Annotated in this window: 111 protein-coding genes, 1 pseudogene and 1 riboswitch (2 of these 113 only partly in view); of the genes and pseudogenes, 51 read left to right on the forward strand and 61 right to left on the reverse strand. The window is 61.4% G+C overall.

Annotated elements, in window-relative coordinates; genetic code table 11:
* From fba to tkt, 6 genes are all read right to left on the reverse strand, one after another.
* On the reverse strand, positions 1-35 hold the start of the coding sequence (fba, locus tag HU731_RS13615) for a class II fructose-bisphosphate aldolase (RefSeq protein ID WP_003177554.1). It extends 1,030 nt beyond the left edge of the window; 35 of the gene's 1,065 nt are visible here — the first part of the coding sequence; its start codon is at positions 33-35; its stop codon lies beyond the left edge, outside the window.
* Between the two features lie 123 nt (positions 36-158).
* The gene (locus tag HU731_RS13620) at positions 159-491 is read right to left on the reverse strand and encodes an MliC family protein (RefSeq protein ID WP_186607309.1); all 333 of its coding nucleotides are present in this window, start codon (positions 489-491) and stop codon (positions 159-161) included.
* Positions 492-552: 61 nt separating this feature from the next.
* Positions 553-780, reverse strand: coding sequence for a hypothetical protein (locus tag HU731_RS13625; RefSeq protein WP_003194953.1), 228 nt, complete (start codon positions 778-780; stop codon positions 553-555).
* A gap of 31 nt (positions 781-811) precedes the next feature.
* A complete protein-coding gene (locus HU731_RS13630) occupies positions 812-1,975 on the reverse strand; it encodes a phosphoglycerate kinase (RefSeq protein ID WP_186607308.1) in 1,164 nt (387 codons plus the stop codon).
* Positions 1,976-1,992: 17 nt separating this feature from the next.
* A complete protein-coding gene (epd, locus tag HU731_RS13635; protein ID WP_003194958.1) occupies positions 1,993-3,048 on the reverse strand; it encodes an erythrose-4-phosphate dehydrogenase in 1,056 nt (351 codons plus the stop codon).
* Positions 3,049-3,217: 169 nt separating this feature from the next.
* The gene (gene tkt, locus HU731_RS13640) at positions 3,218-5,215 is read right to left on the reverse strand and encodes a transketolase (RefSeq protein ID WP_034133964.1); all 1,998 of its coding nucleotides are present in this window, start codon (positions 5,213-5,215) and stop codon (positions 3,218-3,220) included.
* 259 nt (positions 5,216-5,474) lie between these two features.
* Here tkt and HU731_RS13645 point away from each other — a divergent pair, with 259 nt between their 5' ends.
* From HU731_RS13645 to HU731_RS13665, 5 genes are all read left to right on the forward strand, one after another.
* On the forward strand, positions 5,475-6,470 hold the full coding sequence (locus tag HU731_RS13645; protein WP_003194962.1) for an ArsR/SmtB family transcription factor: 996 nt from the start codon (positions 5,475-5,477) through the stop codon (positions 6,468-6,470).
* 19 nt (positions 6,471-6,489) lie between these two features.
* A complete protein-coding gene (gene metK / locus HU731_RS13650) occupies positions 6,490-7,680 on the forward strand; it encodes a methionine adenosyltransferase (protein ID WP_003194964.1) in 1,191 nt (396 codons plus the stop codon).
* Between the two features lie 50 nt (positions 7,681-7,730).
* The gene (locus HU731_RS13655) at positions 7,731-7,898 is read left to right on the forward strand and encodes a hypothetical protein (RefSeq protein ID WP_186607329.1); all 168 of its coding nucleotides are present in this window, start codon (positions 7,731-7,733) and stop codon (positions 7,896-7,898) included.
* A 99-nt stretch (positions 7,899-7,997) separates the two neighbouring features.
* Complete coding sequence (ligB, locus tag HU731_RS13660; RefSeq protein WP_186607307.1) at positions 7,998-9,659, forward strand: NAD-dependent DNA ligase LigB; 1,662 nt, start codon at positions 7,998-8,000, stop codon at positions 9,657-9,659.
* Positions 9,660-9,698: 39 nt separating this feature from the next.
* Positions 9,699-10,094, forward strand: coding sequence for a DUF1090 domain-containing protein (locus tag HU731_RS13665; RefSeq protein WP_186607306.1), 396 nt, complete (start codon positions 9,699-9,701; stop codon positions 10,092-10,094).
* Between the two features lie 6 nt (positions 10,095-10,100).
* Here HU731_RS13665 and HU731_RS13670 read toward each other — a convergent pair whose 3' ends face one another.
* Positions 10,101-10,550, reverse strand: a complete 450-nt coding sequence (locus HU731_RS13670) for a c-type cytochrome (RefSeq protein ID WP_186607328.1) — start codon at positions 10,548-10,550, stop codon at positions 10,101-10,103.
* A gap of 129 nt (positions 10,551-10,679) precedes the next feature.
* Between HU731_RS13670 and mltA the strand changes: the two genes are divergently transcribed.
* Positions 10,680-11,873, forward strand: a complete 1,194-nt coding sequence (mltA, locus tag HU731_RS13675) for a murein transglycosylase A (RefSeq protein WP_186607305.1) — start codon at positions 10,680-10,682, stop codon at positions 11,871-11,873.
* A 125-nt stretch (positions 11,874-11,998) separates the two neighbouring features.
* Here mltA and HU731_RS13680 read toward each other — a convergent pair whose 3' ends face one another.
* Complete coding sequence (locus HU731_RS13680; protein WP_003194977.1) at positions 11,999-12,385, reverse strand: MAPEG family protein; 387 nt, start codon at positions 12,383-12,385, stop codon at positions 11,999-12,001.
* Positions 12,386-12,414: 29 nt separating this feature from the next.
* Positions 12,415-12,651: pseudogene (locus tag HU731_RS13685) on the reverse strand (EamA family transporter); the annotation flags it as partial.
* A 154-nt stretch (positions 12,652-12,805) separates the two neighbouring features.
* Here HU731_RS13685 and HU731_RS13690 point away from each other — a divergent pair.
* A complete protein-coding gene (locus HU731_RS13690; protein WP_186607304.1) occupies positions 12,806-14,041 on the forward strand; it encodes a cation:proton antiporter in 1,236 nt (411 codons plus the stop codon).
* Here HU731_RS13690 and HU731_RS13695 read toward each other — a convergent pair.
* Complete coding sequence (locus HU731_RS13695; protein WP_186607303.1) at positions 14,025-14,900, reverse strand: LysR family transcriptional regulator; 876 nt, start codon at positions 14,898-14,900, stop codon at positions 14,025-14,027. The genes HU731_RS13690 and HU731_RS13695 overlap by 17 nt on opposite strands.
* A gap of 92 nt (positions 14,901-14,992) precedes the next feature.
* On the opposite strand from HU731_RS13695, the gene HU731_RS13700 reads away from it, so the two are divergent.
* Together HU731_RS13700 and HU731_RS13705 are read left to right on the forward strand one after the other, a co-directional pair.
* A complete protein-coding gene (locus HU731_RS13700) occupies positions 14,993-15,406 on the forward strand; it encodes a VOC family protein (RefSeq protein ID WP_186607302.1) in 414 nt (137 codons plus the stop codon).
* 34 nt (positions 15,407-15,440) lie between these two features.
* On the forward strand, positions 15,441-16,730 hold the full coding sequence (locus HU731_RS13705; RefSeq protein ID WP_225931662.1) for a cation:dicarboxylate symporter family transporter: 1,290 nt from the start codon (positions 15,441-15,443) through the stop codon (positions 16,728-16,730).
* 19 nt (positions 16,731-16,749) lie between these two features.
* Here HU731_RS13705 and HU731_RS13710 read toward each other — a convergent pair whose 3' ends face one another.
* The 3 genes from HU731_RS13710 to HU731_RS13720 form a co-directional block, all read right to left on the reverse strand.
* A complete protein-coding gene (locus HU731_RS13710) occupies positions 16,750-17,640 on the reverse strand; it encodes a formate/nitrite transporter family protein (protein ID WP_186607301.1) in 891 nt (296 codons plus the stop codon).
* Positions 17,641-17,711: 71 nt separating this feature from the next.
* Entirely contained in the window at positions 17,712-19,631 is a 1,920-nt protein-coding gene (locus tag HU731_RS13715) for a patatin-like phospholipase family protein (RefSeq protein ID WP_186607300.1), read from the reverse strand.
* A 100-nt stretch (positions 19,632-19,731) separates the two neighbouring features.
* The gene (locus HU731_RS13720; protein ID WP_003194988.1) at positions 19,732-20,136 is read right to left on the reverse strand and encodes an acyl-CoA thioesterase; all 405 of its coding nucleotides are present in this window, start codon (positions 20,134-20,136) and stop codon (positions 19,732-19,734) included.
* A gap of 199 nt (positions 20,137-20,335) precedes the next feature.
* Positions 20,336-20,442, forward strand: a riboswitch (S-adenosyl-L-homocysteine riboswitch).
* Positions 20,443-20,463: 21 nt separating this feature from the next.
* Here HU731_RS13720 and ahcY point away from each other — a divergent pair.
* The 5 genes from ahcY (at position 20,464) to rhlE2 (ending at position 27,032) form a co-directional block, all read left to right on the forward strand.
* A complete protein-coding gene (gene ahcY, locus HU731_RS13725; protein ID WP_186607299.1) occupies positions 20,464-21,873 on the forward strand; it encodes an adenosylhomocysteinase in 1,410 nt (469 codons plus the stop codon).
* Between the two features lie 178 nt (positions 21,874-22,051).
* Positions 22,052-22,897 (forward strand): methylenetetrahydrofolate reductase [NAD(P)H], encoded by an 846-nt coding sequence (gene metF / locus HU731_RS13730; protein ID WP_003194992.1) that lies wholly within the window; start codon positions 22,052-22,054, stop codon positions 22,895-22,897.
* 79 nt (positions 22,898-22,976) lie between these two features.
* Complete coding sequence (locus tag HU731_RS13735) at positions 22,977-24,059, forward strand: hypothetical protein (RefSeq protein ID WP_186607298.1); 1,083 nt, start codon at positions 22,977-22,979, stop codon at positions 24,057-24,059.
* Positions 24,060-24,122: 63 nt separating this feature from the next.
* Positions 24,123-24,926, forward strand: a complete 804-nt coding sequence (locus tag HU731_RS13740; RefSeq protein WP_186607297.1) for a substrate-binding periplasmic protein — start codon at positions 24,123-24,125, stop codon at positions 24,924-24,926.
* Positions 24,927-25,148: 222 nt separating this feature from the next.
* Positions 25,149-27,032, forward strand: a complete 1,884-nt coding sequence (rhlE2, locus tag HU731_RS13745; protein ID WP_186607296.1) for an RNA helicase RhlE2 — start codon at positions 25,149-25,151, stop codon at positions 27,030-27,032.
* Between the two features lie 147 nt (positions 27,033-27,179).
* On the opposite strand, the gene HU731_RS13750 is transcribed toward rhlE2, so the two are convergent.
* On the reverse strand, positions 27,180-27,779 hold the full coding sequence (locus HU731_RS13750) for a YceI family protein (RefSeq protein WP_186607295.1): 600 nt from the start codon (positions 27,777-27,779) through the stop codon (positions 27,180-27,182).
* A gap of 32 nt (positions 27,780-27,811) precedes the next feature.
* Positions 27,812-28,363 carry a cytochrome b gene (locus HU731_RS13755; RefSeq protein ID WP_186607294.1) on the reverse strand — a complete coding sequence of 184 codons (552 nt, stop codon included), beginning with the start codon at positions 28,361-28,363 and terminating at the stop codon, positions 27,812-27,814.
* 272 nt (positions 28,364-28,635) lie between these two features.
* On the opposite strand from HU731_RS13755, the gene HU731_RS13760 reads away from it, so the two are divergent.
* Entirely contained in the window at positions 28,636-30,042 is a 1,407-nt protein-coding gene (locus HU731_RS13760) for an adenosylmethionine--8-amino-7-oxononanoate transaminase (protein ID WP_186607293.1), read from the forward strand.
* Positions 30,043-30,176: 134 nt separating this feature from the next.
* On the forward strand, positions 30,177-30,896 hold the full coding sequence (locus HU731_RS13765; RefSeq protein WP_186607292.1) for a 16S rRNA (uracil(1498)-N(3))-methyltransferase: 720 nt from the start codon (positions 30,177-30,179) through the stop codon (positions 30,894-30,896).
* Between the two features lie 74 nt (positions 30,897-30,970).
* On the opposite strand, the gene HU731_RS13770 is transcribed toward HU731_RS13765, so the two are convergent.
* Positions 30,971-31,888: a transporter substrate-binding domain-containing protein gene (locus tag HU731_RS13770; protein ID WP_186607291.1), complete on the reverse strand. Its 918-nt coding sequence runs from the start codon at positions 31,886-31,888 to the stop codon at positions 30,971-30,973.
* Positions 31,889-31,987: 99 nt separating this feature from the next.
* Positions 31,988-33,229, reverse strand: a complete 1,242-nt coding sequence (locus HU731_RS13775; protein WP_186607290.1) for a D-amino acid dehydrogenase — start codon at positions 33,227-33,229, stop codon at positions 31,988-31,990.
* A gap of 106 nt (positions 33,230-33,335) precedes the next feature.
* Here HU731_RS13775 and HU731_RS13780 point away from each other — a divergent pair, with 106 nt between their 5' ends.
* On the forward strand, positions 33,336-34,259 hold the full coding sequence (locus HU731_RS13780; protein ID WP_186607289.1) for a LysR family transcriptional regulator: 924 nt from the start codon (positions 33,336-33,338) through the stop codon (positions 34,257-34,259).
* On the opposite strand, the gene trhA is transcribed toward HU731_RS13780, so the two are convergent.
* A complete protein-coding gene (trhA, locus tag HU731_RS13785; RefSeq protein WP_186607288.1) occupies positions 34,240-34,857 on the reverse strand; it encodes a PAQR family membrane homeostasis protein TrhA in 618 nt (205 codons plus the stop codon). The genes HU731_RS13780 and trhA overlap by 20 nt on opposite strands.
* A 145-nt stretch (positions 34,858-35,002) precedes the next feature.
* On the opposite strand from trhA, the gene HU731_RS13790 reads away from it, so the two are divergent.
* A complete protein-coding gene (locus HU731_RS13790; protein WP_186607287.1) occupies positions 35,003-35,917 on the forward strand; it encodes a LysR family transcriptional regulator in 915 nt (304 codons plus the stop codon).
* A 209-nt stretch (positions 35,918-36,126) separates the two neighbouring features.
* Here HU731_RS13790 and madM read toward each other — a convergent pair whose 3' ends face one another.
* The 20 genes from madM to pilG all read right to left on the reverse strand — a co-directional run bounded on the left by madM (position 36,127) and on the right by pilG (position 57,030).
* Complete coding sequence (madM, locus tag HU731_RS13795; protein ID WP_032897715.1) at positions 36,127-36,891, reverse strand: malonate transporter subunit MadM; 765 nt, start codon at positions 36,889-36,891, stop codon at positions 36,127-36,129.
* 5 nt (positions 36,892-36,896) lie between these two features.
* Positions 36,897-37,289 (reverse strand): malonate transporter subunit MadL, encoded by a 393-nt coding sequence (madL, locus tag HU731_RS13800; RefSeq protein ID WP_032894763.1) that lies wholly within the window; start codon positions 37,287-37,289, stop codon positions 36,897-36,899.
* Positions 37,290-37,356: 67 nt separating this feature from the next.
* Positions 37,357-38,256, reverse strand: coding sequence for a malonate decarboxylase subunit epsilon (gene mdcH, locus HU731_RS13805; protein WP_186607286.1), 900 nt, complete (start codon positions 38,254-38,256; stop codon positions 37,357-37,359).
* Positions 38,253-38,849, reverse strand: coding sequence for a malonate decarboxylase holo-ACP synthase (locus tag HU731_RS13810; RefSeq protein ID WP_186607285.1), 597 nt, complete (start codon positions 38,847-38,849; stop codon positions 38,253-38,255). Before HU731_RS13810 ends, mdcH begins: the two co-directional genes overlap by 4 nt.
* Positions 38,843-39,613, reverse strand: a complete 771-nt coding sequence (gene mdcE / locus HU731_RS13815; protein ID WP_186607284.1) for a biotin-independent malonate decarboxylase subunit gamma — start codon at positions 39,611-39,613, stop codon at positions 38,843-38,845. The genes HU731_RS13810 and mdcE overlap by 7 nt, the downstream gene beginning before the upstream one ends.
* A complete protein-coding gene (locus HU731_RS13820) occupies positions 39,610-40,452 on the reverse strand; it encodes a biotin-independent malonate decarboxylase subunit beta (protein ID WP_186607283.1) in 843 nt (280 codons plus the stop codon). The genes mdcE and HU731_RS13820 overlap by 4 nt, the downstream gene beginning before the upstream one ends.
* Positions 40,445-40,744: a malonate decarboxylase subunit delta gene (locus HU731_RS13825; protein ID WP_014720312.1), complete on the reverse strand. Its 300-nt coding sequence runs from the start codon at positions 40,742-40,744 to the stop codon at positions 40,445-40,447. The genes HU731_RS13820 and HU731_RS13825 overlap by 8 nt, the downstream gene beginning before the upstream one ends.
* Positions 40,744-41,577: a triphosphoribosyl-dephospho-CoA synthase gene (locus tag HU731_RS13830; protein ID WP_186607282.1), complete on the reverse strand. Its 834-nt coding sequence runs from the start codon at positions 41,575-41,577 to the stop codon at positions 40,744-40,746. Before HU731_RS13830 ends, HU731_RS13825 begins: the two co-directional genes overlap by 1 nt.
* On the reverse strand, positions 41,578-43,248 hold the full coding sequence (gene mdcA / locus HU731_RS13835; protein ID WP_186607281.1) for a malonate decarboxylase subunit alpha: 1,671 nt from the start codon (positions 43,246-43,248) through the stop codon (positions 41,578-41,580).
* Positions 43,249-43,331: 83 nt separating this feature from the next.
* Positions 43,332-44,060 (reverse strand): hypothetical protein, encoded by a 729-nt coding sequence (locus tag HU731_RS13840; protein WP_186607280.1) that lies wholly within the window; start codon positions 44,058-44,060, stop codon positions 43,332-43,334.
* Between the two features lie 751 nt (positions 44,061-44,811).
* On the reverse strand, positions 44,812-45,051 hold the full coding sequence (locus HU731_RS13845; RefSeq protein ID WP_186607279.1) for a DUF6124 family protein: 240 nt from the start codon (positions 45,049-45,051) through the stop codon (positions 44,812-44,814).
* 331 nt (positions 45,052-45,382) lie between these two features.
* A complete protein-coding gene (locus HU731_RS13850) occupies positions 45,383-45,802 on the reverse strand; it encodes a hypothetical protein (RefSeq protein WP_186607278.1) in 420 nt (139 codons plus the stop codon).
* The gene (locus HU731_RS13855; protein WP_186607277.1) at positions 45,780-46,163 is read right to left on the reverse strand and encodes a polymorphic toxin type 44 domain-containing protein; all 384 of its coding nucleotides are present in this window, start codon (positions 46,161-46,163) and stop codon (positions 45,780-45,782) included. Before HU731_RS13855 ends, HU731_RS13850 begins: the two co-directional genes overlap by 23 nt.
* Positions 46,164-46,497: 334 nt before the next feature.
* Entirely contained in the window at positions 46,498-46,737 is a 240-nt protein-coding gene (locus tag HU731_RS13860; RefSeq protein WP_186607276.1) for a DUF6124 family protein, read from the reverse strand.
* Between the two features lie 449 nt (positions 46,738-47,186).
* Positions 47,187-47,642: a chemotaxis protein CheW gene (locus HU731_RS13865; protein WP_003195048.1), complete on the reverse strand. Its 456-nt coding sequence runs from the start codon at positions 47,640-47,642 to the stop codon at positions 47,187-47,189.
* Complete coding sequence (locus tag HU731_RS13870; protein ID WP_186607275.1) at positions 47,635-53,451, reverse strand: Hpt domain-containing protein; 5,817 nt, start codon at positions 53,449-53,451, stop codon at positions 47,635-47,637. The genes HU731_RS13865 and HU731_RS13870 overlap by 8 nt, the downstream gene beginning before the upstream one ends.
* Before the next feature lie 175 nt (positions 53,452-53,626).
* A complete protein-coding gene (locus HU731_RS13875; RefSeq protein ID WP_186607274.1) occupies positions 53,627-55,678 on the reverse strand; it encodes a methyl-accepting chemotaxis protein in 2,052 nt (683 codons plus the stop codon).
* Positions 55,675-56,199 (reverse strand): chemotaxis protein CheW, encoded by a 525-nt coding sequence (locus tag HU731_RS13880; protein WP_186607273.1) that lies wholly within the window; start codon positions 56,197-56,199, stop codon positions 55,675-55,677. The genes HU731_RS13875 and HU731_RS13880 overlap by 4 nt, the downstream gene beginning before the upstream one ends.
* 11 nt (positions 56,200-56,210) lie before the next feature.
* Positions 56,211-56,576, reverse strand: a complete 366-nt coding sequence (gene pilH / locus HU731_RS13885; RefSeq protein ID WP_014720320.1) for a twitching motility response regulator PilH — start codon at positions 56,574-56,576, stop codon at positions 56,211-56,213.
* Positions 56,577-56,622: 46 nt separating this feature from the next.
* Positions 56,623-57,030, reverse strand: a complete 408-nt coding sequence (gene pilG, locus HU731_RS13890; RefSeq protein WP_014720321.1) for a twitching motility response regulator PilG — start codon at positions 57,028-57,030, stop codon at positions 56,623-56,625.
* A gap of 238 nt (positions 57,031-57,268) precedes the next feature.
* On the opposite strand from pilG, the gene gshB reads away from it, so the two are divergent.
* From gshB to HU731_RS13925, 7 genes are all read left to right on the forward strand, one after another.
* Complete coding sequence (gene gshB, locus HU731_RS13895; protein ID WP_003195061.1) at positions 57,269-58,222, forward strand: glutathione synthase; 954 nt, start codon at positions 57,269-57,271, stop codon at positions 58,220-58,222.
* 77 nt (positions 58,223-58,299) lie between these two features.
* Entirely contained in the window at positions 58,300-59,205 is a 906-nt protein-coding gene (locus tag HU731_RS13900; RefSeq protein ID WP_047711988.1) for an energy transducer TonB, read from the forward strand.
* A 148-nt stretch (positions 59,206-59,353) separates the two neighbouring features.
* Complete coding sequence (locus tag HU731_RS13905) at positions 59,354-59,923, forward strand: YqgE/AlgH family protein (RefSeq protein WP_032894725.1); 570 nt, start codon at positions 59,354-59,356, stop codon at positions 59,921-59,923.
* Positions 59,923-60,360 carry a Holliday junction resolvase RuvX gene (ruvX, locus tag HU731_RS13910; protein WP_003195067.1) on the forward strand — a complete coding sequence of 146 codons (438 nt, stop codon included), beginning with the start codon at positions 59,923-59,925 and terminating at the stop codon, positions 60,358-60,360. The genes HU731_RS13905 and ruvX overlap by 1 nt, the downstream gene beginning before the upstream one ends.
* Before the next feature lie 148 nt (positions 60,361-60,508).
* Complete coding sequence (pyrR, locus tag HU731_RS13915; protein ID WP_116667662.1) at positions 60,509-61,015, forward strand: bifunctional pyr operon transcriptional regulator/uracil phosphoribosyltransferase PyrR; 507 nt, start codon at positions 60,509-60,511, stop codon at positions 61,013-61,015.
* 24 nt (positions 61,016-61,039) lie between these two features.
* On the forward strand, positions 61,040-62,044 hold the full coding sequence (locus HU731_RS13920; RefSeq protein ID WP_014720325.1) for an aspartate carbamoyltransferase catalytic subunit: 1,005 nt from the start codon (positions 61,040-61,042) through the stop codon (positions 62,042-62,044).
* Positions 62,041-63,312 carry a dihydroorotase gene (locus HU731_RS13925; RefSeq protein WP_034128939.1) on the forward strand — a complete coding sequence of 424 codons (1,272 nt, stop codon included), beginning with the start codon at positions 62,041-62,043 and terminating at the stop codon, positions 63,310-63,312. Before HU731_RS13920 ends, HU731_RS13925 begins: the two co-directional genes overlap by 4 nt.
* A gap of 119 nt (positions 63,313-63,431) precedes the next feature.
* Here the strand turns inward: HU731_RS13925 and HU731_RS13930 are convergent, their stop codons facing one another.
* Complete coding sequence (locus HU731_RS13930) at positions 63,432-63,860, reverse strand: NINE protein (protein WP_020301920.1); 429 nt, start codon at positions 63,858-63,860, stop codon at positions 63,432-63,434.
* A 249-nt stretch (positions 63,861-64,109) separates the two neighbouring features.
* Between HU731_RS13930 and HU731_RS13935 the strand changes: the two genes are divergently transcribed.
* Positions 64,110-64,748, forward strand: a complete 639-nt coding sequence (locus HU731_RS13935; RefSeq protein WP_032894719.1) for a C40 family peptidase — start codon at positions 64,110-64,112, stop codon at positions 64,746-64,748.
* Between the two features lie 148 nt (positions 64,749-64,896).
* On the opposite strand, the gene HU731_RS13940 is transcribed toward HU731_RS13935, so the two are convergent.
* Entirely contained in the window at positions 64,897-65,931 is a 1,035-nt protein-coding gene (locus tag HU731_RS13940) for a type IV pilus twitching motility protein PilT (RefSeq protein WP_186607272.1), read from the reverse strand.
* Positions 65,932-65,988: 57 nt separating this feature from the next.
* Here HU731_RS13940 and HU731_RS13945 point away from each other — a divergent pair, with 57 nt between their 5' ends.
* From HU731_RS13945 to HU731_RS13985, 9 genes are all read left to right on the forward strand, one after another.
* Positions 65,989-66,675: a YggS family pyridoxal phosphate-dependent enzyme gene (locus HU731_RS13945; RefSeq protein WP_186607271.1), complete on the forward strand. Its 687-nt coding sequence runs from the start codon at positions 65,989-65,991 to the stop codon at positions 66,673-66,675.
* A 33-nt stretch (positions 66,676-66,708) separates the two neighbouring features.
* Positions 66,709-67,527, forward strand: coding sequence for a pyrroline-5-carboxylate reductase (proC, locus tag HU731_RS13950; protein ID WP_069557449.1), 819 nt, complete (start codon positions 66,709-66,711; stop codon positions 67,525-67,527).
* Positions 67,528-67,552: 25 nt separating this feature from the next.
* Complete coding sequence (locus tag HU731_RS13955) at positions 67,553-68,140, forward strand: YggT family protein (RefSeq protein ID WP_003195087.1); 588 nt, start codon at positions 67,553-67,555, stop codon at positions 68,138-68,140.
* A gap of 196 nt (positions 68,141-68,336) precedes the next feature.
* Positions 68,337-69,476, forward strand: a complete 1,140-nt coding sequence (gene metX / locus HU731_RS13960) for a homoserine O-succinyltransferase MetX (protein ID WP_044269556.1) — start codon at positions 68,337-68,339, stop codon at positions 69,474-69,476.
* A gap of 7 nt (positions 69,477-69,483) precedes the next feature.
* Positions 69,484-70,104: a methionine biosynthesis protein MetW gene (gene metW, locus HU731_RS13965; protein WP_003195091.1), complete on the forward strand. Its 621-nt coding sequence runs from the start codon at positions 69,484-69,486 to the stop codon at positions 70,102-70,104.
* Positions 70,105-70,125: 21 nt separating this feature from the next.
* Positions 70,126-70,560: a DUF4426 domain-containing protein gene (locus HU731_RS13970; protein ID WP_032894709.1), complete on the forward strand. Its 435-nt coding sequence runs from the start codon at positions 70,126-70,128 to the stop codon at positions 70,558-70,560.
* Positions 70,557-71,153, forward strand: coding sequence for an RdgB/HAM1 family non-canonical purine NTP pyrophosphatase (rdgB, locus tag HU731_RS13975; RefSeq protein WP_138762066.1), 597 nt, complete (start codon positions 70,557-70,559; stop codon positions 71,151-71,153). The genes HU731_RS13970 and rdgB overlap by 4 nt, the downstream gene beginning before the upstream one ends.
* On the forward strand, positions 71,150-72,352 hold the full coding sequence (gene hemW, locus HU731_RS13980; RefSeq protein WP_225931667.1) for a radical SAM family heme chaperone HemW: 1,203 nt from the start codon (positions 71,150-71,152) through the stop codon (positions 72,350-72,352). The genes rdgB and hemW overlap by 4 nt, the downstream gene beginning before the upstream one ends.
* 19 nt (positions 72,353-72,371) lie before the next feature.
* Positions 72,372-72,695 (forward strand): DUF3392 domain-containing protein, encoded by a 324-nt coding sequence (locus HU731_RS13985; protein ID WP_003195099.1) that lies wholly within the window; start codon positions 72,372-72,374, stop codon positions 72,693-72,695.
* Positions 72,696-72,809: 114 nt separating this feature from the next.
* Here HU731_RS13985 and trmB read toward each other — a convergent pair whose 3' ends face one another.
* From trmB to HU731_RS14005, 4 genes are all read right to left on the reverse strand, one after another.
* Positions 72,810-73,532, reverse strand: coding sequence for a tRNA (guanosine(46)-N7)-methyltransferase TrmB (trmB, locus tag HU731_RS13990; RefSeq protein ID WP_186607270.1), 723 nt, complete (start codon positions 73,530-73,532; stop codon positions 72,810-72,812).
* 9 nt (positions 73,533-73,541) lie between these two features.
* Positions 73,542-74,336, reverse strand: a complete 795-nt coding sequence (locus HU731_RS13995) for a thiazole synthase (RefSeq protein ID WP_186607269.1) — start codon at positions 74,334-74,336, stop codon at positions 73,542-73,544.
* A gap of 54 nt (positions 74,337-74,390) precedes the next feature.
* The gene (gene thiS / locus HU731_RS14000) at positions 74,391-74,591 is read right to left on the reverse strand and encodes a sulfur carrier protein ThiS (RefSeq protein ID WP_032878918.1); all 201 of its coding nucleotides are present in this window, start codon (positions 74,589-74,591) and stop codon (positions 74,391-74,393) included.
* A gap of 79 nt (positions 74,592-74,670) precedes the next feature.
* A complete protein-coding gene (locus tag HU731_RS14005) occupies positions 74,671-75,045 on the reverse strand; it encodes a DUF423 domain-containing protein (RefSeq protein WP_186607268.1) in 375 nt (124 codons plus the stop codon).
* A 75-nt stretch (positions 75,046-75,120) separates the two neighbouring features.
* Here HU731_RS14005 and mtgA point away from each other — a divergent pair, with 75 nt between their 5' ends.
* Complete coding sequence (mtgA, locus tag HU731_RS14010) at positions 75,121-75,843, forward strand: monofunctional biosynthetic peptidoglycan transglycosylase (RefSeq protein ID WP_186607267.1); 723 nt, start codon at positions 75,121-75,123, stop codon at positions 75,841-75,843.
* Positions 75,844-76,031: 188 nt separating this feature from the next.
* On the opposite strand, the gene rpoH is transcribed toward mtgA, so the two are convergent.
* The 4 genes from rpoH to ftsY form a co-directional block, all read right to left on the reverse strand.
* Positions 76,032-76,886: an RNA polymerase sigma factor RpoH gene (rpoH, locus tag HU731_RS14015; protein WP_003176698.1), complete on the reverse strand. Its 855-nt coding sequence runs from the start codon at positions 76,884-76,886 to the stop codon at positions 76,032-76,034.
* Positions 76,887-77,016: 130 nt separating this feature from the next.
* Positions 77,017-78,039, reverse strand: a complete 1,023-nt coding sequence (ftsX, locus tag HU731_RS14020) for a permease-like cell division protein FtsX (protein ID WP_054897584.1) — start codon at positions 78,037-78,039, stop codon at positions 77,017-77,019.
* Positions 78,036-78,707 carry a cell division ATP-binding protein FtsE gene (gene ftsE, locus HU731_RS14025; RefSeq protein ID WP_003195112.1) on the reverse strand — a complete coding sequence of 224 codons (672 nt, stop codon included), beginning with the start codon at positions 78,705-78,707 and terminating at the stop codon, positions 78,036-78,038. The genes ftsX and ftsE overlap by 4 nt, the downstream gene beginning before the upstream one ends.
* Complete coding sequence (ftsY, locus tag HU731_RS14030; RefSeq protein ID WP_186607266.1) at positions 78,704-80,110, reverse strand: signal recognition particle-docking protein FtsY; 1,407 nt, start codon at positions 80,108-80,110, stop codon at positions 78,704-78,706. The genes ftsE and ftsY overlap by 4 nt, the downstream gene beginning before the upstream one ends.
* Before the next feature lie 232 nt (positions 80,111-80,342).
* Between ftsY and HU731_RS14035 the strand changes: the two genes are divergently transcribed.
* The 4 genes from HU731_RS14035 (at position 80,343) to HU731_RS14050 (ending at position 84,897) form a co-directional block, all read left to right on the forward strand.
* Positions 80,343-81,698: a M16 family metallopeptidase gene (locus HU731_RS14035; RefSeq protein WP_003195117.1), complete on the forward strand. Its 1,356-nt coding sequence runs from the start codon at positions 80,343-80,345 to the stop codon at positions 81,696-81,698.
* The gene (locus tag HU731_RS14040) at positions 81,691-83,181 is read left to right on the forward strand and encodes a M16 family metallopeptidase (protein WP_186607265.1); all 1,491 of its coding nucleotides are present in this window, start codon (positions 81,691-81,693) and stop codon (positions 83,179-83,181) included. Before HU731_RS14035 ends, HU731_RS14040 begins: the two co-directional genes overlap by 8 nt.
* Positions 83,181-83,786 (forward strand): 16S rRNA (guanine(966)-N(2))-methyltransferase RsmD, encoded by a 606-nt coding sequence (rsmD, locus tag HU731_RS14045; RefSeq protein ID WP_003195120.1) that lies wholly within the window; start codon positions 83,181-83,183, stop codon positions 83,784-83,786. Before HU731_RS14040 ends, rsmD begins: the two co-directional genes overlap by 1 nt.
* 112 nt (positions 83,787-83,898) lie before the next feature.
* Positions 83,899-84,897, forward strand: a complete 999-nt coding sequence (locus HU731_RS14050; RefSeq protein ID WP_186607264.1) for a hydrolase — start codon at positions 83,899-83,901, stop codon at positions 84,895-84,897.
* 116 nt (positions 84,898-85,013) lie between these two features.
* Here the strand turns inward: HU731_RS14050 and HU731_RS14055 are convergent, their stop codons facing one another.
* Both HU731_RS14055 and HU731_RS14060 read right to left on the reverse strand, forming a co-directional pair.
* A complete protein-coding gene (locus tag HU731_RS14055) occupies positions 85,014-85,868 on the reverse strand; it encodes a sulfurtransferase (RefSeq protein WP_186607263.1) in 855 nt (284 codons plus the stop codon).
* 33 nt (positions 85,869-85,901) lie between these two features.
* The gene (locus tag HU731_RS14060; RefSeq protein WP_032894689.1) at positions 85,902-86,573 is read right to left on the reverse strand and encodes a TetR/AcrR family transcriptional regulator; all 672 of its coding nucleotides are present in this window, start codon (positions 86,571-86,573) and stop codon (positions 85,902-85,904) included.
* Between the two features lie 145 nt (positions 86,574-86,718).
* Between HU731_RS14060 and HU731_RS14065 the strand changes: the two genes are divergently transcribed.
* The 5 genes from HU731_RS14065 to HU731_RS14085 all read left to right on the forward strand — a co-directional run bounded on the left by HU731_RS14065 (position 86,719) and on the right by HU731_RS14085 (position 91,307).
* Positions 86,719-88,146 carry a coniferyl aldehyde dehydrogenase gene (locus tag HU731_RS14065; RefSeq protein WP_186607262.1) on the forward strand — a complete coding sequence of 476 codons (1,428 nt, stop codon included), beginning with the start codon at positions 86,719-86,721 and terminating at the stop codon, positions 88,144-88,146.
* A 29-nt stretch (positions 88,147-88,175) separates the two neighbouring features.
* Positions 88,176-88,721: a twin-arginine translocation pathway signal protein gene (locus tag HU731_RS14070; protein WP_186607261.1), complete on the forward strand. Its 546-nt coding sequence runs from the start codon at positions 88,176-88,178 to the stop codon at positions 88,719-88,721.
* Between the two features lie 53 nt (positions 88,722-88,774).
* Entirely contained in the window at positions 88,775-90,370 is a 1,596-nt protein-coding gene (locus tag HU731_RS14075; RefSeq protein WP_186607260.1) for a GMC family oxidoreductase, read from the forward strand.
* A gap of 103 nt (positions 90,371-90,473) precedes the next feature.
* Complete coding sequence (gene coaD, locus HU731_RS14080; protein WP_003195136.1) at positions 90,474-90,953, forward strand: pantetheine-phosphate adenylyltransferase; 480 nt, start codon at positions 90,474-90,476, stop codon at positions 90,951-90,953.
* A 102-nt stretch (positions 90,954-91,055) separates the two neighbouring features.
* Positions 91,056-91,307, forward strand: a complete 252-nt coding sequence (locus HU731_RS14085; protein ID WP_003195146.1) for a YfhL family 4Fe-4S dicluster ferredoxin — start codon at positions 91,056-91,058, stop codon at positions 91,305-91,307.
* A gap of 123 nt (positions 91,308-91,430) precedes the next feature.
* On the opposite strand, the gene mutM is transcribed toward HU731_RS14085, so the two are convergent.
* Together mutM and HU731_RS14095 are read right to left on the reverse strand one after the other, a co-directional pair.
* A complete protein-coding gene (gene mutM / locus HU731_RS14090; RefSeq protein WP_186607259.1) occupies positions 91,431-92,243 on the reverse strand; it encodes a bifunctional DNA-formamidopyrimidine glycosylase/DNA-(apurinic or apyrimidinic site) lyase in 813 nt (270 codons plus the stop codon).
* Between the two features lie 21 nt (positions 92,244-92,264).
* Positions 92,265-93,077, reverse strand: a complete 813-nt coding sequence (locus HU731_RS14095) for an HDOD domain-containing protein (RefSeq protein ID WP_177342985.1) — start codon at positions 93,075-93,077, stop codon at positions 92,265-92,267.
* A gap of 277 nt (positions 93,078-93,354) precedes the next feature.
* Here HU731_RS14095 and HU731_RS14100 point away from each other — a divergent pair, with 277 nt between their 5' ends.
* Together HU731_RS14100 and HU731_RS14105 are read left to right on the forward strand one after the other, a co-directional pair.
* Complete coding sequence (locus HU731_RS14100) at positions 93,355-94,551, forward strand: class I SAM-dependent rRNA methyltransferase (protein WP_003195152.1); 1,197 nt, start codon at positions 93,355-93,357, stop codon at positions 94,549-94,551.
* A gap of 223 nt (positions 94,552-94,774) precedes the next feature.
* Complete coding sequence (locus tag HU731_RS14105) at positions 94,775-95,935, forward strand: MFS transporter (RefSeq protein WP_186607258.1); 1,161 nt, start codon at positions 94,775-94,777, stop codon at positions 95,933-95,935.
* 123 nt (positions 95,936-96,058) lie between these two features.
* Here HU731_RS14105 and HU731_RS14110 read toward each other — a convergent pair whose 3' ends face one another.
* A complete protein-coding gene (locus HU731_RS14110) occupies positions 96,059-96,517 on the reverse strand; it encodes an REP-associated tyrosine transposase (protein ID WP_186607257.1) in 459 nt (152 codons plus the stop codon).
* Between the two features lie 386 nt (positions 96,518-96,903).
* Here HU731_RS14110 and ilvD point away from each other — a divergent pair, with 386 nt between their 5' ends.
* Positions 96,904-98,745 (forward strand): dihydroxy-acid dehydratase, encoded by a 1,842-nt coding sequence (gene ilvD, locus HU731_RS14115; protein WP_003195159.1) that lies wholly within the window; start codon positions 96,904-96,906, stop codon positions 98,743-98,745.
* A gap of 132 nt (positions 98,746-98,877) precedes the next feature.
* On the opposite strand, the gene HU731_RS14120 is transcribed toward ilvD, so the two are convergent.
* Complete coding sequence (locus HU731_RS14120; RefSeq protein WP_225931455.1) at positions 98,878-99,939, reverse strand: phosphorylcholine phosphatase PcpP; 1,062 nt, start codon at positions 99,937-99,939, stop codon at positions 98,878-98,880.
* A gap of 242 nt (positions 99,940-100,181) precedes the next feature.
* Here HU731_RS14120 and HU731_RS14125 point away from each other — a divergent pair, with 242 nt between their 5' ends.
* Positions 100,182-101,573, forward strand: a complete 1,392-nt coding sequence (locus HU731_RS14125; protein ID WP_186607256.1) for an L-cystine transporter — start codon at positions 100,182-100,184, stop codon at positions 101,571-101,573.
* A 112-nt stretch (positions 101,574-101,685) separates the two neighbouring features.
* Here the strand turns inward: HU731_RS14125 and HU731_RS14130 are convergent, their stop codons facing one another.
* Entirely contained in the window at positions 101,686-102,198 is a 513-nt protein-coding gene (locus tag HU731_RS14130) for a dihydrofolate reductase (protein WP_186607255.1), read from the reverse strand.
* A gap of 69 nt (positions 102,199-102,267) precedes the next feature.
* Here HU731_RS14130 and HU731_RS14135 point away from each other — a divergent pair, with 69 nt between their 5' ends.
* Positions 102,268-103,647, forward strand: coding sequence for a DUF2868 domain-containing protein (locus HU731_RS14135; RefSeq protein ID WP_186607254.1), 1,380 nt, complete (start codon positions 102,268-102,270; stop codon positions 103,645-103,647).
* Positions 103,640-105,007, forward strand: coding sequence for a DUF3482 domain-containing protein (locus tag HU731_RS14140; RefSeq protein ID WP_186607253.1), 1,368 nt, complete (start codon positions 103,640-103,642; stop codon positions 105,005-105,007). The genes HU731_RS14135 and HU731_RS14140 overlap by 8 nt, the downstream gene beginning before the upstream one ends.
* On the opposite strand, the gene HU731_RS14145 is transcribed toward HU731_RS14140, so the two are convergent.
* The 6 genes from HU731_RS14145 to HU731_RS14170 form a co-directional block, all read right to left on the reverse strand.
* Complete coding sequence (locus tag HU731_RS14145) at positions 105,004-105,558, reverse strand: phosphonate degradation HD-domain oxygenase (protein WP_186607252.1); 555 nt, start codon at positions 105,556-105,558, stop codon at positions 105,004-105,006. The two genes, HU731_RS14140 and HU731_RS14145, sit on opposite strands and share 4 nt — an antisense overlap.
* Positions 105,555-106,682 carry a TIGR03364 family FAD-dependent oxidoreductase gene (locus HU731_RS14150; protein ID WP_186607251.1) on the reverse strand — a complete coding sequence of 376 codons (1,128 nt, stop codon included), beginning with the start codon at positions 106,680-106,682 and terminating at the stop codon, positions 105,555-105,557. The genes HU731_RS14145 and HU731_RS14150 overlap by 4 nt, the downstream gene beginning before the upstream one ends.
* Before the next feature lie 131 nt (positions 106,683-106,813).
* Positions 106,814-107,827 carry a putative 2-aminoethylphosphonate ABC transporter substrate-binding protein gene (locus tag HU731_RS14155; RefSeq protein WP_186607250.1) on the reverse strand — a complete coding sequence of 338 codons (1,014 nt, stop codon included), beginning with the start codon at positions 107,825-107,827 and terminating at the stop codon, positions 106,814-106,816.
* Between the two features lie 23 nt (positions 107,828-107,850).
* Positions 107,851-109,563, reverse strand: coding sequence for a putative 2-aminoethylphosphonate ABC transporter permease subunit (locus tag HU731_RS14160; RefSeq protein WP_014720359.1), 1,713 nt, complete (start codon positions 109,561-109,563; stop codon positions 107,851-107,853).
* A gap of 1 nt (position 109,564) precedes the next feature.
* The gene (locus HU731_RS14165) at positions 109,565-110,629 is read right to left on the reverse strand and encodes a putative 2-aminoethylphosphonate ABC transporter ATP-binding protein (RefSeq protein ID WP_003195180.1); all 1,065 of its coding nucleotides are present in this window, start codon (positions 110,627-110,629) and stop codon (positions 109,565-109,567) included.
* A 196-nt stretch (positions 110,630-110,825) separates the two neighbouring features.
* A protein-coding gene (locus HU731_RS14170; protein ID WP_186607249.1) for a LysR family transcriptional regulator crosses the window boundary here: on the reverse strand, positions 110,826-111,500 show its 3' portion. The gene runs 189 nt beyond the window's last position; the window shows 675 of its 864 coding nt (coding positions 190-864); its start codon lies beyond the right edge, outside the window — the gene reads right to left on this strand; the stop codon is at positions 110,826-110,828.

Here is a 111,500-nt window from a genome sequence, read left to right on the forward strand (position 1 = left end):
TGGTCCAGCATTTGACGCATGCTGATAAGTGCCATTGTGTTGTCTCTCCCGGTCGAGGGTCGTTAATCGTGCAAGCCTGCCGTAGCGGCGGCTGCTATTCAAGTTATTGCAGATCAAGGGGTTGAGCTTGAGCTGCTGAATCGTTATTGCTACTGGGTTCAGTTGGCTTTGCAGCCGCGCCCAATCAAATCATCGGTCGCCACCCAGTAAACCAGGCCTTCCTCACCCTTGGTGTGAAACGCCAACTGGCCGTCGCTGTACAGCACGCCGGAGGCGGCTACTTCTTGCTTGAGCCGGTAAACCTGGTCCGAACCGCCGAGGCGTACATCCACTTCGGAACGGGCCGGGTTGGCAAAGCGCCAGTTGACCTCGGCCTTGCTGTCGCAGGTCCAGGTGGTCCATTTGTCGGCAGGCGTGGCCTTGTCGAACAGGTTCATGCTGCTGCAGCCGGCCAACAGGGCCAGGGCTGCCAGGGCGAAAACGCCTTTCATTGCCAATCCTCGCAGGGCGGCCTATGGGCCGCCGTTGCTGTCGGTTAGTGGATCAGACCCGTCATGGGCAACCCTGTTCCTGACCGTTGGGCGCGGAGTCGTATTTCTCCAGCCGTTCGTTGCCGATGCGCTTGTTGATCACCGGCATGGTCTCGGCTTGCCAGTCAGCCTGGTAACAGCTTTTTCTCAACGGTGCCTTGGCATTATCCGCCTCGGGCGCCGCGCTGGGTGTGCTGCCGCAGCCGGCCAACAGGCCCGCTGCGATCACCAGTGCCAACGACTTGATCATGGGAACGCTCCTTTTCCTGATCACGCGAGCCTTAACCTTTGGCTCGGGTTTCCAGCACTTCCACGGCTGGCAACACCTTGCCCTCGACGAACTCGAGGAAAGCGCCACCACCGGTAGAAATGTAGGAGATCTGATCAGCCACACCATATTTATCGATAGCCGCCAAGGTATCGCCACCGCCCGCGATGGAGAACGCCGAGCTTTCAGCGATCGCTTTAGCCAGTACTTTGGTGCCGTTGCCGAATTGGTCGAACTCGAACACGCCCACCGGGCCATTCCACAGGATAGTCTGGGATGCCTTGAGCAGCTCGGCGAAGTTGGCCGCGGTTTGCGGGCCGATGTCCAAGATCATGTCGTCGTCGGCCACGTCAGCGATGAGCTTGACGGTAGCGGCGGCGCTTTCAGCGAATTCCTTGGCAACCACCACGTCCACCGGCAACGGCACGCTGACCTTGGCGGCGATGGCGCGGGCGGTGTCGAGCAGGTCTGGCTCGTACAGGGACTTGCCCACCGGGTGGCCGGCAGCGGCCAGGAAGGTGTTGGCAATGCCGCCGCCGACGATCAATTGGTTGCAGATCTGGCTCAGGCTGTTGAGTACGTCCAGCTTGGTGGAGACCTTGGAGCCAGCGACGATAGCGGCCATTGGTTGGGCCGGAGCGCCCAGGGCCTTGCCCAGCGCCTCCAGCTCGGCAGCCAACAACGGGCCAGCGGCTGCGACCTTGGCGAACTTGGCCACGCCGTGGGTCGAACCTTCGGCGCGGTGAGCGGTGCCGAACGCGTCCATCACAAACACGTCGCACAGGGCGGCGTATTGCTGGGCCAGTTCGTCGCTGTTCTTTTTCTCGCCCTTGTTGAAGCGCACGTTTTCGAACAGCACGATATCGCCGGCTTTCACGTCCACGCCGCCCAGGTAGTCTGCGACCAATGGCACGTCACGGCCCAGGGCCTTGCTCAGGTACTCGGCGACAGGCTTAAGGCTGTTTTCGGCAGAGAACTCACCTTCGGTCGGGCGACCCAGGTGGGAGCAGACCATCACGGCCGCGCCTTTTTCCAGGGCCAGCTTGATGGTCGGCAGCGAGGCCAGGATTCGCGCATCGCTGGTGACAACACCGTCCTTGACGGGGACGTTGAGGTCTTCGCGGATCAGTACGCGCTTACCTTGCAGATCGAGGTCGGTCATCTTCAACACGGTCATGGGTCGCAGTTCCTGAATTACTGTTGAGGTTGTTTAGAAGCGATGTGCAGATAGTGTTCGGCAACATCCAGCATGCGGTTGGCAAAACCCCATTCGTTGTCGAACCAGGCCAGGATGTTCACCAGCCTGGGGCCGGAAACGCGGGTCTGGCTGGCATCGACAATCGCCGAATGCGGGTCATGGTTGAAATCGCAACTGGCGTGGGGCAACTCGGTGTAGGCCAACAGGCCTTTGAGCGGGCCGCTGGTAGCGGCGTCGCGCAGGATCCGGTTGACCTCGGCCGCGTCAGTGTCGCTCACGGTTTGCATGGTGATATCCAGGCAAGACACGTTCACCGTCGGCACCCGTACGGCTTTGGCCTGGATTCGCCCGGCAAGTTCCGGCAGCAGTCGCTCGATGCCGCGCGCCAGGCCGGTGGACACCGGAATCACTGACTGGAACGCCGAACGGGTGCGGCGCAGGTCTTCGTGGTGATAAGCGTCGATGACCGGCTGGTCGTTCATCGCCGAGTGAATCGTAGTGATCGACACGTAGTCCAGGCCTATCGCCTGGTCCAGCAGGCGCAGCAACGGCACGCTGCAGTTGGTGGTACACGACGCGTTGGACACCAACAGCTCATCGCCGGTCAGACAATCCTGGTTGATGCCGTAGACGATGGTGGCGTCGACATCCGCCTCGCTGGCCATCGGCTGGGAAAACAGCACACGCGGTGCGCCGGCGTCGAGAAAACGCTGGCCATCGGCACGGGTGTGATAGACACCGGAACATTCCAGCACCAGGTCGACGCCCAGTGCTTTCCAGTCGATGCCTTCGGGGGTGGCACTGCGCAACACTTGTACGCAGTTGCCATTGATATGCAGACAATCGCCTTCAACCCGCACTTCGCCAGGGAAGCGGCCGTGGGTGGAGTCAAAGCGTGTCAGGTATTCGATGCTGGCCATGTCGGCCAAATCATTGATCGCGACAATTTCAAACCCGGCCGCCGCCCCTCGCTCGAACAGAGCACGCAAGACGCAACGACCAATGCGGCCGTAGCCGTTGAGTGCAACTTTGTAGGGACGCGGTTGAGGCATGGGGTTCTCGCATTGTGGGCGACACAAACCACTGTAGGAGCGAGCTTGCTCGCGAAGAACCTGAGAGCGCCGCGTTAAACCAGAAACGCTGCGTTATCGTTAACGATCTTCGCGAGCAAGCTCGCTCCTACAGTAGATGCGGTGACCAGTGGGCCACCGCGTTAGCGCTTTAGTCTTCCAGCAACTCTTCAGCCTGACCCAGGATGTTTTCCAGGGTAAAACCGAACTCTTCGAACAAGGCTGGCGCCGGCGCCGACTCACCATAGGTGGTCATGCCAATCACGCGGCCTTCCAGGCCCACGTACTTGTACCAGTAGTCGGCGTGAGCCGCTTCGATGGCGATACGCGCGCTGACCTGCAACGGCAATACCGATTGCTTGTAGCCGGCGTCCTGGGCTTCGAACACGCTGGTGCAGGGCATGGACACAACACGTACGTTGCGGCCTTGCGCGGTCAGCTTGTCGTACGCCTGAACGGTCAGGCCTACTTCGGAACCGGTGGAGATCAGGATCAGCTCCGGCTCGCCGATGCAGTCCTTGAGCACATAACCGCCACGGCTGATGTCGGCGATCTGCGCGTCGGTACGCACCTGGTGTTGCAGGTTCTGACGCGAGAAGATCAGCGCCGAAGGGCCGTCCTTGCGCTCGATAGCGTGCTTCCAGGCCACGGCGGATTCCACCGCATCGGCAGGGCGCCAGCAATCGAGGTTCGGCGTGGTGCGCAGGCTGGTCAGTTGCTCGACCGGCTGGTGCGTCGGGCCGTCTTCGCCCAGGCCGATGGAGTCGTGGGTGTAGACATGGATCACGCGCTTCTTCATCAGCGCCGCCATACGTACGGCGTTACGTGCGTATTCCATGAACATCAGGAAGGTTGCGCCGTAAGGCACCAGGCCGCCGTGCAGGGATACGCCGTTCATGATGGCGCTCATGCCGAACTCGCGCACGCCGTAGTACATGTAGTTGCCGCTGGCGTCTTCGGCCGAGACACCTTTGCAACCTTTCCACAGGGTCAGGTTGGAACCGGCCAGGTCAGCTGAACCGCCGAGGAACTCAGGCAGCAACGGGCCAAAGGCGTTCAGGGTGTTCTGGCTAGCTTTACGGCTGGCGATGGTCTCGCCCTTGGCCGCGACTTCAGCGATGTAGGCCGAGGCCTTTTCCGAGAAGTCGGCAGGCAGGTCACCGGCCAGGCGGCGTACCAGTTCGTTGGCCAATTCCGGGAATTCGGCGGAGTAGGCCGAGAAACGCTGGTCCCACTCGGCTTCGGCGGCCAGGCCTTTTTCCTTGGCATCCCATTCGGCGTAGATGTCGGCCGGGATTTCGAACGGGCCGTGGTTCCACTTCAGCGCTTCGCGGGTCAGGGCGATTTCCGCGTCACCCAGTGGGGCGCCGTGGCAGTCTTCTTTACCTTGCTTGTTCGGCGAGCCAAAACCGATGGTGGTCTTGCAGCAGATCAGGGTTGGCTGCGCGCTCTTGCGAGCGGTGTCGATGGCGGTCTTGATCTCTTCCGGATCGTGACCGTCGACGTTGCGGATCACCTGCCAGTTGTAGGCTTCGAAACGCTTAGGCGTGTCGTCGGTAAACCAGCCTTCGACTTCGCCGTCGATGGAGATGCCGTTGTCATCGTAGAAGGCAATCAGCTTGCCCAGGCCCAAGGTACCGGCCAGGGAAGCGACTTCGTGGGAAATGCCTTCCATCATGCAGCCATCACCCAAAAATACGTAGGTGTGGTGGTCAACGATGTCGTGGCCAGGGCGGTTGAACTGCGCGCCCAAGACTTTTTCCGCCAGGGCGAAACCAACGGCATTGGCCAGGCCTTGGCCCAGGGGACCGGTGGTGGTCTCAACGCCTGGGGTGTAGCCGAACTCCGGGTGGCCCGGGGTGCGGCTGTGCAGCTGACGGAAGCTCTTGAGGTCGTCAATGGTGACGTCGTAGCCGGTCAGGTGCAGCAGCGAATAAATCAGCATCGAGCCGTGGCCGTTGGACAGCACGAAGCGGTCACGGTCGGCGAACGATGGGTTGCTTGGGTTGTGTTTCAGGTAGTCACGCCAAAGTACCTCGGCGATATCCGCCATGCCCATCGGGGCACCGGGATGGCCGCTGTTGGCTTTTTGCACGGCATCCATGCTGAGGGCACGAATGGCGTTGGCACGCTCACGACGGCTGGGCATCGCTGATCTCCTGGAGTTTGCTGAAAAGAAACGGAAAAAAGGACCGGCATTTTCCCTCAGCCACCGCCTGCGGGCAATGACAGATAGTCACTTGAGGGCGTTTTTCCTGTGCTTTGGGCACCAATCCCTTGCAGAAACCTTTAACCGGTTCGTTTAAAGGTTATAGCGACGGCTTATAACCGCCACTTATCGTTCAATATCAAAACTTTTTGATATTGGCCTTGCGGGGATCTACACCCGTCACTAGACTGCTGGCCTTATGAACCTACCCGTGCCCTCCCTGCGTCCTGACGACGGCGATGAACTGGCTGCCTTGTGCAAGGCCGCTGGCGATCCGTTGCGCTTGAACGTATTGCGCGCACTGGCCAACGATTCTTTCGGGGTACTGGAGTTGGCGCAGATCTTCGCCATCGGCCAGTCCGGCATGAGCCACCATTTGAAGGTGCTGGCCCAGGCCGACCTGGTGGCCACCCGTCGCGAAGGCAATGCAATTTTCTACCGACGCGCCCTGCCCCACACCGAACTGCTTGGCGGCAAATTGCACGCTGCCCTGCTCGACGAAGTGGATAACTTGTGCCTGCCCGGTGATGTGCAGTCGCGCATCGGCCAGGTACACGGGCAACGCGCCGCCGCCAGCCAGGACTTTTTCTCACGGGTGGCCGACAAGTTTCGCGCCCAACAGGACCTGATCGCCGGCTTGGCCCAGTACCGAGAAAGCGTACTGGCACTGTTGGACAAGCTGAGCTTCAGTGAAGAAGCAACGGCCCTGGAAGTCGGCCCTGGCGACGGCGGTTTCCTGCCCGAACTGGCGCGCCGCTTCGAGCAGGTCACGGCGCTGGACAACAGCCCGGCGATGCTTGAACTGGCCCGCCAACTCTGTGAGCGCGAAGCCCTGGGCAATGTGCGCCTGCAGTTGGCCGACGCCCTGAGTGACACCGGCCTGCGGGCCGATTGCGTGGTGCTGAACATGGTCTTGCACCATTTCGCCGCACCGGCAGAAGCCCTCAAGCAAATGGCCGGGTTGCTGCACCCCGGCGGTAGCCTGCTGGTTACGGATTTATGCAGCCACAACCAGAATTGGGCCAAGGAGGCCTGCGGTGATCTCTGGCTGGGTTTTGAACAGGACGATCTGGCCCGTTGGGCCACCGCTGCGGGACTCGTTCCCGGGGAAAGCCTCTATGTAGGTTTACGTAATGGTTTCCAGATTCAGGTCCGCCATTTTCAGCGACCGGCTGGCGACACTCACCATCGGTAAATATCAGGAAAACATCGAGATGAGCGAATACTCCCTTTTCACCTCCGAGTCCGTGTCTGAAGGGCATCCGGACAAAATCGCCGACCAGATTTCTGACGCGGTGCTGGACGCTATCATCGCTGAAGACAAGTTCGCCCGTGTGGCGTGCGAGACGCTGGTGAAAACGGGCGTGGCGATCATCGCCGGCGAAGTCACCACCACTGCCTGGGTTGACCTGGAGCAGATCGTGCGTGACGTGATCACCGACATTGGCTACAACAGCTCCGACGTGGGCTTTGACGGCGCGACCTGCGGTGTGATGAACATCATCGGCAAGCAATCCCCGGACATCAACCAGGGTGTTGACCGAGCCAAGCCAGAAGACCAGGGCGCGGGCGATCAGGGCCTGATGTTCGGCTACGCCAGCAACGAAACCGACGTGCTGATGCCCGCACCGATCACCTTCTCGCACCAACTGGTACAACGCCAGGCCGAGGCGCGCAAATCCGGCGTACTGCCATGGCTGCGCCCGGACGCCAAGTCCCAGGTGACCTGCCGCTACGAAGGCGGCAAAGTGGTGGGCATCGACGCCGTCGTACTGTCGACCCAGCACAACCCGGATGTGTCCTACGCCGACCTGCGTGAAGGCGTGATGGAGCTGATCGTCAAGCACGTGCTGCCTGCCGAGCTGCTGACCAAGGACACCCAGTTCCACATCAACCCGACCGGCCAGTTCATCATCGGTGGCCCGGTGGGTGACTGTGGCCTGACCGGCCGCAAGATCATCGTCGACAGCTACGGCGGCATGGCCCGTCACGGCGGTGGCGCGTTCTCCGGCAAGGACCCTTCCAAGGTTGACCGCTCTGCCGCTTACGCTGGTCGTTATGTGGCCAAGAACATCGTGGCTGCCGGCCTGGCCGAGCGCTGCGAAATCCAGGTTTCCTACGCCATTGGCGTGGCCCAGCCTACGTCGATCTCGCTGAATACCTTCGGCACCGGCAAGATCAGCGATGACAAGATCGTCAAGCTGGTGCGTGAGATCTTCGACCTGCGCCCTTACGCGATCACCACCATGCTCGACCTGCTGCACCCGATGTACCAGGAAACCGCAGCCTACGGCCACTTCGGTCGTACCCCTGCACAGAAGACTGTAGGCGATGACACCTTCAGCACCTTCACCTGGGAAAAAACCGACCGCGCCAACGACCTGCGTACCGCCGCCGGCCTGTAATCGTTCGCGGTAAAGACAGCCCCGCCAGCTCTGCCCGGCGGGGCTTTTTATTGCCTGCCAGACTGCGTGCGGTTTTGGAGGCCTCGCTGGGGCAGGTCAACAAAGCTTGCAACAAACTCGCCGGCAGCCAGGCAAAAGTCGACGCCAAGCAGCAAAAGCAGCAGGCCAAGGCTGAAAACAACGACGCGTTGAAGGCCTGGGGCGGCCTGTTCAAGTAAACAGAAATACCCGGTAAAAAGCCCCGCTCGGTCGGGGCTTTTTTGTGGGCGCGTGGATCACTTAGGCTGGGCATCCTTTTTCGAGCAAGGATGCTCCTGATGCAAGTCTTACTGGCTGTTCTCATAAGCGCCCTGCCAGCCTGGGCCTGGGCCGAAACCTGCCCCGATGACGTTCACTCACAGCTGGAAACCCTGTCCAGGCAAATCCAGCAGTGGGACGACAGCTACCATCGGCAGGGCCAATCCATGATCAGCGATGAGCTCTACGACCAGGCCCGCAAACGCCTGGCGCATTGGCACGAATGCGCCCGCCAGCAAACACCCAAGGTTGATAACCCGCTGGTCAGTGCGCGCGGCACCTTACGTCACCCGGTCGCACACACCGGCCTGCAAAAGCTGCCGAGCGAGCCGGCCGTCAGTGACTGGCTCAGCACTCGACAGGAGGTATGGGTCCAACCCAAGGTCGATGGCGTCGCGGTAACCCTAGTGTATCGCCAGGGCCGCTTGCACCAGCTCATATCTCGAGGCGACGGTCTGCTGGGTCACGACTGGTCAGCCTCCGCCGCCAAGATCCCCGGCATTGTTCAACAGTTGCCCGACGCCGTTGATGTGGTGCTGCAAGGCGAACTCTATTGGCGCCTCAACCACCATGTGCAATCGCTCAAGGGCGGGCTCAATGCGCGCAGCAGAGTGGCCGGCCTGATGAACCGTCGCCAATTGAGCGATGCCGAGGCGGCAGGGATAGGCCTGTTTGTCTGGGCATGGCCCGACGGCCCGGCGGACTTCACCGAACGCCTGGCCACCCTGGCGCACTGGGGGTTCACCGACACCCAACATTACAGCCAGCCCGTGGGCGCCATCAACGAAGCCGCACATTGGCGTACCCATTGGTACAACGCGCCACTGCCCTTCGCCAGCGATGGCGTGGTGCTGCACCAGGCTGCGCGAGCGCCCGCCGAGCGCTGGCAAGCCAGTGCGCCTTACTGGGCGGTTGCCTGGAAGTACCCAGCCATCAAGGCCCTGGCCCTGGTGCGCAAGGTGCAGTTCAGGGTGGGCCGCACCGGGCGCATTACCCCAATCCTCGAACTGGAGCCTGTGCGGCTGGATGATCGACAGATCAGCCGAGTCAGCGCCAGCTCCCTGAAACGCTGGCAAGCCCTGGATATACGCCCCGGCGATCATGTGTCGATCAGCCTCGCGGGCCAGGTGATACCGCGACTGGACGAAGTCATCCTGCGTAACGAGACCCGCGTGGACGTGCAGGTGCCCGACCCTCAAGACTTCCACGCCTTGAGCTGCTGGCAATTGGACCCCGGCTGCGAAGACCAACTGCTCGCCCGCCTCACCTGGCTGAGCGGCAAACACGGCCTGGCCTTGCCCCATATGGGCCGCGAAACCTGGAACGTATTGATCCAGGCCGGTCTAATCGCAGGCTTTCTCGATTGGTTGACCCTGGATGCGGCCGAGCTTGCTACCATTGAGGGCTTAGGCGAGCGTACCCGTGCGCGGGTGCTCGACAGTATTCAAAGCGCCCGGCAGCGCCCTTTTTCACAATGGCTAAAAGCCTTGGGCGTACCGCCTGCAGCGCGCAACAACCTGGAAGGCGACTGGCAGACGCTGGTCGCCAAAGACAGCCAAGCCTGGCTGGCCTCAGACGGCATCGGCCCGGGACGCGCGGCGCAACTCAGCGCCTTTTTTCGCGACCCGCAGGTACAAGCCTTGGCTGAAACATTACGCGCAGCCGGGATAGATGGGTTTTGAACACCACCCGGCCACCTGATTGCGAACCTGGAGCTTTATATGAAATTTCTCGCCCCCTTTGCCTTGCTGACCGTCGCAAGCTTCATGGCCACGCCGCTGTTGGCCGCCGAAGACGTGCAACCCCTCACCGGCTGCGCCGCCAAGCGCCAGGCCATCAGCAGCCAGATCGAACAGGCCAAGGCCCACGGCAACAGCGCCCAACAGGCCGGCCTGGAAAAAGCCCTGGCCGAAGTCACCGCTCACTGCACCGATAGCAGCTTGAAGAAAGAACGTGAAAACAAAGTGCTCGACGCCAAGCATGAAGTCAGCCGTCGTCAGGCCGACCTCGACAAAGCCATGAAGAAAGGTGACCCAGACAAGATCAACAAGCGTAAGGAGAAGCTGGCCGAGTCGCGCAAAGAGCTGCAGGACGCCGTGGAAGAACTCGACCAGTAAAACCGATCAATGGTCGCGGAACTGTTTATGGCAAGCGCTGCAGGCATCTTCAACTTTTTGCACCGCAGGTTGAAGGTTGCTGGCTTTATAAGGCTGCACCTGGCTGGCAATCACCAATTCACCGGTGGCCGCCTCGAGGTCACGGGCCAGTTGCTGGAACTGCGCCTGCTTTTGCCACACCTCATCTTTGGCACTGGTGTGGTCTTCTTCGCGCACGCTCGGGAAATGTTTCCACGGCTCATGGGACAACGCATCCAGCTTGACCGCACCCTCGGCGAACTTGGCGCCATCGAATGGGATACGCCCGCGCAGCATGCCGCCCAGGTCTTCACCGGTCTTGAGCATCTGCTTGAAGATCGCCTTGCGCTGGCCCAGGGGAGAATTGGGGTCAACACCGCCACAGGCAGACACCGCCAGGCAGGCCAGCAATACAACAGTCAATTTTTTTAACATCATCATGGCTTCAAGGTCACGGGAAACGGCGGCCAGTATCCTCGCACCGCCCGCAAAGACCAATAGCCCTATTAATAATAAGGGTTGCCCGGATGCAGTGAAGCACGGGCAATCGTTTCAGGAACTACCTACATGAATGTCACCTTCAAACCCTGGGGCCGGCGCCTGGCGTGGGCCCTGCCGATGATCGCGCTACTGGCCGGCTGCGATGCCGGCAAAGACACCGGCAAAGAAGTTGCCCAGGAACCCACCAAACCTCACGCCATTGCCACCTATGTGAGCGCACCGTGGGAAGCCCTGCCGAGCGTTTCCGACAGTGACTTGCTCGCCGGGTTTGAATCCTGGCGCAGCGCCTGCCAGCGCCTCAAGGCCGACCTGATCTGGGGCGCGACCTGTGCGGCCGCGGCCAGCGTACCGGGCGATGCCGTGGCGGTTCGTGGCTTTCTCAAGGAACACCTGGATGTCTTTGGCCTGCGTTCGGCCAACAACACGCCAAACGGCTTGATCACAGGTTATTACGAGCCGGTCTACCCCGGCAGCCTGACCAAGACCGCCACCGCCCACGTGCCGGTATACGGCGTGCCGGACGACCTGATCATCGTCAACCTCGAGAGCATCTACCCGGAGCTCAAGGGCAAGCGCCTGCGCGGGCGCCTGGAAGGTCGTGTGCTCAAGCCGTATGACGATGCCAGCACCCTCAACAGCCAAGGCTCCACCGCCAAGCCGATCGCCTGGCTGACCGACCCGATGGACCTGCAATTCCTGCAGATCCAGGGCTCGGGGCGTATTCAACTGGCCGGCGGGCGCCAACTGCGTGTGGGTTACGGCGACCAGAACGGCTACCCGTACCGCCCTATCGGCCGCTGGCTGGTGGAACAAGGCGAGCTGAAAAAAGAAGAGGTGACCATGGGCGCCATCAGCGCCTGGGCCAAGGCCCACCCGCAGCGCATCCCGGAACTGTTGGCGAGCAACCCCAGCTACGTATTCTTCAGCGCCCGCCCCGACAGTAACGAAGGCCCCCGTGGTTCGCTGAACGTGCCATTGACCGCCGGCTACAGCGTGGCGGTGGATCGCAAGGTGATTCCGCTGGGCAGCCTGTTGTGGTTGTCGACCACCAAACCAGACGGCACGCCACTGGCACGCCCAGTCGCAGCCCAGGATACCGGCGGCGCAATCACCGGCGAAGTGCGCGCAGATTTGTTCTGGGGCACAGGCAATGCCGCAGGCGAGTTGGCGGGGAATATGAAACAGCAAGGGCAGATCTGGATGCTGTGGCCAAAGGGCGCGGCGTTGCCCCAGGTGCCGGATGCGCCTGCCGGCACCTGACCACCGTTTATAACCAAATGTAGGAGCGAGCTCGCTCGCAAAAAACTCACAGACACCGCGTCCATTCAGGAAGCACGCGTTATCGTTGACGTTCTTCGCGAGCAAGCTCGCTCCTACAGCATCCCTTACATCGAGACGAAGAAGAAACTCGCAATCAGCGCCATACCCACTGCCCACACCAGCGAACGCAAGATCGCCCAGTCCGCCAGGTAGCAGATGATGTACAGCAGGCGGCTGGTGATAAACAGCACTGCCAGCACGTTGATCGTCACCAGGTCGGCGTTGCCGGCCAGGTGCGCAACGATCACTGCGGCGGCAAACGCCGGTGTCACTTCGAAACTGTTGAGTTGCGCGCTATGAGCACGCTTGGCGACGCCTTCCAGGCTATCGAGGAAGGCACGCGGGTCGTGGTTATCCCGAGGCCCGAACTTGCCTGTACTGAACTTGGCCACACCGGTGCAAATGTACGGCAGAAAGATTGCGATCAACACACACCATAAAGCGACTGTCATCACCGATTCCTTTTAGTTTTATCCGACGGTTAGAGCTTCATCACCAACATGCCAATCAACACCAACCCACAGGCTATGAGCCGTGGACGGCCAAAAGGTTCTTTCAAGTAACGCATGCCGAACAGCACCACCAGGATCACACTGACTTCCCGCAGCGCAGCAGCTTCGGCAATCGAGCCCAACTGCATGGCCCAAAGTACCAAAGCGTAGCTCAACAATACGCACAGCCCCACGCTCAAGCCCAACCGCCACTGGGTGCGCCAGAACAGGCTGAAGGCTGCACACTTGCGCACCAGGGCCAGGGCTGTCGCTACCACCCGAACCTGCTTAATTGATACGTCATGTAACAGCACCTGTTTATACTAAAGCCCGATTCGACGCACCCCGTGCGCCTATATTTCCCTGCTCCAAGGACCCCGGATGCTTGAACTTGTCGCCGCCTTCATCTGCCTCACCACCCTGCTCACTTATGTGAACTTCCGCTTTATCGGCCTGCCGCCCACCATCGGCGTGATGGTCACTGCACTGCTGTTCTCGCTGATCCTGCAAGGCCTGAGCGTGCTCGGCTACCCAGGCTTAGAGGAGCGCGTCCAACAGCTGATCGGCCAGACCGACTTCGGCGATTTGCTGATGAACTGGATGCTGTCGTTCCTGCTGTTCGCCGGCGCCTTGCACGTCAACTTGAACGACTTGCGCAGCTACCGCTGGCCCATCGGCCTGCTGGCAACCTTTGGCGTGTTGATCGCCACCGTGGTGATCGGCAGCCTGGCGTACTACATCTTCGCCCTGTTTGGCTGGCACGTGAGCTTCCTTTACTGCCTGCTGTTCGGCGCGCTGATTTCCCCTACCGACCCCATTGCGGTGCTCGGCGTGCTGCGGACCGCCAATGCCTCCAAACCGCTGAAGACCACCATCGTCGGCGAGTCGCTGTTCAATGACGGCACCGCCGTGGTGGTGTTTACCGTGCTGCTGGGCATCGCACAGTTGGGTGAGACGCCCACCGTGGGCGCCACGGCCATGCTGTTTGCCCACGAAGCCATTGGCGGCGTGCTGTTTGGCGGGCTGATCGGCTACCTCGTGTACCTGATGATCAAGAGCATCGAACAGTACCAGATCGAAGTCATGCTGACCCTCGCCCTGGTGATTGGCGGCTCGGCCATGGCTTCGGAACTGCATGTATCTGCACCGATTGCGATGGTGGTTGCGGGGCTGATCATCGGCAACCTGGGCCGCAAGCTGGCGATGAACGACATGACGCGTCGCTACCTGGACGGTTTCTGGGAACTGCTCGATGACATGCTCAACGCCTTGCTGTTTGCGCTGATCGGCATGGAGTTGCTGTTATTGCCTTTCAACTGGCTGCACGTGTTCGCGGCCAGCCTGCTGGCGGTGGCGATCCTGCTCTCACGCCTGCTGACCGTGGCCCCGGCGATCCTGTTGCTGCGCCGTTGGCGCACGGTGCCACGCGGCACTATTCGCATCCTCACCTGGGGCGGCCTGCGCGGCGGCGTCTCGGTGGCACTGGCCTTGGCCCTGCCCTTGGGCCCGGAGCGTGACTTGTTACTGAGCATCACCTACATCGTGGTGCTGTCTTCGATCCTGTTGCAGGGGTTGACGATTGGTCGCGTTGTCAGCCGCGTTACTGGGCCTCAGTAACTGCGCCGCGCAACACTTCAAGCAGATGCCGCATCGCCAACGGGCGACGCGGTGTCGAGCCGCACATGACCACCAACTCGCGCGCATAGCACTTCGGGTCGCCAGCCGGTAACACGCGGATGCCGTTGCTGGGCATCCCCGCCCACTGCGGCACCAGCGATACCCCCATCCCTTGGGCGACCAGCATCAGGATAGTTTCCAGCGCATCCAGCTCACATAACACCTCGGGGTCGAAGGACTGTTCATCCAGAAAACGCTGGGCGATCTGCCCACCCCAGGAGCGAGCGTCATAGCGGATGAAGGGGCGCTCGCATAACAAGGCAGCCAGTGGTTGCGCCCCCCGCTCGGCGGGCGCAATCAGAATCAAGGGTTCGGCACGCAGCAAGGCCATCGACAGGGCTTTGGGCGGTTGAAAGGGCGGCCGCACCAGTATCGCCGCATCCAATTGCTGGTTGAGTAACTTCTCGTAAAGGCTTCTGGAATCGCCGGGTGTGATCTTCAGCCTCAGCTTGGGTGCCGACACCGTCAGCCGCTCGATCACTCCGGGCAAGACGCCGGTCAGCGCCGTGGAGATGGCCCCGATTTTAATCTCCCCCGATAACTCGTCCTGGCTCAGGTGTTCCTGCAGCTGGCGCGCCTGTTCAATGACGGCCTGGATTCTGGGCAAGAGCAGCAAGCATTGATCCGAAGGCCACGCGGCATGTGCCGTGCGCATGAGCAGCGTACAACCCAGCGTGCGCTCAAGCGCCTTGACCCGCTGGCTGATCGCCGCCGCGCTGCGGTTTTCTCGGCGTGCGGCAGCGGCTATGGACCCGGTTTCAATGACCGCGACCAGGCTCCTCAGGAATCGAACATCCATAAGTTTTCCTTTCGCTCAGACCAAGGCAAACCCGTTTTACCCTGGCGGCACCGCCTGTTTACCCTGAAAGCTCCTCACTTGGAGAGCCAGCCATGAACAGACCCTTTCACGCTGCATACCATGTTTATGACTTAGACGAGGCGCGCATTTTTTATCGAGATGTTTTGGGTTGCACGCAGGGCCGGTGCAGCGAGACCTGGATCGACTTCGACTTTTTCGGCAATCAACTCTCACTGCATCTGGGTACGCCCTTCCCAACCACACGCACCGGCCTGGTCGGTGAGCACCATGTACTGATGCCGCACTTGGGCGTGGTGTTGCCACTTGATGAGTGGCTAACGCTTGCCGAGCGCCTCACCCGCCTGGGCACGCGCTTTGAGATCCCACCTGTGACGCGCTTTGCCGGCGAACCGGGCGAGCAGCGCACGATGTTTTTCCTCGACCCCAGCGGTAACCCGATCGAAGTCAAAGGGTTCAAGGACTTCGAAGGTTTGTTCGCCCAGTAAATCCCTGACAACCACAACAATAAGGGCCACCCCCATGACCGTCAGAAAACCCACCAGCCTCATCACCCGCATTATGATCGGCCTGGTTGCCGGGATAATCGTCGGCATCCTGCTCAACCAATTTCCCGAGCAAAAAGCCTGGTTCATCGACAACCTGCTGCAACCGGCGGGCGACCTGTTCATCAAGCTGATGAAGATGATCGTCGTGCCGCTCGTCTTCGCCTGCATGACCGTCGGCATCGCCGGCATGGGCAACCCGGCTGCCCTGGGTCGCGTCGGCCTGAAGACCTTCGTGTACTTCTTCACCATCACCAGCATTGCCATCGTCTTCGGCCTGCTGGTTGGCAATGTGGTGCAGCCAGGTTCGGGCGCCGAATTCGGCAGCACGCTGCAGGCACCGGCCACGGGGCTGGCCTCCAGTGGCACCCCACAGAACCTGGGCCAGGTACTGCTGGCCATCGTGCCGGACAACATCGTCCTGGCCATGTCACAGGGCAAACTGCTGTCGGTGCTGTTTTTCGCGATCCTGTTCGGGTGTGCCTTGTCGTTGCTGCCCGAGGAGCGCAAAGCGCCGTTGATCAGCGTGATGCAAGGCGTTTCCGACACCATGTTCAAGGTCACCCACCTGGTCATGCATTACTCGCCGATAGGTATTTTCGGGCTGATCGCGGTCACCGTCGCCAGCTTTGGCCTCAGCGCGTTGCTGCCGCTGGCCAAGCTGATCGGCACGACCTATGTCGCGGTGCTCTTGTTTGCCCTGTGTGTATTGGGGGCAGTGGCACGCTTGGCCGGCGTCGGTTTTTTTCACCTGCTGCGGGAAATACGCAGTGAATTGCTACTGGCCTTCAGCAGCGCCGCCTCGGCGACGGTGATGCCTCAACTGATCGAGAAGATGGAGCGCTATGGCGCGCCACGGCCCATTACCAGCATGGTGATCCCGCTGGGGTACTCGTTCAATCTGGATGGCGCATCGCTGTTTGCTGCGCTGGGCACGCTGTTCATCGCCCAGGCGTATGGCATCGACTTGAGCCTGGCGGATCAAGGCATGCTGGTCTTGATCATGGTGCTGACCTCAAAGGGCGCGGCAGGCGTGCCAGGCTTCATGTTCATCATCCTGACCGCGACCTTGACCGCCGCAGGGCTGCCAGTGGAAGGCGTGGCGATCATCGCAGGCATCTACCGGCTGATGGATATGCCCGTCACCGCACTGAACGTTCTGGGCAACGCATTGGCACCCTTGGTGATCGCACGCTGGGAGGGCCAGCTCAAGGCACCCGACAGCACGCCGGCCTCCGAGCCTCCCAGCGTGCCATTCAAGGCCTGACGCTTCAGCCAGGGCGAGGTCAGGCTTTGTCCTTATCCTGACGGGGCTTGGCCCGCGTATGAGATTGAGTAACAGCAGGCACGGAAGCCTCGCTGCGAACCTGCGCATGGCTGATCAACGCAAAGATGAAACTACCGCCGATGATATTGCCGGCCAGGGTCGGCCCGGCGAAGACCAGCCAGAAATCCTTCCACGGCAACTCGCCGGCAAACACCAGGTAGGACACTTCGGCTGAACCGACGACGATATGGGTGAAGTCCCCCAGTGCCATGAAGTAGGTGATCAGGATGATGATCCACAGCTTGGCACTTTCCATCGACGGAATCATCCAGACCATGGTGGCGATCATCCAACCGGAGACGATGCCCTTGGCGAACATCTGCGCGGGGTCGTTCTCCATGACCTTGCGCCCGATCTCGAGGAAGGCCAGGTCGGTCTTGGTATCGAAGATCGGCAGGTGCAGCATCACGTAGGCCACCAGCAAGGTGCCACACAGGTTGCCCACCAGCACCACCGTCCACAGCCGCAACAAGCGCGCGGCATTGGCCAGGGTCGGTTTGCTCATCACCGGCAGCACGGCGGTCAGGGTGTTTTCGGTAAACAATTGCTGACGGGCAAGAATCACCGCGAGAAAACCTGCGCAATAGCCAAAGCTGGCGATCACCTTGAATTCGTCACCGTCCGGCAGGCGCGAATTCAGCAGGCCCATGCCCATCAGCGACAGGCCCATAGTCAGGCCGGCAGCCAGTGCCGACCACCACAACGCGGCCACATTGCGCTCCAGCTCCTGGTCGCCTTGGGTGCGGATAATTTCGTGTAATACAGCCGCGCGAGGCGGCTGGTTGTCATCAACGTCCTGCTGCTCTTCCTGCGACAGGTTGGGGGTCTTGCCGTCTGCTTGAGTGGCCATGATGTACCAGAGTCCAAGGGGTGCCTGTAGCTACGACACGCCGCGACGATGGCTGTTCAGTGGCACCGCAACTAAACCGGAATACGCCAGGCCTTGGCCTGCTCCACGGTGGTAGAGCTGAAGGGTTTACTCCAGGGTTTATTGCGCGCCCGGTAGTGTGTGACGATGCCATCAAGCACACGATTGAACTCCGCCGGCGTCGTCGCCTCGCCCAGATCACGCACCGCGCGCTGCAATAACTCGACGTTGGCAGCCGGTTGTCCAGGGCGGTATAGCGAGGGATAAATCACTTCGCGAATAAAATTCTCTGCCTTCACCCCAATATCGCGTTTGTGCATTTCAGTGACAGCGCTGCTCAACACCTTGGACAGGCCAGAGCCATTGCCCGTCCCGCGTTTGGCGCCCACCTGCAGCAGTTGCTGAAAATTACGCTGGCCTGGCGCATTCAGGCGCTTGCCCAGCCATTCGATATCCTCGGGTCTACGGGCGAGGGCGTCCAGATTGCGCAGCGCCGAGGCTATCTTTGGCGTAATCACCAGCGACGTGTCGGTTTGATTGGCTTCGGCAATCGCGCTGTCCAACGCCTTTAACGCCTGTTGTGCGTCTTTGCGAAAACGCAACGCCTCGGCGCCGGCCGGGTCCTTTTGCAATTCGTCCTGCACGCTGGCGAGCATTTGATCATCCATCGCCATCACGGCATCGTTCAACGAGGGGAATTCATGGTGCTCACGCTCCAGCTCACGTTTTTGCAGGTGCCCTGACACAGTCTGGCGAGCCTGGGCCTGCAAATGCTGTTTCTGCTCGGGGGTCATGGTGAAATTGACGGTGCCACCGAGCAGGCCGCGATAGTCACCTTTATCGGAGTTCAACGGCAACGTTACCGTTTGCTCCGAATACGTTTTGAGCCGGTCATCCTGATAGCTTTCAGCGGCGGTGTGTGGCGTGCCGGTGAACGTGTCGGTCAGATAGCTGAAAAAACCACCGCTTTGGGGGGGCGTTGACGGTTTGTCAGACTCGAACTTGACGATCAGGGCTTCGTCCTTGCCCAGAGGGCTTTCAGGGAACGAACGCTCGATGACACCCGGCGCTGGGGTATTGAGCAGCAACCCGCCGTCCTGAAACGCAGTGACCTCTGACGCAGCCTGAAACCCGTGCCCCTGTTCGGTGGGGCTCTTGAACAGGCCAGGCAGGGCACCCGAAATAAGCGCGGCGCGGGCGATATCCATATCTGGGGTGAGGCTGGCATTGAATACCACCAACTGCGGGCGGCCATCGAACATGCCCGTGCCGGTGATGTTCAGTTGCTTGATCGCCGGAATATGCCGGCTCAAGATCTCCAGGTCGCGAAAAGTGGGGCCACCGCCAGCGCTAAGCCGTTCGGCAATTGCGGTGACTTCCGGGGGCCGGTTGGCTGCGGGCATACCCGCGATATGGGCAAGAAGCGATTGACGCGATTCGTTGCGAATCAAGTCTTCCAGCGGCTGCCCATCGGTTTGCAGGCGCGGCAGCAACGTCAGCAGCAGTTGAGAGATATTACCCGCCGGCCCTGGCACTTTCCCGACGAATTTGCCGATCTGGGAACTGGCCTCCTGCAACCACGCCGTGACCGGGTCTTTGCTATTGAGCAGGCTGGGCAGGTCAAGGTTATTCGACAGTTGCGTAAAGGCCTTGGCATCCATGCCGCTGGCGAGCAGCGCGGCGGAAATGGCGCCGGCAGAAGCGCCGGAAACCACTTTGACGCCTTTGAGTTTGTCGGCCTCTTCAAGCGCCTGCACCATCCCTGGAAAGGCAATGCCCTTGGCGCCACCGCCACTGAGTACCAAGTGAGCGGGCGGCGGCGGTGACAGCACCACCTCCACACGTCCATCGCTGTGACGATAAATACTCAGGTTGCGCTCGCCCACACCTTTGACCAGAGGCGTCTTTACGTCCTGGCCGGTGGTCTGAGGCTGAGGGGGCTGATTCTGTACAACAGAACTGGAGACTTTCATACACGAGGCTCTCTCTACAGGGTGTAGGCCTGAGTGATGAGAGAGCCTCGGATAGATCCATGTGGAATGATTTGGTAACGCAAATCACGCCATGCAGTTGTTACTCGGGAAGACTGTCGTCCTTGAACTGGTCCTTCACGTACTTGATTTCGGTACGGCCGTGGGGTGCCGGCAAACCGTCTTCGCCCAGGTTGACGAAGACCATTTTTTCTACGGTCAGGATGCTTTTGCGCGTGATCTTGTTACGCACTTCACAGGTCAGGGTGATGGAGGTGCGGCCGAACTCGGTGGCGGTGATGCCCAGTTCAATGATGTCGCCCTGGCGCGAGGCGCTGACAAAGTTGATTTCCGAGATGTACTTGGTGACCACGCGCTGGTTGCCGAGCTGGACAATCGCGTAGATGGCCGCTTCTTCGTCGATCCAGCGCAGCAAGCTGCCGCCGAACAGGGTGCCGTTGGGGTTGAGGTCTTCGGGTTTTACCCATTTGCGGGTGTGGAAGTTCATGATCACTCCAAAGCGTCTTGCCAAATGATGGGCAGCATCATGGCAGAGCCAGGGCCCAAGCTCTATGAGCCATTAGCTATCAGGCCCATGAGCGATCTTCATGCCGCCGGATAGAAAGGCTTGGGAAGTGCCGCTTACACGGCTATAATCGCCTCCGTTTCAAAACGGTCATCTTCGGTTGATACCGTTCTCCCGCCACCTGTCCGAGGGGCGCTGCAGCAGGTTCAACCTGTCAGGCTCGGATGGGGCGTTGTCCGGCCTGGTTGCCCTGGCCTGATACTAAACGCACAACGGCGCCCATTCGCACACTACGAATGGAGGCTCTCTATGAGCGCTGTAATGACGCCTGCTGATTTCAATGACTACAAAGTCGCCGATATGTCCCTGGCTGCCTGGGGCCGTCGCGAAACCTTTATCGCCGAATCCGAAATGCCAGCCCTGATGGGCCTGCGTCGCAAGTACGCCGCTGAGCAGCCGCTCAAGGGCGCCAAGATTCTCGGCTGCATCCACATGACCATCCAGACTGCCGTGCTGATCGAAACCCTGGTTGCCCTGGGTGCCGAAGTGCGTTGGTCGTCCTGCAACATCTTCTCGACTCAAGACCAGGCCGCTGCCGCTATCGCTGCTGCCGGTATCCCGGTATTCGCCTGGAAAGGCGAGACCGAAGAAGAGTACGAGTGGTGCCTGGAGCAAACCATCCTCAAAGATGGCGCGCCTTGGGATGCCAACATGATTCTTGACGACGGCGGCGACCTCACCGAGCTGCTGCACAAGAAGTACCCGCAGATCCTCGACCGCGTCCACGGCGTGACCGAAGAGACCACCACCGGCGTACACCGCCTGCTGGACATGCTGGCCAAGGGCGAGCTGAAAATCCCGGCCATCAACGTCAACGACTCGGTGACCAAGAGCAAGAACGACAACAAGTACGGCTGCCGTCACAGCCTGAACGATGCGATCAAGCGCGGCACCGACCACCTGCTGTCGGGCAAGCAAGCCCTGGTGATTGGCTACGGTGACGTGGGCAAGGGTTCGTCCCAGTCCCTGCGTCAGGAAGGCATGATCGTCAAGGTCTCCGAAGTTGACCCGATCTGCGCCATGCAAGCCTGCATGGACGGTTTCGAAGTGGTTTCGCCGTTCATCAACGGCCAGAACGACGGCACCGAAGCCTGCATCGACGCAGCCCTGCTGGGCAAGATCGACCTGATCGTCACCACCACCGGTAACGTGAATGTGTGCGATGCGAACATGCTCAAGGCCCTGAAGAAGCGCGCCGTTGTCTGCAACATCGGTCACTTCGACAACGAGATCGACACCGCTTTCATGCGCAAGAACTGGGCATGGGAAGAAGTGAAGCCGCAGGTACACAAGGTTCACCGTACCGGCGCTGGTGATTTCGACCCACAGAACGATGACTACCTGATCCTGCTGGCCGAAGGCCGCCTGGTGAACCTGGGCAACGCCACTGGCCACCCAAGCCGCATCATGGATGGCTCGTTCGCCAACCAGGTGCTGGCGCAGATCTTCCTGTTCGAACAAAAGTACGCCGACCTGTCGCCAGCCCAGAAAGCCGAGCGCCTGACCGTCGAAGTACTGCCCAAGAAACTCGACGAAGAAGTGGCCCTGGAAATGGTCCGCGGCTTCGGCGGCGTGGTGACTCAACTGACCAAGACCCAGGCCGACTACATCGGCGTGACGGTTGAAGGTCCGTTCAAGCCGCACGCTTACCGCTACTGATCGATCTTGCTGGCGCCGGCTCTTCTGTGGGAGCCGGGCTTGCCCGCGATGCAGGCGCCTCGGTGTTCCAGTAACACCGAGCTGATGCTATCGCAGGCAAGCCAGCTCCCACAGAAAGCCAGGCGCCCGCATCGATTGCGTATGCCTTCCAGGCTTTCGAGTTTCCAAGGGTATGACCATGTCCCAAGACCGTCGCTACAGCTTCGAGTTCTTCCCGACCAAGACCGATGCTGGGCATGAAAAACTGATGACCACTGCCAAGCAGTTGGCCAGCTTCAGCCCTGATTTCTTCTCCTGCACCTACGGCGCTGGCGGTTCGACCCGTGACCGCACGATCAACACCGTGTTGCAGCTGGAAAGTGAAGTCAAAGTTCCCGCCGCTCCGCACTTGTCGTGCGTGGGCGACAGCAAGGCCGACCTGCGTAGCCTGCTGACCCAATACAAAGCCGCCGGCATCAAGCGCATCGTTGCGCTGCGTGGCGACCTGCCATCGGGTATGGGCATGGCCAGCGGTGAGCTGCGCTACGCCAACGACCTGGTGAGCTTCATCCGCGAAGAAAGTGGCGATCACTTCCACATCGAAGTGGCCGCTTACCCGGAGATGCACCCCCAGGCGCGTAATTTCGAAGACGATTTGCAGAATTTCGTGCGCAAGGCCAATGCCGGCGCCGACAGCGCAATCACCCAGTATTTCTTCAACGCCGACAGCTACTTCTACTTCGTCGAGCGTGTACGGGCGATGGGCGTGAATATCCCCATCGTGCCGGGCATCATGCCCATCACCAATTACAGCAAGCTGGCGCGCTTCTCTGACGCCTGCGGCGCCGAGATCCCACGCTGGGTGCGCAAGCAACTGGAAGCCTATGGCGATGACGTCAAAAGCATCCAGGCGTTCGGCGAGCAGGTCATCACCGAGATGTGTGAGCAATTGTTGCAAGGTGGTGCGCCAGGGTTGCATTTCTATACCCTGAACCAGGCTGAACCCAGCCTTGCCATCTGGAACAACCTCAAGCTGCCACGTTAACGCTTGCAAGGTTGTGCCAAGGCCCTCGTTCTGACGAGGGCCTTTGTCGTTTTACGTTACCCACGGAACCCCGCAGTCCATGAATACAATGCCCCCGACGTCTCGCCCGCAACTGGTCTACCTGGTCTTCGGCGCCGACACCTACCATCAGGAAGCAGTATTCAGCATCGCCAGCGCACTGGCGTTCCTGCAGGACACCCCGGACGCGAACATCGACATCCAGGTATTTAGCGACAACCCCGAGCCCTATCGCCTGCTGCCGGTGCGCGTGCGCCCATTGGACGAAGCCACCCGCAAGCGCTGGAGCGAGCCTCACGGCTATCACTTTCGCACCAAGCACGTGGTGCTGCGCCAGGTACTGCAAGAATCCCCGGTGGCGCTGCTGATCGACACCGACACCTTCTTCCATCATTCGCCCACGGCCCTGTTCGAACGCGTACAGCCCGGCACCTTGTTGTGCAACGCCTTCTACACCAAGTACGGCGACAACCACGAAAGCATCCTGTACACCGCCCTGCGCCAGCGCCTGCTGGATATGGGCGTGGCCGACGATGACATGATGACCCTCAACTCCGGCGTCATGGGCCTGACCCAACAGGATGCGCACATCCTCGACCGCTCCATCGAGTTGATGGATGAACTGTTTCCCCATGCCCAGGGCGCCTACACCCTGGAAGAGTTCTGCCTGTCCATCGCCGCCTACCGCACCGTGAAGGTGCGCGAGTGCCCGGACCTGATCCACCATTACTGGAGCCGCAAACAGCTGTTCCGAGCCAAGGTCAAGGCGTGGATCGCCAAGCACGCCAGCGCGCCCACCAGCGCACAAGCCCTGGCCGATACGCGTCAGGTCTCCTCGCACCTGCCGCGCCCGCCGCGTTTTCAGCGCTTGATGTACAAGCTGATCACCCTGCTGCTGCCCAAGCACCAGCAACAGTTCATCCGCGAAATCCTCTACGGCTGCTACGAACACGAAAACGAGTTCGACCAGGCGTGCGGCCCGGTCTGGTGGGACAAGGCCCGACAAAACCAGGAAGAACGCCAGAAGCGCCCGATTGATGCCCACCAGTTGGAACACTGGTTCGCCAACCCCGTGGTGCGTTTGATTCTGGGTGAGCGCCGCGCAGCGATCCAGGAACACCTGCTGAACGCTCCCGCGAAGTAACGCTGCCCGCCAATGCGCGTGCCAGAGCTTCTCTTTATTCGGGGAGCGTCGTAACCTCAGGGTATGCCCGTCCTCTTCAAGCTGTTCACCGCTGTGTTGTTTTCTTGCCTGAGCCTGGCCGCTCATGGCGAGAAACTGCGCATTGTCACCGAGCCTTGGGCGCCCTATGTCTACGAAGACAACGGCACCATGGCCGGCCTGGATTATGAAACCACCCTGATCGTGTTCCAGCGCCTGGGGGTGGAGGTGCAATGGCAGTTCCTGCCCTGGAAGCGCTGCCTGGCGATGCTTGAGCAGGGCCACGCCGACGGCGCGCTGGATATTTTCCACAGCCAGGAGCGCGACGCGTTGCTGCTCTATCCCAGCGAGCCGTTGTCGGAAGTCGAATTTGTCTTGTTCTATGCCAACGAACGCCCCCACCCCGCCGCCGCCCTCGACGACCTGCGCGGCCTGACCGTTGGCGTTTCCCCTGGTTACCTGTATGGCGACGCGTTCAGTGAGTCCAACACCTTCCAGCGCGAGCCCGCGCCCAGCCATGAAGCCAATTTTGGCAAACTCATGCTGGGGCGCATCGATATGGTGGTGACTGACCGGCGCGTGGGGCACCACGTGATCAAGGCGCTGGGCCTGGAAGGTAAAGTCAGCCAGGCGTCGGTGGTGGTCAGCCGCCAGCAGCAATTTCTTGCGGTACGCCGTGGCGCAGGCATGGACCTGCTGGTGCAACGCTTTGCCGCCGAGCTCAAGCGCTTCAAGCAAGAGCCGGCCTATGCCACCTTGAGCGCCAAATATGGCCGGATGCACGAGCAAACGGCCCCCATACCCGCCCCCGAACACGCCGTTGAGCAGCAGGAAAGCAGCGCGCAGTGATTGCTCTGTTATACTGCGGCCTTTCCGCCAGGCTTACGCCCGGCCGCTCGGGTCTTGAAAACGGCACCCAACCCAGCTACTGCGCAGCTTTGCGGCCCGCGCGAGCCGGTGGAGTGCCCGCCAGACGCAGCAGGACCGGACGGGGTTGCGCTCCCCTAAGCGCCATTCACGCCCGGCAAGATTATCCCTTTGGGCCAAGCCCTAACTAAAACAGGATTACTCATGTCCTTTGCTTCCCTCGGTCTCTCCGAGGCTTTAGTCCGCGCCATCGAGGCAGCGGGCTATACCGAGCCTACTCCGGTGCAACAGCGGGCCATTCCCGCCGTGTTGCAAGGTCGCGACCTGATGGTCGCGGCTCAGACAGGTACTGGTAAAACCGGCGGTTTCGCCCTCCCGATCCTGGAGCGGTTGTTTCCCAACGGTCACCCGGACAAATCCCAACGTCACGGCCCGCGCCAACCGCGCGTACTGGTCCTGACCCCAACCCGCGAACTCGCAGCCCAAGTGCACGACAGCTTCAAGCTGTATGCCCGCGACTTGAAGTTCGTCAGTGCCTGCATCTTCGGCGGCGTCGGCATGAACCCACAGGTTCAGGCCATGTCCCGTGGTGTCGACGTGCTGGTAGCCTGCCCAGGTCGTTTGCTCGACCTGTGCGGCCAAGGCAGCGTCGATTTGTCCCACGTGGAAATCCTCGTATTGGACGAAGCCGACCGCATGCTCGACATGGGCTTTGTCCATGACGTGAAAAAGGTCCTCGCCCGCCTGCCGGCCAAACGTCAGAACCTGCTGTTTTCGGCAACGTTCTCCCAGGACATCACTGCCCTGGCTGGCAAGCTGCTGCACAACCCCGAGCGCATCGAAGTCACGCCACCGAACACCACGGTCGAGCGTATCGAGCAACGTGTGTTCCGCCTGGCGGCCAGCCACAAGCGCTCGCTGCTGGCGCACCTGATCACCCACGGTGCCTGGGAACAGGTGCTGGTGTTCACCCGCACCAAGCACGGCGCCAACCGCCTGGCCGAGTACCTGGACAAGCACGGTCTCACCGCCGTTGCCATCCACGGCAACAAGAGCCAGAACGCACGCACCAAAGCCCTGGCCGACTTCAAGGCCGGTACCGTGCGCATCCTGGTGGCCACCGATATCGCCGCACGCGGCCTGGATATCGACCAGTTGCCACACGTGGTCAACTTCGAGCTGCCAAACGTCGATGAAGACTATGTGCACCGTATCGGCCGTACAGGCCGTGCCGGTCGTTCGGGCGAGGCCATTTCGCTGGTCGCGCCGGACGAAGAAAAACTGCTAAAAAGCATCGAGCGCATGACCAAGCAGAAAATCGCCGACGGCGACCTGATGGGCTTCGATGCCAGCGCCGTGGAGGCCGAGAAGCCTGAAGCGCGCGAGCGTCCGGATGTGCGTAACCCGCGCAACCCTCGCGGTCCGAAGGGCGATGGCCCGAACGGCGGCGGTGGTGGCGGTGGCCGTCGCGACAAGGGCAAGGACAAAGGCAAGGAAAAATCCGCGACCAGCAGCCGTGGCGAACGCCCGGCCCGTGAGCAGAAGCCCCGTGAAGGCACCCCGGCCCGCGAACAGCGCCAGCCGAGCCAGCCGCCACGCGCTGCGTCCGACCGCGCGCCCGACGAGTTCCTTGACGACGATATCGATAATTTCGGTAACCGCGTCGACTACGTGCCCCAGGCCAAACCGGCCCAGGGCCGTGGTCGTCGTCCAGGGGCTCCGGCCCAGGGCGCAGGCGCTCCACGTAGCGGCCAGCCACAGGGCGGTCGCCAGAACGCACCGCGCAACAGCAGCGGCGGCACCACCGGTACCCCGCCTGCCAAGCGCAGCGGCCCGCGTAATGGCGCACCGCGTGACGGCCACGCCCGCCGCGAAGACTCGCGCAGCAACAACCGCCGACCAGCCCGTGACGATCAACCTCGCTCGTCCGAGCCTGCGGTACAAAACCCGCGTGGTGGCCCGGCGCCGAAGATCATCCACAAGGAGTCGAAAGCGGATCGCTTCCCGACACCTGAGCAGTTGGACCAACTGCCAGGCCGCCCTCGTGGTGAGAAACCAGCGCTGCTGACTCGCAACCGCGAGGCATAAAAAAAACCCGTATCGCGAGATACGGGTTTTTTTTGGCCTGTAGGAGCGAGCTTGCTCGCGAAGGTCGTCAACGATAACGCGTGCATCCTGGTTTAACGCGGTGTCCTTGCGGCCTTCGCGAGCAAGCTCGCTCCTACATACGAAGCATTACTTCGCTTTCACACCTTCAAAGGTGATGTACAGCTCAACAGCGTCGGACTGTGGGCCTACGTCCATGCCAGCCGGGAAGAATTCTTTGCGGCTGATCGAGGTAGTGCCTTCAAAGCCGGCACGGTAGCCGCCCCATGGGTCCTTGCCTTCGCCCAGGAACGTGGCCTTGACCACGACAGGCTTGGTCACGCCGTGGAAGGTCAGGTCGCCAGTTACATCGGCAGTCTGCTTGCCATCAGCGTTCTTGCCGGTTGGCTTGACGCTGGTGGAAACGAACTTGGCATCAGGGAATTTGCCCGCATCCAGGAAGTCCTTGCTGGTGACGTGCTTGTCGCGCTCGGCGTGGTTGGAGAACACGCTGGCGGTGCGAACATTCACTTCCACCTTGGCGTCTTCGGGCTTGGCGGCGTCAAAGCTGAACTTGCCGTCCAGGTCCTTGAAGGTACCGGTGATGAAGCTGTAGCCCAGGTGGCTGATCTTGAAATCGACGAAGGCGTGCTGGCCTTCCTTGTCGATCACGTAGTCAGCGGCCATCGCCGAACCTGCGGACAGCAGGGCAGAACCGATTGCCAGCGCAGCGAGTGTTTTTTTCAACATGCTTTCTATTCCTTGTGAGTCGAGGTTGAACATCAGGCTTTGCGTCCCAGCATTCGCGTAAGGGTCGCATCACGATCGATAAAATGGTGTTTCAGTGCCGCCACGCCGTGCAAGCCGGCGAAGACCACCAACACCCAGGCCAGGTACAGGTGCACCCAACCTGCGGTATCTGCCTGGTCCGGTAGACCGGAAACCACGGCAGGAATTTCAAACAGGCCAAACACCGGGATACCGACACCGTCTGCGGTGGAAATCAGGTAACCGGCAATCATCACGGCAAACAGCCCAACATAAAGGAACGCGTGCCCAAATGCGGCACCGATCCGTGTCATGCGGCTATAGCTGGCCAGCGGTGGCGGCGGCGGGCTGAGCAGGCGCCAGACGATCCGCAACAACATGATGGCGAACAGCGTGATGCCAATGCTCTTGTGCAAGTCGGGCGCATCTTTGCGCCAGGCGCTGTAGTAGTCGAGGCCGACCATCCACAAGCCCAAGGCAAACAAACCGAACACCACCAGGGCAACGCCCCAGTGCAGAACCATGCTGACCCAACCATAGCGGGCCGGCGAATTGCGTAGCTGCATGTACTTAATCCCGTAAGAACTGTGCCCAAGACTAGCGCTTTACCTATCGAATTAAAGCGGAAAATTTTGCTTTGAAATATCGAGAAATACGATAAAGAGGCTATGCATCATAAATTAACAAGGGATTAAGACTATTCCCAAGAAACGTGACAGTCCGTCCTGCATTTACCGCCAATTTCCCCACAATGGCTTGTGAGCCACGCCACCATTGCATAGGCTTGCGCGATTGTTTCGCCTGCGCCCGCCGCAGGACCGCTTCGAGGAGATCACCGATGGGCTTGAACAACCAGTGGATGCAACGCGACCTCGCGGTGCTGTGGCATCCCTGCACCCAGATGAAAGACCACCAGCAATTGCCGCTGGTGCCCATCAAGCGCGGGGAAGGCGTATGGCTGGAAGACTTCGAAGGCAAGCGTTACCTCGACGCCGTCAGTTCCTGGTGGGTCAACGTATTCGGCCATGCCAACCCGCGTATCAATCAGCGCATCAAGGACCAGGTCGACCAGCTGGAACACGTGATCCTCGCCGGCTTCAGCCATCAACCGGTGATCGAGCTGTCCGAGCGCCTGGTCGCGATGACGCCCGAAGGGCTGACCCGCTGCTTCTACGCCGACAACGGTTCGTCCTGCATCGAAGTGGCGCTGAAGATGAGCTTTCACTACTGGCTCAACCGCGGCCAGCCGAACAAAAAGCGCTTCGTCACCCTCACCAACAGCTACCACGGCGAAACCATCGCCGCGATGTCAGTGGGCGACGTACCGCTGTTTACCGAGACCTACAAGGCGCTGCTGCTCGACACGATCAAAGTGCCGAGCCCGGACTGCTACCTGCGCCCCGAAGGCATGAGCTGGGAAGAACACTCGCGCACTATGTTCCAGGCCATGGAACAGACCCTGGCCGAGCACCACGACACCGTCGCTGCCGTGATCGTCGAGCCGCTGATTCAGGGCGCCGGTGGCATGCGCATGTACCATCCGGTGTACCTCAAGCTGCTGCGCGAAGCCTGCGACCGCTATGGCGTGCACTTGATCCACGATGAAATCGCCGTAGGCTTTGGCCGCACCGGCAGCATGTTCGCCTGTGAGCAGGCCGGCATCCGCCCGGACTTCCTGTGCCTGTCCAAGGCCCTCACTGGCGGTTACTTGCCGCTGGCCGCAGTGGTCACCACCGAAGAGGTCTATAGCGCGTTCTACGATGACTACCCCACACTGCGTGCCTTCCTGCACTCCCACAGTTACACCGGCAACCCGCTGGCCTGTGCGGCGGCGTTGGCGACGCTGGATATCTTTGAAGAAGACAACGTCATCGAGAACAACAAGGCCCTGGCCCAGCGCATGGCCACCGCCACCGCGCATTTGGTGGACCACCCTCACGTATCCGAAGTGCGCCAGACCGGCATGGTGCTGGCCATCGAGATGGTGCAGGACAAAGCCACCAAGGCTGCCTACCCGTGGCAAGAGCGCCGTGGCCTCAAGGTCTTCGAGCATGCGTTGGAACGTGGTGCGCTGTTGCGGCCGTTGGGCAGCGTGGTGTATTTCCTGCCGCCGTACGTGATTACGCCAGAGCAGATCGACTTTCTGGCCGAGGTGGCCAGCGAAGGCATCGATATCGCCACCAACAGCAAGGTCAGTGTGGCCGTGCCGAAAGATTTTCACCCAGGCTTCCGTGATCCGGGTTGATTGCCGAAATCCTTGTAGGAGCGAGCTTGCTCGCGAAGGCATTCCAGGCGCACCGCTGCGTCGAATGTACGTTTTTCGCGAGCAAGAACTAGGCGTCCCCCTCGCTCCTACATAACCCTCTGCAGAGAACAGACATGAGACTGTCCCGCTTTTTCACCGACACCCCGCTGAGTCTCGGTGACCACGAACTGCCCGAAGCCCAGGCGCATTACATCAGCCGTGTGTTGCGCATGACTGAAGGCGATGCCGTGCAATTGTTCGACGGCTCTGGCCAGGAGTTTCGTGGCACCTTGCTGGAAGTCGGTAAAAAACGCGTCACCGTGCAACTCACGGAAAGCGTTGCCGGCCAGGCCGAGTCGCCCCTGCACATTCACCTCGGCCAGGGCCTGTCCCGGGGCGAGCGCATGGATTGGGCGATCCAGAAAGCCACTGAACTGGGCGTCAACGCGATCACACCGATCTTCAGCGACCGCTGCGAAGTGCGCCTCAAGGACGAACGCGCCGACAAGCGCTTGCTGCACTGGCGCCAGGTGGCAATCAGCGCGTGCGAGCAGTGTGGGCGTTCGACGGTGCCGGTGATTCACCCACCGCTCTTGCTGGCAGACTGGCTCAAGCAAACCGAGGCGGATTTGAAGCTGGTGCTGCACCCGGTGGCAGAACCGATGATCAGCCACGCCAAGCCTTCCAGCCTCGCGTTTTTGATCGGCCCCGAAGGTGGGCTGACCGACAATGAAGTCCAAACGGCCCAGAGTGCAGGCTTCCACGCCGCCCGCCTCGGCCCGCGGGTGTTGCGTACCGAAACAGCGCCTGTCGTCGCACTATCCGTCGCCCAACAACTCTGGGGCGACTTCTAACCTCACTCGGTAACCCCAATCAACTGCGGGAGCTGGCTTGCCTGCTCCCACCGTTTTATCGGGTTGCCCCAGGCTTACTCCACTGGGTCACTCACCGGCTTGGCGATAATCGCCTTCAACTCGCTGGTCATCGGGAACTCCAGATTCAAGCCCTTGGGCGGAATCGGCTGCTCGAACCAGCGCTGGTAAATCCCGTTGATCTCCCCCGAGCGGTACAGCTCGCCCAGGGTTTCGTTGACCACCGCGAGAAACTGCGGGTCATCCTTGCGCACCATGCAACTGTAGATCTCCCGCGACTGCTCCTTGCCCACCACCACCCAACGATGCGGATCCCTGGCCTTGGCGCGCTCGCCGTAGAGCAACGCGTCATCCATATAGAACGCTACCGCCCGGCCGGTTTCGAGCATCTTGAACGCTTCGCCATGATCCCTGGCGCTGATCACGAACATATTGCTCTGATGCTCGGCGTTGTAGCGTTTGAGAAACCGCTCGTTGGTAGTGCCGGCGGTAGTCACTACGTGCTTGCCCTTGAGGTCGGAAAAGCCATTGATGCCACTGTCCTTGGCCGTCAATAACTGCCCCGTCACATAGATAAACCCATAGGAAAACGCAACCTGCTTCTGTCGCTCGGCAGTCACCCCGGTGGAGCCACACTCCAGGTCGACGGTGCCGTTCTGCACCAATGGAATACGAGTCTGGGACGTCACCAGGCGATACTTCACCCGCAACTTCGGCAGGCCGGTTTTTTCCCGAAGTCGCTCGATGATCCTGTGCGTGAGGTCCACCGAATAGCCCATTGGTCTGCCGCTCTGATCGCCGATATACGAGAACGGCACAGAGGCATCGCGATAGCCGACAGAAATTTGTTGGGTGGTGGTGATTTTTTTCAAGGTTGCGCTGAAGTCGTCCGCCAGCGCCAGATGCCCTCCCAGCGCCAGCGAAACGAAAGCACATGCCTTGAAAACGCGACGGGTAACCACTTTTTCTGGCATCAGGCGGTACCACTGGCCACGGGCCGGGCTGCCGTTCGAGCCGGTGTCACGCCTATCCAGACATCATTATTCATCGTTGTACACTCCGCTAATTAGCGATCAGGCCGCCCTGGGAAGAAATACATGGGCGTCGATCGAAGTGGGCCGTTCGGCAATCATTTCAGCCAACAACTGGCCACTGGCACACGCAAGCGTGAAACCGAGGGCGCCGTGCCCGAGGTTGAGCCACAGATTGCGATAAGAGCTGGCGCCAATCAGTGGCAGGCCCGTGGGCGTCGATGGCCGCATACCTGCCCATTCAACCGCAGCGTCGTAATTTCCGGCCATCGGAAATGTCTGGCGGGCCAAGCGTTTTACGACCGCCAGACGCTTAGGCTCTAGTGAGCTGTTGAAGCCCACCATATCGACCATCGCGGCGACACGCAGCTGCTCGCCGATTCGGGCATAAACAGTCCTGCGATCGTAGTCCGTCACACTGATCTTCGGCGCACAATGATGTTCGCCGATGGGCACACTGAGGCTGTAGCCCTTGAGGGGATAAAGCGGTAAACGCATCCCCGGCAACCCCAGGCTCGAACTGTTATGGCCTGCCGCCAGCACGAGGTTCTCTACGGGGAGGACTTCATCTTCAAGCTCCACCGCCACGACCGTACCAAATGCCTCATGAATACGTTGCACCTTGCGTCCGTACACAATGCGGCAACGACCCGACGCCTCCAATTCACCGCCCAGCAGTTGGCAGAACGCATGGCAATCGGCAACCTCTTCGGTGGGGTTGTAAATACCCCCGATAAAGGTGCCCTCCATCAGCGAAGGCTCAAGCTTGCGGCAGTCTTCGGCCGACAGCACCTGTTGCTGGAGGGGGTCTGTCAGTTTGCGCCGCGCCTCTGCGAAACTGTCTTCGGAGCGGAAGGTCAGTAGTTTTCCATTGCGTTTCCAGTTGAATCCCTCCAGATGGTCCTCTACCCGCCAACGGTTCAACACGTCCTGGCTCATCGACGCCAAGCGAAGCAAATGCGCGGAGTTGGTGCGGTTGACAGAGGTGCGGCATGCCCCAAGGAAGGACGCGAGCCAGCGCCATTGCGATAGGTCCAGCCGGGGTCTGAGTTTCAGGGGCGACTCCGAGCGTAGCAGCAGACTGAGTGCCTGCAGTGGCACGCCGGCATCGGCAAGGGGTGTGACATAGCGATAGGACAGTTGGCCACCGTTCGCGAAGCTGCTGGCATTACCCAACTTTTTTTGCGCTTCGACCAGGGTGACTTCCATGCCTGCCCGCACACATGCATAAGCACTCGCCAAGCCAATGACGCCGCCGCCGATGATACATACTCGCCTTGCCATATTGACACCTCACATGGATTGAAACGAATTCCAGAGTAGGTTCCAGTGACAAAAGTTGAACAATGAATAAAGGTAAGCGACCCATAAGTTGAGGTTATGAACCTTCATGCGCTTGCGACATATAGAAATCTTCCAGGCCATCCGGCAGACGGGCTCCGTCAGCGCCGCCGCGCAGTTGCTTCATGTCTCACAACCGGCGGTAACCAAAGTATTGCAACACGCCGAATTGCAATTGGGCTTTCCTTTGTTTCTGAGAATACGCGGCAAATTGCAGCCCACCCCGGAAGCCCTGGCCCTTGAGAGTGAAGTAGAGAAAGTGACCAAGAGCCTGCAGGGGGTGCAGCGCTTGGCCAAGAGCTTGCGCCATACGCCTGAGCAAAGTGTGCGCATTGGGGCGATCCCCGCGCTGGCGCAGTCACTGCTGCCTCCCTCCATTCTGGAGTGGAAGCGCAGCTACCCGGACATCGCCTGCGAGCTGTCCAGCGACCATAGCCGCGAGCTCGTGCAGCAGTTGCTGATGCGTGAAATCGACCTGGCGTTGACCCTCAATTTCTCCGGCCACCCGGGCCTGACCACCCAGGTTCTGGCGAACGGAGCGCTGGTGGCGTTGGCCTCAAAAGGCTACTGGCCTGAGTCTGAATCACACAAGGCACTGCCGTTGGCCGACCTGGCAAGCGCGTCGCTGATCGGCCTTTCCAGCGCCGATCCGTTGGCGGCAAAGCTCGACAACTACCTGGTAAACGTCAGCCCACCGCCACAAATAAGCATTTCCGTACAAACCTATTCCCTGGCCAGGGCGATGGTCGAATCGGGCGCGGGCATAACGGTCATCGACCCCTTCACCGCCCTCAGTGCCTCCACGGCGACAGTGTGTATTCGTACGCTCACGCCCCCCCTGCCGATTACCCTCTACGCCTTGACCCGCGCCCACGAACCGCCACCGCATATGTTGGCCGACCTGCTGCAGATTTTCGGCACCCGGGCGCGGGAGTTGCTGGACCTCCCGCAGGTCAGAGCACGTAATGCATGATCGCCACGAAATGCAGCAGGCTGCCGCCGATCACAAACAAATGCCAGATGCCATGGGAATGGCGCAAGCGATCTTCGAGGGCAAAAAAGATAATCCCTACGGTGTACAGCACCCCACCCGACGCCAACCAGATAAACCCGGCCGTGCCCAGCGCCGCCATCAGCGGCTTGACCGCTACCAGTACGATCCAGCCCATCACGGCGTAGATCACGATGGACAGAATCCGCGCCTCCGAGCGCGGCTTGATCTCCTGCAGGATGCCGATCACCGCCAGCCCCCACACAATCGCGAACAACGTCCAGCCCCACGGCCCGCGCAGGGTCACCAGGCAGAACGGCGTGTAGCTGCCGGCAATCAACAGATAGATGGAAAAGTGATCGACCTTCTGCATGATCGCTTTTTGCCGGCCCCGTACGCTGTGGTACACCGTTGATGCGCTGTACAGCACCATCAGGGTAAAGCCATAAATCGCCACGCTGACGATCTTCCAGGGGCTGCCGTCCAGGCTCGCCACCACCAACATCCACACGGCGCCAATACAGGCCGCGACTGCACCGAGCAAATGGCTCCAGGCGTTGAATCGTTCCCCGTGGTACATCTGTCACTGACCTCCCGTAACCCTCAAGAACAGGCGCACTAGCGTCCAGCCTTGCGCATCAGAGTGCAAGCGGCACGTGACGTTCCGGCGACGACAGCCGCGTTTACGGGCACAATCGAGTGCAATCGAACAAGAGCCCAAGGCCATGCTGATCGACGAAGAATTCACCCTCAAGAAACTGGAGATCTTCCTGGCGTTCATGCGCACCGGCAACCTGGCCCGCGCCGCCACCGAGCTGCAAACCAGCAATGTCAGCGTGCACCGCGCCATCCACTCCCTGGAAAATGCCCTGCGCTGCCCGCTGTTCAAACACGAGGGGCGCAACCTTACCCCGTTGGAAAGCGCCTACGTGCTCGAAGAGCGTGCGCAGAAACTGGTGGCGGATGTGGTCGACAGCGTGCGCCTGACCCGCGAAGCCGCCGGGTTCTCGGCCGAACGCTTCAAGCTCGGCTCGCTGTATTCACTGACGGTCAAAACCGTGCCGCAATTGATCATGGGCCTGAAAATCCGACGCAGCGAACTCAATATCGACCTGATCCTGGGCTCCAACTTCGACCTGCTCTACAAGCTCAAGAACATGGAAGTGGACGCGATACTCATCTCCCTCGACGAACACGCCCACGACCCCGACTGTGAGCAGATCGCGTTGTTCAGCGATGACATCTTCCTCGCTACTCCGGCCGATTCGCCTTTGGACCGTCATCAAGAAATCGACCTGGCCGACGTGCGCGATGCCACCTTCATCACCCTCACCCAGGGCTTCGCCACGCATCAGGACGGCAACCGGGTGTTCCATCAGGCAGGGTTCGAACCGAAGGTGGCGATGCAGGTGAACGATATCTTCACCTTGCTGAGCATGGTCAGTTCAGGGGTGGGTTATGCGCTGCTGCCAGGGCGGATCGCGGCGGTGTATGAGAACCGCGTGAAGCTGATACCGCTGCAGCCCAGGTATCGGTTGCAGCAGCAGATCGGTGTGGTGTTTTTGAAAGCCAAGGAGCGCGATCCGAACTTGCTGGCGTTGTTGGCGGAGTGTCGGATGTATGCCAATCGCCAGGTTTGAGGCCGCCATCGCAGGCAAGCCAGCTCCCCCACTTTGATTTGTGAATGCGGTCAGAATGTGGGAGGGGGCTTGCTCCCGAAAGCGGTGGATCAGTCACATTAATGTTTGCTGGGCTAACGTCTTCGCGAGCAAGCCCGCTCCCACATTGGATCTTCGTTGCTTTGAGCAGTGCGCTCGCTTAGCTGATCAGCATTAGGGCAAGCCCTCAGTCAGCCCACCAACCCACGCATCAGCAAAAACAACAACGACGGCCCCAGCAAGCACCCCAGCGCCGTATAGAACGCCGCCGTCAAACACCCATAAGGCACCAGCTTCGGATCAGTCGCCGCCAGGCCGCCGGCCACACCGCTGGAGGTGCCCATCAAGCCACCGAAGATCACCGCGCTGCGTGGGTTGTTCAGCCCGATCAGCGGTGCCACGAACGGCGTCATCACCATCACCAGAATGGCCTTGATCAACCCCGCGGCAATGGACAGCGCCATCACCTCGGAGCTGGCCCCAATCGCCGCGCCGGTCACCGGGCCGACGATATAGGTCACGGCCCCGGCGCCGATGGTGGTGAGGCTCACCGCATCGGTATACCCGAACGCCATCGCCACCCCTACCCCGGCAACGAACGACGAGCCCACACCGACAAATAGCGCCAACACACCCACGAAGCCCGCGCGTTTGAGCTCATCGACACTCACGCCAAACGCCGTGGCGACGATGGCAAAGTCCCGCAACATCGCACCACCGAGCAGGCCGATGCCCGACAACAGTGGAATGTCCACCACACCCTTGGAACCACCGGTAAACGCACCGCCCACATACGACAGCGCCAACCCCAGCAGAATGGCAATGGCCGAACCATGCAGGCGGCCCTTGGTGAAGGTATCGGAGATCCAATAAGACACCCACATGGTCAGGCCGATCACGGCAAAACCACTGATCAAGCCGTAGCCGGTGATCACTTTCATCATCGATTCGTACATGGCGATCACCCGGCTTCTTTGGTGGGAACAGGAGCAACCGGCTCGCGGTTACCGATACGCACCAGCACGGGCACCAGGGCAAAGCCGAGCACCACGGCGAGGGTTCCGGCCAGAATCGCCATCGGCCCACCGCTGATGGCGCCATACACGTTTTGCTGGGCCGCCATCGCCACCACAATCGGGATATACACCGCCGCCCAGAAACTCACGCCTTGCTCTGACTTGCCGGTAAACAGGCCGCGTTTGCTCAGGTAGCTGCCCAGGCCGATCAACAGCAGCATGGCGATACCCACCCCGCCGACGTTGGCCGGGATACCCAGCAGTTTGCCCAGCAGTTCACCCACAAACAGCCCTGCCAACGTGCAGAACGCCAAAAAAGCCACACCGTAGATAATCATGGTTGTTGTCCTCAAAGTGCTCGTTCGAAATTGTTGTTTTTGTGCTTCGAAAGCCTTGGGTACTGCGTTATCGGTGGCGGCGTTCCTCCTCTTGCAGCAGAGCCTGCAAGGTGTCCAGGCGGGCGCCTTCGCAGGCGATCACCGTGCCTTGTTCAAAAACACGGCGTGATAGACCGGTGAGCACCGCGCCCGGAGGCAGTTCGATTTGCAGGCGCACACCGCGCTCGTAGGCGCTTTGCACCGTGCCGCGCCAATCGACGACGCGGCACATATTGAAGGCCAGGTCGTCACGCAGTTGTTCGGGGGTGTGGATAGGCCGCGCGCGGGTGCTGCTCAGGTAAGTGATGCGCGGCGCCTTGAGTGGGACGAAGGCTTGGAACAGTGCCTGGGCGGGTTGCTCCAGCAACGGGCAATGCGACGGCACGCTGACGGCCAGGCGCTTGGCGACGCCGTTGCCTTTGATGCGCTCGGCCACCCGCTTCATCCCCTCGTTGCTGCCGGCGATGACGGTCTGGTTATCGGCATTGATATTGGCCAGGTACACCGGCGTCTGCGCGCTGTGGATATCCGCCAGCAACGCTTCGACGCTGGACAGATCAGGGCCGATCAGCGCGGTCATGCCATAGCCCTGTGGATAAGCCTGCTGCATCAGTTCGCCACGCAGGCTGACCAGTTTTATCGCCTCAGCAAAGCCCAGGGAGCCGGCGATCACCGCAGCCGGGTAGGCGCCGATGGACAGGCCCGCCACGTAATCCGGCGTGCACGCCAATTGCCGCGCATGGGCCACGCCGGCGATCAACAGGCACAGCTGCACAGCCCGCGTCGACTCAAGCGCCTGCGCCGAATCGAGCTGACGAACGTCTTCACCCAGGGCATCACTGGCCTCTTGCAGAATGTCGGCCGGCAACGCCTGGAGCATGCCGCTGCGTTGGGCGCCCTGCCCCGGGAACACCAGAAGGCTGCTCATGCCACGGCCTGCCAAGGGTCGAGCACAAGGTGCGCACCGCTGACGGTCTTGAGCAGTACACGGCGTGACGGGCCGGCCCATTCGCGCAAGGCGACGGCGCCGAACGGGGTTTGCAGTTGCAGGTCGACGGCGCAGGGCGCGGTGTCCAGGATCGCCAACAACGCTTGCGCCTCGCTACGCTCCAGGGGCTTGGGCGTGCACAGAATCAAATCCAGGTCACTGTTGGCATGCAGCGCTTCGATGCCACTGGCCAATTCAAACCCGGCGCTGCCGCTGATGCCCCAGTCTTGCTGCGCCAGCATCGGCCGCAGGTGATCGAGGGCCCGCAGCGCGGGTAAATCCCGTGGTGAGAGCACCTCTCGCAAAGCTTGCGGCGCCACCCGCCGTTGCACTGCCGCAATGGGCAACTGGGCGGCAAAACGCTGCTCACGCAAACGCCCACGCACCCCGACCGCCACGTGGCCCGGCTCGGCGATGGCGCGCCGCACCACCACCGGATGCCCGGCACGGATCGCCTCCCGCGCCCAGGCCGGGGCATCGGCAGGCAGGTGCGCCAGGGTCATGCCCCAGAGCAAGTCGTGGGCGTTCACCATTGCTCCCGCAACAGTTGGCGCACGTGGCTGGAGGCGGCCCGGTTGCTCGCGCCGAGGCGTGAACTCAAGTCGGTACTGCCGATATCCTTGACCGCCTGCATCAGGCAATCGCGAACCCGCGCCACGTCATCTGCCGTGGGTTGTTCAATCTGGGTGGCTGTCAGCGTCTCCCACAGCAAACCCAGGCTGGCATAGCTGTCGATGTCATAGGCCATCGGCGGCACGCTGGCGGCCAGGGCTTCCAGCTCTTCGACGCTGCGCAAGGTCACCCGGGCGGCCGAGGCTTTGCCCATGGCATGCACCATCACGCCAGGGTCGCGCAGGGCGATCAGGCGATTGGCCTGATAGCCGTGGGCGAGGAACGCGCCGGACATGGCCTTGCCCACCAGCAGGGCGATCACCGGGTGGCCGGCGAGCCGAGCGCGAGCGTAGCTGTCAGCAGCGGCGGCCAGGGCCTGATGAATGCCCAGGGCTTCTTCGCGACGACCATAGGCTTGGCTGGGTACGTCGACAATAGCGATGATGGGCCGCTTGTCACCCCGGGCGATGGCTTCGTCCACCGCCTTGGCCAAGCCCCAGCCTTCCAGCAGGCCGACTTCTCCAGTGCGGGCGCGGGGGAAGCGGTTGTGCGGGTCGGGAACCACGGCGATATAGCGCACCGCCTGTTCACCCAATACTCCGTCCGCCACTTTCAATGAGCCCGGCAACCCTTCGACGGGCGTTGCGTTGGCGCTCAGCGCGTTGAACCACTGCAAACCTCTCATGAGCGTTCTCCCTGATACAGAGCGCGAACAGTCGCCGGCTCGATTTGCGCGCTCGCGTCCAGTTCGGCCAGGCGCGCCAGGTAGAAATCAGCGCGCCGGCTGCGGGGTTGTGCGGGCACACCTTGCTGCAACAGTGCGCTGACGGTCTGCTGGATCTGCGCCACATCGTCCGCCACATAACGGTCGGCCAAGCCGCTGTTGAAGCGTTGCTCACCACCGGTAAGGCTCCAGATAAAAGGCCGGTCGCGGGAGTCGTATTCCTCCAGGCCCGCCTCCTGTTCGATCACTTGCGGGCCATTCAAACCCAGGCGTGCTTCGCGAGTGACAACCAGGTAACTGCACAACCCGGCCGCGATGGACATGCCCCCAAAGCAACCGACACTGCCGGCCACCACGCCGATCACCGGCTGATACTGGCGCAGGTCGACAATCGCCGCGTGAATGTCGGCAATGGCGGCCAAGCCGAGGTTGGCTTCCTGCAAACGTACGCCGCCCGTTTCCAGCAGCAGCACGGCGCAGGTGGGGATGCCGTTGCGGTTGTCTTCGGCGGCCAGCTCCAGGGCGCCCGCGATTTTCGCGCCGCCGACTTCGCCCAGGCTGCCGCCCTGAAAGTTGCCTTCGATCGCGGCAACCACCACAGGCTTGGCGCCGATGCTGCCCTTGGCGATCACCACACCGTCGTCGGCCTGGGGCACCACGCCTTGGCGGCTGAGCCACGGCGACATGACCCGCTGGAACGGGTCGATCAACTCGCGGAAGGTGCCCGCATCCAACAGCGCCTTGGCGCGCTGCCGGGCACCGAGTTCGACAAAGCTGTGTTTGGCGAGTAAGTCAGTCATGGCCGATCTCCTCGAAACCTTGCTCCAGACGCAAGCGCACTACGCCGGGCGTGGCACCGAAGTCGTGGATATCAATATTCAACGCAGGCGGCGTCTGCTCCTGAAAAATGCGTTCGAACAGATGCTGCCAGCGTTGCTGCGCGCCATTGACTGAAGTTTGCACCTGGATGGTCAAGGTGCCGGGCGTGCCCGGTTCCAGCAGCACTTCCAGGTCGCCCGAGCCGACGCAACCCACCAGCGCACGGCCTTTGGGGGGCTGCCCGGCGGGAAATTCAAAGGACAAGGTTTCCATCACAACGCTCCGTCGAGGCGGTCGATAAACAGGCAGGCGGCCAACAGGTCGGCGGCGCCACCGGGGGAGGCATTCAAGGCCAGCAGTTGCAGGTCCAGCTCATGCAATTGGCGGCGCCCCGCGAGGGTTGCGCTGCCACCGGCGTCGAGCACGGCCTGGGCGCCCTGTTGCATGGCGGCCAAGCCTTGGGTACCGGCGCGGTAGAGCACGCAGGTGTCTGCCAGGTCGGTCATGATCGCCAGCAAGGCATCCAGGCGAGCGTTCTGTTCACCGGCGTTTGCGCGGCGGCTCTTGTGCAGTTGCGGCAGGCCGCGTTGGGTCACCGAGGGGAAGCCAAGCTGCGCCTCTTCACGGGCACCGCGTGCGCCGTAGCGTTGGGCGACCTGGGCGCCATGGCTCATGGGCTGCGGTGCGTAGCGGTCGTTGAGCAGGGCCAGTTTGGCGGCGGTCAGGGTGACGGCACGGGGTTCCAAGGCCGCCGCAGCGGTGAGCAACCCCAGCGCCCAGATCGCACCGCGATGGGTGTTCACGCCCTGGGTGGTGGCGAGCATGGCCTGTTCGCCTTCACGGCCAATACGCCCGAGCGCTTCGCGCAACGGCAGGCCGACTTCGCCGATGTCGAGCGCAGCCTCGGCCATTTCCTTGAACATCGGCCACAGCGACAGCGCCGAAGCGTGCATCAGCCCCAGGTGCAAATCGCTGTGAGCGCCGTTGCCGCGCCGGTCTACCAACGCGGGTTTAGGCGACAAATCCGCTTCATCGATCAGCGCATCGACGGCCCTATCCGCGAGGCGATCGGCGAGGCTGAGTTCATGCAGTTTGAGCGCGCGCATTTACCAGCTCCTGAATTTGGCGGGCGGGTTGTACAGGCCGCCGGACCAGTCCACCAAGTCGGCCACGCTTTTGGCAGCCAACAACTCGCGGGTGGCGTCGGTGCGGCGAATACCCAAGTCTTCGGGCAAGGCAATCAAGCCTTCGCGACGCATGCGCGCAGTGTCTTTGGGGTTGTGGCGCAGGCCGATGGCGGTCACCCCGGCGACGGCGGCGATCATTGCCTGGCGCTCTTCCAGGGAGCGCGCCTTGTACAGGTAGGCAATGCCTTCTTCGGTGAGCAAGTGGGTGACGTCGTCGCCGTAGATCATGATCGGCGCCAGGGGCATGCCGCTTTTGCGCGCCACTTCCACCGCGTCCAGGGTGTCGACGAAGGTCGGTTTGCCGCCCTCCTGGAAGGTTTCGACCATCTGCACTACGAGTTTTTTGCCGCGTTCAAGCAAGGCCTCAGGCGCGTCGTCGTGGCGCATATCCAACCAGGCCGGCGTGCCATGGCGGCGGCCGCGTGGGTCGTGGCCCATGTTCGGCGCGCCACCAAAACCGGCGAGGCGGCCACGGGTCACGGTGCTGGAATGCCCGTCGCCATCGACTTGCAGGGTGGCGCCGATAAACAGGTCCACGGCGTATTGGCCGGCGAGTTGGCAGAACATGCGGTTGGAGCGCATCGAGCCATCGCGGCCAGTGAAGAACACATCCGGGCGTGCGGCGATGTAGTTTTCCATGCCCAGTTCGGTGCCGAAGCAATGCACACTTTGCACCCAGCCGCTTTCGATCGCCGGGATCAATGTGGGATGCGGGTTGAGGGTCCAGTTGCGGCAGATCTTGCCTTTCAGACCCAGGGATTCGCCGTAGGTGGGCAGGATCAATTCGATGGCGGCGGTGTTGAAGCCGATGCCATGGTTGAGCGATTGCACATTGTGTTTTTCGTAGATGCCACGGATCGCCATCATCGCCATCAGCACATGCACCGGCTTGATATGGCGTGGGTCGCGGGTGAACAGCGGTTCGATGTAGAACGGCTTGTCGGCCACCACCACGAAATCCACCCAGCTTGCGGGTATGTCGACACGGGGCAAATCGGTGACGTCATCCACCAACTGGTTGACCTGCACAATGACGATGCCATCGCTGAAGGCCGCAGGCTCGATCAACGCCGGGGTGTCTTCGGTGCTGGCGCCGGTGTAGATGTTGCCGGCGCGGTCGGCCATGAAACCGGCGGAGAGCACCACGTTGGGGATCAGGTCCACTACCAGCCGTGCGTAGAGTTCGATGTAGGTGTGGATCGCGCCGATTTCCAGCAGGCCGTCTTCCAGCAACTGGCTGATGCGCAGGGACTGGGTGCCGGCGAAAGAGAAATCCAGCTTGCGGGCGATGCCCTTTTCAAACAGGTCCAGGTGCTCGGAACGGCCCACGCTGGGCATGATCATGTGCAAATCGTGGAGCTTGGCCGGGTCGGCCTTGGCCAGGGAACGCGAGAGAAAGTCGGCCTGCTTCTGGTTGTTGCCCTCCAGCACCACGCGGTCGCCGGGGAGGATCAAGGCTTCAAGGGCCTCGACGATCGTGTCACTGGGCAACACCGCCCCGTCTGCGTATTTTTTGACCAGCCCGAGCCGCCGCTGCTTCTCGTCGCGCCGCCGCGTCCAGCGCGAGTCGGGGGTGATGGTTGTTGTCATGGTCGCTCCACGGGGTTTGCTGTCGTGGGCTGTACCTTAGGAGCGAATGTGGAGAGGCATCAATCAAGCTGGGTGCTGGATCGTTACGGCTGGAGTAACGGTGCAGCGCCACGCCTGCGGTAATACAGCGATGTGCTCACTATCGAGCAAGCCACCAGACTATTTAACGTCAGTATCCAACCCGGTGCCTTGGACCATACCGAGGCAAGCGTCCCTACATAGAGCACCAAGAGCACAACAAGTATGAGAAATAGACCCAGTCCGACCGACTCTCCCCATTTAGCGAATTTGTTACGGCACTCAAGCAGCACAATGCTCAAAAAGGTGAACAAGAAGGTGATAAGCATGATTCCGAGCGCATGATCAGTTGCCACTATGCGGCCAGAGAGCTTCGAAATAAGGAAAAGAAAAATCATGGACAGAGAGGACAGCCATAACCAAACAAAGGCGTAATCAAGAATGTTGAACAACGCCCGTTTGAACTTCAACGCCTCGACCGCGTTCGGCTTTGTCCCGAGTGCAACAGCCAGCAGACCAGACCCCAGCCCTCCAAGGGTCATGATGATGAAGTTGTTTAAAACGTTAATCGTGTCTTCGGGAACACCGATCAACTGGATAAGCAGTAGGATAATCACTGCACCTACAATGGAAATCATGGCCCCCCATAGCGCACCACGCCCCTCAGCCAATGACCTGACTGCGGACGCTGTTGCGGTCACTGTCAGGACCCATAAGATCAAAGCGCCGGTAACCATGTTGTAGAGAAATGAAAAACTGTTGCCTACTGCGCCAAGAAATTCCATCACGCCCACATCACTCCATCCCTAAAACTGAATCCTCCTTATCGGCCGTAGCACATAAAGCTTGATGTGGGAGCTGGCTTGCCTGCGATGGCGGACTGTCAGTCAACATCTCAGTAGCTGACCTACCGCCATCGCAGCATAGGTATCTACACAATTTTGGTGCGACGCTGAACCTGTGGCGAGGGAGCTTGCTCCCGTGACGGCCTGACAGCCGGCGCTGATCTATCTGACGCACCGCAATCCAACTGTGGGAGCGGGCTTGCTCGCGAAGGCGGCCTGACAGGCGACACAGTTGGACCGTGTACATATCCATTCCTGCGGTAACGGCGACTTAGGGTTCCGCTCTGACAGCGGGTCACTTTTGGAAAAGAGCCCCAAAAGTAACCAAAAGGGCTCTTGCCCCACCACTCGGCACCTCGCTTGGGCTCGGTGTGCCCGTAATCCGTCAGTGATTTGGGGGGCCGCCGCCACGCGCCATCCATGGCGCGGGGCGGCTAAACCGGCATCCCTGCCGGTTTACCCCCCAAATCCCTGTCGAATTCCGGCCAGCGTGGTTTAACGGGGCGCTTAAGATCAAGATCACAAGCAGATCAAGAGCAAGATCAAGAGCGGCTCGCTTCGCATCGTGGTTAGCGTTGAGCGCTAAAAAGTTGTGTAGATACCTTGGCCATCGCAGGCAAGCCAGCTCCCACATGGGTCGGTGGTGTTGGTTAGATAGCGGTCCCAAAGAGGGAATGATCAGTCCCTTTTTGGGACCGTTTCAAGTTGCTGGCGACGGGCTGACTTGCTCCAGCGCTCTATCAACCAGCAACTGCCCCAACTCTGCCATTTGCTGAATTCCCAGCATGATGGCGCGCTGGGAAGTGTCCAAGTCGAAGGCCAGGCTGCAGGTGAGCGCATTGAGCGAGGACAGGGTTTCGCTGGCGTTGACCAGTAGGGTTTCGGTGTCTTGGTGGGGGTTTACGGTGAAGAGCGGTGGATTGGGCGTAGGTTTGACCATGATTTACAGCTCCGATATGTGATGGAGGCTGCCCTCTCTCCGCTTGCACGCGAATGAAGGTGGCAGCTGTACGCAGGTGTGCAAGACCGGGCATATCGGACCCCGGCAGACTCCGAAGAATCTCCCACGCACAGCCGCCATAACGAGTACAGCAGGCATAAAAAACGCCCGTTGAATGGCTATGGGCGTTGGTGCGCCGACATGTAACCGGACTTGCACGTCCGTGTCACCGTTTTTTGCGATGACGGGACGAAGACTAGGCGCGATGATCAATCACAACAAGTTCATGCACAGCCCGACATCTTGCAGGAAAAATCTGAGCGCTAGCTCATCACAACACCATCATCACCCTGACCTTCCCCAGGCCCTCCAGCGCATAACTGTGGTACTCATACACTTCTCCCTGAATAACCAGATGCAGGGCACCACCCTCATTATTGACTTGAACATCCGGCTCTTTTGTTTTGAGAAAAGGAGGTGCAGACACTAATGCGCTGAGTATTTCCTGATCACTTCCTAAATCCTTATGCACGTAGTACCTGTAGGAAAACCCCACCGTCGCGCCACCTTGGCCATCTCGCGCACCATAGATCGACATACCGTTGCCCAGGGAGTGCTTCAACACCACTTCATCCAGGTCCGGTGTTCCGGGCGACAGGACCCAACTGCCGCCGATATAGAGTAGGCAGATCACAAGCAGGCAATTACGCAGCACAGGTATGAGGCGTTTAATGGCCTTGCGAAATGGCATATTCGATACCTCTTCTTATCCAATATTGGTCCCGTGGGTCGTCACCAAAAGGCTCACCGCCCCACCATGATCCAAAATCCGGACGAGTCGTTCTGGCGACGGTTTGAGCCACACCGGCGGCTCGCAGCAACACATTTTCGGGAATGCCCAGCACCGTGCCTGTGGCACCGTAATTGAAGTTACCAAAAGCTTCGTACTGACGCCCCTGCTTCTTGTAGTTCCAAGGGCCGGCCGCACGTACTTGGGAGTAAAACCAGGAATAGGCAAATGCCGAGCCGGGCTTGAGATGAATGCGTTTGGATTGGGATATCGCCATGTTTTCAAGAATTGAAACACCGGGCGGCATTAACGGTACGGCCATTTGCGAGTCCTTGCTGGCAGTGAGGAGTGCAGAAACTAGCCACTCCACTGCGGCCTGAAAACCCACCTATTCCAAATTCAGAACTCGCCTACAGCAACTCCATCCTATTCCGACATATCACCGATTATTTGCAAGCTCTGCGTGGATGGATTGAGACATGAAGATGAGCGCAGCTTAGCGTGGGAGCTGGCTTGCCTGCGATAGCGGTAGGTCAGCTACTGAGATGTTGACTGACAGGCCGCCATCGCAGGCAAGCCAGCTCCCACATGGGTCGGTGGTGTTGGTTAGATAGCGGTCCCAAAGAGGGAATGATCAGTCCCTTTTTGGGACCGTTTCAAGTTGCTGGCGACGGGCTGACTTGCTCCAGTGCTCTATCGATCAGCAACTGACCCAGCTCGGCCATTTGCTGAATCCCCAGCATGATGGCGCGCTGGGAAGTGTCCAGGTCGAAGGCCAGGTTGCAGGTGAGCGCATTGAGCGAGGACAGGGTTTCGCTGGCATTGACCAGCAGGGTTTCGGTGTTTTGGTGGGGGTTTACGGTGAAGAGGGGTGGATTGGGCGTAGGTTTGATCATGATGAAACTCCTAAACAGTTAGTAAGGAGCGCCACCGTTCGCTTGCACGCGAATGAGGGTGGCGACCGTGCGCAGGTGTGCAAGACCGGGCCTGTTTAGGACACCCAGCAGGTCCGAAGACCTCCTGCGCGCAGCCGCCATAAAGCAGCGAGCACAAAAAACGCCCGTTGTTTGGCTGGGCGTTTGTACGCCTAAACAGTTTCGTCGGACTTGCACGTCCGTGTCACCGTTTTTTGCGATGACGGGACGAAGACTAGGCGCCCTGACCGGTCACGACAAGTTCATGCACGGCCCAAAAACTTGCAGGAAAAATCCTAAGACCGCCCGCAGTCTTTAATGTGGGAGCTGGCTTGCCTGCGATGGCGGTGGGTCAGTGTTTAATGCAGTGACTGAAACACCGCTTTCGCAGGCAAGCCAGCTCCCACAGTAGATCTTCATAGGGCTCAGGATCAGGCCAGGCCGGACTCTACCAGCAGCGCTTCAAGCCCCATCAAGTCCGGAACCTTCGCCACCTGCTCGCCTACCTGCACCGCCGCCAATTCCAGCGGGCACAAGGGCACATCCACGTAGCTCAATTCGCTATCAAGCTTGTACGAACGCGGAATACCCTGGATCACCAGCGCGATGAACTTCAACGTCGGTCGCCCACCCAGTGCATTCAACACCACGATGCGTGAGCGTTCGCCCGTCATGCTGGCTTCGCCGCAGGCTGCTTCAAAGCTGATCAGCGGAATCTGCCGATCACGCCACGTAACCTGCCGCAAGTACCACGGCGGCGCGTCGCTGGCCGGTTCGCCGCGCTGGAAGTCGATCAGTTCGGCGACGGCGACGTTGGGCAGCACCAGGTGGCGGTCGGCCAGGGGCAATAGCAGGCCGGTGAGTTGGCTGGTGCGGTGCTCAAGCATGGGACTTGCTCCAGTAGGCGATGCTTTCCAGCAGTACCGACTCTTGATACGGCTTGCCGAGGTAGTCGTTGACGCCAATGGCCATGGCGCGGTCGCGGTGTTTTTGGCCGGTGCGTGAGGTGATCATGATGATCGGCAAGCGCATCAGGCGTGGGTCGTTGCGTATCTGGATGGCCACTTCGAAGCCGTCCATGCGCGGCATTTCGATGTCGAGCAGCATCAGGTCCGGGGTGTGTTCTTCCAGGATGGCGAGGGCATCGATCCCGTCCTTGGCGGTGAGCACGTTCATGCCGTTGCGCTCCAGCAGGCGGCTGGTGACTTTGCGCACGGTGACCGAGTCGTCCACCACCAGCACCAGCAGCGGGCGTTTTTTCAGCGGGTCGTTGAGGATCAGCGGCGCATCCACCGCCTGGGCCGGCAAGGCCGGTTGCCGGGCGCGGATGTGCGCCAACAGGTCGATGATCAGCACCACATGGCCGTCGCCCAGGATGGTCGCGCCGGTCACGCCCTGCACCCCGGAGAACTGTGGCCCCAGGCCCTTGACCACAATCTCGCGGGTACCGGCCATGGCATCCACATGCACCGCCACGCGGCGTTCATTGCAGTGCACCAGTAGCACCGGCACCGGCTGGTACTGGCCCAGCAGTTTCGGGCGGCTGGCGGTATGCAGCAGGTCGCCTAAGTAGAACAACTCGTAGCGCTGGCCGCCATATTCATAGTGCGGGGGGTCTTGCTGGTAATGCCCGGCCAATTCGTGGGGCAGCACGCGCACCAGGCCTTCGATGGTGTTGAGGGGGATCGCGTATTGGTCGTCCGCGCAGTGCACCATCAGCGCACGATTGACCGACACGGTAAACGGCAGGCGAATGCGAAAATGCACGCCCATGCCCGGCGTCGAGTCGATCACCATGGAGCCGCCGAGCTGGCGCACTTCTTCATGCACCACGTCCATGCCCACGCCGCGTCCGGAAATCTGGGTGATTTTTTCGGCGGTGGAAAAGCCCGGCTGCAGGATGAACTGCAACACGTCACGGTCGCTCATCTCTTGATGGGGCGCGAGCAAGCCGCGCTTGATTGCCTTGCGCCGCACCGCTTCAAGGGGCACACCCGCGCCGTCGTCGCGCATGTCGAAGACGATGTCGCCGCCTTCGTGGGCCAGGTCCAGGGTGATGCGGCCCTTCTCCGGCTTACCCGCCGCCAGCCGCACTTCGCGGGACTCCAGGCCGTGGTCGACGGCGTTGCGCAGCATATGCTCCAAGGGTGCCGCCATGCGCTCCAGCACATTGCGGTCCATCTCGCCTTCGGCATTGCCGACGATGAACTCCACGTCCTTGCCCAACTCGCCCGCCACTTGCCGCACGATGCGCTTGAGGCGTGGCAACATGCGCTCGAAAGGCACCATGCGCGTGCGCATCAGGCCTTCCTGCAATTCGGTGTTGATGCGTGCCTGTTGCTGCAGCAGGTTGTGGGCATCCTGGTTGCGGCGCTCAAGGGTGTCCTTGAGGTCGAGCAGGTCGGAGGCGGATTCGGACAGCGCACGGGCCAACTGTTGCAGCTGCGAGTGGCGGTCCATTTCCAGCGGGTCGAACTCTTCGTAGCCCAGGCGTTCGGCCTCGGCCTGCTGGCGGCTCAAGAGGCGGCCCTGGGTTTCGCTGTCGAGCCGGCGCAGTTGGTCGCGCATGCGCTCGATGGTGGTTTCCATCTCACTCAAGGCAATGCGCGCATCCTTGACTTGCTGCTCGATACGGCCACGGAAGATCGAGGTCTCGCCGGCCAGGTTGACCAGGTCATCGAGCAAGTCGGCTGAAATTTTCACCATGTCGGCAGCCGGATCGGCGACCGCTTCGGCCTTGCCAACCGGCAGCGCCACGGGTGTAACCGGCTCATCACTGGGGTGCACCAGGCTCTTGATGCGCTCGATCAGTTTATCCACCGAGCCCACCGGCAAGCCCTCGGCCACGGCGTCGATCATCTGCGCCAGGCGGTCATGGCAACCTTGCAGCAGTGCGAACAATTCAGGGGTCGGCGCGAGCAAACCGGCGGACAGCCCTTCGTAAAGAAATTCCAGCTCATGGGCCAAATCGCCAATGGGCCCGATCTCGACCATGCGTGCGCCACCCTTGAGGGTGTGCAGGTCCCGCAGCAGGGTTTCCACTTCTTGGCGATTGCCCGGCTCGGCCTGCCAGCGCACTAACGCGCTGCCTGAGCTGTCGAGGATATCGGCGGCTTCTTCGAGGAAGATATCCAGCAATTCCGGGTCGGCACCCGAGGCGGGCGCCACCGCAGCCGGCGCTGCCGGGCTGCTGGCCTGGCGCAACTCCCGTAGCCTTTCGACCAGCTCGGCGCCGTCACTCAAGGGTTGCTGCTGTTGCAGTTCGTCCAACTGTTGGGCCAAGCGTTCGTGGCTGGCCATCAGTGCCTGGGACAGCTCCACCGAATAGCTGTAGCGGCGGTCCACCAGCCCCTCATAAACGCATTCGAGCTCATGGGCCAAGTCGCCCACCGGGTCGATTTCGGCCATGCGTGCGCCGCCCTTGAGGGTGTGCAGGTCCCGCTGCAACGAGGACAAGGGCGCGGCGTTTTCGGGTTCCAGCAACCAGCGCTTGAGCGACTGGCCGGCGCTGTCGAGGATGTCTACGGCCTCTTCAAGAAAGATCTCGACAATTTCGTCGTCCATCGCCGTTGTGTGATCCAGCTGCGCAGTGGCCGCGCCCAACTCGGCGATACTCAGGGCGCGGCTGCCGTCGCTTTTGATCAGGCCCGTGGCGGACGGGTCCAGTGCTTCATCGAGCAACTCGCGCAACGCCTGCAGCCGTGCGGGCGCGGGGCTGATTTCCTGGCCGGCGGCCAACTGGTCGAGCATGTTGATCAGCGCGTCGTGGGCCTGTTCGGCCTCCTGGAAGAACCGGGCGCTGACCGCCAGGCTGCTTTCCTCTACCGCGCCATACAGGTCGAGCAAGGCTTCGCACAACGCGTCGATAGGGTGCAGGTCGGCAAGGTGCGCACCCTCGCCCAGGGTGGTCAGCTCGTCCAGCAACGCCGTGAGTTCCTGACGGTCGCCGGGATGTTGCTGCCAGCGACGCAGCAGGCTTTCGGCGTCGAGCAGGATGTCCATGCCCTGGGCCAGGAAATTGGTGATCAAATGCGGGTCACGCTTGACGCGCAGGCCGGTGGTGGGCGCGTCGAGCAAGGCGGCGAGTTGATGCTCCAGCAGGCGTTGGGTGCGGCTGATCAGGTCGGCCGCGCCGTTGATTGGCGCCAGGGGGTTGTGGTCCAGGCCACCCAGCCCGTGCTGGAACAGCGCTTGTGCTTCAAGCAGCAACGCCACTTCGTCCGTGTCCAGTGGCAAGCGGTGGGCCTTGTACTCACGGGTGAGGTGATCCAGCGGGCGCGCCAGTTCGGCGATGGGCAATACGCCGGCCATGTAGGCGCTGCCCTTGAGGGTGTGCAAGGCGCGTTGCAGTTCATCGCTGACCTGCAGCGGCACCTGCTCGGCGGCCTGTTGCAGGAAGTGCTCGAGGCTGTCCAGATGGCCTTGGGCTTCGTTGCGGAAGATCTCCAGCAGCAGCGGGTCATGGGGCTCGGTGGCCGACGTGGCGGTGCCACTGGCCAGGGCATGGGCACGGGCGGCCAGGGCATCGACCTCATCGCGCTGGCGTTGGTCGTCAGTGGCAAAATCGGCGATCAGCTCCGGCAGCAGGGCCACGGCCTCATCCAACACCTGCTGCACCTCAGGGCCGAGGACTACGCTGCGTTCCAGCACGCGATTAAGCAGGTTCTCCACGGCCCAGGCCAGCTCGGCCAACACCAGGGCGCGCACCATGCGGCCGCTGCCCTTGAGCGTATGGAAGGCCCGGCGCATTTCGCCCTGGGCGGTTTTGTCCGTGCTGTCGGGCAGGTAGCGATGCAGCACGTCGAGGACTTCATCGGTTTCTTCCAGGAAGACTTCGCGCAGCTCATCGTCAATCGGTTCTTCACCGGCCGGCGGCGGCAACAGGCTGCCGGGACGCTGCAAGGCCGGAGGGTTGAGACGTGAGGTTGGGCTCGCCAGCGCATCGAATTGGGACTGGCTGGGTGCGGCCTCGGACAGTGCCCCCTCGGGCGCGGCCAGGGCCTGGCGCCAGGGTTTTTCCGCCGGCAGGTAGCCCAGTGCATTCAAGCCCTGGGTGGCCAGTTCCAGCACTTTTTCGCCCGCCGCGTCAGGGTCTTGAAGCATGCGTTCGAGATAATACTCCAGGCTGCTGACCACCTCGGCGAAATGCCCCAGTTGCGCCGCCGAAGGCGCGGCGTCATTGACCATCAACTGCTCATCGACGTAGTCGGTGCAACCGCGCATCAAACTCGCCGCACGCGGCAGAGGAATCATCGCCAGGGCACCACGCACCTGGCTCAACAGCTCGGGCAAGGACTCCAGGCGCTGACGGTCCCAGTCGGCCTCGATGCAGTCGATCACCAGCTCCTTGGCTTGGCGTAGGCACTGGCACGACTCGCGAATCACCAGCTGATGGATCTGGGTCAGGTCGGTGGTGGGCAAACGGCTGTCTTCACGGCTTTGCGGTTCGACGGTGCCGATCATCCCGGCCAGCGTCGCTTCGACATAGAGCAACGCGCCGGCCACATCCATCAACACCGCGTCATTAGGTTCGCGCTGCCCCTGGACCAGGCTCAACACCACCGCGAGTTGGTCGATGATCACTTTGCGCGGCTGGCCGAAACCCAGCACCGCGAGGGTATCGGCGATCTGGCGCAGCGGCGCCAGCAAGGGGTCGAGGTCCTGGGTGTGCTGGCGGTCACTGCGCACGAACAGATCCAGGCGTTCCTTGACCCGCACCAGTTCCTCACACAACGCCCCAAGTACCGAGCCCATGGCATTGCGATCCGGCCCGGCCAGCCGTGCACGTTCAGCATCGACCACGGCGCTGTCGGGCAAGGCTTCGTCCAAGCCGTAGCGTTCCTTCAGGCTCTGCATGCGCGGCGTCGGCCGGGTGACTTTGGCGACGTAGAACAACAGGCTCTTGAGCAACTCGTCCGGCGCTGGCTGGTTGATGCCGTTGATGCCTTGAACCAGCAAGCGCTTGAGTTGTTTATCGCTGGCCTTGAGCAGGCTGCGCAGCGCCGGGCTGTTGGCGACCACGCCGGTGAGCATGCCTTCGACCAGCGCCGAGGTGACCTGCCACAACGGCAGCAGCGGCGCACCTTGGCACAACGCTTCAAGGCGTGCGAACACCCGCGCCATGTCTTCCAGGTTGCTGGGGCCGTGGTCTTCACGTAGCAACCCGGCAAGGGCTTGTTGCAGCAGGTGGCGCCATTGGCGCAACTGTTCATGCAGATCCGCCGTCGCCCGTTGGGTCAGGGCTTGCTCAGGCAACGGCTCGATCGACAGCAGTTGCGGGCTGAACAGGCTGGTTTCCGATAGCAGGCTTTCACCACGGGCGCTGCGCAAGTCGTTGAGCAGCGGCAGCACCACCAGCGGCAAGTCGCGGCGGGCACTGTGCACGCGGTCGAGGTACAGCGGCAATTGGCCGAAGGCTTGTTGCAGCAGGCGGATACTTTCATCGCGTTGGCCGACGTGCCCGGCCTGCAGCGCCAGCGCCAGTTCTTCGATCTCTTCGGCCAACAGTGCCGCGCCGTAGAACTCGACCATTTGCAGCGCGCCATGCACTTGGTGAATACCGGCCAGGCATTCGTTGAGGGCGTCGTCGTCATGGGTTTCAACGTACGCGTCCAGGGCCGACCGGGCCTGTTTCAGGGTTTCGGCAATATCGCCCTTGACCCATTCGAGGGCCACGTAGTCGTGCCGATCAACCATAACTGCTCCGCTTAGAATTCATGAGTTGCTGGTATCGCACAAACAATGGAGATCCAGTGTGGGAGCTGGCTTGCCTGCGATAGCGGTGGGTCAGCACTATATCTGTATCTGACAGACCGCTATCGCAGGCAAGCCAGCTCCCACAGTTGGACTGTGGTGTTGTTCAGGTCGCATTTCAATCGTCCACCTGCTTGGGCGGCGGCAAGGTGAAACCCGACACCGACCTGCGCAACTGGCTGGCCATCTTCGCCAGGTTACCAATGCTTTCGGCGGTGGCGGTGGAACCCGACGAAGTCTGCGTGGTGATCTGCTGGATCACGTTCATGGTCAGGGAAATCTGCCCCGCCGATGAGGTCTGTTGCTGCGCCGCGTTGTAAATACTCTGGATCAGCGCCGCCAGGGTTTTGGACACGCCTTCGATCTCTTCCAGCGCCACCCCGGCGTCCTGGGCCAGGCGCGCGCCGCGTACCACTTCGGTGGTGGTCTGCTCCATGGAGATCACCGCTTCGTTGGTGTCGGCCTGGATGGTGCGTACCAGGGTTTCGATCTGCCGGGTGGCCGCCGAGGAGCGTTCGGCCAGCCGTTGCACTTCATCGGCCACCACCGCAAAGCCGCGCCCGGCGTCACCGGCCATGCTCGCCTGGATCGCGGCGTTGAGGGCGAGGATGTTGGTCTGGTCGGCGATGTCGTCGATCAGGCTGATGATGTCGCCAATTTCCTGGGACGACTCGCCAAGGCGCTTGATGCGCTTGGCGGTGTCCTGGATCTGCTCACGAATGTTGTCCATGCCGTGGATGGTGTTGTGCACCACCTCGTTGCCTTTGTTGGCGATCTCCACCGAACGCTCGGCCACCGCCGAGGATTCGGCCGCGTTGGCCGATACCTGGTCGATGGACTGCGCCATCTGGTTGATGGCGGTAGACGCTTCGGCAATCTGCTGGGCCTGATGCTCCGACGCCTGGGCCAGGTGCATGGCGGTGGCCTGGGTGTCCTGCACCGCGCCCGCGACCTGCCCGGCGGTGAGGTTGATGGTGGCGACCAGGTCACGCAGTTGGTCCACCGAATAGTTGATGGAGTCTGCGATGGTGCCGGTAAAGTCTTCGGTGACCGAGGCGGTGACGGTGAGATCGCCGTCGGCCAGGTCTTCGATTTCATCCAGCAGGCGCATGATCGCGTTCTGGTTGCGCTCGTTCTTCTGCGCGGTTTCATGCAGTTGGCGGTTGGTCTCGTGCACCATGACCAGGCCGATCAGGATGATCGAGGCCAATGCCAGCAAGCCCAGCACGTAACCGCCGATGGTGTCTAAACTGCGCCCGCTGGCGAGGTTTTCAAAACCGGTGGCCAGGTGTGAGGCTTCATCAAGCAGGGTTTGCGACAGGTTGAAAATATTGCTCGCCGAGGCGCGCACCTGGAACAACTGCGGCGAAGTCTCGAGAATTTCATCCACGGAGCCGGAGACAAACTCGAACAGCTCGGCGATGTCCGCCAGCCGCGCCCGGGCGTCCGGGTCTTCGACCTGGGTGATACGCAGCCCCGGGTTGCCGTTGAGCATGCCATTGAGCACCACGCCAAAACGGTTGGCATCGCGGCCGAAGGCATCGGCGGCCTGCACCGCGGTTTCATCCCCCGCCAGCACGGTGTTGACCGCCCCCAGGATACGTTCGGCCAGCAGCGACTGGCGTTGGGCCAAGGCCACCTGGCTGGCCGGGGCGCCGCGTTGCAGCAGGCTATCCACGACTTTTTCCGACTCGATCTGCAGTTGCGGCACGGTTTCGGCCAGGGTCGCCGCCACTTGGTGCAACGACAATACGGTCTGCTCGCTGGCCAGGATGGCGTCGGTGTTTTTCAGCAGCGCTTCCCAGTCGGTCTGCACTGCCCGCATTTCGGCGCGTACCGCATTGGGCGCTGCCGGCAAACCGGTTTGCGGATCACCTTTTTTCAGGTAGCCCCAGCGCTGGGCAAAATCGTTGCGCGCATCGCCCAGCAGCTTGAACGCCGCCGCTTTCCCGGCGGCAGCCTCGGTGGCGTTCTTGGCAATGCGCTGGGACAGCACGCGCAGCTCACCGGCATGGCCAATGTACTGTTTATCGTAGGTGGACTGGGTGTTGAGGTACGCGAAGTTGGCGAACAGCAACATGATGAACACGATCAGGGCGATAAACAGCACGATGATCTGCGAACGGCTGCGCGAAGCGGCCTGGGGTTTGGGCGTGGTAGCGGTGCTCATGCGGCAACATCCATGAAGCCAGGGGCCTGGGCCAGGGCGAAGGGGCTGAAGACTTGCCACTGCGGGTCGCCGTCGAACTGGCCCTGAATAAACGGCGCGCTCGAGGCGGCGCTCGCCACCCAGGCGTCCAATGGGAAATGCTGCATGCCTACCACCTCATCTACCAGCAGCCCGACAAACAGGTCGTTGAACTCCACCACCAGCACCCGCCGTTGCTTGCGCGCCCTGGACAACTCAAGGCCCAGGAAACCGCTCAGGTCCATCACTGGCAGCAAGCGCCCGCGCAGGTTGGCCACGCCCTTGACCCAGGGCTTTACCCCCGGCATCAAGGTGCAACGCGGCTCATGCAACACCTCGGCGACTTCGCCCATGGGCGCCACGTAGGCATTTGGCCCTACGCGGAAGGCGATGCCGCTCCAGCGTTGCAGGCGCGTTTCCTGGGACGGCAGGTCCGCGGCCAGCAAGCGGCAGCGGCGGTCGATGTCCAGCAGCAGCTCGAAGGCGGTTTGCGACTCGGTCATGATCGCAAGCCTTAGCCGGCCAGCACCTTGTTCAGGGTGGCAATCAGGGTTTCTTCATCCACCGGTTTGGTCAGGTAGTCTTTGGCGCCCTGGCGTGCGCCCCAGATCTTGTCGGTTTCCTGGTCTTTGGTGGTGATGATGATGATCGGGATACCGTTGGTTTCCGGCTCCTTGGACAACTGGCGCGTGGCCTGGAAGCCATTGAGGCCGGGCATCACGATATCCATCAGTACCGCGTCGGGCTTTTCCTGGCGGGCCAGGGCCACGCCGTCCGCGCCGTTTTCGGCTTTGAGCACCTGGTGGCCATGCTTTTCCAGCATGCCGGTGAGTTTGTACATTTCAGTCGGCGAATCGTCGACGATCAGAACACGTGCCATGGTTTTCCCCGCTACATTGGTCGGCGCCGGCCCTCGTGAGGCGGCGTCAGTGTGCTTGTTCTACTGCGGCGAACCCAGGCACATAGGCCTTGATCGCCCCCAGCAGTTCTTCCTTGCTGAAAGGCTTGGTCAAAAACTGATCGACACCCACGATGCGCCCCTTGGCCTTGTCGAACAGGCCGTCCTTGGAGGACAGCATGATCACCGGGATCGATTTGAACGCCGGGTTGTTCTTCACCAGGGCGCAGGTCTGGTAGCCATCCAGGCGCGGCATCATGATGTCGACAAAGATAATGTGCGGGTGATGATCGACAATACGGGCCAGGGCGTCGAAACCGTCGATCGCCGTGATGACCTCGCACCCCATGTTCTTCAACAGCGTCTCGGCGGTGCGGCGGATCGTTTTCGAATCGTCGATCACCATCACCTTCAAGGCGTTGGAATGCTGTTCCATATCTGCTCTACCATCGCCACAGCGAATCGGTTTTCGGTGTGTACTGCCTGATGTTGCACAGGATGAACGCCGCAAGCCTTGGAATACAAGGGCTGCTGCGCCGTGCCAGCCTTTTTAGCACAGTCTCCTGGCGCAATCTATCGAGGCACCCGCCCAGTGGTTTTTCCTTGACCCACAACAGCCGCAGCGCCACTCTGACGCCACTTTTATGCGCCCTAATTTGCTAGAGGAAATCCCCATGAGCGTTCGCGTCGGCATTGTCATGGACCCTATCGCCAGCATTTCCTATAAAAAGGACAGTTCGCTGGCCATGCTCCTGGCCGCCCAGGCCCGCGGCTGGACCTTGTTCTATATGGAGCAGCGCGACCTTTACCAGGGTGACGGCGAGGCCCGCGCACGCATGCGCCCGCTGCAGGTGTTCGCCAACCCCGAGAAGTGGTTCGAGCTTTCGGATGAAATCGACAGCCCCCTGAGCGACCTCGACGTGATCCTGATGCGCAAGGACCCGCCGTTCGACATGGAGTTTGTGTACTCCACCTACCTGCTGGAGCAGGCAGAACGGGCTGGCGTGTTGATCGTCAACAAGCCGCAAAGCCTGCGCGACTGCAATGAAAAGTTGTTCGCCACCCTGTTCCCGCAGTGCACGCCACCGACCGTGGTCAGCCGCCGCGCCGATGTACTGCGTGAATTCGCCGCCAAGCATGGCGATGTGATCCTCAAGCCGCTGGACGGCATGGGCGGCACCTCGATCTTCCGTCACCGTGCCGGCGACCCGAACCTGTCGGTGATCCTCGAAACCCTGACCGCCTTGGGCACCCAGCAGATCATGGGCCAGGCCTACCTGCCGGCGATCAAGGACGGTGACAAGCGCATCCTGATGATCGACGGCGAGCCGGTGGATTATTGCCTGGCGCGCATCCCGGCAGCCGGCGAGACCCGTGGCAACCTGGCCGCCGGTGGTCGCGGTGAAGCGCGGCCGTTGTCGGACAAGGACCGCTGGATCGCCGCTCAAGTCGGCCCGACCCTGCGGGAAAAAGGCCTGCTGTTTGTCGGACTCGACGTAATTGGTGAGAACCTCACTGAAATCAACGTCACCAGCCCGACCTGTATTCGCGAGATCGACAATGCATTTGGCACGAACATCGGCGAAATGCTGATGGCCGCCATTGAGCGCAAGCTAAAAGCCAAGTGACATAGAACAGCCGGACACACACCAACATTGCGTTATCATGCGCCACCTGTGAAACGCGCGATGTTGGTTTTCTTGTCATGACACTCCCGTCCGATCTGCCCCCCGAATTCACCCATAGCGGCGTGCGCCCGGCTGATCGTCTCGGTTTTACCCTGTTTCTCGCTGCGCTGATTCACCTCGCCCTGCTCCTGGGCGTGGGGTTCACCCTGGTCGAACCCAAGCAGATCACCAAGACCCTGGAAATCACCCTCGCCACGTTCAAGAGCGAAAAGAAGCCCGAAAAGGCTGACTTTCTCGCCCAGGACAACCAGCAGGGCAGCGGCACCCTCGACAAGAAAGCCGTACCCAAGACCACCGAAGTGGCGCCCTTCCACGACAACCAGGTCAAGAAGGTCACCCCGCCGCCGGCGCCCAAGCCCGAGGTCAAGCAGGCCGCGCCCAAGGCCGCAGTGACCACCGTCGCGCCCAAGCCGCAAAAAGCCCCGACCCAGCGCGAAAAGGCCAAGACCGAGCCCAAGCCCGAACCGGTGAAACCTGCGCCGACGTTCGACAGTTCGACGTTGTCCGACGAAATTTCCAGCCTGGAAGCCGAACTGGCCCATGAACAACAGCTGTATGCCAAGCGCCCGCGCATCTACCGCCTGAACGCCGCCTCAACCATGCGCGACAAAGGCGCCTGGTATAAGGACGAGTGGCGCAAGAAGGTCGAACGCATTGGCAACCTCAACTACCCGGACGAGGCGCGGCGCCAGCAGATTTATGGCAATTTGCGCTTACTGGTGTCGATCAACCGTGACGGCTCGCTATATGAAGTGCAGGTGCTGGAGTCCTCCGGCCAACCGCTGCTGGACCAGGCCGCGCAACGCATCGTACGGCTGGCCGCGCCCTTTGCGCCGTTCAGCGGCGACTTGAACGACGTGGACCGCCTGGAAATCATCCGCACCTGGCGGTTCGCCAAGGGCGACCGGTTGTCCAGTAACTGATGCTGTCGCCTTGTAGGAGCGATCTTGCTCGCGAAAAACGCCAGGCCGACGCGCTCATTCAGAATGCACGCGTAATCGTTGACGATCTTCGCGAGCAAGCTCGCTCCTACACTTGTCAGTTCGCCCCTCCAACGCCACACTAGCGGACATGAAAAACGTCAGCCCGACTTACCTCAAGCACCAATTCCTGATCGCCATGCCCCATATGGCCGACCCGAACTTTGCGCAGACCTTGACCTACATCGTCGAGCACACGGCCAATGGTGCCATGGGGTTGGTGGTCAACCGCCCGCAGGAGCTGAACCTGGCCGATATCCTTGAGCAACTGCGCCCGGAAATCGACCCGCCGGCAAGCTGCCAGCACGTGCCGATCTACATCGGCGGGCCAGTGCAGACCGATCGCGGTTTTGTATTGCACCCCACCGGGCCGAAGTACCAGGCCACGGTAGACCTTGAAGGCGTGTCACTGTCCACGTCCCAGGACGTGCTGTTCGCCATCGCCGACGGCGTCGGCCCTGAGCAAAGTGTGATCACCCTGGGCTACGCCGGTTGGGAAGCCGGGCAGCTGGAGGCCGAACTGGCCAGCAATGCCTGGCTGACCTGCCCGTTCGACGCTGACATCCTGTTCAACACCGCCAGCGAACTGCGCCTGGAAGCGGCCGCGGCCAAGCTGCGGGTCAACCTCAGCCTGCTGACCAGCCAGGCGGGACACGCCTGATGGCTTTGCGTCTGATCCTCGGTTTTGACTACGGCACCAAACAGATCGGCGTCGCGGTTGGCCAGGTCATCACCGGCCAGGCCCGCGAGCTGTGCACCCTCAAGGCCCAGAACGGCGTGCCGGACTGGAACCAGGTCGAAGCGCTCATCAAAGAATGGAAGCCTGACGCGGTGGTGGTCGGCCTGCCCCTGAACATGGATGGCACCCCCAGTGACATGTGCCTGCGCGCCGAGAAGTTCGCGCGCCGCCTCAATGGCCGCTACAACCTGCCCTTCTATACCCACGACGAACGCCTCACCACCTTTGAAGCCAAGGGTGAGCGCCGTGACCGTGGCGGGCAAAAAGGCAGCTATCGCGACAACCCGGTGGACGCCATCGCCGCCGCCTTGCTGTTGCAGGGCTGGCTGGATGAAAACACCGCTTTATTTGAATCCTGACTGACGCGGCTTGCTGCTATGCCGTTTTTGTAGGAGCGAGCTTGCTCGCGAAGAACTCACAGGCACCGCGCACTTCCAGGTTTTCACGCGTTATCGTTGACGTTTTTCGCGAGCAAGCTCGCTCCTACACACTTAACAAGGAGCCACCATGAGCTTGCCGAACCCTGCCGAACTGATCAGCCAGATGGCGATACGCCTCAAGGCGCACCTGGAACACCGTGCCATCAGCGAACCGCGTTTTATCGGCATACGCACCGGTGGCGTGTGGGTGGCCCAGGCATTGCTGGAAGAGCTGGGTAGTGATTCGCCCCTGGGCACCCTGGACGTGTCTTTCTACCGCGACGATTTCAGCCAGAACGGCCTGCACCCACAAGTGCGCCCTTCGGCCCTGCCTTTCGAGATCGAAGGCCAGCACCTGGTACTGATCGACGACGTGCTGATGAGCGGCCGCACCATCCGCGCCGCCCTGAACGAGTTGTTCGACTATGGCCGCCCGGCCAGCGTGACCCTGGTGTGCCTGCTGGACCTGGATGCCGGCGAGCTGCCGATCAGCCCGGACGTGGTGGGCGCGACCCTGTCACTTGCACCCCAGCAGCGGGTAAAATTGTCCGGTCCCACGCCGCTCGAACTCGAACTGCAAGACCTTGCCCTTTAAACCGCCTTGTACAGAGTCCCCGCGATGACGCCTCTAGATGCCAAGCGCCCGCTGCAGCTCAATGCTCAGGGCCAGTTGCAACACTTCTTGTCCCTCGACGGTTTGCCCCGCGAACTGCTCACCGAAATTCTCGACACTGCCGACTCGTTCCTGGAAGTCGGTGGCCGGGCGGTGAAGAAAGTCCCGCTGCTGCGCGGTAAAACCATCTGCAACGTGTTCTTCGAGAACTCCACCCGCACCCGCACCACCTTTGAACTGGCGGCCCAGCGGCTGTCGGCCGATGTGATCACGCTGAACGTGTCCACCTCGTCGGCAAGCAAGGGCGAAACCCTGCTCGACACCCTGCGCAACCTGGAAGCCATGGCGGCCGACATGTTCGTGGTACGCCACGGCGACTCCGGCGCTGCGCATTTCATCGCCGAGCATGTGTGCCCGAACGTGGCAATCATCAATGGCGGCGACGGCCGCCACGCGCACCCGACCCAGGGCATGCTCGACATGCTCACCATTCGTCGGCACAAAGGCAGCTTTGAAAACCTCTCGGTGGCCATCGTCGGCGACATCCTGCATTCGCGGGTAGCACGTTCGAACATGCTGGCCCTCAAGGCCCTGGGTTGCCCGGATATTCGCGTGATCGCGCCCAAGACCTTGCTGCCCATCGGCATCGAACAGTATGGCGTGAAGGTCTACACCGACATGGCCGAGGGCCTCAAGGATGTGGACGTGGTGATCATGCTGCGCCTGCAACGCGAGCGCATGGCCGGTGGCTTGTTGCCCAGCGAAGGTGAGTTCTACCGCCTGTTCGGCCTGACCACCGCACGCCTGGCCAAGGCCAAGCCGGATGCCATCGTGATGCACCCGGGGCCGATCAACCGCGGCGTGGAAATCGAGTCGGCGGTGGCCGACGGTCCGCAGTCGGTGATTCTCAACCAAGTGACCTACGGCATCGCCGTGCGCATGGCCGTGCTGTCCATGGCCATGAGCGGGCAAACCGCGCAACGTCAATTCGAGCAGGAGCAGGCCCAGTGAAGCTCAGCATTCTCGGCGCCCGAGTCATCGACCCGGCCAGTGGCCTGGACCAAGTTACCGATCTACACCTGGACGCCGGCAAGATCGTCGCCATCGGCGCCGCGCCCGCAGGCTTCAACGCCGGCCAGAGCATCGACGCCAAGGGCCTGGTGGCCGCGCCTGGGCTGGTGGACTTGAATGTGGCCCTGCGCGAGCCGGGCTACAGCCGCAAAGGCAACATCGCCAGTGAAACCCAAGCCGCCGCAGCCGGTGGCGTGACCAGCCTGTGCTGCCCGCCCAATACCAAGCCGGTGCTGGACACGTCGGCCGTGACCGAGCTGATCCTGGACCGCGCCCGCGAAGCCGGCAATTGCAAAGTGTTTCCCATTGGCGCCTTGAGCAAGGGCCTGGATGGCGAACAACTCGCCGAACTGATCGCCCTGCGTGACGCCGGTTGCGTGGCCTTCGGCAATGGCCTGGAAAGCTTTCGCAGCACGCGCACCTTGTGCCGCGCCCTGGAATACGCGGCCACGTTCGACTTGACGGTGATCTTCCATTCCCAGGACCGCGACCTGGCCGAAGGTGGCCTGGCCCATGAAGGCGCAGTGGCCAGCTTCCTCGGCCTGCCGGGCATTCCGGAAACCGCAGAAACCGTGGCCCTCGCCCGTGACCTGTTGCTGGTGGAACAAAGCGGCGTGCGTGCGCATTTCAGCCAGTTGACCAGCGCCCGGGGCGTGGCCCTGATCGCCCAGGCCCAGGCCCGTGGCTTGCGGGTAACTGCGGACGTCGCCCTGTACCAACTGATCCTGACGGATGAGGCGCTGATCGACTTCTCCAGCCTGTACCACGTACAGCCCCCGCTGCGCACCAAGGCTGACCGTGATGGTTTGCGTGCGGCGGTGAAGTCGGGTGTGGTGTCGGCGATTTCCAGCCATCACCAACCTCACGAGCGAGACGCCAAGCTGGCACCGTTTGGCGCGACCGAGCCGGGCATCAGCAGTGTGGAGTTGTTGCTGCCATTGGCGATGACGCTGGTCGAAGACGGCTTGCTGGACCTGCCGACACTGCTGGCACGCCTGAGCGCCGGCCCGGCCGAGGCCCTGCGTTTGCCGGCAGGCCAGTTGGCGGTGGGCTCACCGGCGGACCTGGTGCTGTTCGACCTGGCAAGCTCGACGGTGGCCGGGGAGCGCTGGTTGTCCAAGGGCGAAAACTGCCCGTTCATCGGCCACAGCCTGCCGGCGACGGTGCGGTACACCTTGATGGATGGGCGGATCAGCTACCAGGCTTGATGCGGCCAAAACTGTAGGAGCGAGCTTGCTCGCGAAAAACGTATAGGCGACGAAGGCTATCTGTTAGCACTACGTCATCGTTGACGTTCTTCGCGAGCAAGCTCGCTCCTACAGGTTATTCAGCGGCCGCTATTGCGCTCGGCATTGCGGATCGAAATCTGCGTGTTCAACGTCCAGAAGTCATACAGCACCCCAATCAGGAACAAACCGCCGGTCAGCAGGTAGATCAGGCCGGTGATCCATTTGCCCTGATACATACGGTGCACACCGAACACCCCCAGGAACGCCAACAGAATCCAGGCCACGTTGTATTCGATGGGCCCAGCGGTAAACCGCAGGTCGGCTTCACGGTCCATGGCCGGGATCAGGAACAAGTCGATCAGCCAGCCAATACCCAGCAAGCCGAACGTGAAAAACCAGATCGTACCGGTCACCGGCTTGCCGTAATAAAAGCGATGAGCCCCGGTGAATCCGAAAATCCACAGCAGGTAACCAATTGCCTTACTGTGGGTATCGTGCTGCTGACCAACCTGTTGATAGGTGTTCATGAAGGACCTCTTTTGCTTCGATAGATAAATTTTTTCATTTTCTTTGTGACTTTTTTACGGGCGCCCGACGTACGGTAAATGGTATCTTCCTGCCCTCAAAGCCTTGTACCGCCTGCCTTGTGTAGGACAATTGCGGCGAATCGTCGCGTTTTTCCTGAATTTGACCCCAAGGTTCAGTCGACAAACGGCCTGAGAACAGCACAAAAAGCTGTTATAAAGTTGCGCGCAAACCCATAAGAGCCACGCCTAATGCGACCATTTTTCAAGACATGGCTAACCATTTGCCTATTAATGCCACTGGCCGCCCACGCCACCAATCGTGAGCAACGACTTCCGAACGTTAACGGTTTCACCCCTAAAGTCCATAGCACGCCCAGCACTGCCAAATCGGCAAAGCCGACCGTCAGCCGCCCGACTCAACTGAGCAAGGCCAACGGCAAAGCGCTTTCCACCCAACTGGCCGTGAACACCAAGCAAAGCAGCAACGTCTTGAGCCGTGCCGTCAACGTGCTCGGTACACCTTATCGTTGGGGCGGCAGCAGCCCAAGTAAAGGGTTCGACTGCAGCGGGCTGGTGAAATATGCATTTAACGATGTAAAAGCGGTGGACCTGCCACGCACCTCCAACGCCATGGCGGCCGGCCATGGGTTGAAGGTAGACCGCAAGGACCTGAAACCCGGCGACCTGTTGTTCTTCAAGCTCAAGAGCCGCCAGGTCAACCACGTTGCCATCTACCTGGGCAACGACCGCTTTATCCACGCACCGCGCCGTGGCAAGTCGGTAAGCATCGACACGCTGAAAAAGCCGTTCTGGAACAAGAACTACGTGATTGCCAAGCGGGTACTGCCTAAAGAGCAGAACAGCAACCTGCGGATCGTGCAGCGCTAAGCCAGGCGCCACTGAAGCTCCCCATTTGAAATGCAATCAAATGTGGGAGCTGGCTTGCCTGCGATGACGGGAGGTCAGTTGGCAGAGAGAGTGCCTGACAGTCCGCTGTCGCAGGCAAGCCAGCTCCCACATTGCGTGTCTGTGCGTTTTAGATATCTGCCGGCACCCTCGCCTTCTCCCGCGCCTCTTCCCGGCTAATCACTCCCGCGCCGACCAACGCCTTCAAACTCATATCCAGAGTCTTCATCCCCAACGCCCCACCGGTCTGAATAGCCGAAACCATCTGCGCCACCTTGTCTTCGCGAATCAAGTTACGAATCGCCGGGGTGCCCAGCATGATTTCATGGGCGGCCACGCGCCCACCGCCCACCTTCTTCACCAGCACCTGAGGGACCACCGCCTGCAACGACTCCGACAGCATCGAGCGGACCATGGCCTTTTCCCCGGCCGGGAAGACGTCTACCAGCCGGTCCACCGTCTTTACCGCCGACGAGGTGTGCAAGGTGCCAAACACCAGGTGCCCGGTCTCTGCCGCCGTCAGCGCCAGGCGGATGGTTTCCAGATCGCGCAATTCACCTACCAGGATCACATCCGGGTCTTCGCGCAGGGCTGAACGCAGGGCCACCGAAAAACTGTGGGTGTCGCGATGCACCTGGCGCTGGTTGACCAGGGCCATTTTCGGCCTGTGGATAAACTCGATGGGGTCTTCCAGCGTGAGGATATGCTGGCGCCGATGCCGGTTGAGGTCGTCGATCATCGCCGCCAGGGTCGTGGATTTGCCGGAGCCGGTAGGCCCGGTCACCAGCACCAGGCCGCGAGGAAGGCGGGCGATTCGCTGGAACACCTCGCCCAACCCCAACGCTTCCAGGCTCTGGACCTCAGTCGCAATAGCCCGGAACACCGCACCCACGCCGCGATCCTGGCGGAACACGTTCGCCCGGAAGCGGGCCACACCCGGCAACTCGAAGGCAAAATCCGTTTCAAGAGATGTTTCGAAATCCTTTTGTTGATGTTTATTCAGCAACGGGCTCAATAAGTCGACCACTTGGGTAGCGTTCAGCGCCGGCCCCTCCAGGGGCCAAACCTCGCCATCAATGCGCAGCATCGGTGCCAGGCCGGCTGACAGATGCAGGTCTGAGGCGCCTCGGCTTACGCTGGCCGTCAGCAATTGCGTGATATCCATAGGGCTTTCCATTTCCAGTAGAATGCCGCGGACTCCATATCCACGGGCGCATCTTGAATGTCGACGATAGCAGACAACATCGGCCAGGTTAGCCAGCGCATCCGCGCCGCAGCCGACGCCGTGCAACGTGACGCAAGCAGCATCCACCTGCTGGCCGTGAGCAAGACCAAACCCGCGCAGGCAGTGCGCGAAGCCTATGCCGCCGGGCTGCGCGACTTTGGTGAAAACTACCTGCAGGAAGCCCTGGGCAAACAGGCAGATTTAACCGACCTGCCCTTGAGTTGGCACTTCATCGGCCCCATTCAATCGAACAAGACTCGCGCCATCGCCGAGCACTTCGCTTGGGTGCATTCCGTGGACCGCCTGAAAATCGCACAACGCCTGTCCGAACAACGCCCGGCCGACCTGCCGCCGCTCAATATCTGCATCCAGGTCAATGTCAGTGGCGAAGCCAGCAAATCCGGCTGCACACCCGCCGACCTGCCGGCCCTGGCCACGGCGATCAGCGCCCTGCCGCGCTTGAAGCTGCGGGGCTTGATGGCGATTCCCGAGCCGACTGAAGACCGGGCCGAGCAGGATGCGGCGTTTGCCACGGTGCGTGACTTGCAAGCCAGCTTGAACCTGGCGCTGGACACACTTTCCATGGGCATGAGCCACGACCTTGAGTCGGCCATTGCCCAAGGCGCCACCTGGGTGCGGATCGGTACTGCCCTGTTTGGCGCCCGCGACTACGGCCAGCCGTGAAATGGCTGACATCCCTCGAAATAAGGACCTGTCATGAGCAACACGCGTATAGCCTTTATCGGCGCCGGTAACATGGCGGCCAGCCTGATCGGTGGCCTACGGGCCAAGGGCCTGGACGCCGAGCAGATCCGCGCCAGCGACCCCGGTGCCGAGACCCGCGAGCGCGTCAGCGCCGAACACGGCATAAAAACCTTTGCCGATAACGCCGAGGCCATCCACGGCGTCGATGTGATCGTGCTGGCGGTCAAGCCTCAGGCCATGAAGGCCGTGTGCGAGAGCCTGCGCCCGAGCCTGCAACCCCATCAACTGGTGGTGTCGATTGCCGCTGGCATCACCTGCGCCAGCATGACCAACTGGCTCGGCGCCCAGCCCATTGTGCGCTGCATGCCCAACACCCCGGCGCTGCTGCGCCAGGGCGTCAGCGGTTTGTATGCCACTGGCGAAGTGACCGAACAGCAACGTGACCAGGCCCAGGAACTGCTGTCTGCGGTGGGCATCGCTGTGTGGCTGGAGCAGGAACAGCAACTGGATGCGGTCACCGCCGTCTCCGGCAGCGGCCCGGCCTACTTCTTCCTGTTGATCGAGGCCATGACGGCCGCCGGCGTCAAGCTGGGCCTGCCCCACGACGTGGCCGAGCAACTGGCCGAACAAACCGCCCTTGGCGCTGCGAAGATGGCAGTCGGCAGCGAGGTGGATGCCGCCGAACTGCGCCGTCGCGTCACCTCGCCAGGTGGCACCACACAAGCGGCTATCGAGTCGTTCCAGGCCGGGGGCTTTGAAGCCCTGGTGGAAACAGCACTGGGTGCCGCCGCACATCGTTCAGCCGAGATGGCTGAGCAACTGGGCAAATAGTCGTCCCTTACCAAGGTAATCAAACATGCTCGGAATCAATGACGCTGCCATTTTCATCATCCAGACCCTGGGCAGCCTGTACCTGCTGATCGTGCTGATGCGCTTTATCCTGCAACTGGTGCGCGCGAACTTCTACAACCCGCTGTGCCAGTTCGTGGTGAAGGCCACCCAACCGCTGCTCAAGCCGCTGCGCCGGGTGATCCCGAGCCTGTTCGGCCTGGACATGTCGTCGCTGGTGCTGGCGCTGTTGCTGCAGATTTTGCTGTTCGTGGTGATCCTGATGCTCAATGGCTACCAGGCCTTCACCGTGCTGCTGTTGCCATGGGGCCTGATCGGGATTTTCTCGCTGTTCCTGAAGATCATTTTCTGGTCGATGATCATCAGCGTGATCCTGTCCTGGGTCGCACCGGGCAGCCGTAGCCCGGGTGCCGAGTTGGTGGCTCAAATCACCGAACCCGTGCTGGCACCCTTCCGTCGCCTGATCCCGAACCTGGGTGGCCTGGATATCTCGCCGATCTTCGCGTTTATCGTGATTCAGCTGCTGCAAAGCTGGGTGATTCCACGCCTGGCCTACTTTGCCTACATGCCAAAAGAGTTGTTTGGCCTGATCTGACCTGTAGGAGCGAGCTTGCTCGCGAAGAACGTGAACGATAACGCGAGAAACCTGAAACCCAACTGCGTTCTCAGGTTTTTCGCGAGCAAGCTCGCTCCTACACAAAGCAATGCGCTTACCCCCCCCCCCGACCTTTGCTTGCCGCTAGGGTCCCCGCTCTTTAGACTTACGCCTCATTTAAACGAGAGCAGGGTCGATGCCAGCTGCCTTCCCCCCCGATTCTGTTGGACTGGTCGTGCCACAAGTGGCGCATTTCAGCGAACCCCTGGCCCTGGCCTGCGGCCGTTCGTTGCCAGCCTACGACCTGATCTACGAAACCTATGGCCAACTGAACGCCACGGCGAGCAACGCCGTGCTGATCTGCCATGCCTTGTCCGGCCATCATCACGCCGCCGGTTTCCATAGCGTTGACGACCGCAAGCCCGGCTGGTGGGACAGTTGCATCGGCCCTGGCAAGCCCATCGACACCCATAAGTTCTTTGTGGTCAGCCTGAACAACCTCGGCGGCTGCAACGGCTCCACCGGCCCCAGCAGCCTCAACCCGGAAACCGGCAAACCATTCGGCGCCGACTTCCCGGTGCTGACCGTGGAAGACTGGGTGCACAGCCAGGCACGCCTGGCCGACCTGCTGGGCATCAGCCAGTGGGCCGCCGTGATTGGCGGCAGCCTGGGCGGCATGCAGGCCCTGCAATGGACCATCACTTACCCAGACCGCGTGCGTCATTGCCTGGCTATCGCCTCGGCGCCCAAGTTGTCGGCGCAGAACATCGCCTTCAACGAAGTGGCGCGCCAGGCGATCCTCACCGACCCCGAGTTCCACGGCGGTTCGTTCCAGGAAGCGGGCGTGATCCCCAAGCGTGGCTTGATGCTGGCGCGGATGGTCGGCCACATCACCTACCTGTCCGACGATTCCATGGGCGAGAAATTCGGCCGTGGCCTCAAGAGCGAGAAGCTCAACTACGACTTCCACAGCGTCGAGTTCCAGGTGGAAAGCTACCTGCGTTACCAGGGCGAGGAATTCTCGGGGCGCTTTGACGCCAACACCTACCTGCTGATGACCAAGGCTCTGGACTACTTCGACCCCGCCGCCAACCACGATGACGACCTGGCAAAAACCTTCGAGCACGCCACGGCCAAGTTCTGCGTGATGTCGTTCACCACCGACTGGCGCTTTTCGCCGGCACGCTCCCGTGAGCTGGTGGATGCCCTGATGGCCGCCAAGAAAGACGTCTGCTACCTGGAGATCGATGCACCGCAAGGCCACGACGCCTTCCTGATTCCGATCCCACGCTACCTGCAGGCGTTCAGTAACTACATGAACCGCATTACTTTGTGAGAACGCCATGAGAGCCGACCTGGAAATCATCCAAGACTGGATCCCCGCCGGCAGCCGCGTGCTCGACCTGGGCTGCGGCGACGGCGAACTGCTGAGCTGGCTGCGCGATCACAAGCAAGTCACCGGCTACGGCCTGGAAAACGACCCGGACAACATCGCCCAGTGCGTGGCCAAGGGCATCAACGTGATCGAGCAGGACCTGGACAAGGGGCTGGGCAACTTTGCCAGCAACAGCTTCGATATCGTGGTGATGACCCAAGCCCTGCAAGCGGTGCACTACCCGGACCGCATCCTCGACGAAATGCTGCGCGTGGGCCGCCAATGCATCATCACCTTCCCCAACTTTGGCCACTGGCGCTGCCGTTGGTACCTGGCCACCAAGGGGCGCATGCCGGTCTCCGACTTCCTGCCGTACACTTGGTACAACACGCCGAACATCCACTTCTGCACCTTCGAAGACTTCGAAGCCCTGTGTGGCGAGCGTGAAGCCAAGGTGATCAACCGCCTTGCCGTCGATCAACAGCACCGCCACGGCTGGGCGAGTAAGCTATGGCCCAACCTGTTGGGCGAAATTGGTATTTACCGGGTCAGCAGTCCTGGCCTGACCGACCACAAAGTTGCCGTCTAATCATCTTCAAGAGGGACGTTCATGAGTCGTTTGGCTATTTTTCTATTGACCGCATGCCTGGGCGCCAGCGCCATGGCCGCCGACACTATCGACGCTAATCGCAAAAAAGACTTCGGCGATATCACCGTTCATTACAACACCTTCACTTCAAGCTTCCTGCCACCCGAGACCGCCCAGAAAGTCGGCGTGGTGCGCAGCAAGGAGAAGGGGTTGATCAACGTCACCGTGATCAAGGGCGTAAGCCCAGTGGCCGCGCAAGTCACCGGTACCATCAAGGACCTGGGTGGCAAGAGCGAGATCCTGACGTTCAAGCAGATCGAAGAGAAAGGCGGCATCAGCTACCTCGCGCCTTACACCGTGACGCAACGGGAATACAAGACCTTCACCATCAATGTTGAAACCGGCGGCAAGGCCCACGGCTTCCAATTCAACCAAGAACTGTTCCCGGCCCAATGATGAACCTTACCCAACTCGTACTCGCCAGCCACAACGCCGGCAAACTCAAAGAACTGCAGGCCATGCTCGGCGAGTCTGTGCACCTGCGTTCGATTGGCGAGTTCAGCCAGGTCGAACCGGAAGAGACCGGCCTGTCGTTCGTCGAGAATGCCATCCTCAAGGCCCGCAATGCCGCACGTATCTCCGGCTTGCCGGCCCTGGCGGATGATTCGGGCCTGGCCGTGGATTTCCTCGGCGGCGCCCCTGGCATCTACTCGGCCCGTTACGCCGACGGCAAGGGCGACGCGGCCAACAACGCCAAGCTGCTCGACGCCCTCAAGGACGTGCCGCAGGCCGAGCGTGGTGCGCAGTTCGTCTGCGTGCTGGCCCTGGTGCGGCACGCCGATGACCCGTTGCCGATCCTGTGTGAAGGCCTGTGGCACGGGCGCATTCTGCAAGCCGCCAGCGGTGAGCATGGGTTTGGCTATGACCCGCTGTTCTGGGTGCCGGAGCGCAATGTGTCCAGCGCCGAACTGAGCCCGGCCGACAAGAACCAGATCAGCCACCGCGCCCGCGCCATGGCATTACTGCGCCAGCGCCTGGGTTTGAAATGACCCAGAACACCTCTGCGCAGCCGCTGATTCACGGTGGCGCGCAAACACCACGGGCGGCCCTGCCCCATCTGCCGCCCCTGGCGCTGTACATCCACATTCCGTGGTGCGTGCGCAAATGCCCGTATTGCGACTTCAACTCCCATACCGCGAGCAAAGTGCTGCCGGAAGAAGAGTATGTGGACGCCTTGCTGGCCGACCTGGACCAAGACCTGCACGCCGTGTATGGCAGGGAGCTGAGCTCGATCTTCTTTGGCGGCGGCACGCCCAGCCTGTTCAGCGCCGCCGCGCTGGGGCGCTTGCTCAAGGGCGTTGAAGCGCGCATCCCGTTTGCCGACGATATCGAGATCACTCTGGAAGCAAACCCCGGGACGTTCGAACAAGAGAAGTTCGTGGCGTACCGCAAGCTGGGGATCAATCGCCTGTCCATCGGCATCCAGAGCTTCCAGCAAGAGAAGCTTGAAGCCCTGGGCCGCATCCACAATGGCGATGAAGCCGTGCGCGCCGCAGGCATGGCGCGCCAGGCCGGGTTCGACAACTTCAACCTGGACTTGATGCACGGCTTGCCCAACCAGTCCCTGGACGACGCCCTAGGTGACCTGCGCCAGGCCATTGCACTCAAGCCCACGCACCTGTCCTGGTACCAACTGACCCTGGAACCCAACACCGTGTTCTGGAACCAGCCACCCGCGCTGCCGGAAGACGACACGCTGTGGGATATCCAGGAAGCCGGCCAGGCACTGCTCGCCGAACACGGTTACGCACAATATGAAGTCTCGGCCTACGCCCAACCGGGGCGGCCGGCGCGGCATAACCTCAATTACTGGAGCTTTGGCGACTTTATCGGCATCGGCGCCGGCGCCCACGGCAAGCTCAGCCACCCGGACGGGCGCATCGTGCGCACCTGGAAAACCCGTGCTCCGAAGGACTACCTCAACCCGGCCAAAAGCTTCCAGGCCGGCGCGAAAGAACTGACCAACGATGAACTGCCGTTCGAGTTCCTGATGAACGCGCTGCGCCTCACCGAAGGGGTTGATGCCAAGCTCTACGCCGAGCGCACCGGCCTTGATCTGGCGAGCCTCGATGAAGGCCGCCGCGAGGCAGAACAAAGTGGATTAATGCAGGTCGAACCGTCACGCCTGGCGGCCACCGACCGTGGGCAACTCTTTCTCAATGACCTGTTGCAGAAGTTTTTGAGCTGATAGCTCTTAAGGAAATCGAATGGATCTGGTACTCGACCTGCTCGCCACCGTATCCCGCTGGAGCCGTAGCAACCTGTCGGAAATCTCGTTGGCCCTTGTGGGCTGTTTGCTGGTGCTGTTTGGCGCCGACATCAAGGGCTGGGTCGAAGCGCGCCTGGGCAGCATCGCCGGCGCCTTGCGCGTGCCCTTGATGGCCCTGCTGTGCCTGATCGGCAGCGGCGCGGCGTTGATCTACGCCACGCCGTGGATTGTGCGGGGGTTGAGCCAGTTCAATAACTACAGCCTGGCACCGGTGTTGATCGTGGTGCTGGTGTTGATTGGCGTTGTTGCAGACCGCCGCTGACCCCAACCCCCTGTAGGAGCGAGCTTGCTCGCGAAGAATCCATAGGCGACGCAGGCTATCTGATAACGCTGCGTTACCGTTGACGTTTTTCGCGAGCAAGCTCGCTCCTACAGTTTATTGCTTCTCGAACTTCAAATCCCACACCCCATGCCCCAACCGCTCGCCACGGCGTTCGAACTTGGTGATCGGCCGCTCGGCCGGGCGTGGTACGCATTTGCCGTCTTCGGCCAGGTTGCGGTAGCCGGGGGCGACGTTCATCACTTCCAGCATGTATTGCGCATACGGTTCCCAGTCGGTGGCCATGTGCAGGATGCCGCCCACTTTCAGCTTGCTGCGCACCAGCTCCGCGAAGGAGGCCTGGACGATGCGGCGCTTGTGGTGACGGGCCTTGTGCCATGGGTCGGGGAAGAACAGCATCAGGCGGTCGAGGCTGTTGTCGGCGATGCAGCGGTTGAGCACTTCAATCGCGTCGCAGTCGTAGACCCGCAGGTTTTTCAGGCCTTGGGTCAGCACACCGTTAAGCAGTGCGCCAACGCCGGGGCGGTGGACTTCCACACCGATGAAATCCTGCTCGGGCGCGGCTGCGGCCATTTCCAGCAGGGAATGGCCCATGCCGAAACCGATTTCCAGGGAGCGCGGGGCCGAACGGCCAAACACTTGGTCGTAGTCCACCGGCGCATCGGCCAGGGGCAACACGAACAGCGGCGTACCTTGCTCCAGGCCCTTTTGTTGGCCTTCGGTCATGCGACCGGCGCGCATCACAAAACTCTTGATGCGGCGGTGCTTGGACTCGTCGCCCTCTTCCACGGTGTTCGGCGTTTCGTTTGATTCAGTCATCAATAGCTCTTACTTGATCAGACCATCCAGCGGCGAAGAGGCGCTGGCATAGAGTTTTTTCGGCATGCGCCCGGCGAGGTAGGCCAGGCGGCCCGCGACGATGGCGTGGTTCATGGCTTGGGCCATCATGATTGGTTGCTGGGCATGGGCAATGGCCGAGTTCATCAGTACGGCGTCGCAGCCCAGCTCCATGGCGATGGTCGCGTCGGAGGCTGTGCCCACGCCCGCATCCACCAGTACCGGGATCTTGGCTTCTTCGAGGATGATCTGCAGGTTGTACGGATTGCAGATACCCAGGCCGGAACCGATCAGACCGGCCAGCGGCATCACCGCGATGCAGCCGATTTCTGCCAGTTGGCGCGCGATGATCGGGTCATCACTGGTGTAGACCATCACGTCGAAGCCTTCCTTGACCAGGGTTTCGGCGGCCTTGAGGGTTTCGATCACATTGGGAAACAGGGTTTTCTGGTCGGCCAGCACTTCCAGCTTCACCAGGTTGTGGCCGTCGAGCAGCTCACGGGCCAGGCGGCAGGTGCGCACGGCTTCGATGGCGTCGAAGCAGCCAGCGGTGTTTGGCAGAAAGGTGTAGCGCTGCGGCGACAGCACTTCGAGCAGGTTCGGCTCGCCCTCGATCTGGCCGAGGTTGGTGCGGCGCACGGCAAAGGTGACGATCTCGGCACCCGAGGCTTCGATGGCCAGGCGGGTTTCTTCCATGTCGCGGTACTTGCCGGTGCCGACCAGCAGACGGGACTGGTAGGTACGACCGGCCAGGACGAAAGGCTTGTCGCTACGAACGATGCTCATGGGAAATCCTCTGGTTGGATGAGGTTCTGCAGAATGCGTTGCGGCCGTGGCGGGCTAGCCGCCGCCGATGGCGTGGACCACTTCGACCTGGTCGTTTTCTTTCAGCGAGGTCTCGGCGTGCTGGCTACGCGGGACGATATCCAGGTTGAGCTCCACTGCAACGCGACGCCCGGTCAGGTCCAGACGGGTCAGCAGGGCCGCAACGGTTTCACCGTCGGGCAGTTCAAAGGGTTCGCCGTTCAACTGAATGCGCATGCCACGGGCCGCCATCGTTTTTAGGGGCCCGCATTCTAGCGCGATTGGAACCTGAAGGTCAGCTCCAAGCGTCAAGCGGTCAAAACTGCAAGCGCCACGCCGCCAGGCCCAGGAAGAACCAGCCAAGCAGGAACGCCAGCCCGCCAAACGGCGTGATGATCCCCAGTTTACTGATGCCGGTCATCGTCAGCACATACAGGCTGCCCGAGAACAGCAGGATACCGACGGTAAACGAAATACCCGCCCAGGTGACCAACCGGCCCGGAATATGCGCCGCCAGCAAGGCCACGCCGAACAATGCCAGGGCATGCACCAACTGGTAGGTCACGCCGGTATGGAAGATCGCCAGGTAGTCGGCGCTCAGGCGGTTTTTCAGGCCGTGGGCGGCGAACGCGCCCAGCGCAACGCCGGTAAAGCCGAAAAAGGCAGCCAGCATCAGAAAGCTACGCAGCATGGGGGAACTCCAGTCAGACTCATCGGGCAGGGTCTGTATAATGGCCCGCTCAACGGGTTCGGCCAAGCCATCTCTATGCTGCGTGTCCTCTTCAAACGCTTTCTCAACGTCGTGAAATGGTTTGCCATCGGCAGTGTGTTGCTGGTACTGCTGTTTCGTGTGGTGCCGCCACCGTTCACTGCGCTGATGGTGGAGCGCAAGGTCGAGTCCTGGATAGATGGCGAACCCATTGACCTGCAACGCAGCTGGGTACCGTGGGATGAAATCTCCGATGACCTCAAAGTCGCGGTGATGGCCGGAGAAGACCAGCGCTTCCCGCAACATTGGGGTTTTGATTTCGGCGCGATCCAGGCGGCGATTCTGCACAACGAACGCGGCGGCTCCATTCGCGGTGCCAGCACCCTGAGCCAGCAGGTGTCGAAAAACCTGTTTCTGTGGGCCGGACGCAGCTATTTGCGTAAAGGCCTGGAGGCTTGGTTTACCGGCTTGATTGAGGTGTTGTGGCCCAAGCAGCGGATTCTTGAGGTGTACCTCAACAGCGTGGAATGGGATGAAGGTGTGTTTGGCGCAGAGGCGGCGGCGCGGCACCATTTTGGCGTGAGTGCCAAGGGCCTTTCGCGGCAGCAGGCCAGTTACCTGGCGGCGGTGTTGCCTAATCCACGGGTGTGGAGTGCCAGCCATCCGACGGCCTATGTGGCACGCAGAGCGGCGTGGATTCGTCAGCAGATGAGCCAGCTAGGTGGGGATGGTTACCTGGTGGAGCTGAACACTACCCGCAAAGCCCCCTGGTCCGACTGACACAATACCGGATCTGTGGGAGCTGGCTTGCCTGCGATGAGGGCAGGTCAGCCAACTTATCTGCAAACTGACACACCGCTATCGCAGGCAAGCCAGCTCCCACAGTGGACTGTGGTGGATTTGAAATTTACGAACACATACAAAAATGCCCCGATCTTTCGACCGGGGCATTTTTTGTTCACAGCGCTTTACGCAGCGATCGACAACTTCAGTTTGTTCATCGCGCTTTTCTCAAGCTGACGAATCCGCTCGGCCGACACGTTGTACTTCTGCGCCAGGTCGTGCAGCGTGGCTTTCTCCTCGGCCAGCCAGCGCTGGTAGAGGATGTCACGGCTGCGGTCGTCCAGCACTTCCAGCGCTTCGTGCAGGTTGTGGTTGGAGTTGTCGCTCCAGTCGGCGTCTTCCAGTTGACGCGCCGGGTCGTACCGGTGGTCTTCCAGGTAGTTGGCCGGCGATTGGAAGGCGCTGTCGTCATCCGCTTCGGCGGCTGGGTCGAAGGCCATGTCATGGCCGGTCAGGCGGCTTTCCATCTCGCGCACTTCACGCGGCTCCACGCCGAGGCTTTCGGCCACGCGGTGGACTTCTTCGTTGTTCAGCCACGCCAGGCGTTTTTTCTGGCTGCGCAGGTTGAAGAACAGCTTGCGCTGGGCCTTGGTGGTGGCCACTTTCACGATGCGCCAGTTGCGCAGGATGAACTCGTGGATTTCCGCCTTGATCCAGTGCACGGCAAACGACACCAGGCGCACGCCCATTTCAGGGTTGAAACGCTTCACAGCCTTCATCAGGCCGACGTTGCCTTCCTGAATCAGGTCGGCCTGGGCCAGACCGTAGCCGCTATAGCTACGGGCGATATGTACGACAAAACGCAGGTGGGCGAGCACCATCTGCCGAGCCGCCCCCAAATCCTGCTCATAGTAGAGACTCTCGGCCAGTTCACGCTCCTGCTCGGGCGTCAGCAATGGAATGCTGTTGACCGTGTGCACATAGGCTTCCAGGTTCGCACCCGGGACCAAGGCATAAGCAGGTTGCAAAGAAGTGGTCATACGAAAAAACCTCCGACTCACATAACTCGTGCAGTTCAGCACTGCGAAAATTGACCTGGGAACCGTAGGACAAGTTCCCTAAACCGCTGATACGGTCAATACAAACGAAACCAGATTAATCTGGCATTAACTACTTCGGCGCCAGCTCACGTAAATGCCGTGCCACCGCAATCCACGCACCGATATACCCCAACAACACCGCGCCAAGCAAGAGACTCAGACCATCGGCTACCGGCACACCGGCCAAGGCGAAATCACTGCCGTAGAGCCCGGCCAAGCCGACAACCGCGTCGTTCAACCAATCCAGGCCAAACGCCAGTACGCCCCAGGACAAGATCCCCGCACCCAGGCCATACAGCGCGCCCATGTACAGGAAAGGCCGGCGCACATAGCTGTCTGTGCCGCCCACCAGTTTAATCACTTCTATCTCGGTGCGACGGTTTTCAATATGAAGACGAATGGTATTACCTATCACCAAAAGTAATGCAGATACTAATAACACCGTCAGGCCGAACACAAAGCGGTCACCCAGCTTGAGAATCGCGGCCAGGCGCTCTACCCAGACTAGATCAAGTTGCGCCTGTTGCACCTTCGGCATCTCTGCGAGTTTTTGTCGCAGGGCTTCCAGCGCCGGCTTGTCGACCTCGTTCGGCGTTACCAGCACCACGCCCGGCAGCGGGTTCTGCGGCAGCTCCTTGAGCGCCTCGCCCAGGCCCGATTGCTGCTGGAACTCCTCAAGGGCCTGGTCGCGGCTGATGTACTCGGCCTCGGCCACCCCCGGGATGTTCTTGATGTCATCGCGCAGCGCTTCGCCTTCCTTGCTGCTGGTGTCCAGGTTCAGGTACAGCGAAATCTGCGCCGCCCGCTGCCAGGAACCGCCCAGGCGCTCCACATTATTAAGCAACAGCGACAAGCCCATCGGCAGGCTCAAGGCCACCGCCATGACCAGGCAGGTGAAAAAGCTGCCGATCGGTTGCTTGCCCAGGCGACGCAGGCTGTCCAGCAGGCTGGCGCGATGGCTTTCGATCCAGGCGTGCACCAGGGTGCCGAAGTCCGGGCCGTCGTCGTCGTCGTGTTTTTTCTTTTTCGGTTGCGGGTCGGCCGGCTTCGGAGCCACCCGTTCGGATACTTTAGGGCTGCGTGTAGCACTCATACGCCAGCCTCCCCATCGCCGATCAGGCGGCCGCGTTGCAGGGTCAGCATGCGATGGCGCATGCGCGCAATCAGGGCCAGGTCGTGGCTGGCGATCAAGACGCTGGTGCCCAGGCGGTTGATGTCTTCGAACACCCCCATGATCTCGGCCGCCAGGCGCGGGTCGAGGTTACCGGTGGGTTCGTCGGCCAGCAGCAAAGCCGGGCGATGGACGATGGCGCGGGCGATACCGACACGCTGTTGCTGGCCGGTGGACAGGTCGCCGGGGAAGAGGTCGGTCTTGTCCGACAAGGCCACGCGTTCCAGGGCCGAATCCACGCGTTTGACGATCTCGGCCTTGGACAGCCCGAGGATCTGCAACGGCAGGGCCACGTTGTTGAACACCGTGCGGTCGAACAGCAATTGGTGGTTCTGGAACACCACGCCGATCTGGCGGCGCAGGAATGGAATTTGCGCATTGCTGATAGTGGCCAGGTCCTGGCCCGCCAGCAGCAACTTGCCGGTGGTCGGGCGTTCCATGGCCAGCAGCAGGCGCAACAGCGTACTTTTGCCCGCGCCCGAATGGCCGGTGACAAACAAGAATTCGCCGCGACGCACTCGAAAGCTCAGCTCATGCAAGCCCACATGCCCGTTGGCATAGCGTTTACCGACCTGTTCGAATCGAATCATGAACGCTCCCGCTCGGCAAACAGTGCCTGTACAAAGGGTTCGGCTTCAAAGGTGCGCAGGTCGTCGATACCTTCACCGACGCCGATATAACGAATCGGCAACCCGAACTGTTTGGCCAGGGCGAAAATCACACCGCCCTTGGCCGTGCCGTCGAGCTTAGTCAATGCCAGGCCGGTCAGCTGCACCGTCTGGTTGAATTGCTTGGCCTGGCTGATGGCGTTCTGGCCGGTACCGGCGTCGAGCACCAGCAGGACTTCATGGGGCGCATCGGCGTCGAGCTTGCCGATCACGCGGCGCACTTTCTTCAGCTCTTCCATCAAGTTGTCTTTGGTATGCAGGCGGCCGGCTGTATCGGCGATCAGCACATCAATGTTGCGCGCCTTGGCGGCTTGCACGGCATCGAAGATCACCGACGCAGAGTCGGCACCCGTGTGCTGGGCGATCACCGGGATCTTGTTGCGCTCGCCCCACACCTGCAACTGCTCGACGGCTGCGGCACGGAAGGTGTCACCGGCGGCGAGCATGACTTTCTTGCCCTCACCCTGCAGCTTCTTGGCCAGTTTGCCGATGGTGGTGGTCTTGCCAGCGCCGTTTACGCCTACCACGAGGATGACGAACGGCTTTTTCGGCGTGATCACCAGCGGCGCTTCAACCGGTTTGAGCATGGCGGCCAGCTCGGCCTGCAGGGATTTGTACAGCGCATCGGCGTCGGTCAACTGCTTGCGCGCGACCTTCTGCGTCAGGCTCTGGATGATCACGGCGGTGGCTTCAACGCCCACGTCGGCGGTGAGCAGGCGGGTCTCGATGTCTTCCAGCAGTTCGTCATCAATGACTTTCTTGCCCAGGAACAGGCTGGCCATGCCTTCGCCAATACTGGCGCTGGTCTTGCTCAGGCCCTGCTTGAGGCGGGCAAAGAATCCGGTTTTGCTGGTTTCGGTGGTGGCAACGGCAGGCTCTGGCTCGACGACGGCAGGTGCGGCAACAACCGGTGCAGGCACTTCAACGACGGGCGGTATTTCAGCCACAACCTCTACCGGCACCGGCTCGACCACTGCAGGAATCGGCGGCACGACGTGCTCGGCCTGAACATCCTCAACCAACGCCACGGGCTCTTCGGCCACGGGCAGCTCCAACCAGGGCTTGTGCTCGGGCTCAGGTTCAGGCGCAGGTTCCGGCTCGGCCTCGACGACCGGCTGCAACACCGGCTCAGCCATCGGCAACACCACCGGAACTGGCGTCTCGGCAACCGGTTCGGCTTCTATTACGGGTTCAGGGGTCGGTTCAGCGTGAACCTGTGGCTGTTCGACGACGGTTTCCTGCGGCTTTTTGCGCAGCCATCCGAACAGGCCTTTCTTCTCGCCAGCCGCAGCTGGGGTCTTCTTGTCGTCGTTGGAACCAAACATGGAGACGGCTATCTCAAGGTAGCGACGCGCCACAGGGCGCGTCGGTAAATAAAATTCGATGCGTAACAGACTGTTTTTTAGCCAGCTCGTTCATGCGCAACATTTTGTAAGGCCTAAATAGGGCCTTAACAAGACAGCCACAGTGGCCGTCCCTAGGTCGGATCAGTATCCTAGCACCTCCTCGCCCGCCGACGCTAAGACCAAGCGGGCAGCCCAACAGGTTTAAAAACGAATGAATGCTCTAGCCCGCCGCGCCGCAGGCCTGCTGTTCAGCACAGTTTGTCTGCCTCTCTCAGCTTTGGCTGCCGATCCACAACCCACCCATGAATTCACCCTCGATAACGGCCTTAAAGTGGTCGTGCGCGAAGATCATCGCGCGCCAGTGGTGGTTTCCCAGGTCTGGTACAAGGTTGGCTCAAGCTACGAAACCCCGGGCCAGACCGGTTTGTCCCACGCCCTGGAACACATGATGTTCAAGGGCAGCGCCAAGGTTGGCCCCGGCGAAGCCTCGCTGATCCTGCGCGACCTGGGCGCCGAAGAAAACGCCTTCACCAGCGACGACTACACCGCGTACTACCAGGTATTGGCCCGTGACCGCCTGGGTGTGGCCTTTGAACTGGAAGCCGACCGCATGGCCAGCCTGCGCCTGCCGGCCGACGAGTTCAGCCGTGAAATCGAGGTAATCAAGGAAGAACGCCGCCTGCGCACCGACGATAACCCGATGTCCAAGGCGTTCGAGCGCTTCAAGGCCATGGCGTTCCCGGCCAGCGGCTACCACACGCCGACCATCGGCTGGATGGCCGACCTGGACCGCATGAAGGTCGAGGAACTGCGCCACTGGTACCAATCCTGGTACGTGCCGAACAACGCCACCCTGGTGGTGGTCGGCGACGTGACCCCGGACGAGGTGAAAAACCTCGCCCAACGTTACTTCGGCCCGATCCCCAAGCGTGACGTGCCGCCGGCAAAAATCCCGATGGAACTGGCCGAGCCCGGCGAGCGCCTGCTGACCCTGCACGTGCAGACCCAACTGCCGAGCGTGTTCCTGGGCTTCAACGTGCCCGGCCTGGCCACCGCTGAAGACAAACGTTCGGTGCAGGCCCTGCGTCTGATCTCGGCCCTGCTCGACGGCGGCTACAGTGCACGGATTTCCGAGCAGCTGGAACGCGGTGAGGAGCTGGTGTCCGCCGCTTCCACCAACTACGACGCCTACACCCGTGGCGACAGCCTGTTCACCCTCTCGGCCACGCCGAACCAGCAGAAGAAGAAAACCGTTGCCCAAGCCGAAGCCGGCCTGTGGCGCCTGCTCGATGAGTTGAAGGCCAAGCCGCCGACCGCCGAAGAACTGGAGCGCATCCGTGCCCAGGTGATTGCCGGCCTGGTGTACCAGCGCGATTCCATCACCAGCCAGGCTACGGCCATCGGCTCCCTGGAAACCGTTGGTCTGTCCTGGAAGCTCATGGACACGGAGCTTGCCGACCTGCAAAGCGTGACCCCGGAAGACATCCAGAAGGCCGCACGCACCTATTTCACCCGCGAACGTCTGAGCGTCGCCCATGTTTTGCCTGAGGAGACCGCTCATGAGTGATCGCAAAAACAGCCGCCTGATCCTGCCCGGCTTGATCGCCGTCACCCTGATGGCGGCCAGCGCCGTTTACTTCTTGCGCCCCAGCGAGTCGGTCGCCAGCCAGGCCCTGGACAAGGCCCAAACGGCCAGCACCCTGCAATCCCTGGCGGAACTGGATGGCAAGGCCCCGACCAACCGTAAGCTCGATGTACAAACCTGGACCACCGCCGAAGGCGCCAAGGTGCTGTTCGTCGAAGCCCATGAATTGCCAATGTTCGACATGCGCCTGCTGTTCGCCGCCGGCAGCAGCCAGGATGGCGACGTGCCAGGCCTGGCGCTGATGACCAACGCCATGCTCAACGAAGGCGTGCCGGGCAAGGACGTCAGCCAGATCGCCAGCGGGTTCGAAGGCCTGGGGGCCGATTTTGGCAACGGCGCCTACCGCGACATGGCGCTGGTGACCCTGCGCAGCCTGAGCGACAGCGCCAAGCGTGACGCAGCGCTGTCACTGTTCAACCAGGTGATCGGCCAGCCGACGTTCCCGGCAGACTCCCTGGCACGCATCAAGAACCAGATCCTGGCGGGTTTCGAGTACCAGAAGCAGAACCCCGGCAAACTGGCGAGCATCGAGCTGTTCAAGCGTCTGTACGGCGACCATCCTTACGCGCATCCGAGCGAAGGCACCCCAGAAAGCGTGCCGAAAATTACCCTGGCACAGTTGCAGGCGTTCCATGCCAAAGCCTATGCGGCGGGCAATGCGGTGATTGCGGTCGTCGGCGACCTGACCCGTGCAGAAGCCGAGGCCATGACGGCCAAAGTGTCGGCATCGCTGCCCAAAGGCCCGGCCATGGCCAAGATCGCTCAACCGACCGAGCCAAAAGCCGGCCTGAGCCGTATCGAGTTCCCGTCCAAGCAAACCCACCTGCTGTTTGCGCAATTGGGCATCGACCGCGCCGACCCGGACTACGCAGCCTTGTCCCTGGGTAACCAGATCCTTGGCGGCAGCGGCTTCGGCACCCGTTTGATGAGCGAAGTGCGAGAGAAACGCGGCCTGACCTACGGCGTGTACTCCGGCTTCTCACCGATGCAGGTGCGCGGCCCGTTCATGATCAACCTGCAGACCCGCGCCGAAATGAGCGGTGGCACCTTGCGCCTGGTGGAGGACGTGCTGGCTGACTACCTCAAGACCGGCCCGACGCAAAAGGAACTGGATGACGCCAAGCGCGAGCTGGCCGGCAGCTTCCCGCTGTCCACCGCCAGCAATGCCGATATCGTCGGGCAGTTGGGCGCCATGGGTTTCTACAACCTGCCGCTGAGCTATCTGGAAGATTTCATGAAACAATCCCAGGCCCTGACCGTCGATCAGGTCAAGGCTGCAATGAACAAACACTTGAGCGCCGACAAGATGGTCATCGTGACCGCCGGCCCGACGATTGCGCAAAAGCCACTACCGCCCCCCACTGATAAACCTGCCGAGCAGCCGCTCGGGGTTCCGGAGCATTAATGGCCAGTTCATCTCGCCCGAAAAAACCTGTCCACAATGTGCATAACGGTGTGGGCCAACTGCGCATCATTGGCGGTGAATGGGGCAGCCGCAAGCTGAGCTTCCCCGACGTCGTGGGCCTGCGCCCGACGCCCGATCGCGTGCGTGAAACCCTGTTCAACTGGCTCGCGCCGTACATCGGCGGGGCCAAGGTGCTGGACCCGTTCGCTGGCAGCGGCGCGTTGTTCCTTGAGGCGCTGTCCCGTGGCGCGGCCCAGGGCCAGGCGCTGGACGCCAGCAATGTGGCGGTGTCCAGCCTCAAGGAGCACCTGGGCACGCTGCGTTGCACCACCGGCCAGGTGCAGACGGCCGACGCGCTGCGCTACCTGGAAACCCAGGCAGCGACTGAATACGACGTAGTGTTCCTCGACCCGCCGTTCAACCAGAACCTGCTGCCGGCTGTCTGCACGCTGCTGGAAGAACGCCAGTGGCTGGCACCGGATGCCTGGATCTACACTGAGAGCGAGACCGCGCCCTCCACGCTCGGCCTGCCCAGTGGCTGGCGCCTGCACCGGGAGCAGAAATCCGGGCGGGTGTATTACGCGTTGTGGCATCGCGCCCTGTAGGAGCGAGCTTGCTCGCGAAGATCGAACAGGCGACACGGGCTGTCTGACAGCGCTGCGTTATCGTTAACGTTTTTCGCGAGCAAGCTCGCGCCTACACGGCAGCGGGTAATTCATGATTCCATCGACAGACCGCTTCAAACCAGCGTTCGGCCTCGGTAACCCCCACTTGCAGACACTGTGGGGGCCGCTGTGGCGGCCGACCACCCACATCGAACGCGAGCGCGAGCGCCTGTGGCTGGACGACGGCGACTTCCTAGATCTTGACTGGCACGGGCCGCATGACGTGCAAGCGCCCTTGGTGCTGGTGCTGCATGGGCTGACTGGCTCGTCCAATTCGCCTTACGTGGCGGGCCTGCAAAAAGTCCTGGCCGCCCAAGGCTGGGCCAGCGCTGCGCTGAACTGGCGTGGTTGCTCGGGCGAACCCAACCTGCTGGCTCGCAGTTATCACTCCGGCGCCAGCGAAGACCTGGCGGCGGCGATTGCTCATCTGCGCGCCAAGCGGCCGTTGGCGCCTCTGTACGCGGTGGGTTATTCCCTGGGCGGCAATGTGCTGCTCAAGCATTTGGGGGAAACCGGCCAGGCGTCGGGCTTGCAGGGCGCGGCGGCGGTGTCGGTGCCGTTTCGCCTGGATCAATGCGCCGATCGCATCGGCCTGGGGTTCTCGCGGGTGTATCAGAAGCACTTCATGCGCGAGATGCTCGCGTATATCCGCGTCAAGCAGCGCCAATTCCTGCAGGACGGTCGTGAGGATGGGCTCAAAACCCTGGAGGCCCTTGGCTCCCTGGAAAAGATGCGCACGTTCTGGGACTTCGACGGGAGGGTAACCGCGCCGCTGCACGGTTTCATCAGTGCCGAAGACTACTATCGCCGCGCCTCGAGCCGTTATTACCTGGGCGATATCCGTACACCCACGCTGATTATCCAGGCAGCCGACGACCCGTTTGTGTTTGCGCACAGCTTGCCTGACGCCAGTGAGCTGTCGGACTGCACCGAGTTCGAGTTGCTGGCCAAGGGTGGGCATGTGGGGTTTGTGGAGGGTTCGCTGAAGCGTCCTGGTTACTACCTGGAACGCCGGATCCCGCAGTGGCTTCAGACCCAGTACGGTCAATAGTGTGGGAGCTGGCTTGCCTGCGATAGCGGTGGGCCAGCCAATGTTGAGGTGGCTGACACTCCGCTATCGCAGGCAAGCCAGCTCCCACATTTTGAGCAAGTGTTCACACCGATCGTTTAGTCGCCCGTTGCTATTTCCCGAGCAGGATCAGTAATCCATTCACTCCACGACCCCGCATACAACTTGCCCAACGGGTACCCCGCCAGGCTCAACGCAAACAGGTTATGGCACGCCGTCACCCCAGACCCGCAATACGCCACCAATTCATGCGCCGGGCGCCCTTGCAACTGCGCGGCAAAGCGCTGCTTGAGCTGCTCGGCCGGCAGGAAGCGGCCGTCGCTGCCCAGGTTTTCACTGAACGCTGCGCACTGCGCGCCGGGGATATGCCCGGCAATCGGGTCGATGGGCTCCACTTCGCCACGAAAGCGCGGCTGGGCGCGGGCGTCGATCAAGGTCAGGCCCGGTTGGCCCAGGCGTTTTTGCAGGTGTTCGGCATCCAGCAACAGGCGATGATCCGGCGTACCGACGAAGGTACCTGGCTCAACCACAGGCGCGTCCAGGCTCAGGGGGAAACCAGCGGCATGCCAGGCCTTGAGGCCACCATCGAGAATAAACACGCCATCACGCTTGCCCAACCAGGCCAGCAACCACCAGGCACGGGCGGCGTAGGCACCGGGGCCGTCGTCATACAGCACTACATCGGTATCGGCGCTGATGCCCCAGGCCCGCAGTTGCCTGGCGAACGTGTCCGCTGCCGGCAAAGGATGACGACCGGTCACGCCTTTGGTCACCGGGCCGCTCAGGTGGCGCTCCAAGTCAGCGTATTGCGCGCCCTCGATATGCCCTTCGGCGTAACTGCACAAACCGTAGTCCGGGTCTTCCAGGGCAAAGCGGCAATCCAGGATCACCCACCCGCTCGACTGTTGGCGCTCGGCCAATTGCTGGGGGCTGATCAGTTGGGCAAGCGGCATGACTGACTCCTGTGAATACAAAGGGGAAAGGTCTTACTTCACTTCTTCCAGTGCCTGATTCAACGGCACGTAAAACTCTTTGAACAAGGCGTCCACCGCCTCTTTGGCCTGCGGCGTGACAAACCCCGCCTCCAGCACCAGCACCTGATAGACCCCACGCTTGATCGCCTCGGCGCTCAGGTGGGTGGATTTTTCATTGGTGGTGCACAAAAAGCGCACCCACGAAGTGAGGATAATCCAGGCATTGAGGGTCAGGGCTTCGGTTTGCACCGGGTCCATATTGAGAATGCCCGCGTCGACAAAGCCTTGGTAGATGGCGCCGCCCTGGATCAGGCAACGCTGGGAAAAACGCCGGTAACCGGTCGCCAATTCCGGGTCGCTCTCCAGCAGGTGTTCGAGGTCGCGGTGCAGGAAGCGATAACGCCACATGCCGGCCAATACGGCTTGCAGGTAAAAACGCTTGTCTTCCACCAGCATCCCCCGCCCTTGAGGTGGGCGCAGGAAACTGTCTACCAACGCTTCATATTCGCGGAACAGCACGGCGATGATCGCCTGCTTGTTAGGGAAGTGGTAGTACAGGTTGCCCGGGGAAATTTCCATGTGGGCGGCAATGTGGTTGGTACTGACACTGCGCTCGCCCTGCTGGTTAAAAAGCTCCAGGCTGGTTTGCACAATGCGCTCGCTGGTCTTTACTCGTGGTGCCATAGGGGATCAGCTTCTATACACGGGATGGGGCATCTTACGGCCTAACCCGGCCAGGATAAATCTGGATGTTACTGCAATGTTATTTGACAATTTAGAGCAATGACTCTAAAAATCCAGGCAGACCAATAACAATCGGTGCCGCGCCATGTCTGCCAACGTTGCCTACCTGCAAGATTCCCAGGCGCTGGATCAACTCCAGGACCTGTTCGACGCCCAACGCCGCGCCTATGCCGCCAACCCGATGCCGCCGGCCGGGCAGCGCCAGCAATGGCTCAAGGCCCTGCGGGATCTGCTGAGCGACGAACGCCAGGCACTGATCACGGCGATCAGCCAGGACTTCAGCCATCGCAGCGCCGACGAAACCCTGTTCGCCGAATTGATGCCCAGCCTGGATGGCATTCACTACGCCAGCAAACACCTCAAGGGCTGGATGAAACCGTCCCGCCGCGCTGTAGGCATTGCCTTCCAGCCTGCGTCAGCCAAAGTCATTTACCAGCCGCTGGGCGTCGTCGGCGTCATCGTGCCATGGAACTACCCACTGTACCTGGCAATCGGCCCGTTGGTGGGGGCGTTGGCGGCCGGTAACCGGGTGATGCTCAAGCTCAGCGAGTCCACGCCGGCCACCGGTGAACTGCTCAAGGCCTTGCTGGCCAAGATCTTCCCCGAGGACCTGGTGTGCGTGGTGTTGGGCGAAGCTGACGTGGGCATGGCCTTTTCCAAGTTGCGCTTCGATCACCTGCTGTTCACCGGCGCTACCAGCATAGGCAAGCACGTGATGCGTGCGGCAGCCGAAAACCTCACCCCAGTGACCCTGGAGCTGGGCGGCAAATCGCCAGCCATTGTCTCGGCCGATGTGCCACTCAAGGACGCCGCCGAACGCATCGCCTTCGGCAAAACCTTGAACGCCGGGCAAACCTGCGTGGCACCGGATTATGTGCTGGTACCGGAAGATCGCGTGGAGGCCTTTGTCGAGGCCTATTCCAAGGCCGTACGTGGGTTTTACCCGACGCTGGCCGACAACCCGGACTACACCGCCATCATCAACGAACGCCAACTGGCCCGGCTCAATGCCTACGCCAAGGACGCCACCGACAAAGGCGCCACCCTGATCCCGCTGTACGAGCACGGCCAGGCGCGGCGAATGGCCCACAGCCTGCTGTTGAATGTCAGCGACGACATGACCGTGATGCAGGACGAAATCTTCGGCCCACTCTTGCCCATCGTGCCGTATCGCGGCCTTGACCAAGCCTTTGCCTACATCAACCAACGCCCACGCCCACTGGCCTTGTATTACTTCGGCTACAACAAAGGCGAACAAGCGCGGGTGCTCCACGAAACCCATTCCGGCGGTGTGTGCCTGAACGACACCTTGCTGCACGTCGCCCAGGACGATATGCCGTTCGGTGGCATCGGCCCGTCGGGCATGGGCCATTACCACGGTCACGAAGGTTTCCTGACGTTCAGCAAGGCCAAGGGTGTGCTGGTCAAACAGCGCCTGAACGCGGCGAAGTTGATCTACCCGCCCTATGGCAAGTCGATCCAGAAGCTGATCCAGAAGCTGTTTATCCGCTGATAACCGCCACCTTCGGGACAATAAAAACAATGAACCCCAGCCTGACTGATTCACCCGCGCTGTCACGGCGCGGCGTCTTGAAAATCGGCCTGTGTGCCAGCGCCTTCCTCGCCACCGCCGGGCTGGGCGCCAGCCTCAGCGGTTGCTCCAGCAGTACGCCGGCCAGCGGCTTTGCGATGTTGCGCACCAGCGACTTGCCGTTCTTGCGGGCGGTGATCCCGGTGCTGCTGGAAGGCGCGGCCAGCGCCGAGCAAGTGCTTGCCGGCATTGAGGACACCCTGAAAAAGCTCGACTACAGCCTGCAGCACTTGTCGCCCGAGATGTTCAAGCTCACCCAGCAATTATTCGACGTGCTCGGCATGGGCATCACCCGCGGCCCGCTGACCGGAATATGGGGCAGTTGGGAAAATGCCAGCAGTGAGCAGATCCGCAATTTCCTGCACCGCTGGGAAAACAGCTACCTGAACCTTTTGCGCATGGGCCAGGGCTCGCTGCTCAAGCTGGTGGTCATGGCCTGGTACTTCCGGCCCGAGTCCTGGGCCCATTGCGGCTACCCCGGCCCGCCGAAGATCTAACCTGGGCAATCCTCCAAGATTGCATCTTCCTACAAGAATAAGAGTGCACACCTATGCCCGTACCCGATCTGTTCCGCGACGGCCTGGCCCGTGGCTGGAAAACCCACAATGGCGCCGCCCTGGATAACGACCTGACCCTGGAAGCGGATGTCGCCATCATCGGCAGCGGCGCCGGGGGCGGTACCACCGCTGAAATCCTCAGCGCCGCCGGCTACAAAGTGTTGCTGATCGAAGAAGGCCCGCTCAAGACCAGCAGCGACTTCAAGCTGCTGGAAGACGAAGCCTACGCCAGCCTTTACCAGGAAGGCATCGGGCGGATGAGCAAGGACGGCGCTATCACCATCCTGCAGGGCCGGGCCGTGGGCGGTACTACCTTGATCAACTGGACCTCCAGCTTTCGCACCCCCGATGCCACCCTCTCGCATTGGGCCAGCGAATATGCGGTCAAAGGCCACAGCAGCGCCGAAATGGCGCCCTGGTTCGAAAAAATGGAACAGCGCCTGGGCATCGCGCCGTGGGCGCTGCCGCCGAATGCCAATAACGATGTGATCCGCAAAGGTTGCGAAAAGCTCGGCTACAGCTGGCATGTGATCCCGCGCAATGTGCGCGGCTGCTTCAACCTGGGGTATTGCGGCATGGGCTGCCCGGTCAACGCCAAGCAGTCGATGCTGGTGACGACCATCCCGTCCACCCTGGAAAAGGGCGGCGAACTGCTTTACCTGGCCCGCGCCGAGCGGCTCATCTACAGCGGCGACACCATCAGCAGCCTTGAATGCGTGGCCATGGACAAGCGCTGCGTAGCGCCCACCGGGCGCAAGATCAGCGTGAAAGCCAAGCACTATGTGCTGGCGGGCGGCGGCATCAACAGCCCGGCCCTGCTGATGCGCTCGGACGCACCCGACCCGCACTCGCGGTTGGGCAAGCGCACCTTCCTGCACCTGGTCAATTTCTCCGCCGGGCTGTTCGACGAGGTGATCAACCCCTTCTACGGCGCGCCGCAATCCATCTACTCCGACCATTTCCAATGGCAGGACGGCACTACCGGCAAAATGTCCTACAAACTGGAAGCACCACCCTTGCACCCAGGCCTGGCAAGCACCTTGTTCGGTGGCTACGGCAAGCAGAACGCCTTGGACATGAACCAATTACCCCACACCCACGCCATGCTCGCCCTGCTGCGCGACGGTTTTCACCCCGACAGCCCAGGCGGCACCGTGGAGTTACGCGGTGACGGCACACCAGTGCTCGACTATCAGGTCTCGCCCTACGCCTGGGACGGCCTGCGCCGGGCCTTCCACAGCATGGCCGAGATTCAGTTCGCGGCGGGGGCCAAATCGGTCAAGCCCTTGCATCACGACGCGCGCTTTGTGAACAACCTGGCCGAAGCGCGCAGCGTGATCGACGGTCTGAACCTGGAACTGCATCGCACTACCCTGGGCAGTGCCCACGTGATGGGTGGTTGTGCCATGGGTGAAGACCCGAAAAATGCCGTGGCCGACAGCCTGGGTCGCCACCATCAGTTGCGCAATCTGTCGATCCACGACGGCTCGCTGTTCCCCACCAGCATTGGGGCCAACCCGCAATTGTCGGTGTATGGGTTGACCGCGCAACTGGCGAGCGCATTGGCCGAACGTCTGAAAACGGCATGAAAAGACAGGGTATTCACGGTATCTATCTACATAAGTCGACTTGGCCCACCGGTAATGCTGCGATACCATCCGGTTCCCCAACGGACTCCGCCAGGACGACGCGATGAACCGAGTGTTGTACCCAGGTACCTTCGACCCGATTACCAAAGGCCATGGCGATCTGGTCGAACGCGCCTCTCGCCTGTTCGACCATGTGATCATCGCGGTCGCGGCCAGCCCCAAGAAAAACCCGCTGTTTCCCCTGGAACAACGTGTGGAGCTGGCGCAAGAGGTCACCAAGCACCTGCCGAATGTGGAAGTAGTGGGCTTTTCGACATTGCTGGCGCATTTCGCCAAGGAGCAGAACGCCAATGTGTTCCTGCGTGGCCTGCGTGCGGTGTCGGACTTCGAATACGAATTCCAGCTGGCCAACATGAACCGCCAATTGGCGCCGGACGTGGAAAGCCTGTTCCTCACGCCGTCGGAGCGTTATTCGTTCATTTCCTCGACGTTGGTTCGTGAAATCGCCGCTTTGGGCGGAGATATCACCAAGTTCGTCCATCCAGCCGTGGCCGATGCGCTGACGCTACGCTTCAAGAAGTAAGGTTGCCCGGTCGGTGCCTGCTCGCACTGCGGGCGCCAATGCGGCACAATTGCGCGCATTAGTTTTCAGATGCCTTGGCAGAGTGCCCTGGCAGGAGTTTCCATGTCCCTGATCATCACCGACGATTGCATCAACTGCGACGTCTGCGAACCCGAGTGCCCGAACGCCGCCATTTCCCAGGGCGAAGAGATCTATGTTATCGACCCTAACCTGTGCACTCAGTGCGTCGGTCACTACGACGAACCGCAGTGCCAGCAGGTATGCCCGGTCGATTGCATTCCGCTGGATGAGGCACACCCTGAGACTGAAGAGCAGTTGATGGAGAAGTACCGCAAGATTACCGGTAAGGCCTGAAGATTTTCGGTGCCTGCAAGGGCGTCATCGCAGGCAAGCCAGCTCCCACAATTGAATGTATTTACATATCCAAAGGTGGGAGCTGGCTTGCCTGCGATAGCAATATCAGCCCTCACCCACTAATCAGCTCTGACACCTAGGGCAAAACACACTCGCCCGCTGCCCCAGTACCACATTGCGCAGCTCAGTGCCGCAGGCCTTGCAAGCCTCGCCGCCCCGGCCATACACGAACAGTTCTTGCTGGAAATACCCCGGCTGCCCATCGCCGCCGATAAAGTCCCGCAACGTGGTACCGCCCCGCTCGATGGCAGCGGCCAGTACGCGCTTGATCTCAATCGCCAGCTTCAAATAACGCCCGCGTGAAATACCCCCAGCGGCGCGGCGCGGGTCAATCCCCGCGGCAAACAGCGCCTCTGTCGCATAGATATTGCCCACGCCCACCACCACCGCGTTGTCCATGATGAACGGTTTCACCGCCATCGACTTGCCGCGAGACAGCTGGAACAAGCGCTCACCATCAAACAAGTCGGTCAACGGCTCCGGCCCCAGCCGCATCAGCAACTCATGGTTGTGCGGGTCGTGGCTCCAGAGCATCGCGCCGAAGCGCCGCGGGTCGGTGTAGCGCAGGGCCATGCCCGATTCCAGCTCGATATCCACATGTTCATGCTTGGCCGCCGGCATGCCGACTTCTACCAGGCGCAAGTTGCCCGACATGCCCAGGTGGCTGATCAAGGTGCCCACTTCGGCATTGATCAACAGGTACTTGGCCCGGCGCTCCACCAGCACGATGCGCTGCCCCGACAGGCGCACATCCAGGTCCTCCGGAATCGGCCAGCGCAGGCGCCGCTCACGCACCACCACGCGGCTGACGCGCTGGCCTTCCAGGTGCGGGGCAATCCCGCGGCGGGTGGTTTCGACTTCTGGTAACTCGGGCATGTGTACCTCTTGAATAACGGGTCAGTGCGCGCCCAGTTCGCGGATCGACAACTTCATGCTCTCGAAGTCGTAGTCCGACAGGCCCACGTAATCCAGCACCAGATGGCCGATGGCATTCCACTCATGATCCACCGGCTGGTTGCCCAGTACGCGATAGGACGAACAGATATGCTCGGCCATCTTCAAAATGGCCAGCAGGTTCTTGAGCTGTGGGTTGCGCGACGACTCATCGCTGAAAATCGCCAGCGCGTTGTGGTGATTGGCGATGGCGTCGGTCACATGCTCCGGCAGGCGCCAGGACTTGGCGGTGTAGTAACCGACCACCGCATGGTTGGTGTGAAACGCGTTGTTTTCGGTGTCGACCACGCGGCAATCCGGGCCGGCATTGGCGTAGGCCTCTTCCAGTACCGCCATGTAATTGGGGAAGCGCTTGAGCATCAGCGGCACGCCACAATCATGGAACAGGCCCAAGGCATAGGCTTCGTCCACGGCCTGGGAACCGGTGCGCTTGGCCAGGGTGAGGCAGGTCATGGCCACATCCTGGGCGGTGTCCCAGAAGCGGTTGAGGGTGACGATGGTGTCGTCGCACATCTCACCCTTGATCGACTGCGCGTTGATCAGATTGATGATCGAACGGCTGCCCAGCAGGTTCACCGCACGCTGGATCGAAGCGATTTTGTTGCTCAGGCCGTAATACGGCGAATTGACAATCTTGAGCAGCGCGCCGGACAAGCCCGGGTCCTGGGAGATCAGCCGCGCAATCACTTCCAGGTCCGGGTCGGGCATGTACTGCTCCATCTGCAAATCCACCATGATTTGCGGTTGAGGCGGCACGCTGATGCCTTGCAGGGCCTGTTGGATCTGCTCGGGGGAAAGCTCTTGGGACATAAGTACACACTCTGGGCTAGGCGCGAATTCTACCCCTTATGCAGACGTGGCCGACACCCAAAAACCCAACTGAAACCCGATCGAATGTGGGAGCTGGCTTGCCTGCGATAGCCTCACCACCGTACGTCTGATACACCGCGTCGCCCGCATCGCAGGCAAGCCAGCTCCCACATGAAAGAGTGCGCAAAGGGTATACTCCCGCTCTTTTTTCCGGAGCGACGTCATGTCCCTGCCAAGCCTGCGTCTCAAAGCCAACGCCGATCGTCGTTTGCGCAACGGCCACCTGTGGGTCTACAGCAACGAAATCGACGTGGCCGCCACCCCACTCCACGGCTTCCAGGCAGGCGACCAGGCTATCCTGGAAGCGGCCGGCGGCAAGACCCTGGGCATCGTGGCCATGAGCCCGAACAACCTGATCTGCGCCCGCCTGCTGTCGCGCGACATCAAGTTGCCGCTGGACAAGTCGCTGCTGGTACACCGCCTCAACGTGGCCCTGTCCCTGCGTGATCGCCTGTTCGACAAGCCGTTCTACCGCCTGGTCTACGGTGACTCCGACCTGCTGCCGGGCCTGGTGGTCGACCGTTTCGGCGACATCCTGGTGGTACAGATCGCTTCGGCGACCATGGAAGCCCATAAAGAAGACGTGATCGCCGCGCTGACCCAAGTGCTCAAGCCCAGCGGCATCCTGTTCAAGAACGACTCCGCCGCGCGTGACGCCGAAGGCCTCAACCGCTACGTCGAAACCGTATTCGGCCTGGTACCGGAGTGGGTGGCGCTGGAAGAAAACGGCGTGAAATTCGAAGCCCCGGTGATCCAGGGCCAGAAAACCGGCTGGTTCTACGACCACCGCATGAACCGCGCCCGCCTGGCCCCGTATGCCAAGGGCAAGCGCGTACTGGACCTGTACAGCTACATCGGCGGCTGGGGCGTGCAAGCGGCGGCCTTTGGCGCCAGTGAAGTGTTCTGCGTCGACGCCTCCGCCTTCGCCCTCGACGGCGTAGAGCGCAACGCCGCGCTGAACGGCTTTGCCGAGAAAATGACCTGCATCGAAGGCGACGTGTTCGAAGCCTTGAAGGAACTGAAAGCCAGCGAAGAACGCTTCGACGTGATCGTCGCCGACCCACCGGCCTTCATCAAACGCAAAAAAGACATGAAAAACGGCGAAGGCGCCTACCGCCGCCTCAACGAGCAAGCCATGCGCCTGCTCAGCAAGGACGGCATCCTCGTCAGCGCCTCGTGCTCCATGCACCTGCCGGAAGACGACCTGCAAAACATCCTGCTGACCAGCGCCCGCCACCTGGACCGCAACATCCAGATGCTCGAACGCGGCGGCCAGGGCCCGGACCACCCGGTGCACCCGGCGATTGCCGAGACGCGGTATATCAAGAGCATTACGTGCCGGTTGCTACCCAATAGCTGATTAAAACCAAACCCTCTGTAGGAGCGAGCTTGCTCGCGAAGAACGAATAGCCGCCACGGGCTATCTGATAGCGCTGCGTTATCGTTGACGATCTTCGCGAGCAAGCTCGCTCCTACAAAGATGGCGCACATCAATACGAGAAGGCTCCTACAGCGGTATTGATTGAATTCCATTTTTCGCAGACTAGTATCGGTTTCTGGTTTTATTCCGGAAAACAAAAACAATGTCTGGGCCCACTCTCTCCCGCTTCATCCTCATCACCTGCATCTCCCTGATCAGTTTCTTCCCGATCAATATCCTGCTCCCTTCGTTTCCCGCCCTGTCCGCACAGTTCGACACACCCAGCGCAGACATCGCGCTGTCCATCAGCCTGTTCACCCTGGTGTTTTCGATCTCGCAACTGGTCGCCGGCCCGCTGTCGGATAAATGGGGACGCAAGGAAGTCCTGCTGGGCTGCATCATGCTCTCCATCTTCGGTGCGCTGGGCTGTGCATGGGCCCCGGACTACCTGACTTTCCTGCTGTTTCGCACGGTGCAGGCCATGGGCTGTGGTTTCTTCGTGTTGGGCCACGCGCTGGTGGAAGACCTGTTCGAAGAGCAAGACCGCGCCCGCGTGCGCCTCTATTACATGACCTTGAGTGGCTCATTCGTCGCGCTGTCACCGCTGATCGGCTCCTGGCTGCAAACTACGCTCGACTGGCAAGGCAGCTTCTACGGCTTTGCGTTGATGGCAGCCGGCATGTTGATCCATGCGCTGTGCATCCTGCCTGCTAAATCCGCCAGTGCGCATCGGGCGCCAGTGTCCATCATCGGCACACTCAAGGCCGTCGCCGCCAACCACGACTTTCTGTGCTACTGGTGGATCGCAGCCCTGGTGTTCGCCTGCTATTTCGCCTTGATCAGTGTGACACCGCTGATTTTCATGGACGCGCTGAAGCTCTCTGAATACGAGTACGCGCTCGTGTTGATGGTGTACGGCGTGGCCTATCTGCTCGGTGGCGTGGTGGCCTCTTATCTGCAAAAGCGCATCACGCTGTCCCGGCAGATCAATATCGGGCTCGGCTTGTTGCTCGTCGCTGGTGTGTTGTTAACGCTGATCGTCAGCCTGCAAGCCATCACCAGCGTGACCCTGCTAATACCGATGCTGATCAGCGCCCTGGCCGTCACCCTGGTGCGCCCGGCTGCGATTTCGGCGGCGATGTTGTTGTTTTCAAGCAGCGCGGGGACGGCGGTATCAGCGGGTAACAGCATCATGTTCCTCACCGCCGCCATCAGCAGCGCCCTGCTTGCGCAAACCGGGCCCCATTTACTGATGACCATTGCTGTCAGCTTCATTGTTTTCAGCCTGTGGGGTTGGCTGACGAATGCCAGGATCAATCGCTGAAGCCTACCCCTGTAGGAGCGAGCTTGCTCGCGAAAACCGAATAGACGCCACGGGCTACCTGATAGCGCTGCGTTATCGTTGACGATCTTCGCGAGCAAGCTCGCTCCTACAGGGGAAGGTGTCTTATAGCCAGATGGCGTCCCATAGGGGGTATTGGCCAATGTGCTCGACCAAGCCTGCGCGCAACGGGTTGGCGACGATATAGCGAGCCATTGCCTTCAAGTCTTCTTCACGGCGTAAAGCCCGGTCGAAATAGCCTTTTTGCCAAAGCACTCCGAAGGACTGTCTTGCCTTATTGACTGCACGGGCACTTCGCGATTTGGTTCGCTGCATGAGCCTGGGCAAATCGCCGCTGTGCAACTCCACCAGCCAGTGGAAATGGTCGGGCATGACCACCCAGGCGAGTGACGTTGCATCTTTGTCTTCCTGAGCCTTTCTGAATTCGCGGACCAGCAAGCGACCGATAAGCCAGTCTTGAAAAATATGTTGCCGTTGATGGGTGACGGCCGTTAGCAAGTAGATACGGCCCGATTCTGAATAGCGCCCTTTACGCAGCCGACGCGCATTTTGCTGGTTGGACATTCCTTCGTCCTCTTCTGTGATTGGAAGAAAAACGGTAGGAGATGAAGCGCCAACTAGCCTTTAAACAATTTTTCCGGATATGTCTCCTCCTCGTAGGAGCGAGCTTGCTCGCGAAAAACCCACAGACGACACGGGCCACCTGATAGCACATCGTCATCGTTGACGATTTTCGCGAGCAAGCTCGCTCCTACAAGAAGTCGGTGTAGAATCGGCCCTATTCATCGCCAGTCATCCCCCGGCGGGTTTATGAGCTCGAGGCCCAAGCAAGCGGCGATCCCGCGACGCGAGTGGCAACTTCCGGACACACGGCCATTTTCTGAGTGTTCCAGTCGTCAATTAGAAGCTCACTCCCCTTTAGTACTTGATTAGCCGCCCGGAGTGCTCCAATGCCTGATTACCGCTCGAAAACATCCACCCACGGCCGCAACATGGCCGGTGCGCGCGCGCTGTGGCGTGCCACGGGGATGAAAGATGACGACTTCAAAAAGCCGATCATCGCGATTGCCAACTCGTTCACCCAGTTCGTGCCGGGCCATGTCCACCTCAAGGACCTGGGCCAACTGGTCGCCCGCGAGATCGAACGCGCTGGCGGCGTGGCCAAGGAATTCAACACCATCGCCGTGGATGACGGCATCGCCATGGGCCATGACGGCATGCTGTATTCCCTGCCGAGCCGCGAGATCATCGCCGACTCCGTGGAGTACATGGTCAACGCCCACTGCGCCGACGCCATCGTGTGCATCTCCAACTGCGACAAGATCACCCCTGGCATGTTGATGGCTGCCTTGCGCCTGAACATCCCGGTGATCTTCGTCTCCGGCGGGCCGATGGAAGCCGGCAAGACCAAACTCGCCTCCCACGGCCTCGACCTCGTCGACGCCATGGTGATCGCCGCCGATTCCAGCGCTTCTGACGAGAAGGTCGCGGAATACGAGCGCAGCGCCTGCCCGACCTGCGGTTCGTGCTCCGGCATGTTCACCGCCAACTCGATGAACTGCCTGGTGGAAGCCTTGGGCCTCGCCTTGCCGGGCAACGGTTCCACACTGGCCACTCACAGCGACCGCGAGCAGTTGTTCCTGCAGGCCGGCCGCACCATCGTCGAGCTGTGCAAGCGCTACTACGGCGAGAACGATGAGTCGGTGTTGCCGCGCAATATCGCCAACTTCAAGGCGTTCGAAAACGCCATGACCCTGGACATCGCCATGGGCGGTTCCACCAACACCATCCTGCACCTGCTGGCCGCCGCCCAGGAAGCCGAGATCGATTTCGACCTGCGCGACATCGACCGCCTGTCCCGTCACGTGCCGCAACTGTGCAAGGTCGCGCCGAACATCCAGAAGTACCACATGGAAGACGTGCACCGCGCCGGCGGGATCTTCTCGATCCTCGGCTCCCTGGCCCGTGGCGGCCTGCTGCACACCGACCTGCCGACCGTGCACAGCAAGTCCATCGCCGAAGGCATCGCCAAATGGGACATCACCCAGACTGACGACGAAGCCGTGCACACCTTCTTCAAGGCCGGCCCTGCGGGCATTCCGACGCAGACCGCGTTCAGCCAGTCGACCCGTTGGGACACCCTGGACGACGACCGTGAAAACGGCTGCATCCGAAGTGTCGAGCACGCCTACTCGCAAGAAGGCGGCCTGGCCGTGCTGTACGGCAACATCGCCCTCGACGGCTGTGTGGTCAAAACGGCGGGTGTGGATGAGTCCATCCACGTCTTCGAAGGCCGCGCCAAGATCTACGAAAGCCAGGACAGTTCGGTACGCGGCATCCTCGCGGACGAAGTCAAGGAAGGCGACATCGTGATCATCCGCTACGAAGGCCCTAAAGGTGGCCCGGGTATGCAGGAGATGCTCTACCCCACGTCCTATCTGAAATCCAAAGGCCTGGGCAAAGCCTGCGCCCTGCTGACTGACGGGCGTTTCTCGGGCGGCACCTCGGGCTTGTCCATCGGCCACGCTTCGCCGGAAGCCGCTGCCGGTGGCGCGATTGGCCTGGTGCAGGATGGCGACAAGGTGCTGATCGATATTCCGAACCGCTCGATCAACCTGTTGATCAGCGATGAAGAACTGGCAGCACGCCGGGTTGAGCAGGACAAGAAGGGCTGGAAGCCGGTGGAGAAACGCCCGCGTAAGGTCACTACCGCGTTGAAGGCCTACGCGTTGCTGGCTACCAGCGCCGACAAAGGTGCGGTACGCAACAAAGCCATGCTCGACGGCCTGTAAGCCCCGCGCATAAAAAAGCCCCGCCAAGTGCGGGGCTTTTTTTGCCTGGAGAAAATCCCCAAAACAGTGAAGATCAAATGTGGGAGCTGGCTTGCCTGCTCCCACAGTGACTGCACTTCGACTTAAGGCTCTTTACTGGATTTCGTCAGGTTTCACGATCACCCAGTTTTTATCCGCCGTCACCGGCAACCCTTCCTTGGCTTGCGCCGCCGCGTGCTTGGCGATCATGCCGTTGAGCTGGGTCATGTATTTGTCTTTGCGGTTGATCCACAGGTGGATGCCGCCCTTGGCCACGTCCACATCGTGGAACAGCATGTAGCCGTCGCTGGTGGGTGTGTCACCGCCGACGATCACCGGTTTTTTCCATTCGTCGATGTAGGTGAGGATCGCCGCGTGCTTGCCGGCCATCCAGGTCGCCGGGGTCCACAGGTAAGGGGTCAGTTCCAGGCCGAGGTTGGCGTTCTGGTCATACTTGCCAGCCGCGATCTGCTTGCGGGCGGTGGTCAGCTCGCCGGTCTTGCGGTCCTTGAGCAGGGTGGTCACGCCGATGACGTTTTCGGGTTTGACGTTGTAGCCGTACTTCGGATCGGCGGCGACCATGCGCACCAGCTCCTCGGAAGCGGCCGTCATCACATACACCTCGATGCCGTTTTCCATCAGTTTGTTGTACAGCTCGGCCTGGCCGGTGAAGACTTTGGGCGGCTGCACCTCGGATGTCTTCACCGCGTCGCCTTCAAAATAACTGACCGGCACCGGCTTGCCGGAGGCCATCAGCTCATCCACCTGAACCTTGAGTTCCTTGAGGGTGAAGCCAGAAAACACCTGGGCCACCCACGGGTAGCAGACCATGTCATCGACTTCGCACAGGCGATAGTAGTAACTGAACAGGCTCTCTTTATGCTCGGCGGTGTCTTTGAACGGCATCAGTTTGAGCGACGGGTCGAGGCTGTCGCGGGTGATCAGGCCCTTGTTTTCCATAAACGGCAGCAAGGACTCTTCGAGGTCGTAGCGGTAGCTGGTGTTGTCCATGTCGAACACCGCGTAGTTACCCTTGTTGGCGTTGGCGGCGATCATTTCGTTGAGTTGTTTGGCGGCAGGTGCCGGCCAGTGTTTCAACTCGGTGGCGGCAAACGCCTGGCTGGCGAGCCCGAGGCAAAAGGCGGCGGATACCAATAGTGTCGGCGCGAGCTTCATAGGCGTTGTCTCCCTCAAGTGAAAGACATCGACGCTAACAAATCCGTATGACAGTTATCGCCCGAGCACGACCAAGGACGTCGTGATCACGCCAAGGGCATACGCCTGAGCGTCAAACGCTTATTCCAAAAACGACAGTCGCCATTCCATATCGGTATTAAATCAATATATTTCAAGCTGTTAGGCTTCCCGGTTCGCAATCGCAGGCTCACGCGATTGGCTGCCTTTTCAACGGAGCTTCAATGAATCTGCCCCTGATTCTCAATTTATTGGTGTTCGTGGCCCTGTTGCTGGGCCTGGCACAAACCCGCCGTACTAACTGGAGCCTGGCCAAGAAGGTGCTGTTCGCCCTGGTGCTGGGCGTGCTGTTCGGCGCGGCGTTGCATACGATCTACGGCGACGGCAACCCGGTGCTCAAAGCCTCCATCGGCTGGTTTGACCTGGTCGGCAACGGCTATGTGCAACTGCTGCAAATGATCGTGATCCCGCTGGTGTTCGCCTCGATCCTCAGTGCCGTGGCGCGCCTGCATAACGCCTCGTCCCTGGGCAAGATCAGCTTCCTGACCATCGGCACGCTGTTGTTCACCACCGCCATCGCGGCGCTGATCGGCATCGGCCTGACCAACCTGTTCGGCCTGACCGCCGAAGGCCTGGTGGCCGGCACCCAGGAAATGGCGCGCCTGCAAGTGATCCAGAGTGATTACGCAGGCAAGGTCGCCGACCTGAATATCCCGCAGTTGCTGCTGTCGTTCGTACCGGCCAACCCGTTCGCCGACCTGGCCCGGGCCAAGCCGACGTCGATCATCAGCGTGGTGATTTTCGCCGCATTCCTTGGGGTTGCCGCGCTGCAACTGCTCAAGGACGACGTGGAAAAAGGCCAGAAAGTCCTTAACGCCATCGACACCCTGCAAGCCTGGGTGATGCGCCTGGTGCGCCTGGTAATGAAGCTGACCCCTTATGGTGTGCTGGCGCTGATGACCAAAGTGGTCGCCGGTTCCAACCTGCAAGACATCATCAAGCTGGGCAGTTTCGTCGTGGTGTCGTACCTGGCCCTGGGCCTGATGTTCGTGGTGCACGGCCTGCTGCTGTCCCTGGCCGGGATCAACCCGCTGCGCTTCTTCCGAAAGGTGTGGCCGGTGCTGACCTTCGCCTTCACCAGCCGCTCCAGCGCGGCGAGTATTCCGCTGAGCATTGAAGCGCAGACCCGTCGCCTGGGCATTCCGCAATCCATCGCCGGTTTCGCCGCCTCGTTTGGCGCGACCATCGGCCAGAACGGTTGCGCCGGTCTTTACCCTGCCATGTTGGCGGTGATGGTCGCGCCGACCGTGGGCATCAACCCGCTGGACCCGCTGTGGATCGCGACCCTGGTGGCGATTGTGACCTTGAGTTCGGCGGGCGTTGCCGGCGTCGGCGGCGGTGCGACCTTTGCCGCGCTGATCGTACTGCCGGCCATGGGCTTGCCGGTGTCACTGGTGGCGCTGTTGATTTCCGTAGAGCCGCTGATCGACATGGGCCGCACGGCGTTGAACGTGAATGGTTCGATGACGGCCGGGGCGATTACCAGCCAGATCATGGGGCAGACGGATAAGACGTTGCTGGATGCCGATGAGCATGCCGAACTGGCGCAGGCATAAAGGCTTATAACCTGTAGGAGCGAGCTTGCTCGCGAAGAACCTGAAAGCGCCGCGTTCATTCAGAATGCCCGCGTCATCGTTGACGATCTTCGCGAGCAAGCTCGCTCCTACACTAGTTACGCTCCCACACTTCGAAGTTGTAGGCCGGCTTATCACCTTCGGCTGGATTCTCGACATTCGACACCAGCTTCCACTGGTTCCTATCAAACTCTGGAAACCACGCATCCCCCTCCGGGCTCAGCGCCACGCGGGTCAGGTACAAGCGGTCGGCCTGCTCCAGCCCCTGCGCATACAACTGCGCGCCGCCGATCAGCATCAGTTCGTCCACGCCTTGCGCCTTGGCCCATTCCTCAGCGCGCTCTACCGCAGCCTCCAATGACAGAAAAACTTCCGCACCTTCCAGCCGCAGGTCGGTCTGACGGCTGACCACCAGGTTCAAGCGCCCCGGCAGCGGTCGGCCCAGGGAGTCCCAGGTCTTGCGCCCCATGATGATCGGCTTGCCGAGCGTGGTGGCCTTGAAATATTTGAAATCCCCCGGCAAATGCCAGGGCATGCTGTTGTCGACGCCGATCACACGGTTTTCACCGAGGGCTGCGATCAGGCTTAAAGGGAGAGTTTTTTTCATGGCGACGAGAATACCAGAGCGGCGAGCCAGCGGTTATGCTCCAACCTCATCAACACGACAGGACGGCGCGTGACTGCACTGAACCCGCTGCAAAAACTCTGGCTGACAGAAACCGTGCGCCTGCGCGAAGAACACGCCGGCCCCCTGGAAGACCTGGAAGCCAACCGCCTGGCCCGCACCGCCGGGGGCGACCTGCCCACGCGCATCCAGCAGCGCGCGCTGCACCTGGCCGAACGCGATGGTTTGGCCGCCGCGCTCAGCCGCTGGCTGCAAGGCGCACGCCTGGCGCTGGTGTTACTGGCGGTGGTCGCCGTCATCAGCGGCGCCGGTTTGGCGTTCGCCGCGCTGGGCAATGGCCTGGCGCCGGTGAATGTGTTCTGGGCCTTGGGCAGCCTGCTCGGCCTGAATCTGATCTTGCTGGTCAGTTGGGCCCTGGGCCTGCTGTTTGCCGGTGAACACAGCGCCAGCCTCGGCCGGCTGTGGTTGTGGCTCAGCGAGAAACTGGCGCGCGACGCCAAGGCCGCGCAACTGGCCCCGGCGTTGTTGCTGTTGCTGCAACGGCAAAAACTCAATCGCTGGGCAGTGGGTGTGCTGGTCAACAGCTTGTGGTTGCTGGCCTTGCTCAGCGCCCTGGTGATCCTGCTGACCCTGCTCGCCACCCGCCGCTATGGGTTTGTGTGGGAAACCACCATTCTCGGCGCCGATACCTTTGTCGCCGTGACCCAGGCCCTTGGCACACTCCCGGCGCTGCTCGGTTTCAATGTGCCAAGCGTTGAGATGATCCGCGCCAGCGGCGACTCCGCGCTGAATATCGAAAGCGCCCGCCAAGCCTGGGCCGCCTGGCTGGTGGGCGTGTTGCTGGTCTACGGCCTGTTGCCGCGGTTGATCCTCGCCCTGCTGTGCCTGTGGCGATGGAAACGCGGGCGCGCAGCGTTGCGCCTGGACCTCAACCTGCCCGGCTACGCCCAACTGCGCGAACGCCTGATGCCCAGCAGCGAGCGCCTTGGGGTCAACGATGTGGCGCCCGAGCACCTGCACCAGGTCAGCGGCGGCGTGAGCGAGCTGGAGAGCGACGGCGCCTTGCTGGTTGCCATCGAACTCGACGACCAACACCCTTGGCCGCCCAAACTGCCCGCCAACGTCAATAACGCCGGCATCCTCGACAGTCGCGAATCACGCAACAAGCTGCTGGAACAACTCAGCCGCTTCCCACCCGCGCGCCTGGCCATCGCCTGTGACCCACGCCGCTCGCCCGACCGTGGCAGCCTGGCGCTGATCGCCGAGCTGGCACGCAGCGCCACCGACACCCGCGTATGGCTGCTGCAGGCGCCACCGGGCCAGGCGCTGGACGCCGAGCGCCTGGGCGACTGGCATGCCGCGCTGCAACAACTTGAGGTGTCGTTTGCCGATTGCGCGCCGCTAAGCTGGCTGGAGACCGGTCATGACTAAACCGCTGAAACTCGCCGTGGTCGGCCACACCAACGTGGGCAAAACCTCACTGCTGCGCACCCTCACCCGCGATGTCGGCTTTGGCGAAGTGTCCCATCGCCCCAGCACCACGCGGCATGTGGAAGGTGCACGGTTGTCGGTGGATGGCGAAGCCTTGCTGGAGCTGTACGACACCCCCGGCCTGGAAGACGCCATAGCCCTGCTCGACTACCTGGAACGCCTCGACCGCCCCGGCGAACGCCTGGATGGCCCTGCGCGGCTGGCGCGTTTTTTGGAAGGTAGCGAAGCGCGCCAGCGTTTCGAACAGGAAGCCAAGGTGCTGCGCCAATTGCTCGCCTCGGATGCCGGCCTGTACGTGATCGACGCTCGCGAGCCGGTGCTGGCCAAGTATCGCGACGAGCTGCAAGTGCTGGCCAGTTGCGGCAAGCCGTTGTTGCCGGTGCTCAACTTTGTCAGCAGCAGCGACCACCGCGAACCGGACTGGCGCGAAGCCCTGGCCCGCCTCGGCCTTCATGCGCTGGTGCGTTTCGACAGCGTGGCACCGCCCGAAGACGGCGAGCGACGCCTGTATGAAAGCCTGGCCCTGCTGCTGGAAAACGCCCGCCCCCAGCTGGAACGCCTGATCCTCGATCAAGAAGCCCAGCGCCAGGCTCGCCAGCAAAGTGCTGCACGGCTGATCGCCGAATTGCTGATCGACTGCGCCGCGTGCCGCCGCAGTGTGACCACCGAAGATGAGCCCCAAGCCGTCAGCGACTTACGCAAGGCCGTGCGCCAACGCGAGCAAAAGTGCGTCGAAGCCCTACTCAAACTGTTCGGCTTCCGCCCACAGGACGCCGCCGCCAGCGACTTGCCGCTGCTGGACGGGCGCTGGGGCGACGACCTGTTCAACCCTGAAACCCTCAAGCAACTGGGCGTGCGCGTGGGTGGCGGGATCGCCGCCGGCGCCGCGGCCGGTGCGGGCGTGGATCTGCTGGTCGGCGGCCTGACGCTGGGCGCGGCGGCCCTCGCGGGCGCGATTGCCGGCGGTGCGCTGCAAACCGCGCGCAGCTATGGCAGCCGCCTGATGGGCAAGATCAAGGGCCAACGCGAACTCACCGTCGATGACAGCGTGCTGCGCCTGCTCGCCCTGCGCCAACGCCAACTGCTCAAGGCCCTGAACCTGCGCGGGCATGCGGCGATGCACAGCATCAAGGTCGACACGCCCCAGGACAAAACCTGGCGCGAAGGCAAGCTGCCCGACGCATTAAACAAGGCCCGCGCCTATCCGCAATGGTCGTCCCTCAACCCCCACGCCAAACTGAGCCAGGCCGAGCGCCAGGAACAGGTCGAGGCCCTTGCCCAGCGGCTCGACGAAACTTAAGCCTCCAGCACCTGCCGGGCTTTTGCCTTGAGCACTTCAAGGTCCAACACCGGCACCTGCGTTTGCTTGGCCTGCTCGTCCCAGTGGCGCATACGCAAACTCACGGCATACAACGGGTCTTGTTCAAAGGTCCGGGCCTCTTCGGCGCTCATCACGCCGCCCTGGTAACCCAGGGTGCGACGGCTGGCTTGGCTCAAGCGGGCGAAATAATCCGGCTGGCTGAAGGTCAGGTAACGCTTGGCCTGCACGTGGTATTCCACCAATTTGGCCAGGCGTTCGCTGAAGCCTGCGCGGCGCAGGTAATCGGCGCCCAGCCGCTCGTGGCTGACCACGCCATAACCGCCCATGTTCGCGCCGCCCTGGCCGCAGAGATGGCCGATGTCGTGGAAGAACGCCGCCAACACCACCTCGTCGTCAAACCCTTCGGCCATGGCCAATTGCGCGGCCTGGGACATGTGCTCGATTTGCGACACCGGCTCGCCGATGTAGTCAGCCGTGCCATGCTGCTCGTACAAGCCAAACACCTGGGCAATCGCCTGTTCCGGGTTCATCGCGTCTCGCCCCACAACGTGTTGATATTACGCTCGGCCATCGCCGGCCCCACGCTCATCCCTACGCCGGTGTGCATCAAGGCAGCGCTGACGCCGGGTGCCGCCTGCACAAACGAAAACGGCCCAGGCCCGCGCGAACCGTAGACACCCTGCCAGCGCTCGACCACCTGGACCTTGCAACCCAGGGTCTGCTGCGCCAGTTCGATCAGCCAGTCATCCACCTGCTCGGCATTGAAGGGCGACGGATCGCTGTCGTAATGGTGGGAGTCACCGATGATCAACTCACCATGGGGCGTAGGGCTGATCAACAGGTGAATGCCGTGCTCGTGCAGGTACGGCGTTTCACCCAGGATCTGCGCCTGCACCGCGGCCGCTTCCGGCAGGTCGGCAAAGGCGCCGTAGTGCACGCAGCTCAAGCCTGTGAGCAAGGCATGTTGCAGGTTCAGGTTGAGCACCGGTCGGGCGCGCAGCATTTGCAGGCGACAGGTTTGCGGGTTGAGCGCGGCGATGGCGTCGGCCAGCAGGGTCTGATAATCGTGGCCGGAGCAGACGATGATCTGCGCGCCGCGAAAGCTGCCCGCCGTGCTGTGCAACTGGCCCGGTTCAACCTCGCGCACCAAGGTGGAGAAATGAAACTCCACGTTCAGCGCTTGGCTCAGGTAATGGATCAGCGCCGGGATGGCTTCACGGGAATACAGTTGCTGATCGTCCTTGCCATGCAGCGCGGCGCGGTGATGGCGGAACTGGCCGGCGTACAGGTCGTTCATGGCAGCGCCTTGCAGCAACTCGACGTTGTAGCCGTGCTCCCGCGCTCGCCCGGCGCAGAAGGCTTCGAGCAGATGCTCTTCGGCTTCGGTGCGGGCAAACAGGTAGGAGCCATTGCGTTTGAGCGCCAGGCCCGCCGCTTGCGCCCATTGGCCCCAGATTTCGCGGCTTTCCCGCGCCAGGTCCAGCATGGGCCCTGGCGGTTGGCCGGTGACCAGGGCTTGGCCGAAGTTGCGTACCGAGGCGCCCAGTGGCGTGGCGCTGCGCTCGAACACCTTGACCTTGAGGCCGCGTTTGGCGGCGGCATAGGCGTGGGAGAGGCCGAGGATGCCGGCGCCGACGATCAGTAAATCTGTCATGGAGTATGCAGCCCTCTGTAGGAGCGAGCTTGCTCGCGAAAGTCGCTAACGATGACGCGGTGCGTCTGATTGCCCGCGTCGCCTGTCAGGTTTTCGCGAGCAAGCTCGCTCCTACAGGTTGAGGTAAAAAGTTATTGTTTTTCCGACTTACCGTCATAACGCTTACGCCATTCGGCCAAGATGCTGTCACGGTTCTTGGAAGCCCAGACAAAGTCGTTCTTGATCAACCGCTGCTCGTAGTCGGCCGGCAATTCGGTCTGTGGCTTGGCGATTCCCGGTTGGGCGAGCACGGCGAAATTGTCCTTGTACAGGTCCATCGCCGCGCTGCTGGCGGAGAAGTCAGCGAGTTTTTTCGCTGCGTCGGCATGGGCCGTGCCTTTGATCACGGCGGTGGCTTCGATGTCCCAGCCCAGGCCTTCCTTGGGCAGGATGATGTCCAGCGGCGCGCCCTGGCGCTTGAGCTGAACCGCCGGGTATTCAAAGGAAATACCGATCGGAAACTCACCGGACGCCGCCAACTTGCACGGCTTGGAGCCGGAGTGAACGTACTGGCCGATGTTCTGGTGCAGGTCGTCCATGTACTGCCAGCCTTGCTTCTCGCCGAAGGTCTGGAGCCAGGCGCTGACATCCAGGAAACCAGTGCCCGACGACGCCGGGTTGGGCATCACGATCTTGCCCTTGTATTCGGGCTTCGTCAGGTCCTGCCAGCTTATTGGCTTGGTGAGGCCCTGTTTCTCGGCTTCGACAGTGTTGAAGCAGATGGTTGCGGCCCATACGTCCATGCCGACCCAGGCCGGTGGGTTGGCGGCGTCACGGTAGTTTTTGCCGATCTTGTCCAGGTCCTTGGGCGCGTAGTTGTCGAGCATGCCTTGCTGATCGAGGATCGCCAGGCTGGAGGCGGCCAGGCCCCACACCACGTCAGCCTGGGGGCGGTCTTTCTCGGCCAGCAGTTTGGCGGTGATGATGCCGGTAGAGTCGCGCACCCACTTGATCTCGACGTCGGGGTTGGCCTGTTCGAAAGCTTTTTTGTAGGTCTTCAATTGCTCGGCTTCAAGGGCCGTGTACACGGTCAACTCGGTCTTGGCCAAAGCATTCAGGCTGAATGCCGTGAGGACTGCAGCGACCAGCGCCAGGGGCTTGAACATGGAGCACCTCCTTCAGGGATGTTTTATTGGCCGGGTGCGCGCTGGCGCCAGGCTTGGGAGCGGCGCAGCGCGCCACGTGAGGCCCACGCCAGCAGCAGCGAGACGCTGGCCGAGGTGAACAGGATCAGGGTCGACATGGCCGCCGCGCCGCCCACATTGCCGGCGTCGTCCATGTTCAGCACGGCGACGGCGGCGAGGATGGTGTCGGGGCTGTAGAGGAAGATCGCGGCGGACACGGTGGTCATCGCCGACACAAACAGGTAGCGCAGGATGTCCAGCAGCGCCGGCAGACAGATCGGCACCGTGACGCGCAGATAATGCCGGTACAACGGCGCCTTGAGAGACAACGCGGCGGCTTCGAACTCGGCGTCCAACTGGCGCAAGGCGGTGGTCGCGGTCATTTGGGCGGTGGTCAGGTAGTGGGCAATGGTGCACACCACCAGCAACGCCATGCTGCCGTACAACACATGCAACGGGTTGCCGTTGAGGTTGAAGAAGAACACGTAGCCCAGCCCCAGGACCAGGCCCGGCACGGCCATCGGCACGAAGCTGAGCATGCGCAGCGCCAGGTTGAGGTTCTTCTGGCCTTTGGTCTTTTCCATCAGGTAGGCGCCAGTGAAGATCAGCACGCTGCCGATCAACGCCGTGCACAACGCCATGGTGAGGCTGTTGCGATAGGCCAGCCAGCCGCCGCCAGCGGTGTCTTCGAACTGGTAGTGGTTGAGCGACAGCGATAGGTTGTACGGCCAGAATTTCACCAGCGAGGAGTACACCGCCATGCCGAACACCAGCAGCAACGCCGCGCAGATCAGCAGCACGATGGCCAGGTAGCACCCGTCGCGCAGCCGCGATGGCGCCGGCTGGAACACCTGGGCGCGGCCGCTCATCGCGTCGCCATGCCGACGGCGCAACCACGCATCCACGCCAAAGCTGAACAGCGCCGGCAGCAGCAACACCATGCCGATCAACGCGCCGCGACCGAACTGTTGCTGGCCCACCACGGCCTTGTAGGCTTCCAGCGCCAGCACCTGGTAATCGCCGCCCACCACCACCGGCACCCCGAAGTCGGTGATGGTCAGGGTGAACACCAGGCAGAATGCGGCGAACACCGCCTGGCGCGTAGCCGGCCAGGTAATGCTGCGAAACGCCCGGGCCGGGCTGGCGCCCATGCTCGAAGCGGCGTCGAACAAGCGCGCATCCGCCAGGGACAACGCCGACAGCAAAATCATCAAGGCATGGGGAAAGGTGTAGATCACCTCACCGAGCACAATGCCCCAGAACCCGTAGATATTCTCCGAGAACAAGCCGCGCAGCAGACCCTGGTTGCCGAACAGATAAACCAGGGCAATGCCCGGCAGCATCGATGGCGCCATCAACGGCAGCAAGGACAGGCCGCGCCAGATGGACTTGCCGGGGATCAGCGTGCGTTGCAGGGCATAGGCAAACAAGTAGGCCAGCGGCACGACGATGGCCGCCACGCTGAGGGAAACTTTCAGGCTATTGCCCAGCAACCAGTGAAAGTTGGCGCTGCTCAGCAGTTCGCGTGCGGCCACCAGGCCACCGCCCTGCCCGGCTTCGCTGCTGAAGCCGCGCCAGAAGATCGCCAACAGCGGCAACAACACCGCCACCACCAACAGGCCCAGCCAAAGCCATTTGCCGCCGACCACAAAGAGGCGGTCGCCCCACTCGGCGCGGGACACCTGACGCGGTACCGGCAATGTCATCACAGCCCCCATCTCAGGCAAACACCTGCAGGCTGCGCGGCGGCAACGCCACCCAGATATCCTGTGCACCCAGGCGCGGCATGGCTTCCGGCGCCAGTTCAGCCAGCAACGGATGGCCTGGCAACTGCTCCAGCTCAAAGCTCATGCGGCAGCGGTTGCCGAGAAAGGTAATCTCGCGAACCTTGGCCGGGAACAGGTTTTCTTCATGCACCGGCGGGTTGACGCAGATCGCTTCCGGGCGGCAGAACAAGCGGCCCGACTGGGCGACACCCGCGTCCTCAGCCAAACGCATATTCAACCCACCCACCTGGGCATGGCTGGCGCTGTTACGGCTGAACGGCAACCAGTTGCCCTGGCCGACAAACTCCGCCACGAACGGCGTGGCCGGGCGGTCGTAGATTTCCTGGGGCGTGGCGTACTGCTCGACCTTGCCGTTGTTCATCACAGCAATGCGGTCGGCCATCAACATGGCTTCGTCCTGGTTGTGGGTCACCATCAAGGTGGTGATGCCCAGGCGCCGCTGCAGTTGGCGCAATTCGGTGCACAGGTGCTCGCGTACGCGGGCATCGAGGGCCGACATCGGCTCATCCAACAGCAATAACGATGGCGCCGGCGCCAGTGCGCGGGCCAGGGCGACGCGCTGTTGCTGGCCGCCGGAGAGTTGGCCGGGGTATTTCTTTTCGCTGCCCACCAGGCCGACCAGTTCGAGCATCTGCGCGACCCGCTTGCGCACTTCATCGCGGCCGCTGCCGGTGAGGCCGTAGCCGATGTTCGCTTCAACGCTGAGGTTGGGAAACAACGCGTAGGACTGGAACAGGATGCCGTAGTCCCGCGCCTGGGGTGGCAGCAGCGACACGTCGCGCTCGCCCAGGTAAAGCTCACCACTGTCCTGGCGTTCCAGGCCGGCGATGCAGCGCAGCAGTGTGGTCTTGCCGCAGCCGGAAGGGCCCAGCAGGCATACCAGCTCGCCGGCGGCTACGTCCAGGGACACGTTGTCCAGCGCGGTGAAGGCGCCAAAGCGTTTCTGGATTGCGCGCACTTTCATCGGTGCGCCGGGTTGGGTCAGGGCTGTGTGCATGGTGGCACCTCATCGAACGGATGAAGGCCATGCTAGGGAGGGAATGCGTAGCTGGTGTGGCAGAAAGGCAAAAGCAGGTGATAGTGGTATTGGTATTTTTTGTAGGAGCGAGCTTGCTCGCGAAGAACTTGAGAACGACGCGGGTGGCCTGATAGCGCTGCGTCATCGTTGGAGTTTTTCGCGAGCAAGCTCGCTCCTACAGGGGTGACATTTCCTGCGCCAGGCCAAGGAACGCCGCCGGCAACCGGGCGTTTTTTCTTTCCTTGAGGCAATACAGGTACTCCGGAATCTGCGGCGCATTCTCGATGGTCAGCACCCGCAACTGCGGGTCATGGGGCACTTCCTGGCGGGCGATGATGCTGATGCCGATATTGCGCAGCACCGCCTCGCGAATCGACTCACGGCTGCCAATCTCCAGCAACGGCCCATACCCCACGCCGGCGTTCTTCAACATCTCTTCCGTCAGCCGGCGGGTGGTGGAGCCCGCTTCACGCATCAGCAAGGTATGCCCGATTAGCGCGCTCAACGGTACGTGATCAAGCTTGGCCAACGGGTGATTGCGGTGCACCGCCAGCACCAGCGGGTCCGTGCCCAGCACGCGGCGGATCAGCCGGGCGTCTTCGAGCAATTGCGATGAGGCCGCAACATCGACGCGGTAATCGTCCAGCGCCTCAAGCACCTGTTGGGAGTTGCCGATTTCCACCGACACTTCCACCTGGGGCAGGCGTTCGCGAAAGGCTTTGACCAGATCGAGGATGTAATAAGGCGCTGTCGCGGCAATCCTCAGCGCGCCCTGGACCTGACCGTTGTTGCGCAGGAAAAACTCGATATCCGCTTCCTGCTGCAACAGCGCCTTGACCATCGGCAATAG

This window comes from Pseudomonas salmasensis, assembly GCF_014268375.2.
GTDB lineage: Bacteria > Pseudomonadota > Gammaproteobacteria > Pseudomonadales > Pseudomonadaceae > Aquipseudomonas > Aquipseudomonas salmasensis.

What these genes read in the sequence shown, in the direction of transcription:
- HU731_RS13945 (WP_186607271.1), top strand. Translation starts at nt 65,989, where the DNA reads ATGTCGACGATAGCAGACAACATCGGCCAGGTTAGCCAGCGCATCCGC.
- HU731_RS13770 (WP_186607291.1), bottom strand. Translation starts at nt 31,888, where the DNA reads ATGCCAGAAAAAGTGGTTACCCGTCGCGTTTTCAAGGCATGTGCTTTC.
- thiS (WP_032878918.1), bottom strand. Translation starts at nt 74,591, where the DNA reads ATGCGCATTCAGTTGAACGGCGAACCCTTTGAACTGCCCGACGGTGAA.
- HU731_RS13760 (WP_186607293.1), top strand. Translation starts at nt 28,636, where the DNA reads ATGGGCTTGAACAACCAGTGGATGCAACGCGACCTCGCGGTGCTGTGG.
- HU731_RS13985 (WP_003195099.1), top strand. Translation starts at nt 72,372, where the DNA reads ATGGATCTGGTACTCGACCTGCTCGCCACCGTATCCCGCTGGAGCCGT.
- metW (WP_003195091.1), top strand. Translation starts at nt 69,484, where the DNA reads ATGAGAGCCGACCTGGAAATCATCCAAGACTGGATCCCCGCCGGCAGC.
- HU731_RS13695 (WP_186607303.1), bottom strand. Translation starts at nt 14,900, where the DNA reads ATGGATGTTCGATTCCTGAGGAGCCTGGTCGCGGTCATTGAAACCGGG.
- HU731_RS14125 (WP_186607256.1), top strand. Translation starts at nt 100,182, where the DNA reads ATGAATCTGCCCCTGATTCTCAATTTATTGGTGTTCGTGGCCCTGTTG.
- pilH (WP_014720320.1), bottom strand. Translation starts at nt 56,576, where the DNA reads ATGGCACGTGTTCTGATCGTCGACGATTCGCCGACTGAAATGTACAAA.
- HU731_RS14070 (WP_186607261.1), top strand. Translation starts at nt 88,176, where the DNA reads ATGAACCCCAGCCTGACTGATTCACCCGCGCTGTCACGGCGCGGCGTC.
- proC (WP_069557449.1), top strand. Translation starts at nt 66,709, where the DNA reads ATGAGCAACACGCGTATAGCCTTTATCGGCGCCGGTAACATGGCGGCC.
- mtgA (WP_186607267.1), top strand. Translation starts at nt 75,121, where the DNA reads ATGCTGCGTGTCCTCTTCAAACGCTTTCTCAACGTCGTGAAATGGTTT.
- HU731_RS13780 (WP_186607289.1), top strand. Translation starts at nt 33,336, where the DNA reads ATGCGCTTGCGACATATAGAAATCTTCCAGGCCATCCGGCAGACGGGC.
- HU731_RS13820 (WP_186607283.1), bottom strand. Translation starts at nt 40,452, where the DNA reads ATGACTGACTTACTCGCCAAACACAGCTTTGTCGAACTCGGTGCCCGG.
- HU731_RS14140 (WP_186607253.1), top strand. Translation starts at nt 103,640, where the DNA reads ATGACTAAACCGCTGAAACTCGCCGTGGTCGGCCACACCAACGTGGGC.
- trhA (WP_186607288.1), bottom strand. Translation starts at nt 34,857, where the DNA reads ATGTACCACGGGGAACGATTCAACGCCTGGAGCCATTTGCTCGGTGCA.
- HU731_RS13790 (WP_186607287.1), top strand. Translation starts at nt 35,003, where the DNA reads ATGCTGATCGACGAAGAATTCACCCTCAAGAAACTGGAGATCTTCCTG.
- HU731_RS13955 (WP_003195087.1), top strand. Translation starts at nt 67,553, where the DNA reads ATGCTCGGAATCAATGACGCTGCCATTTTCATCATCCAGACCCTGGGC.
- HU731_RS14050 (WP_186607264.1), top strand. Translation starts at nt 83,899, where the DNA reads ATGATTCCATCGACAGACCGCTTCAAACCAGCGTTCGGCCTCGGTAAC.
- HU731_RS13620 (WP_186607309.1), bottom strand. Translation starts at nt 491, where the DNA reads ATGAAAGGCGTTTTCGCCCTGGCAGCCCTGGCCCTGTTGGCCGGCTGC.
- HU731_RS13900 (WP_047711988.1), top strand. Translation starts at nt 58,300, where the DNA reads ATGACACTCCCGTCCGATCTGCCCCCCGAATTCACCCATAGCGGCGTG.
- HU731_RS13690 (WP_186607304.1), top strand. Translation starts at nt 12,806, where the DNA reads ATGCTTGAACTTGTCGCCGCCTTCATCTGCCTCACCACCCTGCTCACT.
- hemW (WP_225931667.1), top strand. Translation starts at nt 71,150, where the DNA reads ATGACCCAGAACACCTCTGCGCAGCCGCTGATTCACGGTGGCGCGCAA.
- ftsY (WP_186607266.1), bottom strand. Translation starts at nt 80,110, where the DNA reads ATGTTTGGTTCCAACGACGACAAGAAGACCCCAGCTGCGGCTGGCGAG.
- HU731_RS13715 (WP_186607300.1), bottom strand. Translation starts at nt 19,631, where the DNA reads ATGAAAGTCTCCAGTTCTGTTGTACAGAATCAGCCCCCTCAGCCTCAG.
- HU731_RS13860 (WP_186607276.1), bottom strand. Translation starts at nt 46,737, where the DNA reads ATGATCAAACCTACGCCCAATCCACCCCTCTTCACCGTAAACCCCCAC.
- HU731_RS13905 (WP_032894725.1), top strand. Translation starts at nt 59,354, where the DNA reads ATGAAAAACGTCAGCCCGACTTACCTCAAGCACCAATTCCTGATCGCC.
- HU731_RS13750 (WP_186607295.1), bottom strand. Translation starts at nt 27,779, where the DNA reads ATGTTGAAAAAAACACTCGCTGCGCTGGCAATCGGTTCTGCCCTGCTG.
- HU731_RS13765 (WP_186607292.1), top strand. Translation starts at nt 30,177, where the DNA reads ATGAGACTGTCCCGCTTTTTCACCGACACCCCGCTGAGTCTCGGTGAC.
- mutM (WP_186607259.1), bottom strand. Translation starts at nt 92,243, where the DNA reads ATGCCCGAGTTACCAGAAGTCGAAACCACCCGCCGCGGGATTGCCCCG.
- HU731_RS14005 (WP_186607268.1), bottom strand. Translation starts at nt 75,045, where the DNA reads ATGCTGCGTAGCTTTCTGATGCTGGCTGCCTTTTTCGGCTTTACCGGC.
- HU731_RS13935 (WP_032894719.1), top strand. Translation starts at nt 64,110, where the DNA reads ATGCGACCATTTTTCAAGACATGGCTAACCATTTGCCTATTAATGCCA.
- epd (WP_003194958.1), bottom strand. Translation starts at nt 3,048, where the DNA reads ATGCCTCAACCGCGTCCCTACAAAGTTGCACTCAACGGCTACGGCCGC.
- HU731_RS14065 (WP_186607262.1), top strand. Translation starts at nt 86,719, where the DNA reads ATGTCTGCCAACGTTGCCTACCTGCAAGATTCCCAGGCGCTGGATCAA.
- metK (WP_003194964.1), top strand. Translation starts at nt 6,490, where the DNA reads ATGAGCGAATACTCCCTTTTCACCTCCGAGTCCGTGTCTGAAGGGCAT.
- HU731_RS13630 (WP_186607308.1), bottom strand. Translation starts at nt 1,975, where the DNA reads ATGACCGTGTTGAAGATGACCGACCTCGATCTGCAAGGTAAGCGCGTA.
- rsmD (WP_003195120.1), top strand. Translation starts at nt 83,181, where the DNA reads ATGGCCAGTTCATCTCGCCCGAAAAAACCTGTCCACAATGTGCATAAC.
- HU731_RS13970 (WP_032894709.1), top strand. Translation starts at nt 70,126, where the DNA reads ATGAGTCGTTTGGCTATTTTTCTATTGACCGCATGCCTGGGCGCCAGC.
- mdcA (WP_186607281.1), bottom strand. Translation starts at nt 43,248, where the DNA reads ATGACAACAACCATCACCCCCGACTCGCGCTGGACGCGGCGGCGCGAC.
- HU731_RS14100 (WP_003195152.1), top strand. Translation starts at nt 93,355, where the DNA reads ATGTCCCTGCCAAGCCTGCGTCTCAAAGCCAACGCCGATCGTCGTTTG.
- HU731_RS14130 (WP_186607255.1), bottom strand. Translation starts at nt 102,198, where the DNA reads ATGAAAAAAACTCTCCCTTTAAGCCTGATCGCAGCCCTCGGTGAAAAC.
- mdcE (WP_186607284.1), bottom strand. Translation starts at nt 39,613, where the DNA reads ATGAGAGGTTTGCAGTGGTTCAACGCGCTGAGCGCCAACGCAACGCCC.
- mdcH (WP_186607286.1), bottom strand. Translation starts at nt 38,256, where the DNA reads ATGAGCAGCCTTCTGGTGTTCCCGGGGCAGGGCGCCCAACGCAGCGGC.
- HU731_RS13665 (WP_186607306.1), top strand. Translation starts at nt 9,699, where the DNA reads ATGAAATTTCTCGCCCCCTTTGCCTTGCTGACCGTCGCAAGCTTCATG.
- HU731_RS13710 (WP_186607301.1), bottom strand. Translation starts at nt 17,640, where the DNA reads ATGGCCACTCAAGCAGACGGCAAGACCCCCAACCTGTCGCAGGAAGAG.
- HU731_RS13700 (WP_186607302.1), top strand. Translation starts at nt 14,993, where the DNA reads ATGAACAGACCCTTTCACGCTGCATACCATGTTTATGACTTAGACGAG.
- HU731_RS13755 (WP_186607294.1), bottom strand. Translation starts at nt 28,363, where the DNA reads ATGCAGCTACGCAATTCGCCGGCCCGCTATGGTTGGGTCAGCATGGTT.
- ftsX (WP_054897584.1), bottom strand. Translation starts at nt 78,039, where the DNA reads ATGAGTGCTACACGCAGCCCTAAAGTATCCGAACGGGTGGCTCCGAAG.
- HU731_RS13810 (WP_186607285.1), bottom strand. Translation starts at nt 38,849, where the DNA reads ATGGTGAACGCCCACGACTTGCTCTGGGGCATGACCCTGGCGCACCTG.
- HU731_RS13680 (WP_003194977.1), bottom strand. Translation starts at nt 12,385, where the DNA reads ATGACAGTCGCTTTATGGTGTGTGTTGATCGCAATCTTTCTGCCGTAC.
- metF (WP_003194992.1), top strand. Translation starts at nt 22,052, where the DNA reads ATGTCCCAAGACCGTCGCTACAGCTTCGAGTTCTTCCCGACCAAGACC.
- HU731_RS14085 (WP_003195146.1), top strand. Translation starts at nt 91,056, where the DNA reads ATGTCCCTGATCATCACCGACGATTGCATCAACTGCGACGTCTGCGAA.
- HU731_RS13845 (WP_186607279.1), bottom strand. Translation starts at nt 45,051, where the DNA reads ATGGTCAAACCTACGCCCAATCCACCGCTCTTCACCGTAAACCCCCAC.
- pyrR (WP_116667662.1), top strand. Translation starts at nt 60,509, where the DNA reads ATGAGCTTGCCGAACCCTGCCGAACTGATCAGCCAGATGGCGATACGC.
- HU731_RS13720 (WP_003194988.1), bottom strand. Translation starts at nt 20,136, where the DNA reads ATGAACTTCCACACCCGCAAATGGGTAAAACCCGAAGACCTCAACCCC.
- rdgB (WP_138762066.1), top strand. Translation starts at nt 70,557, where the DNA reads ATGATGAACCTTACCCAACTCGTACTCGCCAGCCACAACGCCGGCAAA.
- HU731_RS13625 (WP_003194953.1), bottom strand. Translation starts at nt 780, where the DNA reads ATGATCAAGTCGTTGGCACTGGTGATCGCAGCGGGCCTGTTGGCCGGC.
- trmB (WP_186607270.1), bottom strand. Translation starts at nt 73,532, where the DNA reads ATGACTGAATCAAACGAAACGCCGAACACCGTGGAAGAGGGCGACGAG.
- HU731_RS14120 (WP_225931455.1), bottom strand. Translation starts at nt 99,939, where the DNA reads ATGAAGCTCGCGCCGACACTATTGGTATCCGCCGCCTTTTGCCTCGGG.
- HU731_RS13940 (WP_186607272.1), bottom strand. Translation starts at nt 65,931, where the DNA reads ATGGATATCACGCAATTGCTGACGGCCAGCGTAAGCCGAGGCGCCTCA.
- HU731_RS13645 (WP_003194962.1), top strand. Translation starts at nt 5,475, where the DNA reads ATGAACCTACCCGTGCCCTCCCTGCGTCCTGACGACGGCGATGAACTG.
- pilG (WP_014720321.1), bottom strand. Translation starts at nt 57,030, where the DNA reads ATGGAACAGCATTCCAACGCCTTGAAGGTGATGGTGATCGACGATTCG.
- HU731_RS13740 (WP_186607297.1), top strand. Translation starts at nt 24,123, where the DNA reads ATGCCCGTCCTCTTCAAGCTGTTCACCGCTGTGTTGTTTTCTTGCCTG.
- ruvX (WP_003195067.1), top strand. Translation starts at nt 59,923, where the DNA reads ATGGCTTTGCGTCTGATCCTCGGTTTTGACTACGGCACCAAACAGATC.
- HU731_RS13930 (WP_020301920.1), bottom strand. Translation starts at nt 63,860, where the DNA reads ATGAACACCTATCAACAGGTTGGTCAGCAGCACGATACCCACAGTAAG.
- HU731_RS14035 (WP_003195117.1), top strand. Translation starts at nt 80,343, where the DNA reads ATGAATGCTCTAGCCCGCCGCGCCGCAGGCCTGCTGTTCAGCACAGTT.
- HU731_RS13865 (WP_003195048.1), bottom strand. Translation starts at nt 47,642, where the DNA reads ATGCTTGAGCACCGCACCAGCCAACTCACCGGCCTGCTATTGCCCCTG.
- metX (WP_044269556.1), top strand. Translation starts at nt 68,337, where the DNA reads ATGCCAGCTGCCTTCCCCCCCGATTCTGTTGGACTGGTCGTGCCACAA.
- HU731_RS13870 (WP_186607275.1), bottom strand. Translation starts at nt 53,451, where the DNA reads ATGGTTGATCGGCACGACTACGTGGCCCTCGAATGGGTCAAGGGCGAT.
- HU731_RS13705 (WP_225931662.1), top strand. Translation starts at nt 15,441, where the DNA reads ATGACCGTCAGAAAACCCACCAGCCTCATCACCCGCATTATGATCGGC.
- gshB (WP_003195061.1), top strand. Translation starts at nt 57,269, where the DNA reads ATGAGCGTTCGCGTCGGCATTGTCATGGACCCTATCGCCAGCATTTCC.
- HU731_RS13775 (WP_186607290.1), bottom strand. Translation starts at nt 33,229, where the DNA reads ATGGCAAGGCGAGTATGTATCATCGGCGGCGGCGTCATTGGCTTGGCG.
- ahcY (WP_186607299.1), top strand. Translation starts at nt 20,464, where the DNA reads ATGAGCGCTGTAATGACGCCTGCTGATTTCAATGACTACAAAGTCGCC.
- HU731_RS14165 (WP_003195180.1), bottom strand. Translation starts at nt 110,629, where the DNA reads ATGCACACAGCCCTGACCCAACCCGGCGCACCGATGAAAGTGCGCGCA.
- rpoH (WP_003176698.1), bottom strand. Translation starts at nt 76,886, where the DNA reads ATGACCACTTCTTTGCAACCTGCTTATGCCTTGGTCCCGGGTGCGAAC.
- HU731_RS14155 (WP_186607250.1), bottom strand. Translation starts at nt 107,827, where the DNA reads ATGTTCAAGCCCCTGGCGCTGGTCGCTGCAGTCCTCACGGCATTCAGC.
- HU731_RS13670 (WP_186607328.1), bottom strand. Translation starts at nt 10,550, where the DNA reads ATGATGTTAAAAAAATTGACTGTTGTATTGCTGGCCTGCCTGGCGGTG.
- madM (WP_032897715.1), bottom strand. Translation starts at nt 36,891, where the DNA reads ATGTACGAATCGATGATGAAAGTGATCACCGGCTACGGCTTGATCAGT.
- HU731_RS13920 (WP_014720325.1), top strand. Translation starts at nt 61,040, where the DNA reads ATGACGCCTCTAGATGCCAAGCGCCCGCTGCAGCTCAATGCTCAGGGC.
- HU731_RS14105 (WP_186607258.1), top strand. Translation starts at nt 94,775, where the DNA reads ATGTCTGGGCCCACTCTCTCCCGCTTCATCCTCATCACCTGCATCTCC.
- mltA (WP_186607305.1), top strand. Translation starts at nt 10,680, where the DNA reads ATGAATGTCACCTTCAAACCCTGGGGCCGGCGCCTGGCGTGGGCCCTG.
- HU731_RS13825 (WP_014720312.1), bottom strand. Translation starts at nt 40,744, where the DNA reads ATGGAAACCTTGTCCTTTGAATTTCCCGCCGGGCAGCCCCCCAAAGGC.
- HU731_RS14160 (WP_014720359.1), bottom strand. Translation starts at nt 109,563, where the DNA reads ATGGGGGCTGTGATGACATTGCCGGTACCGCGTCAGGTGTCCCGCGCC.
- madL (WP_032894763.1), bottom strand. Translation starts at nt 37,289, where the DNA reads ATGATTATCTACGGTGTGGCTTTTTTGGCGTTCTGCACGTTGGCAGGG.
- ligB (WP_186607307.1), top strand. Translation starts at nt 7,998, where the DNA reads ATGCAAGTCTTACTGGCTGTTCTCATAAGCGCCCTGCCAGCCTGGGCC.
- HU731_RS13875 (WP_186607274.1), bottom strand. Translation starts at nt 55,678, where the DNA reads ATGAGCACCGCTACCACGCCCAAACCCCAGGCCGCTTCGCGCAGCCGT.
- HU731_RS13830 (WP_186607282.1), bottom strand. Translation starts at nt 41,577, where the DNA reads ATGCGCGCGCTCAAACTGCATGAACTCAGCCTCGCCGATCGCCTCGCG.
- tkt (WP_034133964.1), bottom strand. Translation starts at nt 5,215, where the DNA reads ATGCCCAGCCGTCGTGAGCGTGCCAACGCCATTCGTGCCCTCAGCATG.
- HU731_RS14145 (WP_186607252.1), bottom strand. Translation starts at nt 105,558, where the DNA reads ATGAACCCGGAACAGGCGATTGCCCAGGTGTTTGGCTTGTACGAGCAG.
- rhlE2 (WP_186607296.1), top strand. Translation starts at nt 25,149, where the DNA reads ATGTCCTTTGCTTCCCTCGGTCTCTCCGAGGCTTTAGTCCGCGCCATC.
- HU731_RS14150 (WP_186607251.1), bottom strand. Translation starts at nt 106,682, where the DNA reads ATGACAGATTTACTGATCGTCGGCGCCGGCATCCTCGGCCTCTCCCAC.
- ilvD (WP_003195159.1), top strand. Translation starts at nt 96,904, where the DNA reads ATGCCTGATTACCGCTCGAAAACATCCACCCACGGCCGCAACATGGCC.
- HU731_RS14110 (WP_186607257.1), bottom strand. Translation starts at nt 96,517, where the DNA reads ATGTCCAACCAGCAAAATGCGCGTCGGCTGCGTAAAGGGCGCTATTCA.
- HU731_RS14055 (WP_186607263.1), bottom strand. Translation starts at nt 85,868, where the DNA reads ATGCCGCTTGCCCAACTGATCAGCCCCCAGCAATTGGCCGAGCGCCAA.
- ftsE (WP_003195112.1), bottom strand. Translation starts at nt 78,707, where the DNA reads ATGATTCGATTCGAACAGGTCGGTAAACGCTATGCCAACGGGCATGTG.
- HU731_RS14075 (WP_186607260.1), top strand. Translation starts at nt 88,775, where the DNA reads ATGCCCGTACCCGATCTGTTCCGCGACGGCCTGGCCCGTGGCTGGAAA.
- HU731_RS13995 (WP_186607269.1), bottom strand. Translation starts at nt 74,336, where the DNA reads ATGAGCATCGTTCGTAGCGACAAGCCTTTCGTCCTGGCCGGTCGTACC.
- HU731_RS13855 (WP_186607277.1), bottom strand. Translation starts at nt 46,163, where the DNA reads ATGGCCGTACCGTTAATGCCGCCCGGTGTTTCAATTCTTGAAAACATG.
- HU731_RS14060 (WP_032894689.1), bottom strand. Translation starts at nt 86,573, where the DNA reads ATGGCACCACGAGTAAAGACCAGCGAGCGCATTGTGCAAACCAGCCTG.
- HU731_RS14040 (WP_186607265.1), top strand. Translation starts at nt 81,691, where the DNA reads ATGAGTGATCGCAAAAACAGCCGCCTGATCCTGCCCGGCTTGATCGCC.
- HU731_RS13735 (WP_186607298.1), top strand. Translation starts at nt 22,977, where the DNA reads ATGAATACAATGCCCCCGACGTCTCGCCCGCAACTGGTCTACCTGGTC.
- coaD (WP_003195136.1), top strand. Translation starts at nt 90,474, where the DNA reads ATGAACCGAGTGTTGTACCCAGGTACCTTCGACCCGATTACCAAAGGC.
- HU731_RS13850 (WP_186607278.1), bottom strand. Translation starts at nt 45,802, where the DNA reads ATGCCATTTCGCAAGGCCATTAAACGCCTCATACCTGTGCTGCGTAAT.
- HU731_RS13880 (WP_186607273.1), bottom strand. Translation starts at nt 56,199, where the DNA reads ATGACCGAGTCGCAAACCGCCTTCGAGCTGCTGCTGGACATCGACCGC.